Source organism: Streptomyces sp. 1222.5 (assembly GCF_900105245.1).
GTDB lineage: Bacteria > Actinomycetota > Actinomycetes > Streptomycetales > Streptomycetaceae > Streptomyces > Streptomyces albidocamelliae.
Window position 1 is genome coordinate 5792915 of the sequence record NZ_FNSZ01000001.1, and the last position, 115343, is coordinate 5908257.

Annotated in this window: 85 protein-coding genes, 3 tRNA genes and 4 pseudogenes (2 of these 92 running past the window's edge); 41 read left to right on the plus strand and 51 right to left on the minus strand. The window is 73.1% G+C overall.

Translation table 11 applies throughout. The annotated features are described in order from the left end of the window. Nucleotides 1-493, minus strand: the 5' end (the start) of a protein-coding gene (locus BLW57_RS26120) for a chitinase (protein ID WP_093477820.1). Its footprint begins 554 nt before the window's first position; only the first 493 of its 1047 coding nucleotides appear in the window; it begins with the start codon at nt 491-493; its stop codon lies beyond the left edge, outside the window. A gap of 173 nt (nt 494-666) precedes the next feature. Between BLW57_RS26120 and BLW57_RS26125 the strand changes: the two genes are divergently transcribed. Next, the gene (locus tag BLW57_RS26125; RefSeq protein ID WP_093477822.1) at nt 667-1677 is read left to right on the plus strand and encodes an aldo/keto reductase; all 1011 of its coding nucleotides are present in this window, start codon (nt 667-669) and stop codon (nt 1675-1677) included. Between the two features lie 26 nt (nt 1678-1703). Then, on the plus strand, nt 1704-2300 hold the full coding sequence (locus BLW57_RS26130) for a TetR/AcrR family transcriptional regulator (RefSeq protein WP_093477823.1): 597 nt from the start codon (nt 1704-1706) through the stop codon (nt 2298-2300). Between the two features lie 622 nt (nt 2301-2922). Here BLW57_RS26130 and BLW57_RS26135 read toward each other — a convergent pair. Both BLW57_RS26135 and BLW57_RS26140 read right to left on the minus strand, forming a co-directional pair. Then, nucleotides 2923-3147 carry a hypothetical protein gene (locus BLW57_RS26135; RefSeq protein WP_093477825.1) on the minus strand — a complete coding sequence of 75 codons (225 nt, stop codon included), beginning with the start codon at nt 3145-3147 and terminating at the stop codon, nt 2923-2925. Nucleotides 3148-3264: 117 nt separating this feature from the next. Next, nucleotides 3265-4695: an MFS transporter gene (locus BLW57_RS26140; protein ID WP_093477826.1), complete on the minus strand. Its 1431-nt coding sequence runs from the start codon at nt 4693-4695 to the stop codon at nt 3265-3267. Nucleotides 4696-4796: 101 nt separating this feature from the next. On the opposite strand from BLW57_RS26140, the gene BLW57_RS26145 reads away from it, so the two are divergent. Next, nucleotides 4797-5672: a helix-turn-helix transcriptional regulator gene (locus BLW57_RS26145; RefSeq protein WP_093477828.1), complete on the plus strand. Its 876-nt coding sequence runs from the start codon at nt 4797-4799 to the stop codon at nt 5670-5672. Between the two features lie 16 nt (nt 5673-5688). On the opposite strand, the gene BLW57_RS26150 is transcribed toward BLW57_RS26145, so the two are convergent. Next, nucleotides 5689-7143, minus strand: coding sequence for an MFS transporter (locus BLW57_RS26150; RefSeq protein WP_093477829.1), 1455 nt, complete (start codon nt 7141-7143; stop codon nt 5689-5691). A gap of 82 nt (nt 7144-7225) precedes the next feature. Between BLW57_RS26150 and dusB the strand changes: the two genes are divergently transcribed. Then, nucleotides 7226-8368, plus strand: a complete 1143-nt coding sequence (dusB, locus tag BLW57_RS26155) for a tRNA dihydrouridine synthase DusB (RefSeq protein WP_093477831.1) — start codon at nt 7226-7228, stop codon at nt 8366-8368. On the opposite strand, the gene BLW57_RS26160 is transcribed toward dusB, so the two are convergent. The 3 genes from BLW57_RS26160 to BLW57_RS26170 form a co-directional block, all read right to left on the minus strand. Further along, a complete protein-coding gene (locus BLW57_RS26160) occupies nt 8369-9937 on the minus strand; it encodes an alkaline phosphatase family protein (RefSeq protein ID WP_093480893.1) in 1569 nt (522 codons plus the stop codon). A 705-nt stretch (nt 9938-10642) separates the two neighbouring features. Then, on the minus strand, nt 10643-12580 hold the full coding sequence (locus tag BLW57_RS26165; RefSeq protein ID WP_093477832.1) for an amylo-alpha-1,6-glucosidase: 1938 nt from the start codon (nt 12578-12580) through the stop codon (nt 10643-10645). Continuing rightward, nucleotides 12577-14019 carry an MGH1-like glycoside hydrolase domain-containing protein gene (locus BLW57_RS26170; RefSeq protein ID WP_093477834.1) on the minus strand — a complete coding sequence of 481 codons (1443 nt, stop codon included), beginning with the start codon at nt 14017-14019 and terminating at the stop codon, nt 12577-12579. Before BLW57_RS26170 ends, BLW57_RS26165 begins: the two co-directional genes overlap by 4 nt. 120 nt (nt 14020-14139) lie before the next feature. Here BLW57_RS26170 and BLW57_RS26175 point away from each other — a divergent pair, with 120 nt between their 5' ends. Continuing rightward, a complete protein-coding gene (locus tag BLW57_RS26175; protein WP_176985721.1) occupies nt 14140-15369 on the plus strand; it encodes an ROK family transcriptional regulator in 1230 nt (409 codons plus the stop codon). A gap of 450 nt (nt 15370-15819) precedes the next feature. After that, the gene (gene ppdK / locus BLW57_RS26180) at nt 15820-18540 is read left to right on the plus strand and encodes a pyruvate, phosphate dikinase (protein WP_093477837.1); all 2721 of its coding nucleotides are present in this window, start codon (nt 15820-15822) and stop codon (nt 18538-18540) included. A gap of 356 nt (nt 18541-18896) precedes the next feature. Here ppdK and BLW57_RS26185 read toward each other — a convergent pair whose 3' ends face one another. The 3 genes and pseudogenes from BLW57_RS26185 to BLW57_RS42515 form a co-directional block, all read right to left on the minus strand. Further along, entirely contained in the window at nt 18897-19403 is a 507-nt protein-coding gene (locus BLW57_RS26185; RefSeq protein WP_093477838.1) for a DUF1003 domain-containing protein, read from the minus strand. Nucleotides 19404-19541: 138 nt separating this feature from the next. Then, nucleotides 19542-19969: pseudogene (locus tag BLW57_RS26190) on the minus strand (cytochrome P450); the annotation flags it as partial. Continuing rightward, a pseudogene (locus tag BLW57_RS42515) lies at nt 19964-20062 on the minus strand (ferredoxin); the annotation flags it as partial. The pseudogenes BLW57_RS42515 and BLW57_RS26190, both read right to left, overlap by 6 nt. 63 nt (nt 20063-20125) lie before the next feature. Between BLW57_RS42515 and BLW57_RS42520 the strand changes: the two are divergent. Further along, the gene (locus BLW57_RS42520; RefSeq protein WP_256339591.1) at nt 20126-20302 is read left to right on the plus strand and encodes a hypothetical protein; all 177 of its coding nucleotides are present in this window, start codon (nt 20126-20128) and stop codon (nt 20300-20302) included. 71 nt (nt 20303-20373) lie between these two features. On the opposite strand, the gene BLW57_RS26195 is transcribed toward BLW57_RS42520, so the two are convergent. Then, nucleotides 20374-21501 carry a catalase family protein gene (locus BLW57_RS26195; RefSeq protein ID WP_093477840.1) on the minus strand — a complete coding sequence of 376 codons (1128 nt, stop codon included), beginning with the start codon at nt 21499-21501 and terminating at the stop codon, nt 20374-20376. A 622-nt stretch (nt 21502-22123) separates the two neighbouring features. Between BLW57_RS26195 and BLW57_RS26200 the strand changes: the two genes are divergently transcribed. Both BLW57_RS26200 and BLW57_RS26205 read left to right on the plus strand, forming a co-directional pair. Continuing rightward, nucleotides 22124-23191, plus strand: coding sequence for a zinc-dependent alcohol dehydrogenase family protein (locus BLW57_RS26200; RefSeq protein WP_256339592.1), 1068 nt, complete (start codon nt 22124-22126; stop codon nt 23189-23191). Between the two features lie 203 nt (nt 23192-23394). Further along, nucleotides 23395-24321 (plus strand): oxidoreductase, encoded by a 927-nt coding sequence (locus BLW57_RS26205; protein ID WP_093477843.1) that lies wholly within the window; start codon nt 23395-23397, stop codon nt 24319-24321. Nucleotides 24322-24343: 22 nt separating this feature from the next. Here BLW57_RS26205 and nirD read toward each other — a convergent pair whose 3' ends face one another. Genes nirD through BLW57_RS26220 form a run of 3 tightly spaced genes read right to left on the minus strand, consistent with a single transcriptional unit; the run spans nt 24344 to nt 28523 of the window. Then, a complete protein-coding gene (nirD, locus tag BLW57_RS26210) occupies nt 24344-24694 on the minus strand; it encodes a nitrite reductase small subunit NirD (RefSeq protein ID WP_093477844.1) in 351 nt (116 codons plus the stop codon). Further along, nucleotides 24691-27306 (minus strand): nitrite reductase large subunit NirB, encoded by a 2616-nt coding sequence (gene nirB, locus BLW57_RS26215; protein WP_093477846.1) that lies wholly within the window; start codon nt 27304-27306, stop codon nt 24691-24693. Before nirB ends, nirD begins: the two co-directional genes overlap by 4 nt. After that, the gene (locus tag BLW57_RS26220) at nt 27306-28523 is read right to left on the minus strand and encodes an NAD(P)/FAD-dependent oxidoreductase (RefSeq protein ID WP_093477847.1); all 1218 of its coding nucleotides are present in this window, start codon (nt 28521-28523) and stop codon (nt 27306-27308) included. The genes nirB and BLW57_RS26220 overlap by 1 nt, the downstream gene beginning before the upstream one ends. A gap of 207 nt (nt 28524-28730) precedes the next feature. Here BLW57_RS26220 and BLW57_RS26225 point away from each other — a divergent pair, with 207 nt between their 5' ends. Continuing rightward, nucleotides 28731-29513: a sulfite exporter TauE/SafE family protein gene (locus tag BLW57_RS26225; protein WP_093477849.1), complete on the plus strand. Its 783-nt coding sequence runs from the start codon at nt 28731-28733 to the stop codon at nt 29511-29513. Nucleotides 29514-29706: 193 nt separating this feature from the next. Here the strand turns inward: BLW57_RS26225 and BLW57_RS26235 are convergent, their stop codons facing one another. From BLW57_RS26235 to BLW57_RS26245, 3 genes are all read right to left on the minus strand, one after another. Beyond that, the gene (locus BLW57_RS26235; protein ID WP_093477850.1) at nt 29707-30345 is read right to left on the minus strand and encodes a class F sortase; all 639 of its coding nucleotides are present in this window, start codon (nt 30343-30345) and stop codon (nt 29707-29709) included. A gap of 118 nt (nt 30346-30463) precedes the next feature. Beyond that, nucleotides 30464-30985: a hypothetical protein gene (locus BLW57_RS26240; RefSeq protein ID WP_093477852.1), complete on the minus strand. Its 522-nt coding sequence runs from the start codon at nt 30983-30985 to the stop codon at nt 30464-30466. A gap of 353 nt (nt 30986-31338) precedes the next feature. Beyond that, nucleotides 31339-32988, minus strand: coding sequence for a M4 family metallopeptidase (locus BLW57_RS26245; RefSeq protein ID WP_093477853.1), 1650 nt, complete (start codon nt 32986-32988; stop codon nt 31339-31341). Nucleotides 32989-33127: 139 nt separating this feature from the next. Between BLW57_RS26245 and BLW57_RS26250 the strand changes: the two genes are divergently transcribed. After that, complete coding sequence (locus BLW57_RS26250; RefSeq protein ID WP_093477855.1) at nt 33128-33556, plus strand: gamma-glutamylcyclotransferase family protein; 429 nt, start codon at nt 33128-33130, stop codon at nt 33554-33556. Here BLW57_RS26250 and BLW57_RS26255 read toward each other — a convergent pair. From BLW57_RS26255 to BLW57_RS26265, 3 genes are all read right to left on the minus strand, one after another. Continuing rightward, nucleotides 33543-34388: an arylamine N-acetyltransferase family protein gene (locus tag BLW57_RS26255; RefSeq protein WP_093477856.1), complete on the minus strand. Its 846-nt coding sequence runs from the start codon at nt 34386-34388 to the stop codon at nt 33543-33545. The genes BLW57_RS26250 and BLW57_RS26255 overlap by 14 nt on opposite strands. A gap of 57 nt (nt 34389-34445) precedes the next feature. Then, on the minus strand, nt 34446-36626 hold the full coding sequence (locus tag BLW57_RS26260; RefSeq protein ID WP_093477858.1) for a molybdopterin oxidoreductase family protein: 2181 nt from the start codon (nt 36624-36626) through the stop codon (nt 34446-34448). A gap of 133 nt (nt 36627-36759) precedes the next feature. Then, nucleotides 36760-37437: a SanA/YdcF family protein gene (locus BLW57_RS26265; protein ID WP_093477859.1), complete on the minus strand. Its 678-nt coding sequence runs from the start codon at nt 37435-37437 to the stop codon at nt 36760-36762. A gap of 158 nt (nt 37438-37595) precedes the next feature. On the opposite strand from BLW57_RS26265, the gene BLW57_RS26270 reads away from it, so the two are divergent. The 4 genes from BLW57_RS26270 to dnaG all read left to right on the plus strand — a co-directional run bounded on the left by BLW57_RS26270 (nt 37596) and on the right by dnaG (nt 43801). Next, the gene (locus BLW57_RS26270) at nt 37596-38450 is read left to right on the plus strand and encodes a sirohydrochlorin chelatase (RefSeq protein ID WP_093477861.1); all 855 of its coding nucleotides are present in this window, start codon (nt 37596-37598) and stop codon (nt 38448-38450) included. 715 nt (nt 38451-39165) lie between these two features. Then, the gene (locus BLW57_RS26275; RefSeq protein WP_093477862.1) at nt 39166-40476 is read left to right on the plus strand and encodes a deoxyguanosinetriphosphate triphosphohydrolase; all 1311 of its coding nucleotides are present in this window, start codon (nt 39166-39168) and stop codon (nt 40474-40476) included. A 104-nt stretch (nt 40477-40580) separates the two neighbouring features. Further along, nucleotides 40581-41846: an NAD(P)/FAD-dependent oxidoreductase gene (locus tag BLW57_RS26280; RefSeq protein ID WP_093477864.1), complete on the plus strand. Its 1266-nt coding sequence runs from the start codon at nt 40581-40583 to the stop codon at nt 41844-41846. A 47-nt stretch (nt 41847-41893) separates the two neighbouring features. Next, nucleotides 41894-43801 carry a DNA primase gene (dnaG, locus tag BLW57_RS26285; protein WP_093477865.1) on the plus strand — a complete coding sequence of 636 codons (1908 nt, stop codon included), beginning with the start codon at nt 41894-41896 and terminating at the stop codon, nt 43799-43801. Here the strand turns inward: dnaG and BLW57_RS26290 are convergent. Together BLW57_RS26290 and BLW57_RS26295 are read right to left on the minus strand one after the other, a co-directional pair. After that, on the minus strand, nt 43798-44775 hold the full coding sequence (locus BLW57_RS26290; RefSeq protein ID WP_093477867.1) for a nucleotidyl transferase AbiEii/AbiGii toxin family protein: 978 nt from the start codon (nt 44773-44775) through the stop codon (nt 43798-43800). The genes dnaG and BLW57_RS26290 overlap by 4 nt on opposite strands. After that, nucleotides 44772-45389, minus strand: a complete 618-nt coding sequence (locus tag BLW57_RS26295) for a hypothetical protein (RefSeq protein WP_093477868.1) — start codon at nt 45387-45389, stop codon at nt 44772-44774. The genes BLW57_RS26290 and BLW57_RS26295 overlap by 4 nt, the downstream gene beginning before the upstream one ends. 111 nt (nt 45390-45500) lie before the next feature. On the opposite strand from BLW57_RS26295, the pseudogene BLW57_RS26300 reads away from it, so the two are divergent. After that, nucleotides 45501-46800: pseudogene (locus tag BLW57_RS26300) on the plus strand (RNA polymerase sigma factor). A gap of 55 nt (nt 46801-46855) precedes the next feature. On the opposite strand, the gene BLW57_RS26305 reads toward BLW57_RS26300, so the two are convergent. The 4 genes from BLW57_RS26305 to BLW57_RS26320 form a co-directional block, all read right to left on the minus strand. Then, entirely contained in the window at nt 46856-48784 is a 1929-nt protein-coding gene (locus tag BLW57_RS26305; protein WP_093477871.1) for an ABC transporter ATP-binding protein, read from the minus strand. Further along, nucleotides 48784-50517 (minus strand): ABC transporter ATP-binding protein, encoded by a 1734-nt coding sequence (locus BLW57_RS26310; RefSeq protein ID WP_093477873.1) that lies wholly within the window; start codon nt 50515-50517, stop codon nt 48784-48786. Before BLW57_RS26310 ends, BLW57_RS26305 begins: the two co-directional genes overlap by 1 nt. Before the next feature lie 131 nt (nt 50518-50648). After that, nucleotides 50649-52103 carry a xylulokinase gene (locus tag BLW57_RS26315; protein ID WP_093477874.1) on the minus strand — a complete coding sequence of 485 codons (1455 nt, stop codon included), beginning with the start codon at nt 52101-52103 and terminating at the stop codon, nt 50649-50651. Between the two features lie 83 nt (nt 52104-52186). After that, a complete protein-coding gene (locus BLW57_RS26320) occupies nt 52187-52492 on the minus strand; it encodes a hypothetical protein (protein WP_093477876.1) in 306 nt (101 codons plus the stop codon). Between the two features lie 161 nt (nt 52493-52653). Between BLW57_RS26320 and BLW57_RS26325 the strand changes: the two genes are divergently transcribed. From BLW57_RS26325 to fxsT, 6 genes are all read left to right on the plus strand, one after another. Then, nucleotides 52654-52726, plus strand: a tRNA-Asn gene (locus BLW57_RS26325). Nucleotides 52727-52732: 6 nt separating this feature from the next. Beyond that, a tRNA-Asn gene (locus BLW57_RS26330) sits at nt 52733-52805 on the plus strand. Nucleotides 52806-52981: 176 nt separating this feature from the next. Further along, nucleotides 52982-53055: transfer RNA gene (locus tag BLW57_RS26335), tRNA-Ile, on the plus strand. Nucleotides 53056-53465: 410 nt separating this feature from the next. Beyond that, nucleotides 53466-54917, plus strand: a complete 1452-nt coding sequence (locus BLW57_RS26340) for a VMAP-C domain-containing protein (protein ID WP_256339846.1) — start codon at nt 53466-53468, stop codon at nt 54915-54917. Then, nucleotides 54914-56035, plus strand: a complete 1122-nt coding sequence (locus BLW57_RS26345) for an AAA family ATPase (RefSeq protein WP_093477879.1) — start codon at nt 54914-54916, stop codon at nt 56033-56035. Before BLW57_RS26340 ends, BLW57_RS26345 begins: the two co-directional genes overlap by 4 nt. Continuing rightward, a complete protein-coding gene (gene fxsT, locus BLW57_RS26350; RefSeq protein WP_093477880.1) occupies nt 56035-60573 on the plus strand; it encodes an FxSxx-COOH system tetratricopeptide repeat protein in 4539 nt (1512 codons plus the stop codon). The genes BLW57_RS26345 and fxsT overlap by 1 nt, the downstream gene beginning before the upstream one ends. A gap of 94 nt (nt 60574-60667) precedes the next feature. Here fxsT and BLW57_RS26355 read toward each other — a convergent pair whose 3' ends face one another. Continuing rightward, on the minus strand, nt 60668-62011 hold the full coding sequence (locus BLW57_RS26355; protein ID WP_176985723.1) for a cation:proton antiporter: 1344 nt from the start codon (nt 62009-62011) through the stop codon (nt 60668-60670). Between the two features lie 328 nt (nt 62012-62339). On the opposite strand from BLW57_RS26355, the gene BLW57_RS26360 reads away from it, so the two are divergent. From BLW57_RS26360 to BLW57_RS26405, 10 genes are all read left to right on the plus strand, one after another. Then, nucleotides 62340-63350: an alpha/beta hydrolase gene (locus tag BLW57_RS26360; RefSeq protein ID WP_256339593.1), complete on the plus strand. Its 1011-nt coding sequence runs from the start codon at nt 62340-62342 to the stop codon at nt 63348-63350. After that, nucleotides 63347-64450, plus strand: a complete 1104-nt coding sequence (locus BLW57_RS26365) for an effector-associated domain 2-containing protein (protein WP_093477885.1) — start codon at nt 63347-63349, stop codon at nt 64448-64450. Before BLW57_RS26360 ends, BLW57_RS26365 begins: the two co-directional genes overlap by 4 nt. A gap of 86 nt (nt 64451-64536) precedes the next feature. Next, entirely contained in the window at nt 64537-64719 is a 183-nt protein-coding gene (locus BLW57_RS26370) for a hypothetical protein (protein WP_093477886.1), read from the plus strand. A gap of 21 nt (nt 64720-64740) precedes the next feature. Continuing rightward, nucleotides 64741-66537 carry an HEXXH motif domain-containing protein gene (locus tag BLW57_RS26375; protein ID WP_093477888.1) on the plus strand — a complete coding sequence of 599 codons (1797 nt, stop codon included), beginning with the start codon at nt 64741-64743 and terminating at the stop codon, nt 66535-66537. 484 nt (nt 66538-67021) lie between these two features. Beyond that, nucleotides 67022-68353 carry an ATP-binding protein gene (locus tag BLW57_RS26380; RefSeq protein WP_093477889.1) on the plus strand — a complete coding sequence of 444 codons (1332 nt, stop codon included), beginning with the start codon at nt 67022-67024 and terminating at the stop codon, nt 68351-68353. A gap of 2 nt (nt 68354-68355) precedes the next feature. Then, a complete protein-coding gene (locus BLW57_RS26385; protein WP_073893693.1) occupies nt 68356-68778 on the plus strand; it encodes a roadblock/LC7 domain-containing protein in 423 nt (140 codons plus the stop codon). After that, on the plus strand, nt 68775-69128 hold the full coding sequence (locus BLW57_RS26390) for a DUF742 domain-containing protein (protein WP_093477891.1): 354 nt from the start codon (nt 68775-68777) through the stop codon (nt 69126-69128). Before BLW57_RS26385 ends, BLW57_RS26390 begins: the two co-directional genes overlap by 4 nt. Next, on the plus strand, nt 69106-69732 hold the full coding sequence (locus tag BLW57_RS26395; protein WP_093477892.1) for a GTP-binding protein: 627 nt from the start codon (nt 69106-69108) through the stop codon (nt 69730-69732). The genes BLW57_RS26390 and BLW57_RS26395 overlap by 23 nt, the downstream gene beginning before the upstream one ends. Continuing rightward, complete coding sequence (locus BLW57_RS26400) at nt 69729-70946, plus strand: cytochrome P450 (RefSeq protein WP_093477894.1); 1218 nt, start codon at nt 69729-69731, stop codon at nt 70944-70946. The genes BLW57_RS26395 and BLW57_RS26400 overlap by 4 nt, the downstream gene beginning before the upstream one ends. Before the next feature lie 12 nt (nt 70947-70958). After that, nucleotides 70959-72185, plus strand: coding sequence for a cytochrome P450 family protein (locus BLW57_RS26405; protein WP_093477895.1), 1227 nt, complete (start codon nt 70959-70961; stop codon nt 72183-72185). A 326-nt stretch (nt 72186-72511) separates the two neighbouring features. Here BLW57_RS26405 and BLW57_RS26410 read toward each other — a convergent pair whose 3' ends face one another. The 6 genes and pseudogenes from BLW57_RS26410 to BLW57_RS26445 all read right to left on the minus strand — a co-directional run bounded on the left by BLW57_RS26410 (nt 72512) and on the right by BLW57_RS26445 (nt 81637). Further along, entirely contained in the window at nt 72512-73189 is a 678-nt protein-coding gene (locus BLW57_RS26410; RefSeq protein ID WP_176985724.1) for an ANTAR domain-containing protein, read from the minus strand. A 139-nt stretch (nt 73190-73328) separates the two neighbouring features. Continuing rightward, on the minus strand, nt 73329-74366 hold the full coding sequence (locus BLW57_RS26415) for a rod shape-determining protein (protein ID WP_093477897.1): 1038 nt from the start codon (nt 74364-74366) through the stop codon (nt 73329-73331). A 155-nt stretch (nt 74367-74521) separates the two neighbouring features. Beyond that, a complete protein-coding gene (locus BLW57_RS42530; RefSeq protein WP_256339594.1) occupies nt 74522-78337 on the minus strand; it encodes an SAV_2336 N-terminal domain-related protein in 3816 nt (1271 codons plus the stop codon). Continuing rightward, nucleotides 78327-79377: pseudogene (locus BLW57_RS26435) on the minus strand (AAA family ATPase). The gene BLW57_RS42530 and the pseudogene BLW57_RS26435 overlap by 11 nt, the downstream one beginning before the upstream one ends. 44 nt (nt 79378-79421) lie before the next feature. After that, the gene (locus tag BLW57_RS26440) at nt 79422-81158 is read right to left on the minus strand and encodes a VMAP-C domain-containing protein (protein WP_176985974.1); all 1737 of its coding nucleotides are present in this window, start codon (nt 81156-81158) and stop codon (nt 79422-79424) included. Beyond that, a complete protein-coding gene (locus BLW57_RS26445; RefSeq protein WP_305629473.1) occupies nt 81158-81637 on the minus strand; it encodes a CU044_2847 family protein in 480 nt (159 codons plus the stop codon). The genes BLW57_RS26440 and BLW57_RS26445 overlap by 1 nt, the downstream gene beginning before the upstream one ends. Nucleotides 81638-81884: 247 nt before the next feature. Here BLW57_RS26445 and BLW57_RS26450 point away from each other — a divergent pair, with 247 nt between their 5' ends. After that, nucleotides 81885-85496 (plus strand): S8 family serine peptidase, encoded by a 3612-nt coding sequence (locus BLW57_RS26450; protein WP_093477900.1) that lies wholly within the window; start codon nt 81885-81887, stop codon nt 85494-85496. Nucleotides 85497-85513: 17 nt separating this feature from the next. Here the strand turns inward: BLW57_RS26450 and BLW57_RS26455 are convergent, their stop codons facing one another. The 3 genes from BLW57_RS26455 to BLW57_RS26465 all read right to left on the minus strand — a co-directional run bounded on the left by BLW57_RS26455 (nt 85514) and on the right by BLW57_RS26465 (nt 89523). Then, the gene (locus BLW57_RS26455; protein WP_176985725.1) at nt 85514-86911 is read right to left on the minus strand and encodes a carboxyl transferase domain-containing protein; all 1398 of its coding nucleotides are present in this window, start codon (nt 86909-86911) and stop codon (nt 85514-85516) included. Then, complete coding sequence (locus BLW57_RS26460; protein WP_093477901.1) at nt 86904-88349, minus strand: acyl-CoA synthetase; 1446 nt, start codon at nt 88347-88349, stop codon at nt 86904-86906. Before BLW57_RS26460 ends, BLW57_RS26455 begins: the two co-directional genes overlap by 8 nt. 142 nt (nt 88350-88491) lie before the next feature. Beyond that, on the minus strand, nt 88492-89523 hold the full coding sequence (locus tag BLW57_RS26465) for a MerR family transcriptional regulator (RefSeq protein ID WP_176985975.1): 1032 nt from the start codon (nt 89521-89523) through the stop codon (nt 88492-88494). Between the two features lie 147 nt (nt 89524-89670). Between BLW57_RS26465 and BLW57_RS26470 the strand changes: the two genes are divergently transcribed. After that, nucleotides 89671-90546 carry an ATP-grasp domain-containing protein gene (locus tag BLW57_RS26470; protein ID WP_093477904.1) on the plus strand — a complete coding sequence of 292 codons (876 nt, stop codon included), beginning with the start codon at nt 89671-89673 and terminating at the stop codon, nt 90544-90546. Here the strand turns inward: BLW57_RS26470 and BLW57_RS26475 are convergent. Further along, nucleotides 90543-91478, minus strand: coding sequence for a LysR family transcriptional regulator (locus BLW57_RS26475; protein WP_093477906.1), 936 nt, complete (start codon nt 91476-91478; stop codon nt 90543-90545). The genes BLW57_RS26470 and BLW57_RS26475 overlap by 4 nt on opposite strands. A gap of 94 nt (nt 91479-91572) precedes the next feature. Here BLW57_RS26475 and BLW57_RS26480 point away from each other — a divergent pair, with 94 nt between their 5' ends. Then, nucleotides 91573-92403 carry an oxidoreductase gene (locus BLW57_RS26480; protein WP_093477907.1) on the plus strand — a complete coding sequence of 277 codons (831 nt, stop codon included), beginning with the start codon at nt 91573-91575 and terminating at the stop codon, nt 92401-92403. A gap of 24 nt (nt 92404-92427) precedes the next feature. Here BLW57_RS26480 and BLW57_RS26485 read toward each other — a convergent pair whose 3' ends face one another. Next, the gene (locus BLW57_RS26485; protein WP_256339595.1) at nt 92428-92985 is read right to left on the minus strand and encodes a hypothetical protein; all 558 of its coding nucleotides are present in this window, start codon (nt 92983-92985) and stop codon (nt 92428-92430) included. Between the two features lie 167 nt (nt 92986-93152). Here BLW57_RS26485 and BLW57_RS26490 point away from each other — a divergent pair, with 167 nt between their 5' ends. Both BLW57_RS26490 and BLW57_RS26495 read left to right on the plus strand, forming a co-directional pair. Further along, entirely contained in the window at nt 93153-93926 is a 774-nt protein-coding gene (locus tag BLW57_RS26490) for an IclR family transcriptional regulator (RefSeq protein WP_093477910.1), read from the plus strand. After that, entirely contained in the window at nt 93923-94768 is an 846-nt protein-coding gene (locus BLW57_RS26495) for an SMP-30/gluconolactonase/LRE family protein (protein ID WP_093477912.1), read from the plus strand. Before BLW57_RS26490 ends, BLW57_RS26495 begins: the two co-directional genes overlap by 4 nt. A 15-nt stretch (nt 94769-94783) precedes the next feature. Here the strand turns inward: BLW57_RS26495 and BLW57_RS26500 are convergent, their stop codons facing one another. The 3 genes from BLW57_RS26500 to BLW57_RS26510 form a co-directional block, all read right to left on the minus strand. Next, complete coding sequence (locus tag BLW57_RS26500) at nt 94784-96007, minus strand: MAB_1171c family putative transporter (RefSeq protein WP_093477913.1); 1224 nt, start codon at nt 96005-96007, stop codon at nt 94784-94786. Continuing rightward, entirely contained in the window at nt 96004-96606 is a 603-nt protein-coding gene (locus tag BLW57_RS26505) for a toxin-antitoxin system, toxin component family protein (RefSeq protein WP_176985726.1), read from the minus strand. The genes BLW57_RS26500 and BLW57_RS26505 overlap by 4 nt, the downstream gene beginning before the upstream one ends. Before the next feature lie 138 nt (nt 96607-96744). Continuing rightward, nucleotides 96745-99714, minus strand: coding sequence for a beta-galactosidase (locus BLW57_RS26510; protein ID WP_093477915.1), 2970 nt, complete (start codon nt 99712-99714; stop codon nt 96745-96747). Nucleotides 99715-99789: 75 nt separating this feature from the next. Here BLW57_RS26510 and BLW57_RS26515 point away from each other — a divergent pair, with 75 nt between their 5' ends. Next, entirely contained in the window at nt 99790-100248 is a 459-nt protein-coding gene (locus tag BLW57_RS26515) for an RrF2 family transcriptional regulator (protein WP_093477917.1), read from the plus strand. Between the two features lie 168 nt (nt 100249-100416). Further along, complete coding sequence (locus tag BLW57_RS26520; protein WP_093477918.1) at nt 100417-101064, plus strand: DUF4360 domain-containing protein; 648 nt, start codon at nt 100417-100419, stop codon at nt 101062-101064. 12 nt (nt 101065-101076) lie between these two features. Here BLW57_RS26520 and BLW57_RS26525 read toward each other — a convergent pair whose 3' ends face one another. The 8 genes from BLW57_RS26525 to BLW57_RS26560 form a co-directional block, all read right to left on the minus strand. Further along, entirely contained in the window at nt 101077-102807 is a 1731-nt protein-coding gene (locus tag BLW57_RS26525; RefSeq protein WP_093477920.1) for a pyridoxal phosphate-dependent aminotransferase, read from the minus strand. 115 nt (nt 102808-102922) lie between these two features. Further along, on the minus strand, nt 102923-104071 hold the full coding sequence (locus BLW57_RS26530; RefSeq protein WP_093477921.1) for an aldose epimerase family protein: 1149 nt from the start codon (nt 104069-104071) through the stop codon (nt 102923-102925). Between the two features lie 23 nt (nt 104072-104094). Continuing rightward, the gene (mmsB, locus tag BLW57_RS26535; RefSeq protein WP_093477923.1) at nt 104095-105339 is read right to left on the minus strand and encodes a multiple monosaccharide ABC transporter permease; all 1245 of its coding nucleotides are present in this window, start codon (nt 105337-105339) and stop codon (nt 104095-104097) included. Continuing rightward, the gene (gene mmsA, locus BLW57_RS26540) at nt 105336-106886 is read right to left on the minus strand and encodes a multiple monosaccharide ABC transporter ATP-binding protein (RefSeq protein WP_093477924.1); all 1551 of its coding nucleotides are present in this window, start codon (nt 106884-106886) and stop codon (nt 105336-105338) included. The genes mmsB and mmsA overlap by 4 nt, the downstream gene beginning before the upstream one ends. Before the next feature lie 44 nt (nt 106887-106930). Then, nucleotides 106931-108040, minus strand: a complete 1110-nt coding sequence (gene chvE / locus BLW57_RS26545) for a multiple monosaccharide ABC transporter substrate-binding protein (RefSeq protein WP_093477926.1) — start codon at nt 108038-108040, stop codon at nt 106931-106933. A gap of 39 nt (nt 108041-108079) precedes the next feature. Beyond that, nucleotides 108080-109045: a hypothetical protein gene (locus BLW57_RS26550; protein ID WP_093477927.1), complete on the minus strand. Its 966-nt coding sequence runs from the start codon at nt 109043-109045 to the stop codon at nt 108080-108082. Between the two features lie 139 nt (nt 109046-109184). Next, entirely contained in the window at nt 109185-110198 is a 1014-nt protein-coding gene (locus BLW57_RS26555) for a zinc-dependent alcohol dehydrogenase (protein WP_093477929.1), read from the minus strand. Then, nucleotides 110195-111352 (minus strand): mandelate racemase/muconate lactonizing enzyme family protein, encoded by a 1158-nt coding sequence (locus BLW57_RS26560; RefSeq protein ID WP_093477930.1) that lies wholly within the window; start codon nt 111350-111352, stop codon nt 110195-110197. The genes BLW57_RS26555 and BLW57_RS26560 overlap by 4 nt, the downstream gene beginning before the upstream one ends. Before the next feature lie 201 nt (nt 111353-111553). Here BLW57_RS26560 and BLW57_RS26565 point away from each other — a divergent pair, with 201 nt between their 5' ends. Both BLW57_RS26565 and BLW57_RS26570 read left to right on the plus strand, forming a co-directional pair. Then, nucleotides 111554-112486 (plus strand): SCO2400 family protein, encoded by a 933-nt coding sequence (locus BLW57_RS26565; protein ID WP_093477932.1) that lies wholly within the window; start codon nt 111554-111556, stop codon nt 112484-112486. A gap of 173 nt (nt 112487-112659) precedes the next feature. After that, on the plus strand, nt 112660-113820 hold the full coding sequence (locus BLW57_RS26570; RefSeq protein WP_093477933.1) for a serine hydrolase domain-containing protein: 1161 nt from the start codon (nt 112660-112662) through the stop codon (nt 113818-113820). Between the two features lie 92 nt (nt 113821-113912). On the opposite strand, the gene BLW57_RS26575 is transcribed toward BLW57_RS26570, so the two are convergent. Further along, nucleotides 113913-114332, minus strand: a complete 420-nt coding sequence (locus BLW57_RS26575) for an organic hydroperoxide resistance protein (RefSeq protein WP_093477935.1) — start codon at nt 114330-114332, stop codon at nt 113913-113915. A 98-nt stretch (nt 114333-114430) separates the two neighbouring features. Then, a protein-coding gene (locus BLW57_RS26580) for an NADP-dependent oxidoreductase (RefSeq protein WP_093477936.1) crosses the window boundary here: on the minus strand, nt 114431-115343 show its 3' portion. It continues 110 nt past the right edge of the window; only the last 913 of its 1023 coding nucleotides appear in the window; its start codon lies beyond the right edge, outside the window; it ends in the stop codon at nt 114431-114433.

Consider the following 115343-nt stretch of genomic DNA (forward strand, 5'->3'; position numbering starts at 1 on the left):
TCTCGATGTCGATGTCGATGCCGTCGAAGTTGTACTTCTTCAGGATCGGCACGATCGTCGCCACGAACCGGTCGGCCACGGCGGAGGACGACAGGTCGATGCCGGCCGCGGCACCGCCGATGGAGAGCAGGATCGTCTGCCCGGACGCCTTGGCCCGGCACATCTCGGCGGGCGTGGCCACCTTGACGCCGGCGTCCATGCCGTCCTCCCACAGCGCCGTGCCGTCCGAACGGATCACCGGGAAGGCCGCGTTGAGCACGTTGTAGCCGTGGGCGGGGATGCGCGCGTCGGTGATCGGGGTCCAGCCGAAGGGCGGGTGGACGCCGTTGGCCGAGCCGTCCCAGTTCTCCCAGTAGCCCTGGAGCACCTTGCCGGCCGGCCGGGACTTCACCGCGCAGGTGTCGGCGGCGGAGGCGGGGGCGGCGGCCGGGAGCTGGGTGAGACAGGCCGTGGCGAGCGCGGCGGCGAGCAGGGACAGGGTGCGGCGGAGCATACGGGCCTCCCGGTGGGGGTGCGGTGAGGTGTCGTAGGCATGACAGTTCCGGGGTCGACAGTGCTCGTGGTCCAGACCCCCCGTCAATAGGTCTGGACCAAATCCGGGAGATCGGTAACAGAGATGGAATGACAGATATTGAAATCTGTCAGCTGTCATGGCAGAGTGGAGGCATGACGATGCGAACCCGAACCCTCGGAACCACCGGCCCCCAGGTCTCCGCCCTCGGCCTCGGCTGCATGGGCATGTCCGCGCTGTACGGCGACACCGACCGCGCGGAGTCCGTCGCGACCGTCCACGCCGCCCTGGAGGCGGGCGTCACCCTGCTGGACACCGGCGACTTCTACGCCATGGGGCACAACGAGATGCTGCTCGGCGAGGCCCTGCGCACCGCCCCGCCGACCCGCCGCGAACAGGCGCTGGTCAGCGTGAAGTTCGGCGCCCTGCGCGACCCCGACGGCAACTGGAGCGGCTACGACGGCCGCCCCGCCGCCGTGAAGAACTTCGCCGCCTACTCCCTCCAGCGCCTCGGCGTTGACCACATCGACGTCTACCGGATCGCCCGCCTCGACCCGGACGTACCGATCGAGGAGACCGTCGGCGCGATCGCCGAGCTGATCGAGAAGGGGTACGTCCGCCACGTGGGCCTCAGCGAGGTCGGCGCCGAGACCGTCCGGCGGGCCGCCGCCACCGCCCCGATCGCCGACCTCCAGATCGAGTACTCACTCATCTCCCGCGGCATCGAGCGGGACATCCTGCCCACCACGCGGGAACTGGGCATCGGCATCACCGCGTACGGCGTCCTCTCGCGCGGACTCATCTCCGGCCACTTCTCCCGCGACCGGCAGCTGGCCGCGGGCGACTTCCGCGCCCACTCGCCCCGCTTCCAGGGCGACAACCTCCAGCACAACCTGAACCTGGTCGACGCCCTGCGCAAGATCGCCGAGCAGAAGGGCGTGAGCGTCGCACAGATCGCCATCGCCTGGGTGCTCTCCCGGGGCGAGGACATCGTGCCGCTGGTCGGCGCCCGCACCCGCGAGCGGCTCACCGAGTCGCTGGGCGCGCTGGACGTCACCCTGGAGGCGGCCGACCTCGCGGCGATCGAGGAGGCCGTCCCGGCGGACGCGGCGGCCGGCGACCGCTACCCGACCGCGCAGATGGCACACCTCGACAGCGAGCGCTGAACCGGTCGCCGGGTACGGTCTAGAGCATGGCACCGACCAGCGAGACCCTGACCGCCGAGCGCATCCTCGAAGCGACCGAGGAAGTGCTGCGCCGCCACGGCCCGGCCAAGGCCACCGTGGTCGACGTGGCCCGCGCGCTCGGCGTCAGCCACGGCAGTGTCTACCGGCACTTCCGCACCAAGGCCGCGCTGCGCGAGGCCGTCACCAAGCGCTGGCTGGACCGCACCTCGCTGAAGCTCGCCGGGATCGTCGCCGACGGCGGGAGCCCGCAGGAGCGGCTGCGGTCGTGGCTGGCGGCGCTGTTCGAGGCCAAGCGGCACAAGGCGGGCGACGATCCCGAACTCTTCGCCACCTACACGGTGCTGACCGACGAGAACGGCACGGTCGTCGGCGAGCACATAACCGAGCTGACCGCCCAGCTGACCGGGATCATCGCGGCGGGGGCCGGGTCGGGCGCCTTCTCCGTCGCCGATCCGGCCGCCGCGGCCCGCGCCGTCTTCCAGGCGACCGGCCGCTTCCACGACCCCTGCTACGCGCGGGAGTGGACCGCCCCCGGAATCGACGAGGAGTTCACAGCCGTCGTGGACCTGCTGCTCCGCGGCCTGGGCCCGACGACCCGGTGAGCCTCCTCGCCGGGACGACCGCAGAACCGCGGTGGGGTCGGCGGTCGCCCGCTGGGCCACGGCTTTGAGCCACGGCGGTAAGCGGGTGTTTCGCCGCCGTGGGCCGGGACTTCGCGGCCGTCGGTGATCCGCTGGGCCGCCGCGGCGCCCGTGGCGTCGCTACCGGAGGGCGCTTCTCGGTGGGGCGACCGGCCGGCCGCCGTCGGGTCGGCGGTCGCCCGCTGGGCCACGGCTTTGAGCCACGGCGGTAAGCGGGTGTTTCGCCGCCGTGGGCCGGGACTTCGCGGCCGTCGGTGATCCGCTGGGCCGCTGCGGCGCCCGTGGCGTCGCTACCGGAGGGCGCTTCTCGGTGGGGCGACCGGCCCCCGCCGTCGGGTCGGCGGTCGCCCGGCGCCTCGGTCTTGAGCCACTTCAGGAACGCGCGGCCCGCCGTCGGCGGAGGAGTCACCGGCCGTCGTCGTCCCGTCTGCCCGGGGCCGGGTCCGGTCGGGAGTCCGGCCGCTGGTCGGCGATCGTCGCCGGCCGCGGAGAAGTTCCCGGCCGTCGTCTCGCCTGCCCGCCGCAGGCGTCCGGTCGGGGGCCGCACGTCCGGTGCGTCCGGCGGGCCGGCCGCACCGGATCCTCAGCGGGACGGCTGACGGCCCGCCGTCGGGTCGACCGTCGCCTGGTGGGCCTCGGTCAGGTGCTCCTCGGCCTTCAGCCACGGCAGGAACTGGGCGCCCCGCCGCCAGCCGCACGTGTCGCATCTGATCGTGCGCTGCACCCCCGCGCGCTGCACTCTGACGACGTGCTCCCGCCCGTGCTGGTCCCAGCGGCTGACCTTGCTCGTAGTGCTGGCCCGTGGCATGACGCCTCCCGTCCCCGCGTCCGGCAACCCGACGGCAAGGAGTGTGCAGCAGGACCAACATCAACAGGGTGAGATTCCCGGTGAGTTGCCCAAGCCGTGCCCTCGGCCCACCCCGGCTCAGCCGATGTCGCGGGGCAGCCGCAGGCTGAGCAGGCCCGTCAGCACGGTCCCGGCCAACTGCACCAGCAGCGTGACGACCAGCGCGTTCCGCATGCCCAGATGCGGAACCAGGGTCAGGAACAGCGTGCCGAGCGTGGCCACGCCCAGGGCGAGCGCGGACTGCTGGGTGGTGACCATCACACCGCTGCCGACGCCCGCCCGGGCGGCCGGCACCTCGGACATCACGATCCGCATCACATTGGGCAGTTGCAGCGCCTGCCCGGCACCGGCCACGGCCGCGCCCGGCAGCAGCGACCCGAAGTCCAGGTGCGGCCAGTCCCGCCAGGCGGCCAGCACGATCAGCAGCACACCGACGCCCTGCACGACGGACCCGGCGGTGACCACGCGGGTGCCGTGGCGGGCGATCAGCCGCGGTCCGGCCAGCGAGACGAACAGGAACACCACCGCCATCGGCGCGAGCGCCAGCCCCGCCTGCACCGGCCCCAGCCCGGCGCCCTGCTGCAACGCGAGCGCGATGACGAACATGAACCCGCTGAAACCGATGGAGAACGGCAGGATCAGCAGCAGTCCGCGCCGCAGCGAGGCCAGCGCCAGCAGACTGGGCGGCACCAGCGGGGTCCGGCCCGCCCGGTCCGCCCGCCGTTCCACGGCCCAGAACGCCCCGGCGACGACCGGGAACGCCGCCAGCGACACCCACGTCCACAGCGGCCAGCCCGCCGCCCGGCCCTCGGTGAGCGGAGCGAGCAGCGTCAGCAGGGACAGCGCGAGCAGGACCGTGCCCGGCACGTCCACCGGCTCCGGACGCCGCGACCTGGTCTCCGGCACGTACCGGACGGCGAGCACCAGCCCGGCCGCCACCACGGGCACGTTGACGAGGAAGACCGAGCGCCACCCGGTACCGGCGACATCCGCGGCCACGAGCACCCCGCCCAGGATCTGCCCGGCCACCATGGACAGCCCGGCCGTGGCGCCGTACAGGCTCATCGCCCTGGCCCGGCGCGCACCCGTCGTGGCGGACTGGATGGTGGCGAGCACCTGCGGCAGCATCGCCGCGGCGGACGCGCCCTGCGCGACCCGCGCCGCGACGAGGCCCCAGGCGCCGGGGGCGAGCCCGCAGGCCAGCGAGGTGAGCCCGAACGCCGCCATGCCGCCGAGGAACAGACGACGCCGGCCGAACAGGTCCCCGAGCCGCCCGCCGAGCACCAGCAGCACGGCGTACGCGACCCCGTAACCGGCCACGACCAGCTCCAGCACGGCCTCGCCCGCGGCGAGGTCCGTGCCGATGGCCGGCAGAGCGACATTGACGATGAAGAAGTCGACCAGCGGCAGGGCCGCGGCCAGCAGGACGGTGAACAGTCCTGGCCCGCCGAGCGCGGGCGCGGCGGCCGCCGTCCGGACGGCCTTCGCGGTGGTGACGGTTTCGCTCATGTCCCCGAGCCTGCGCCCCCGCCGAGACGGGTACCAGAGTCTCCTCATCCTGGTACCAGGACCACCTGGCAACAGGATGGTGATCGCGGGACCCTGGACGCATGACGACCCTGTCCCAGGAGCCCGCCGCGCGGCCGACCGCCCGGGGCGCGGAGATCCGCCGGCACGAGCTGGCCGCCTTCCTGCGCAGCCGCCGCGAGCGCATCAAGCCCGAGCAGGTGGGGCTGCCGCGCGGCACCCGCCGCCGTACGCCGGGACTGCGCCGGGAGGAGGTGGCCCAGCTCTCCGCGGTCGGCGTCACCTGGTACACGTGGCTGGAGCAGGCCCGCGACATCCAGGTCTCCGTCCAGGTCCTGGACGCCCTCGCGCGGACCCTGCGGCTGGACGCCGGCGAGCGCGCCCACCTCTTCCAGCTGGCCGGCGCCACCGACCCGTCGCCCGCGGCGAGCTGCCCGAGCGTGACCCCGGCCCTGCGCGAGATGCTGCGCCGGCTGGACCCGATCCCGGCCTGCGTCCAGAACAGCCGGTACGACATCCTCGCCTACAACCGCACCTACGGGCGCCTGCTGGGCGACCTGGACGCGATCCCGCCCGAGGACCGCAACTGCATCCTGCTCGTGTACACCAGCGAGGAGTGGCAGTCGGCGGTCGTGCACCTGGAGCAGACCCAGCGCCTGATGGCCGCCCGGCTGCGCGCCTCCCTGGCCGGCCACCTCGGCGAGCCCGCCTGGAAGATGCTGCTCAGGCGGCTGGAGGAGTCACCGGAGTTCCGCGAGAACTGGGAGCGGTACGAGGTGGTCGCCGGCCGCTCCAGGACCAAGGAGTTCCTCAACCCCCACGTCGGCCGTCTCAGCCTGGAGCACACCGACCTGTGGCTCGGCCCGGAGGCGGGCGCCCGGATGGTGACGTACACCCCGCGCGACGAGGAGACCCGGGAGCGCCTGGAGCGGCTCTACGACCTCGCGCGGGCGGACTGACCGGCGCCGCGCCCGCTCACCGGGCGGCTCGGGACGCCCCCACGACCTCCCGCACCTCCGCCGTCCGAAGCTGCTCGGCCGTGCGCTCGGCGGTGCGGTGGGCCCAGCGGCCGCTGGTCAGCAGGCCGAGGACCAGGACGGCCAGACCGCACACGGTCAGGATCCACCAGCCGGGGCGGGCGGCCGAGACGAACTCCTGCCGGTAGGAGGACGAGCCGATGCCGGCCGCGAGGACGGCGCCGACGACCGCCACACCCAGCGTCTGGCCCAGCTGCCTGCTCGTGGAGGCGACCGCGGCGGCGACCCCGGCCTGGGCGCGTGGCATGCCCGACACCGCCGTGTTGGTGATCGGCGCGTTCACGAAGCCGAAGCCGATGCCGAACAGGACGTACCCGATGAAGAGAGTGGTGTTGGAGGTCTCCGCCTCGAAGGCCGCGAACAGCACCCCGCTCGCCGTCATCGCCGTACCCGCGACGAGGAGAGGCAGCCGCGGACCACGGCTGCCGACCAGCCGGCCGGACAGCGGTGCGCACAGGAACGTCGGCGCGGCCATGGGCAGCATCCACAGCCCCGCGTGCAGGGCGTCGAGACCGCGCACGTTCTGCAGGTACAGGGTGGACAGGAAGAGGAAGCCGCCCAGCGCGGCGAAGGCGCTGACCGCGATCACGGTCGCCCCGCTGAACGGTGCGGAGCGGAAGAAGCGCAGGTCGATGAGGGGTTCGGCGCGCCGGGGTTCGTACCACAGCAGGGCCGGCAGTGCCGCCAGGGCCACCGCCGCGAAGGGCGCCACCGTGGCCGCGCCCGCGTCCGGCGCCTCGATGATCGCGTACGTCAGCGAGCCGAACAGGGCGATCACCAGCAGCTGGCCGACCGGGTCGGGGCGGCGGGCCTTGGGCGCGCGGGACTCGGGCACGAAGCGGAGGGTGAGGAGCAGGGCGGCGAGACCGACCGGCAGGTTGACCCAGAAGATGGCGCGCCAGCTCACCGACTGCACGAGCAGACCCCCGACCAGCGGGCCCGCGGCCATGGAGATGCCGACCACCGCGCCCCACACGCCGATCGCGCGGGCGCGTTCGCGGGAGTCGGTGAACGTGTTGGTGATGATCGACATGGCGACCGGGTTGAGCATCGAGCCGCCCACCGCCTGGATCATCCGGAACACGACGAGCAGTTCCAGGTCGGGTGCCAGGGAGCAGAGCAGGGAGCCGACGGAGAACAGCACCAGGCCGGTCATGAAGACCCGCTTGCGGCCGATGCGGTCGGCCGTGGAACCGGCGAGCATCAGCAGCGAGGCCAGGACGAGCGTGTAGGCGTCGATCGTCCACTGCAGCCCGGAGGTGGTGGCGTGCAGGTCGCGCTGCATCGAGGGCAGCGCCACGTTCAGCGCGGTGTTGTCGAGGCTCACGATCAGCAGGCTCATGCAGCAGATCGCGAGCACCAGCATGCGTCGGCGGTGACTCAACTCGGGCATGCGTTGCATCCTACGTCTGCTTCGATAGTGCGTCTAACTAATGAGTGGTACATGATCTTTGTCGATGGGTGACAATGGGGCAATGCCCACGCCCGAGTCCCCCTTGCAGATCGGCCCGCACACCGTGCGGCCGCCCGTCGTGCTCGCACCCATGGCGGGTATCACGAACGCGCCCTTCCGCACCCTGTGCCGGGAGTTCAGCGGCGGCAAGGGCCTGTTCGTCAGCGAGATGATCACGACCCGGGCGCTGGTCGAGCGCAACGAGAAGACCATGCAACTGATCAGGTTCGACGCGAGCGAGCGGCCGCGTTCGATCCAGCTGTACGGCGTCGACCCGGCGACCGTCGGCAAGGCCGTCCGCATGATCGCGGAGGAGGACCTGGCCGACCACATCGACCTGAACTTCGGCTGCCCCGTTCCCAAGGTCACCCGCAAGGGCGGCGGCTCCGCCCTGCCCTACAAGCGGAACCTGCTCCGGGCGATCCTGCGCGAGGCGGTCGCGGGCGCCGGCGACCTCCCGGTGACCATGAAGATGCGCAAGGGCATCGACGACGACCACATCACCTTCCTCGACGCGGGCCGCATCGCCGTCGAGGAGGGCGTCACGGCCATCGCCCTGCACGGCCGCACCGCCGCCCAGCACTACGGCGGCACCGCCGACTGGGACGCCATCGCCCGCTTGAAGGAGCACGTCCCGGAGATCCCCGTGCTCGGCAACGGCGACATCTGGTGCGCGGAGGACGCGCTGCGGATGGTGCGCGAGACGGGCTGCGACGGGGTCGTCGTGGGCCGCGGCTGCCTGGGCCGCCCGTGGCTGTTCGCCGACCTGGTGGCCGCGTTCGAGGGCCGGCCCGGCGACGTCGCCCGGCCCGCCCTGCGCGAGGTGGCCGACGTCATGGTGCGGCACGCCACCCTGCTCGGCGAGTGGGCCGGCGACGAGTCCAAGGGCGTGGTCGACTTCCGCAAGCACGTCGCCTGGTACCTCAAGGGCTTCGCCGTCGGCTCCGAGATGCGCAAGCGGCTCGCGATCACCTCCTCGCTGGAGGCACTGCGGGCCGGCCTGGACGAGCTGGACCTCGACCAGGCCTGGCCGGCCGGCGCGGACGGGCCCCGCGGGCGCACCTCCGGCAACAACCGCGTCGTGCTGCCGGACGGCTGGCTGAAGGACCCGTACGACTGCGCGGGCGTCGGCGAGGACGCCGAGCTCGACACCTCGGGCGGCTGATCAGCCCTTCCTGGGGTGCGGGGTCGAGCCGTACGCCGTCAGGAAGCGGTCGCGGAAGGAGCTCATCTTCCACACCGGCGCGTCGTGGGCCGGACGCAGACCGTCCGTCCAGTGCCAGTCGGCGACCTTGTCGAGCACCCGGGGATCCTTGGCGACGATCGAGACCGGCACGTCACGGCTGGCGTGGTTGCCGCTGACCCGGGCGATCGGCTGGTGGTCGCCGAGGAACACCAGCACGGTGTCCTCGGTGCCGTAGCGCTCCAGCCACTCGGTCAGCGCGGTCACCGAGTACTGCACCGACTTGCCGTACTCCTCGCGGGACTTGGTGGTGTCGGCGATGACGTCGGCCGGGTCGTTGCCCGCCGCCTCGATGCCCTTGAAGACCGAGCCGTCGCCCAGCTGGTCCCAGCCCACCATCTTCGGGATGGGCGCCCACGGCTGGTGGCTGGAGGTCAGGATGAGCAGCGACATCCGGGACTTGCCGCCGGCCGGCCGCTTGCTGTGCACCCGCTCCTGGTACTGCTGGAGCGCGTACTGGTCGGGCATGGTGGACCAGCTGAACTTCGGTCCCTTGTAGCCCAGCTGGAAGGCGTTGTACACCTTGCCGAGGCCGTACCACTTCTGCTCCGGCCAGCCCTTCTGCACACCGGGCATCACGCCGACCGTGTCGAACGCGCCGGTCCGCTCGAACGCGTCCGTCAGGCTCATGTGGTCGCTCGCCATGACGGTCCGGTAGCGCTGCTGGTTGCTGATCCACAGCCCCGACATGGTGGTGGAGTGGCCGAGCCAGCTGCTGCCGCCGTAGGTAGCCGAGGTCAGCCAGCCGCTCTTGGCGTGGAAGCCCGCCGCGGCCAGGGCCTTGGTACGGACGTCGAGGGTCCTGTCCACGCCGGGCGCCATGATCGGGTCCTCGATCGCGCTGCGGCCGTAGGACTCGATGAACGTGAAGATCATGTCCTTGCCGCGCAGGTCCGGGACGAGCTGGCTGCCCGGGGTGTTCCCGAAGGCGTCGACCCGGGCCACCTTCCGGAACTCCGCCTCGTCCCTGAGGGTGTCCGAGACGCGCCGGGCCTGGACCTTCAGCGCGGTGGCCGTCCGGTCGGAGGCGAGCGGCACGCCCGACACCTGGAGGCCCAGGGACGTACAGGTGATCCAGACGACCCCGGCGATCAGCGTGCCCCGGGTCGCGGTGCCGGTGTGCCGGGCGAGCAGGTTGCTCAGCCGGACCGTGGACAGCGCCAGCAGGACGAAGAGGAGGAGCACCAGGGCGATCACGCCGGCCACGGCCGCCAGGGTGGCGGTACGGCCGAGGGAGTCCTCCAGGTACGACTCCGCGTCGGTCAGCAGGCTCCAGTCGAGGACGAGGTTGAAACTGCGGCCCAGGTACTGGTTGAAGCCCATGTCGAGCGCGTTGAGCAGGGTCATGGCGCCGAGCGCGACCCCGGACACCGCCGCCAGCACCACCCGGGGCCGGCGCGGCAGCGCGAGCATCACCGCCGCGCCGATCACGGCTTCCCCCGGTATCCGCAGGAACTTGGCGGGCCCCAGGTTCACGACGCTGTTGGGCATCACGAGCGCGGCGACCACGAGGACGGCGGCCAGCACGGTGACCGTGACCGACAGGGCCCGGGCGCCCGCGGGGTGCCGCTCCCGCCACCGCCCCGCCCACGCGGACCAGACCTTCCAGGGCCACCGGACGGACCGCCGGGCGGGCCGCGCGGTGTCGGCCGCGGCCGGGTCGGCCTCCGGTGCGGGGGCGGCGGGCGCGGGGCCGGGTTCTGACGCCCGGTCGGGTTCCGGCGCCGGGCCCGCGTCCGAGCCGTGCGCCTCGGGGTCCGGCACCTCGGCCTTCGTCACCTCGGCTTCCGCCGCCTCCGGTTCCCGCAGCTCCGGTGCTCGCGGTTCCGGTTCCGTCGACTCCGCCTCCGTGGACTCCGCTTCCCACGAGGCCGGTTCGGCCACCTCCGGCTCCGCCGTCTCCGGTTCGGCCGTCTCGCGCGGGGCCCGCTCCGGCTCCCGCTGCTCCGGGACCGCCGCCTTCGCCTCCGCCTCCTCGGCCGGTGCCGGGCCCGGCGCCCCGGGTTCCGTTTCCTCGCGGCGAGGCCCCGCGGCCGTACTGGATGGCTGGCGCGTGCTCGTGTGCTGAGGCAACCCGGAGGTCCTTCCGTGCGAGACCCTTGATGTCCTCCCGTACGGCCACCTCAGGGCCCCTGTTCACACCCCCGGGCAAACAGCTGGCAAACGCTCACCGGGCCGGACGGCGGCCCGGCGCGCCTACGTTCCGCCCACCGCCGTGAGCAGCGCGAGCGGTGCCGCGGCCGAGCGGGACGCCCGGACACAGGCGTGCGGACAGGGGACCGGTTCCGGATGGGTGTCGCGGCCGTATCCCGCCAGTACTTCCGGCAGCCGGTGCCCGCCCGCCGTCGCCGCGTCGACCAGCGCGTGCGCGACCGTACGGGCCTCGTCGTGCAGTCCGTAGCGGGCCAGGCCGAGCGTGATCAGCGCGTTGTCGTGCGGCCAGACCGAGCCGCGATGGCGGGAGAGCGGATGGTACGCCGGCTGCCCGGCGGCGAGTGTGCGGACGCCCCAGCCGGAGAAGAAGTCCGGTTCGAGCAGCCGCCGGCCGACCACCTCGCCGTACTCCTTGTCCAGCAGCCCCGACCACAGCAGATGCCCGGCGTCGGACGCCAACGCGTCGATCCGGCGGCCCTCGGCGTCCAGCGCGAGCGCCGGGAAGGAGTGCTCGCCCATCCAGAAGTCCCGCTGGAAGCGGTCCCTGAGGTCGGCCGCCGCCTGCTCCAGCAGCGCCGCGTAGGTCTCGTCGGCCCATACCGTGCGCGCCAGCCAGGCCGTACGGCGCAGCGCGTCGTACGCGTAGCCCTGGGCGCCCGCCGCCATGACCGCCCCGGTGGGCCGGGTGCCGTCGGCGCAGCAGATCGCGTCGGGGGAGTCCTTCCAGTTCTGGTTGGCGAGACCGCCCTCGTCGGCGCGGTGGACGAGGTAGCCGCGCGTGGTCAGGCCGCCGTGGTCGAGCATCCAGCCGACGGCGGCCCGGGCGTGCGGCTCCAGGCGGCGGGCCGGCGCCGGGTCGGAGGTGCGCTCGGTGTACGCGCCCAGCAGGACGAGGAAGAGCGGGGTGGCGTCGACCGAGCCGTAGTAACGCCCGTACGGCACCTGCCCGAAGTGCGCCAGCTCACCGTGCCGCACCTCGTGCACGATCTTGCCCGGCTGGGCGCCCCGGGCCCCGCCGGTGCCGGTCGCCTGGGTGGCGGCGAGCGCGTGCAGCGTGGCGGCGGCCGGCCGGGGCCGGAACGGCAGTGCGAACAGGGACGTGAGCAGGGCGTCCCGGGCGAGAAGGGTGAGGAACCAGGGGGCGCCGCCGGCCTGTACACGCAGCTCCTCGCCGTCGGGCCCGGTGGCCGGCACCTGGAGCGCGGCAAGGTCGGCGAGCCCCCGGGCACAGGCCGCCGCCAGTTCCGGCCAGCCGGTCGGGAAGGCCACACCCTCCATGAACTCGCCCTCTGCGGCGAGGAGCTGGTCCCGCACGGCGGCCGGGTCGCGGGGCACCCGCAGGGCGCGCCGCTCGCCGTGCGGGCGGGCGATCACCCGCAGCACCAGCCGTGCCGTGCCGTGCGGTTCCAGTTCGAGGGTCCACACCAGGCGCCGGGCACCGGTGCCCGTCTCCTCCACGGCCTCCGGGGCCGGGCCGGCCGTGATGGTCGTACAGGACCGCCACTCGGCGCGCCGGTAGGTGAACTCGATCCCGTCGTCCAGCACCTGGCGGGATCGCAGGGCGCCGGGCTTGGCGTAGGTGCGGTGGTCGGAGCGGAGTTCGAACTGGTCGGTGAAGTCGGCGTCGACGGTGAGGGCGAGCCGGATCGTCGTGGGCACGGGGCGATTGCTGGTCACCCGCAGCGACTCCACGAACGAGCTGTCGCCGACGGCCTGTTCACGGAAGACGGTGTACGCCGGGGGCTCCTGCCGGCCGCCGCGCGGCACCAGCGCGCAGCGGCTGGCGTCCCCGTCCGGGACGGGGCGCAGCACCTCGGGCACCGCGCCGTCGACGGTGAGCTGCCAGCGGCTCAGGTGCCGGGCGTCCCGGACGAACCACCCGTCCGGGGAACTGCCGCCCCGGACACCGCTGATGTCGCCCCGGTCGTCCACGGCGGCGAACGTCGCCCCGTGCACGAGCAGATGATGCCGGTCCGTCATCCCCGGTCTCCTCCTTCGTCACTCCTGGCGAACGTGGCGGTGCCCGTCGGGGACACGCCCTGTGCGGGGTGCTTGAGAAGCTCTTGGTACAGGTCCAGGGCGAGTGCCGCGGTCCAGGAGAAGCCGGTCGCGCCGCAGGCCTCGCCGGTGTACGGGTCGGCGTACTCCGCGAAGCCGGTGGCGCCGGCCAGCTCGACGACCGCCGCGCGCAGGGCGTCGGCCTGGTCCGTCTCGCCGTGCGTGCGCAGTCCGCGCTCCACCAGCCAGCTCATGTTGAACCAGGCCGGGCCGCGCCAGTACCGGTGCGGGTCGAAGGTCTCGGCGAGCAGGTCGTGGCTGGGCACCAGCCGGGTGCGGTCGCCGAGCGAGAAGTGCGGTCCGCGCAGGGTGCGGACGAGAGCGGCGGCGATGTCCCGGGGCAGGTCCGGCAGCAGCAGTGGGATCAGCCCCGTCACGCCGCGCTCGTGGACGGCCGCCCCGCCGGCCCGCAGGTCCCGGCACAGGAACAGGCCGGCCGCCGGCTCCCACAGCCGCTCCACCAGGGCCCCCGTCAGCCGCTCGGCGCGGGCCCGCCGGGCGGTGCCGGCCGCGCCCAGCTCCTCGGCGATCCGGGCCAGCGCGTGCTCGGAGGCGATGAGGAGGGCGTTGAACGCCGGGTCCTCCACGGCGAACTGCCCGCTGCCGTCCGCATAGCCGGCGTCCCGGTAGTCGGCGGCCAGCCGTACGTACCGCCCGTAGTCCAGATCCGTCGGCCGGTCCTCGGGCGCGCCGTGGTCGAGGTCGGCACGGCGGTAGGAACGGGCCGGAGCCGGGGTGATCCGGCCGAGCGGGGCGTCCCAGCAGGGGCTGTTGTCCATGCCCTGCTCCCACGGATGGACCACGGACACCAGCCCGCCGCCGCCCAGGTCGCGCCGGTGCAGCAGATACCGGTGCCAGGCGGCCAGCCGCGGGTACACCCGGGCCAGGAAGCCCCGGGCCCGGGACAGTCCGGGGTCGGCGCGGTGCACGAGCCAGGCCGCCAGGGCGTGCACCGGTGGCTGCACGATGCCGGACGTCTGTACGGTGCGCGGGGCGCCGGCGGCGCTGCCCGCGGTCGTGGAGCGCCAGAAGTCGGGGCTGGGGAAATAGGCGTCGAGCGGTACGGAGGGGTTGAACACGATGTGCGGGACGCGCCCGTCGCCCCACTGGGCCGCCAGCAGCGTCTCCAGCTCGGTCTGGGCCCGCAGCGGCGACACGTGCCGCAGGCCGATCGCGATGAACGCCGAGTCCCAGGACCACTGGTGCGGATACAGGCTCCGGGAGGGGACCGTCGAGGTGCCCGTCCAGTTCGCCGCGAGCACCCGGGCGGCCCCGGCCTGCGGGGACGTGTCGGAGAGCGGGGGATCGTATGCGACGTCGAGTCGTGTGGGGCGGGCGGTGAGCTGGGCAGTGCGATCCACTCGGGGCTCCCCGAAGACGTCCGGCCGACCGGGTTTGGTGGTGGCTACCGCAGGGTTACGTCTATTTAACACGCAAAACTCACTATGTAATGCAGGCTTGAGGAACACAAGGGGGTGCGTATGACGGGACGTCCGGGAAGAACCGGGACAACCCCCAGGGGCGGCGGTCAGGCCGGCGCCGGCGATCTGCTCGAACTGGTGCGCAGCGGACGGGCCGTGACCCGTGGTGCGCTGCAGGAGGCGACCGGACTCTCCCGTGCCACCGTCGGTCAGCGCCTCGACCGGCTGTTCCGGGCCGGCTGGCTGCGGGAGGGCGCCGGCGGCCCCGTCGGCTCGCCGCTCGGTGGACGCCCCGCCGTCACCCTGGAGTTCGACGACTCCCACGCCGTGGTCCTCGTCGCCGACCTCGACACCCGGCACGCCCGCGCGGCCGTCCTCACCCTGACCGGCGAGCTCCTGGCCGAGGACTCCGGCGCGCTGGTGGTGGAGCACGGTCCGGAGGCGGTGCTCGGCGAACTCGGGCGCCGGTTCGCCGACCTGCTGACCAAGGCCGGCCGGCCGGCGGCGGCGGTCTGCGGGATCGGGCTCGCGGTGCCGGGCCCGGTGGACAGCGAGACCGGCCGGGTCGTGCAGCCCCCGATCATGCCGGGCTGGGACGGCTACGACATACGGGGCCGGCTCTCCCGTGCCTTCACCGAGCACACCGGCACCCCGGCGGTCCCCGTCCTGGTCGACAACGACGCCAACCTCATGGCGTACGGCGAACAGCGCACCGGCCACCCGGACTGCTCGGCCCTCGTCCTCGTCAAGGTGTCGACCGGCATCGGCGCCGGAGTGGTCGTGGGCGGCTCGATCTACCGGGGCGTCGACGGCGGCGCGGGCGACATCGGGCACGTCCGGGTCGGCGCGGACGCGCTGTGCCGGTGCGGCTCGTACGGCTGCCTCGCGGCCGTCGCGAGCGGGGGCGCCGTGGCCCGGCGGCTGGCCGAGTCCGGGGTGCCGGCCGCGTCCGGGTCGGACGTACGGGACCTGCTGGCCGCGGGACACCCGGAGGCCGCCGCACTGGCCCGGGAGGCCGGGCGCCGGGTCGGGGACGTGCTGGCGACGGTCGTGACCCTGCTCAACCCGGGCGTGCTGATGATCGCCGGCGATCTGGCCGGCACCCCCTTCCTCACGGGGGTGCGCGAGCTGCTCTACCAGCGGGCCCTGCCGCGCTCCACGGCCCACCTGGAAGTCGTCACCTCCCGGCTGGGGGAGCGGGCCGCGCTCATCGGAGCGGGGGCGCTGGTCGTGGAGCACCTCTACGCACCGGCGCGGGTGGAGGAGCGGCTGGCGGCCATGGGCGTGTGACCGGGCCCGGCCACGTCCGGGGGCCGCCTGTGACAGGCGTGTTTGCCCTCCGTTTCCGTCCCGGATCCGCGTCCGCATGGTGAAATCCGGGCCGCTGTGGCAGCGTGATTCTCGCCACCCTTGATAAGGGTTGCGCTCAGATGAGCGGATCAAGCACGGCTGCACTTCTCCAAGGGGTGGCACTCGGTGCCACCCCCTGATCGTTCATCGAGCGAAATCAGTCGTGCCGAGTGTCGCTCAGATGAGCGGAATAAGGCCCCTTCCGGGGCGTGCGCGTTCAAGAAGTGAAAACATCAGCTCGTCTTGGCTTGTCAAGCTTTGACTTTCGATCCACTGGCGGACGGGTGGTTACAGGCGCATGACGCACAAGTAGACGTACCCATGGACCTTCGATCTGGGTATGTTCCTCGCCGTCAGGGCAGCCACCGTGGCCTCAAGGAGTCGAGACCCGTGTCGGAAAACAAAGAACCCCACGTAGCGAAGTTCGTTTACGACTTCACCGAGGGCAACAAGGACCTCAAGGACCTCCTCGGTGGCAAGGGTGCCAACCTCGCCGAGATGACCAACCTCGGTCTTCCGGTCCCTCCCGGCTTCACCATCACCACGGAGGCCTGCAAGGTCTACCTGGAGAGCGGTGAGGAGCCCGCGGCACTGCGTGACGAGGTGAGTGCGCACCTCGACGCCCTCGAGCAGGCGATGGGCAAGAAGCTCGGCCAGGCCGACGACCCCCTCCTGGTCTCCGTCCGCTCGGGCGCCAAGTTCTCCATGCCCGGCATGATGGACACGGTCCTGAACATCGGCCTGTCCGACAAGTCGGTGCAGGGCCTGGCCAAGCAGGCGGGCGACGACCGCTTCGCGTGGGACTCCTACCGCCGGCTCATCCAGATGTTCGGCAAGACCGTCCTCGGCGTCGACGGCGAGCTCTTCGAGGAGGCCCTCGACAAGGCCAAGGAGGCCAAGAAGGTCACGGTCGACACCGACCTCGAGGCCGCCGACCTGAAGAAGCTGGTCACCGCCTTCAAGAAGATCGTCAAGAAGGAGGCCGGCCGGGACTTCCCGCAGGACCCGCGCGAGCAGATGGACCTCGCCATCAAGGCGGTCTTCGACTCCTGGAACACCGACCGCGCCAAGCTCTACCGCCGCCAGGAGCGCATCCCCGGCGACCTGGGCACGGCCGTCAACGTCTGCTCGATGGTCTTCGGCAACCTCGGCCCCGACTCCGGCACCGGTGTCGCCTTCACCCGCGACCCCGCCTCCGGCCACCAGGGCGTCTACGGCGACTACCTGCAGAACGCGCAGGGCGAGGACGTCGTGGCGGGCATCCGCAACACGGTTCCGCTGGCGGAGCTGGAGCAGATCGACAAGAAGTCGTACGACCAGCTCATGCAGATCATGGAGACCCTGGAGAACCACTACAAGGATCTCTGCGACATCGAGTTCACCATCGAGCGCGGCCAGCTCTGGATGCTCCAGACCCGAGTCGGCAAGCGCACCGCCGGTGCCGCCTTCCGCATCGCCACGCAGCTGGTGGACCAGGGCCTCATCGACGAGACCGAGGCCCTCCAGCGGGTGACGGGCGCCCAGCTCGCGCAGCTGATGTTCCCGCGCTTCGACGAGCAGGCGAAGGTCGAGCAGGTCGCCCGTGGCATCGCGGCCTCGCCGGGCGCGGCGGTCGGCAAGGCCGTCTTCGACTCGTACACGGCGGTGAAGTGGTCCCGCTCGGGCGAGAAGGTCATCCTCGTCCGCCGGGAGACCAACCCCGACGACCTGGACGGCATGATCGCGGCCGAGGGCATCCTGACCTCGCGCGGCGGCAAGACCTCCCACGCGGCCGTCGTCGCCCGCGGCATGGGCAAGACCTGTGTCTGCGGCGCCGAGGAGCTGGAGGTCGACACCAAGCGCCGCCGGATGACGGTCCCGGGCGGCCACGTGGTCGAAGAGGGCGACGTCATCTCCATCGACGGCTCCTCGGGCAAGGTCTACCTGGGCGAGGTCCCGGTCGTGCCATCCCCGGTCGTGGAGTACTTCGAGGGCCGGATGCACCCGGGCGCCGACGACGCCGACGAGCTGGTCGAGGCCGTCCACCGCATGATGGCCTTCGCCGACCGCAAGCGCCGGCTGCGCGTGCGCGCCAACGCCGACAACGCCGAGGACGCGCTGCGCGCCCGTCGCTTCGGCGCCCAGGGCATCGGCCTGTGCCGCACCGAGCACATGTTCCTCGGCGACCGCCGCGAGCTGGTCGAGCGCCTGATCCTGGCGGACACGCAGGAGGAGCGCGAGGACTCCCTGAAGTCCCTGCTGCCGCTGCAGAAGACCGACTTCGTCGAGCTCTTCGAGGCGATGGACGGCCTGCCGGTCACCATCCGCCTCCTCGACCCGCCGCTGCACGAGTTCCTGCCCGACATCACCGAGCTGTCGGTCCGGGTGGCCCTCGCCGAGTCCCGCCAGGAGCCGCACGAGAACGACCTGCGGCTGCTCCAGGCGGTCCACCGCCTGCACGAGCAGAACCCGATGCTGGGTCTGCGCGGTGTGCGCCTCGGGCTCGTGATCCCCGGCCTGTTCACGATGCAGGTCCGCGCGATCGCCGAGGCCGCGGCCGAGCGCAAGGCGGCCAAGGGCGACCCGCGCGCCGAGATCATGATCCCGCTCGTCGGCACGGTCCAGGAGCTGGAGATCGTCCGCGAGGAGGCCGACAGGGTCATCGCCGAGGTCCAGGCGGCGACCGGCACGGAGCTGAAGCTGGCGATCGGCACGATGATCGAGCTGCCGCGCGCCGCCCTCACGGCGGGCCAGATCGCGGAGGCGGCCGAGTTCTTCAGCTTCGGCACGAACGACCTGACGCAGACGGTGTGGGGCTTCAGCCGGGACGACGTGGAGGCCAGCTTCTTCACGGCCTACCTGGAGAAGGGCATCTTCGGTGTCAGCCCCTTCGAGACGATCGACCGCGACGGCGTCGGCTCCCTGGTGAAGCTGGCGGCGGAAGCCGGCCGGCGCACCCGTCCCGACCTCAAGCTCGGCGTCTGCGGCGAGCACGGCGGTGACCCGGAGTCGGTCCACTTCTTCCACGAGGTCGGACTCGACTACGTCTCCTGCTCCCCGTTCCGCATCCCGGTCGCCCGCCTGGAGGCCGGCCGCGCGGCGACGCAGTCGGAGGGCAGCGACCACCGCTAGGCCTCACGGCCACCGAACCCCGGAGCCGCCGTCGGTCCCCGACCCTCAGACCGATCGGCGGCGGCTCCGGCGCACGAGAAGAGGGGCGGCACCCTGTGCGGGGGTGCCGCCCCTTCGGGCGTCGTGTGCGGAGCCTGTCAAGCTAGGCGTTGACCAGGCAAGATGGTGTTTGCTGACGTTGGCTGCCGGCGGAGTGGTCCGAAGCCGTTGTGCCCTCGCCGCTCATGCCGCTTGATGCGCAGGAAGTGACGTCGGCCTGGAGCGACCCCTCACGATCGCAGCCAGCGCGGCGCTGACCTGCGATCGAGCGGCTCTCATTCGTCGACGTCAAGCCGTCTCATGGCGCCGTCGGCCGGCTACGCGGAGGACTGGCCGGAGCCGAGCATCCGGGCACGGTTCTCCGCGAGGACCTCCTGCACCTTGCGCTCGACCTCCGTCGGATCGACGCCCAGGGCGCGGCCCATGTGGATCGACCAGACCTCCGAGCGCACGTTGGTCTCGAAGTCGAGGTCGGCGCGGACGTTCTCACGGGCGGCCTGGCGATTCTGGCTCACCATCACGAAGGTGGACAGGAAGATCGCCTCCAGGCTGACGATCATGGTGAGCAGCCCGAAGGGAAAGGGGTCCCAGACGATCCCCTGACCGAACACGCCTTCGTTGCACACGATCCAGATCGTGAACCACGCCGCGTGGATGTAGACGAAGTGCATGGTGCCGGCGAACGCGGTGATCGCATCCGCGATCCGGTCCTCGGTCCCGCGCATCCGTGCGAGCACGTCCTGCTCGCGCCGCAGCCGCAGAGCCAGGCTGCCCGGACCACCCGGACGGCCCTGACCACCGGGGCCGCTCGCCGCACCGTCCATGCCCACTCCCGGCTGTCGTCCACGCCACCGGCCGACAGCGTACGGGCGGGCGGGTTCGAACCTCGTGACGACCGCCGGTGGACACACCCGAATGCGTCGCGTGGTCGAGCCGGGTGGGGCTGGTCGGGGCGGCGGTGTTCAGGCTGCGAGGCCTTCGATGGCGACAGGGAGGTGGCGGGGGCCGCGCAGCACCGCGTTGCCGCGGTACGGCGGCGGGTCCTCCAGCAGTTGGGAGAACTTCACGCGGCGGAACAGTTCGGGCACCGCCGTATGGAGTTCCATGCGGGCAAGGGGTGCGCCGAAGCAGTAGTGGATGCCGGTGTAGAACCCCAGGTGCTCGTTGTCCTTGCGGTCGGGGTCGAAGCGGTCGGGGTCCTCGAAGCGTTTGGAATCGCGGTTGGCCGCGGCCAGCATCAGCCAGACCGGTGAGCCCTTGGGGATCGTGGTGCCGGCGACGTCGAACGGGGGCTCGTAGCGCAGCACTTCCTCGATGAGGGGGACGGCCAGGTGAGGGTCGTGTTGGTCATCGCGTTGACGGTGGTCTCGTGGCCGGCGACCAGGAGCAGCGCTTCCTCCCCGTGCAGGGAGAAGACGTCCGGCGCGAGAAAGACGCACTGAGCGAATCCCTGGCAGCGGTTGAGATCAACGACACGCCCCATCTGGAACACGCTCTCGACGCGAAGTCGCAGTGGTTCAACGACGGCAACTTCACCGGCCTCGACGTGGAGAAAGATCTGCTCACGGGCGACAACGACGGCTCGGGCACCTACACGATCCCTGAGCACCCCGTCCGGCGCCGACTGCACGGCGTCGAGCGCTTCGTCACCACGCGCGGCGGCGAATACTTCTTCCTGCCGAGCATCAGCGCACTGCGCTGGCTGGCCGATCTCGACGGCTGACCTGCTCCCCGCCTGAGTGAAGAGTTCTCCCGCTCCACTCGGACATGTCGTCCTGCGGGCCGGTGCGCTGCTTACGGCAGCGGCAGTACGTCGTCGGCGCTGCGGGGTTCCTTACGCTCCTGGTCGTTGAGCTTGTGACGCAGAATCGAGGAGTTCCGGTACACCTCTTTGCGTACCCGCATGATGTTGCCCAGGGGACGGTGTTCCGCCGTCACCCGCCACGGATTGAAGGACAGGGTGTCCAGTTTCCTCAGGTTGTCCTCGCCGGAGATGTCCTGCCGTGGGATACGCAGCTTCGCCACGGTGACCGGTGGGGACAACTCCTCCGGCCATTCGACGGTGACGTCCTCCACCGGCATCCGCTCCAGGTCGGCACAGAGCTGGACCTGGATGTCGAATTCGTAGGGGCGTTCCCGCAGTTCGGAGACGACAGCCGGCCGGAAGACCTCCGGTGCCGAGGCCAGGTCGAGACTTCGCTGCTCCACCTTGTCGGCGAGGGCAGGGCTGGGCGCAAAGCTCACCTTGGCGATGTAGTCGCCGTGCCGCACGGAGCCCATGGTCCAGTAGGTCGACAGCAACAGGTTGACCAGCTGCCTTTGGGAGACGGTGAGGAAGGCGCGTAGCTCCTCCCACGCCCACTCCTCGGGAGGCAGCGTTCCCTTTCCCGTGACCCAGTCGTGCAGGAACCGGTGGAAGCCGGGCTTGCCGTCGGCGAGGTAGGTCGGCGCGCTCGTGACCAGGTCCTGGATGAAGTTGTAGTGCTCGACGGTGTTGCAGAAGAAGATCGGCGCATTGATGTTGGCGTAATCGAAGGTCCGCGTGTCGGGCTCGTCCTCCAGCAGAGTCGGGCCGTCGATGTCGAAGAGCTTCAGCGCCAGTCCGGTGACCGGGCCCAGCCGGGCATCGGTCCCGAGATGGCCCGATCCGTTGGAGAAGCGGACGAGGGCGTCGTGCCGTCCCGGTGTGGCGTAGATGCCCTGGGCGTATTCGGGCGGGAGTTGCTCCAGGATGTCCACCTCTCCCCTGACCAGGGCGTACCCCTTGGCATGCGCGGAGCGGACGGCTTGTCCGGTGCCCTCGGCTGTGAACGAGTCGGCGACGAACCGCCCCGAGTACTGCATGGCGATCTGCAGATTCTTGTCGAATGCGGGGTCATCGGATTCGATGTCCGGTGTGTATCTCACGAATTGCGTGGCCATGCTTCGACCGGTCCTTCATTGCTCGGTGCAGAATGCCGGAATGCGGTGGCAGGTCACTCCTGCGCCTCGTCGAGGAGGTTGTCGAAGGCCCTGGTGATCCGTTGCGCCCGGCGGATGTCGTTCACGCTGGCGTCCGGGTAGGCGGAGTACCAGCCGTCAGCCGTCGCCTGGTGCGCGGCGATGAAATCCGTGGTCTCCTTCGGATGATCATGAAGCCCGGGCCGGCCCTCACACTCTTCGAGGATTCAGGTGTCCCGGTCGCCGTCGTAGGCGGTGGCGAACAGCAGCCTCTTGTCGTCAACGCTACGCTGCCGGAAACATGCCATCCACCCCGCAACTGATGCGCCACACACCATCATTTACGTGAAGGGTTAACTACACCCTTCTCGTGTTGCGAGCGCTGCGTAGCCATCCGAACACGGAAATATAGCCGTGGGCCTGCGCTCAGAAGAGCAGTCCGAAAGCCCGGAAACGGGACTGGGCGTAGCGTGAAATGACGCGCCACATCTGCATTCGAAACCGCTGCGGCGGAGAGGCGGACTACGGCTGCCGAGCAGGCAGGTCGATGCTGTCCGGAGCGCCCGCCGACTTTCTCGGGCCGCCGCGAGACGAAAGGCCACCCATGTCTCCTTCCATGCGCGCGCTCGTGGCCGTGAAGGCCGGTGAGCCCGCTGATGTCCTGCGGCTGGAATCCCGGCCCGTTCCCACGCCGGCAGCCGGTCAGGCGCTGGTCCGTGTGGCGGCGACTCCGATCCACGCCAGTGATCTGCACGTGCTTCGTGGCCGCTACGGTTTCTCCCTCGAGTTCCCCGCTGTCGGCGGTCACATGGAATGCGTGGGCCGTGTCACGGCCCTGGGGCCGGACACCGAGGGACCGGAGGTCGGCGAGCGGGTGGTGGTCGCCGCGATCCCGGCGGTACCCGGGCCCCCGCCGGTCGGCACCTGGCAGGAGTACCTCGTGACCGACACGCACAGACTCCTGCCGGCCCCCGCCCCTCTGAGCGACTCCAGCGCCTGCCAGCTCGCCGTCAACCCGCTGACCGCACTGCTTCTCGTGACGCGCGAACTCGACTGTGAGCCCGGCGAATGGCTGCTCCAGACGGCGGCGGGCTCCACCGTCGGCCGCCTGGTCATCCAGCTGTGCGGGCATCTCGGCATCCGCACCATCAATGTCGTGCGGCGCCGCGCTGCCGTCGAGGAGATCAAGGCGCTCGGCGGTGACGAGGTCATCTGCACCGAGGACGAGGACCTCCTGCAGCGGGTGGCCGAGACAGCGGGACCGGCCGGCGTGCGCAAGGCGCTCGACTGTGTCGCGGGACCTGTGGGTGCCCAGGTGTCCCAGGCGCTGGCACCAGGAGGGCAGGTCGTGGTCTACGGTGCGCTCTCCACCCATCGGCAGACCGACCCGGCTGCGCTGACGATCCCGCTGCAGGCGCGCTCGGTCATCTACGAGACCAAGGCGGTCCGGGGCTTCTGGCTGAACCGCTGGTTCGGCACCGCCTCACCCGAGACTGCGCTGCACGCGCTGGCCCAGGTGAGCGATCTCGTCGCGGACGGGGTGCTGACCATCTCGGGAGGCCGGACGTTCCCGCTCGAACACTTCACCGAAGCCGTCACGCTGGCCGAGGCACCCGCCCACGGCACCAAGCCACTCTTCGTCTTCGAGGACGGCCAGCACGACGACGGGTAGGAAGCGGCTCTGCCCTCGTCGAGCCGGGCAGGATCAGGCGGGCGTCCGTGATCACATTCCGCCCGCCGCCCGCCGCCCGGCCCTGCGGCCGGCCCGTCCAGCCAACGGCCGCCCGTCCGCCCACCGCACGCCCTCCGGCCGACCCGCCCGTCCAGCCGGACCCGCCCGTCCGCCCACCCGCCTCCTCCCGGAAGGACCCGCTCATGGCCGGTTGGACGACCACCGACATTCCCGACCAGGCCGGCCGGGTGGCCGTGGTCAGCGGGGCCAACAGCGGGCTCGGGTACGTCACCGCGCGGGAGCTGGCACGCAAGGGGGCGCGGGTGGTGCTGGCGTGCCGGAGCGAGGAGCGCGGGGGCCGGGCCGCCGAGCGGCTGGCGGCGGAGGTGCCCGGAGCCCGGGTGGAGCCGGCCCGGCTCGATCTCGCGGACCTCGCGTCCGTGCGGGAGTTCGCCGGCCGGCTGCCGTACGACCGGCTCGATCTGCTCCTCAACAACGCCGGTCTGATGGCCGTACCGTACGGGACCACCGCCGACGGGTTCGAGACGCAGTTCGGCGTCAACCACCTCGGGCACTTCGCGCTCACCGGGCTGCTCCTGCCGAGGCTGCTCACCACCCCCGGCGCCCGGATCGTGACCGTCTCGAGCTTCCTGCACGCCCTCGCCAACATCGACATCCGGGACCTGGGCGGCGAGCGCGGATACCGGCGCTGGATCGCCTACGCCCGGTCCAAGACGGCGAATCTGCTCTTCACGCACGAGCTGGCCCGGCGCGTCGGCCGGCACGGCGGTGAGGTCGTCGCCGCCGCCGCGCACCCCGGGTACGCGGCCACCAACCTGCAGTCGGCCGGGCCGCGCGCCGAGGGGCGCCGGGGCGCCGAGCGGATGATGGAGGCCGCCAACCGGGTCTTCGCCCAGTCGGCCGAGGCCGGCGCGCTGCCCTCGCTGTACGCGGCGACCGCGCCAGGCGTACGGCCCGACTCCTTCTTCGGCCCCTCGTTCGCGATGTGGCGCGGCGCGCCCGCACCCTCCTGGCGGGCGCCGTGGACCCTCGACGACGAGGCGGCGCGACGGCTCTGGGCGGAGTCGGCCCGCCTGACCGGTGTGTCCTACGACGCCCTGAAGGAGTGAGCCGCCCCGTGTCGGTACCGGCTCAGGACGCACGCACCTCGTACGCCGTCACCCGGGCCGACGCGTCGTCCAGGCACGCCCCGCTGGCGAGGTCGAAGCGCTGCTTCAGCAGGGGGGAGGCGACGAACGGGCGGCCCTGATGGGTGCCGGTCAGGCCGCGCGAGAGGACGGCCGCGCCGGTGAACGGGTCGCGGTTGTCGATCGCGTACAGGCCGCCGGAGCGGTCGCGGAACAGGGCCACCTGGCGGCCGTCCGGCAGCAGCGCGGCCACTCCGCGGCCGGAGCCGAGCGCACTGAGGTCGCAGACCGTGAACCAGCCGTCGGACAAATGGAGTTGGATCTTCAGATCGGTGGTCTCGAGGGCCAGGGTCATCGCTGGGCACTTCCTTCCAGGACGTCTTCGGCGGACCGCATGCCGATCGACAGCAGCGGCAGGTCGGGCTTGATCTGGTCGCGTTCGGGAACGAAGGCGACGACCGGGTCCGGAGTGTCCGGGGCATTGACGAAGGACACGAACCGGGCGAGCTTCTCGGGGTCGTTGACGGTCTCGGCCCACTCGTCGCGGTAGTGCGCGACGTGCGCGGCCATCAGGGACTCCAGCTCCGCGCAGATGCCGAGCGAGTCGTGCACCACCACGTCCCGTACGTGGTCCAGGCCGCCGGGGATCCGCTCCAGCCAGGCCGAGGTGCGCTCCAGGCGGTCGGCGGTGCGGATGTAGAACATCAGGAACCGGTCGATCAGGCGCACCAGTTCGGCGTCGGACAGGTCCTGGGCGAGCAGGTCGGCGTGGCGCGGGGTGGCGCCGCCGTTGCCGCCGACGTACAGGTTCCAGCCGCCGGCGGTGGCGATCACCCCGAAGTCCTTCGACCGGGCCTCGGCGCACTCGCGCTGGCAGCCGGAGACCGCCGACTTCAGCTTGTGCGGGGAGCGCAGTCCCCGGTAGCGCAGCTCCAGGTCGATCGCCATGCGGACCGAGTCCTGCACGCCGTAGCGGCACCAGGTCTGCCCGACGCAGGACTTCACCGTGCGCAGCGACTTGCCGTAGGCGTGCCCGGACTCGAAGCCGGCGTCCACCAGGCGGGCCCAGATCAGCGGCAGCTGCTCGACCCGCGCGCCGAACATGTCGATCCGCTGTCCGCCGGTGATCTTCGTGTAGAGGCCGAAGTCCCGGGCGATCTCGCCGATCACGATCAGTTTCTCGGGCGCGATCTCCCCGCCGGGGATGCGTGGCACCACCGAGTACGAGCCGTTCTTCTGGAGGTTGGCGAGGAAGTGGTCGTTGGTGTCCTGGAGCGCGGCCTGTTCGCCGTCCAGGACGTAGCCGCTCGCGCCGATCGTGGGCGCGAGGGAGGCGATGATCGAGCCGACGGCCGGCTTGCAGACCTCGCAGCCCTCGCCGCCCCGGGCGCCCTCGCGGCCGTAGCGGTCCAGCAGGTCCCGGTACGAGGTGACACGCAGGGCGAGGACGATCTCGTACAGCTCCTCGCGGGTCCGGTCGAAGCAGCCGCACAGCCCCTTGTCGACCTCGACGCCCGCGGCCTCCAGCTCGGCGGTGACCAGTTGCCCGAGCACCTTCACGCAACTGCCGCAGCCGGTACCGGCCTTGGTGCACTTCTTCACCTCGGGCACGGTGGTGCACGCGTGCTCGGTGACCGCGCCGCGGATCGTGCCCTTGCTGACGTTGTGGCAGGAGCAGATGATCGCGTCGTCCGGCAGCGCGGACGGGCCGAGCGCCGCTCCCGAGCCGGCTCCGGCGGGCAGGACGAGCGACTCGGGGGAGACGGGCGGGACGGAGCCGGTGAGCGCGCGCAGGGTGCCGTACGCCTCCGCGTCGCCGACCAGGATGCCGCCGAGCAGGGTGCCGTCCGCCCCGATGACCAGCTTCTTGTACAGGCCCGCGCGGGAGTCGGAGTAGACGACGTCCAGGCAGTCGCCGGTGGCGCCGTGCGCGTCGCCGAAGGAGGCCACGTCCACGCCGAGCAGCTTCAGCTTGGTGGACAGATCGGCCCCCGTGAAGGACGCCTCGTCCCGGGCGATCGCCGCGGCGGCCGTCTCCGCCTGCTCGTAGCCGGGCGCCACCAGGCCGTACACCCGGCCGTCCGCGGCCTGCGCGCACTCGCCGATCGCGAACACGTGCGGGTCGGCGACCGTGCGGCAGCGCTCGTCGACGGCGATGCCGCCGCGCTCGCCGACCGTCAGACCGCAGTCCCGCGCGAGCTGATCGCGGGGGCGGACACCGGCGCTGAACACGACCATGTCGACCGCGAGTTCGGAACCGTCCGACAGCTTCATGCCGGTGACGGCGCCGTCGGTCCCGGTGACGATCTCCTGGGTGCCCGTGCCGGTGTGCACGGTCAGGCCCATGCCCTCGATGGTCCGCAGCAGCGCCGCGCCACCGCCGTCGTCGACCTGTACCGGCATCAGCCGGGGCGCGAACTCCACGATGTGGGTGGCCAGTCCGAGGCCGTTCAGGGCGCCGGCCGCCTCCAGGCCGAGCAGGCCGCCGCCGACCACGGCGCCGGTGACGGCCCGGGACCGCGCGTACTCCTCGATGGCGAGCAGGTCCTCGATGGTCCGGTAGACGAAGCAGCCGGCCGCGTCCTTGCCCGGCACCGGCGGAACGAACGGGTAGGAGCCGGTGGCCAGCACCAGGACGTCGTAGCCGACGACGAGCCCGGAGCGCGCGGTCACCTTGCGGGACTCGCGGTCGATCGTCTCCGCCGGGTCCCCGAGGTACAGCTCGATGCCGTGGGTCCTGAGGAACTCCCCGTCGGTCAGGGAGAGGTCGTCGGGTGTCCGCCCCGAGAAGTACGAGGTCAGCTGCACGCGGTCGTAGGCCGGGCGCGGCTCCTCGCACAGGACGACCACGCGGTGCGTGGCGGTCAGGCCGCGCTCGGCGAGTGCTTCGAGGAAGCGCTGGCCGACCATGCCGTGCCCGACGAGCACGATCGTGGGGCGGTCCCCGGCGGGTGCGGTCGTGGACATCAGGAGCCTCCGTCGTTGGTGAGCAGGTGGAGCAGGGGGCCGCCGTCGGACGGGAGCGGCTCTGCTCCCTCCCAGGCGCGGGCGAGCGCGCCGACGGTGCCGAGTTCGCCGACCAGGACCCCGCCCACCAGCCGGTCGTCGCGGACGACGACCTTGCGGTAGGTGCCCCGGGTGGCGTCGGCGAGCCGCACCACGTCGTCGCCGGGACGGGCCTCGGTCTCGCCGAACGCGGCGAGGTCGAAGGGGGAGCCCGGGCCCGTGAGGGTCAGCCGGGTCAGGGAACGGGTGCCGCGGTACCGGACGCCGGCCGGGCCCGCGAGCAGCCCGGCGAGCACGTCGGCCTGTTCCAGCGCGGGGGCGGCCAGGCCGTAGACCGTGCCGTCGTGCTGGGCGCAGTCGCCGACGGCGTGGATGTGCGGGTCGGAGGTGCGCAGCTCGTCGTCCACGACGACGCCCTTGCGGACGGTGAGCCCCGCCTGCTCCGCCAGGCCGGTGCGCGGGCGCACCCCGCAGGCGACCACGACGAGGTCGGCGTCGAGGGCGTACCCGTCGGCCAGTTCCACGGAGCGGACCGCGCCGGCGACGCAGCGCACGTCCCGCACCCGGCACTCGGTGTGCACCTCGACGCCGAGGTCGGTCAGGTGCCGCCGCACCAGCCGGGAGGCGTCGGGGTCCAGCTGGCGTTCCATGAGGCGTTCGGCCTGCTGGGCGAGGACCACCTGGGCGCCGCGCACGGCGAGCGCCCGGGCGGCGGAGACCCCCAGCAGGCCGCCGCCGATGACGACGGCGCGCAGTCCCGGCCGGACCGCCTTGGCCAGCCCCAGGCAGTCGTCCATGGTGCGGAACGCGTGTGCGCCCTCGGGCAGCTGGTGGTCGGCGGTGAACAGGCCGCGCAGCGGCGGCAGCACCGGGTTGGAGCCGGTGGCCAGGACCAGCGTGTCGTAGGCGATCCGGGTGCCGTCGGCGCAGGCGACGGTCCGGGCGGTCCGGTCGATCCCGGTGACGCGGGCGCGCAGCAGGCCCTGAGGTGCCGGCAGGCCGATCACCTCCGGGGCGTACCGGCCGGCCAGCACCTCGGCGAGCAGCACCCGGTTGTAGGGGGCGTGTTCCTCCTCGCCGACCAGCAGCGCGGGCGTGCCCAGGTCGCCGAGCCGCCGGGCGAGCCGTACGCCCGCGAGGCCGGCGCCGATCACCACCACACGCGTTTTCGAGGTCATGTCCCGAGCGTGCGGCCCCGACGTTTCCCGGCAGCATCACCTCTGTTTCCCGGGAGGAACGCTGCCCTCAGCGGCAGGCGGCGGGGGGTGTGAGGGGACCGGGGGCGCTCGGCGGCGGCGGGTGGGTGTGCCGGGACCGGGCGCCGAGCCTCAGAAGCCGTTCAGATACGTGGACGGCACACGCATCCTCTGCCTAGGGTCGCGATCATGCCCGACATACCCGTGACCGTCGTCGCCCTGCTCTGCGTGGCCTCCCTCGCGGCCGGCTGGATCGACGCGGTGGTCGGCGGGGGCGGACTGCTGCTGTTGCCGGCCCTGCTGCTGGGCCTGCCCTCGGCCACCCCGGCCGCGACGGCGCTGGGCACCAACAAGGCGATCGCGATCGTCGGCACCACGGGCGCCGCCGTGACCTACGCCCGCCGGGCGCCGGTGGACGTCGGCACGGCCGTGCGCATCGGCCTCGCCGCGCTGGCGGGTTCCTCGGCGGGCGCGTTCTTCGCGGCCGGGATGAGTACGGAGGTCCTCAAGCCGGTGATCATGGTGGTGCTGCTCGGGGTGGCCGCCTTCGTGATCCTGCGTCCCGCCTTCGGCACGGCCCCGGCCCCGGGCCCCGCCGGCCGGCGCCGCAAGCTCGCCGCGATCGGCCTGGCCGGCCTGGGCATCGGCTTCTACGACGGTCTGATCGGCCCCGGCACCGGCACGTTCCTGGTCCTCGCGCTGACCGCGGTCCTGCGGCTGGACCTGGTCAGCGCCTCCGCCACCGCCAAGATCGTCAACTGCTGCACCAACGCGGGCGCCCTGGCCATGTTCGCCTGGCAGGGCACGGTGCTGTGGCGCCTCGCGCTGCTGCTCGCCGTCTTCAACCTCGCAGGCGGCATGCTCGGCGCCCGCACCGCGCTCAAGCGCGGCAGCGGTTTCGTCCGGGTGGTCCTGCTGACGGTCGTCCTCGGCCTGGTGGCGAACCTGGCCTACGAGCAGTGGGCCGCCTGACCGCGCAGCAGGTCGACCAGCCCGGTGGTGTCCTCGTCCCCGTGCCGGCGGCGAGCCGCCGGCTCGGAGAAGGTGCCGCGGGTCGAGTACTCGCTCACCGGCCGGGGCGCCCTGCTGAACGAGGCCCTGGCGCCGCTCGGGGCCTGGGGCGGGGAGCACGTGCTCGGCGCCGGGCCGGCCGCGCGCCGAGGGGTCAGCGGGAGCCCGTCAGATGGGCGAAGACCACCACGTTGCCCTGGTAGCCGGTGGTTCTCGAGTAGCCGCCGCCGCAGGTGATGACGCGGAGTTCGGGGCGGGCGGCGGCGCCGTAGACCTTCTCGTCGGGGAAGTCGCGGGCGGAGTACACCTCGACCGCGTCCACCGTGAACACGGCCACGGAGCCGTCCCGGCGGTCCACCTCGATGCGGGCGCCGCGTTTGAGGGCGCCGAGGTCGTAGAAGACGGCGGGGCCCTCGGTGTTGTCGACGTGCCCGGCGAGGATCGCGGTGCCCGTCTCACCGGGCATGGTGCCGGCCTCGTACCAGCCGGCGAGGTTCTTCTGGTCCGCGGGCGGCGCGTCCAGGCTGCCGGACGGAGTGAGGGCCAGGCCCGTCAGCGGGGCGTTCACGCGGATCGCGGGGATGCGGACCCGGGTCGGCGGGGACGGTGCGAGCGCCGGCGCCGCGAGCCGCTCGTCCGCCGGATCGGGCCGGCCCTCGGCCGGCGACGGCTGCGGTGGGGTGTGCGCGCCGGCACCGCCGCCGAGCAGCCACACCCCCGAACCGAGGGCCACGACGGTGACCGCGGCTATGGCGGTGTCGCCGAGCCGGTGGAACCTGGCTCGCGTGCGCATGCGAACCCCTCTCCCGGGGGCGGACCCCCGAAGGCCCTCCCCCTCCGGGCCGCGAGGGGCATCGGACCCGGAGGGGGTGGGACTGCGGTACCTGCGGACGGACAGCGGAGGGTGTCCGTCAGATCCCGTCGCCTCTCGCCCGGCGATGCAGGAGCCAGGTACCGCCCGCGGCGGCGACGGCCAGAGCCGCCACACCCGCCGTGGTCTGCGCGGGGTCGGTGCCGAGTGCGCCACCGGCCCCCGTCTTCACGCTTCCTTTCGGCTGCACGCCGCCGGCCGCCTGCTCGTGCGCCGCGCTCAGCGCCACCACCAGGTCGCCCTTCACCTGCCGGTCGCCCTCCGCGCACTTGGCGACGATCTCGTACGTCCCCGGCTGCGCGCTCTCCGGCACCTTGAACTGGCCGATGGCCTCGCCCTCGTGCGTGCTGGGCGCCAGCGTGAAGGTGCCGGCGCCGACCGCGCCCGCGTCCCCGGTCGCGGAGCCCTTGTCGCCGCACGCGGCGGTGTTCACCGTGACCTGGGCACCCGGGGCCACCGTCGAGGGGTACACGTCCAGGCTGTCGGTACCGGCGGCGTGAGCGGGTGCCGCGGCTGCCAAGGCGAGCGCGGTACCGGTCAGCAGACGGGCGGTGCGGCGCATGGTGCTCCCCGAAGCTTGTCCGACTCGTGCCCTTCCGAGGTAAGTGGCTCGGGGGCCCGGCCGCTTCCCGGGAGGACGCCGGGGATTGCGGAGAACGGGTGTCGGCCGGGCCCCCGGACGGGCTAGCGCTTCCGGGGTTCGGGCAGGTCATGGGCGTGTGCGGAGGCTTCGGAAGGTTGCGGTATGAAAAGCACACGAATGGAGCGGTGAGCACCGGTGAACGGGTGACGGAGCGTCAAGGCGGGAGGGGCGCCTCCGCGGGTGCCGGGGACCGGCCGGGCCCCGCCCGCGAGCAGGGGGACGCCGAAGGCCGGTGCCCGCGGGGGCACCGGCCTCGTGTCGTCGGCGACGGGTCAGTTGACGTTGACCGCGCTCCACGCGGCGGCCACCGCGTTGTACTCGGCGCTCCCCGCGCCGTAGAGGTCCTTCGCCGCGTTGAGGGTGGCGGTCCTGGCCCCCGCGTAGTTCGTCGAGGAGGTCATGTAGACCGTCAGCGCCCGGTACCAGATCTTGCCGACCTTGTCCCGGCCGATGCCGGCGACGGTGGAGCCGTTGGCGGTCGGCGAGTCGTAGGCGACGCCGTTGATGGTCTTCGCGCCGCTGCCCTCGGCGAGGAGGTACGCGAAGTGGTTGGCCACGCCCGAGGAGTAGTGGACGTCGAGGTTGCCGACCGAACTGCTCCAGTAGTCGGCCGAGTTGCCGTCCTTGGACGGCTTGTCCATGTAGCGCAGCGCGGTCTTGCCGAAGCCGGAGCGGACGATCTTCTCGCCGATGAGGTAGTCACCGGTGTCGGAGGAGTTGTTCGCGTACCACTCGACCATCGTGCCGAGGATGTCGGAGGTGGCCTCGTTCAGGCCGCCGGACTCGCCCGAGTAGGTCAGCGCGGCCGACTTGGACGTCACGCCGTGGGTCATCTCGTGCCCGGCGACGTCGAGGGCGACCAGCGGGCCGAAGGTGGTCCCGTCGCCGTCGCCGTACGTCATGCAGAAGCAGCTGTCGTCCCAGAAGGCGTTGTTGTAGTTGTTGCCGTAGTGGACGCGGTTGTAACTGCCCTTGCCGTCGCCCGCGATGCCGTTGCGGCCGTGGACGTTCTTGTAGTAGTCCCAGGTCTCGTTGGTGCCGTACTGGGCGTCGACGGCGGCCGAGGAGCGGTCGGCGGTGGTGCCCGTGCCCCAGTGGTTGTCGGCGTCCGTGAACAGGGTCGCGGGCGCGCGGCTGAAACAGATGCCGAAGATGCACAGGTCGGTCTTGTTGGCCGCGTCACCGGTGTAGGTGTTGCCGCGCGTCGGGTCCTTGAGCTGGAACGTCGACCCCGACTGGGTGGTCTCCAGCGCGACGGTGCCGCCGTACAGGGACTTGCCGTCGCCGGTGGCCGTCTCGATGTTGTCCCACGCGTCGATCCGGGCGCCGGTGCGCGCGTCGGTCAGCACCGTGCGGGCGACCGGGTTGCCGAGCGAGTCGAGGCCGGCGGCGTCGGTGCGCCAGGCGAGCCTCGGCGCACCGTGCAGGGCGTCGACCACCAGCTCCGGCCTGGCCTTCACCTGCTTCAGCTGCTCGCCGAGGTTGGCGGCGCGCAGGGCGTTCACCGCGAGGTCGGCGGCCTTCTGGCCGGAGATCTTCGGGACCACGGAGGCCAGGGATATCCGGCCGCGTGTCGCCCGGTCGGCGCTGCGGTAGCCGCCGTCCGCCGCCAGGTGGACGACGAAGTCGCCGCCCAGCACCGGCAGTCGGTGGTACGTGCGGTCGTAACGGACGTGCTGGGTGCCGTCCTTGTCCACGATCACGTCCCGCACGCTGGTGTCCTCGGCGGAGGTGAGGCCGAGGCCCGCGGCGTGGGCGAGCAGTGCCGAGGCCGCGTTCTGGATCGCGGTGGCCCGGGTCGGTCTGCCGTCGGCGTGGGCGGCGGGGGCGAGAGCGGTGACCATCAGGGCCGCCGTGCTGACGGCGACGCCGGTGGTGGCGAGACGACGGGTTCCGCGGACGTGCTGACGTATCCGGCTCATCAGTCTCCTTGGGGAGGCGCCAGGTTGGAGGTGGGGGTGGCGCTGGCAACCCCTGAGATTTAAGGGGCCATGACATGTCATGTCCATAGGGCGTTCATGGAGATGTGTGGGGAGGCGGCGGGGGTACAGAATCGTTTCCGTGAGCACTGAGGACCCCGAGCCGCTCCCCTTCTTCGTGTACGGCACCCTCCGCCGCGGCGAGGCGAACCACGATCTCTACCTGCGCGGCCGGACCTCGGCGGAGGAACCGGGCCGCCTCCCGGGCGCCGTGCTGTACGACGGCCCCGGCTACCCCTACGCCGTCGAGCGGCCCGGTGACGAGGTGCGGGGAGAACTGGTGACCGCACGCCCCGAGGCGTACGCGGACCTGCTGGCCGCCCTGGACCGGCTGGAGGAGTACGTGCCGGGCGACCCGCGCAACCTGTACCTGCGCGTCGCCCGGGACGTCGTACGCGCCGACGGCGGTACCGTCCGCGCCTGGGTCTACCTGGCCGCCCCGGGGGTGGCCGCCCGGCTGCGCGCCCGCGGCACCCGCATCGAGGGCGGTGACTGGCTCACCCGCCGCTGAGCCGGCCCAGCAGCTCCAGCCCCTCGGGCACCTCGATCCCGAACTCCTCCGCCACCACGCGCCGTGCCTCCGCCTCGCCGGCCAGCTCACGCACGGCCACCGTGCCGTCGGCGCGGGTCTCGGTCAACCGGGCTCCGTCCAGGGCGAGATGACGCTCGGCGGTGGTCCGCTGAAGGTACGGCCGGCGGGTGAACGGGGAGCGCGGGTTGCTGCCGACGTGCCAGTTGAACACCTCGAAGTCCGCGGCCGTGAACGGCTCCAGCGTGAACGCGTACTGGCTCACCCAGTCCCGCGCCGCCCCGTCGTACGCCTGCAACGCCCACAGTTCCAGCGGCCCGTCGTGCGGCAGGCGCGTGAAGCGGTGCCGGCGTCCCCCGTCCTCGAACTCCTCGCCGACCGTCAGCGGCACCGGCGCCAGCAGCGCCCCGATCGCCCCGAAACCGACATCGGCCAGATACGGCAGCGGCTCGCCCGGCACCTCGACCCGGAGCATCGCGTGCGTACGCGGCCGGCTCTCCGGGGTGTCCGCCCCCAGCACCACCCGCCCCGCCAGCGGGGTCACCCGGAGACCGAGCGCCTCCAGCGCCAGCCGCAGCAGGGTGTTGTGCTCGTAGCAGTAGCCGCCGCGCCGTCCGTGGACCATCTTGGCCACCACGTCGGCGGGTGCCAGCGACGGGACCCTGCCGGACACCGGGTCCAGGTTCTCGAAGGGCAGCGCCAGGGCGTGCGCCAGATGCACACCCCGCAGCGTCGAAAGGTCGGCCCGTGTGCCGCCCGCCCAGCCGATGCGCTCCAGATAGGCGTCGAGGTCGAACTTCTCCCGGTCGGACATACCGCGAATCTACGCGTGCCCCCCTCCGCCCCGCACCGGCCCGGAGACCGAACCGGTCTACTCCTCAGGTCCCAGGACCTCCACCCGCACCGCGCACGACTTGAACTCCGGCATCCGGGACGTCGGATCCAGCGCCGGGTTGGTGAGGTTGTTCGCGCGTCCCTCGCCGGGCCAGTGGAAGGGCATGAAGACGGTGTCCGGACGGATGGCGGTGGTGATCCGCGCGGGCGCCACCGCCCGGCCCCGCCGGGAGACCACCGCGAGCCGATCGCCCTCCGCCGCCCCCAGCCGGGCCGCGAGGCGCGGATGCAGCTCCACGAACGGACCGGGCGCCGCCGCGTTCAGCTCAGCCACCCGCCGGGTCTGCGCCCCCGACTGGTACTGCGCCACCACCCGGCCGGTGGTCAGCAGCAGCGGGTACACGTCGTCCGGTTCCTCCGCCGCCGCCCGGTGGGCCACGGCGACGAACCGGGCCCGGCCGTCGGCCGTCGCGAAACGGTCCAGGAACAGACGCGGGGTGCCGGGATGCACGGCGGCCCCGGCCGGCCGCGCCGGGTCCTCGGGCACCCCCGGCTCCCCAAGGCCCTCCGGCCCCTCACGACCCCCAGGATCAGGAACCTCAGGGACCTCAGGGGTCTCCGGGCACGGCCAGAACACTCCGTTCTCCTCCGCGAGACGGCGGTAGGTGATGCCCGAGTAGTCGGCCGGGCCGCCCGCGCTCGCCCGGCGCAGCTCGCCGAAGACCTCCTCCGCGTCGGTGGGGAATCCCTTCTCCACCCCGAGCCGGCCGGCGAGCTCGTGCAGGACGAACAGGTCGCTGCGCACACCGGGCGGGGGCGCGACCGCCCGCCGGCGCAGCAGCACCCTGCCCTCCAGGCTGGTCGTGGTGCCCGTCTCCTCCGCCCACTGCGTCACCGGCAGCACCACGTCCGCCAGCTCCGCCGTCTCCGACAGCACCACGTCCGCCACCGCGAGGAAGTCCAGCGAGCGCAGCCGCTCCTCGACATGGGTGGCGCGCGGCGCCGACACCACCGGGTTCGAGCCCATCAGCAGCAGGGCCCGGATGTCCGTGCCGAGCGCGTCGAGGAGTTCGTAGGCGCTGCGTCCGGGCCCCGGCAGGCTGTCCGGGTCCACGCCCCACACACCGGCCACGTGCCGCCGGGCCGCCGGGTCGTCCAGCTTGCGGTAGCCGGGCAACTGGTCGGCCTTCTGGCCGTGTTCCCGGCCGCCCTGCCCGTTGCCCTGCCCGGTCAGGCAGCCGTACCCGGACAGCGGGCGGCCCGCCCGGCCGGTCGCCAGACACAGGTTGATCCACGCGCCCACCGTGTCCGTGCCCTTGGCCTGCTGCTCGGGCCCGCGCGCGGTGAGCACCATCGCCGACTCGGGCTCGCAGAACATGCGCACCGCCTGCCGCAGCTCGGGAACGGACACCCCCGTGATCCGCTCCACGTACTCCGGCCAGTGCGCCATCGCCCCCGCCCGGGCCTCCTCCCAGCCGGTGGTCCGCTCCCGGACGAACCCCTCGTCCGTCCGTCCCTCGGCGACCACCAGGTGCAGCAGCCCCAGGGCGAGGGCGAGATCGGTGCCGGGTCGGGGCGCGAGATGAAGATCGGCCTGCTCGGCGGTCCTGGTACGGCGCGGATCGACGACGATCAGCGTGCCGCCGTTCTCCCGCAGCTCGGTGAAGAAGCGCAGCGACGGCGGCATGGTCTCGGCCAGGTTCGATCCGACGAGGATCACGCACCCGGTCCTCGGAACGTCCTCCAGCGGGAACGGCAGCCCGCGGTCGAGCCCGAACGCCTTCGTCCCCGCGGCCGCGGCCGAGGACATGCAGAAGCGGCCGTTGTAGTCGATCTGCGAGGTACCGAGCACCACCCGCGCGAACTTGCCGAGCGCGTACGCCTTCTCGTTCGTCAGCCCGCCCCCGCCGAACACCCCGAGCGCGTCGGCGCCGTGCTCCTGCCGCGTCCGCCCGAGCCGCTCGGCGATCAGGTCCAGCGCCTCGCCCCAGCCCGCCTCCACCAGCCGCCCGCCGGACCGCACCAGCGGAGTGGTCAGCCGCACCGCCGGCGACAGCACCTGGGCGGCCGTACGGCCCTTGCCGCACAGCGCGCCCCGGTTGACCGGGAAGTCCGGCCGCTCGGACACCTCGGCGCCCCCCTGCGGCAGGGGCGTGACGGTCATCCCGCACTGCAGGGCGCAGTACGGGCAGTGGGTGGGCGTCGAGGTGTTCTCCATACCGCCCAGCCTGCGCGGACCGTGTTACGGCCCGTGCCCGCCCCCGGTTACACCGCCGGGACGGTCACCTCCCCGCGCCCGCCCGGCCACCGTGAGGCCCGCGCCGCGCACCCCTCCGGCTCCGGCACCCGGGTCACCGGCCGGACGCCAGCGCCCGGCTCACGCCCCGCTCCTTCGGGCCCAGGAACCGCGGGTCCGGCCGGAGCACCGCGTCCAGCGCCGCCTTGCCCGCCGCGAAGACCTCGCGCGTGCCGCCGTAGTACCAGGTCACGTCGTGCTTGGCGGCGACCCCGACCCCGTACGAGTCGACCCCCGCCGCCTCGCACAGCGCCACCGCCCGCCGGATGTGGAAGTCCTGGCTGATCAGCACCGCCCGGTCCACCCCGAAGATCTTCCGGGCCCGCACACAGGAGTCCCAGGTGTCGAAACCGGCGTAGTCGCTGACGATCCTCGTGCCCGGCACCCCGTGCCGGGTGAGGTAGGCGCGCATCGCGTCGGGCTCGTCGTAGTCCTCGCGGCTGTTGTCCCCGGTGACCAGGACGACCTCGATGCGCCCCGCCCGGTACAGCTTCGCCGCCGCGTCCAGCCGGTGCGCGAGGTACGGCGACGGCTCCCCGTTCCACAGCCCGGCGCCGAACACCACCGCCACCGGCGTGCGCGGCACGTCCGCCGTCGTCCGCAGCCGGTCCGCCGTCGACACGTACAGCCAGGTCGCCGGCAGCAGCGCCAGCACGCACGCGGCCATCACCGACTGCACCAGCCGCCGCTGCCCCGCACGGGTGCGCGGCAGCCGCGGTCGACGGATCTTCATGGCGTCCCCCGGAGAGAGTGATCGGTTCCCACCGGGTAGACGCCCGCACCGGCGGACCGGTTCACCTCACGCCCCGCATCCGCGCACCGTGAAGCCGCGGAAAACACCCGTGACGGCCCGGCAACGGGGCCGCAACCTCGGCCCGCCAGGATCCTTCCATGACGGCGTCGCACCCTCCCCGCTCCGAGTCCCTCCACCACCTCGAAAGCACGGCGCACCTCATGGACAGCATCAGCAGCCACCTGGCCGGCCGGCTCCGGCTCGTCTCCCCGGTCGGACGCCGCCGCCCGACCCCGCCCGCCCTCGTCCTGGTCGCGCACGGCAGCCGCGACTCCCGCGCGGCGGTCACGGTGGGGGCCCTGCGGGACCGGGTCCGCGAGCTGCGCCCCGGCCTCTCCGTCCACCTGGGGCACATCGAGCTGAACGAGCCGCTGCTCCCGGACACCCTGGCCGCCCTCGGGGACAGCCCCGCCGTCCTCGTCCCGCTCCTCCTGGGCCGCGGCTACCACGTCAAGCAGGACATCCCCGCCATGGCCGCCGCCGCGGCGGGCCACACCCGCGTGGCCGCCCCGCTCGGCCCGCACCCGCTCCTCGTCGAGACCCTGTACGACCGCCTGACCGAGGCCGGCTGGCCGCGGGACCCCGACCCGGCCACGCGCCGCACGAGCGCGGTCGTCCTGGCCGCGGCGGGCTCCCGCGACCCGGAGTCGGCGGCCGACACCGCCCGCGCCGCCCGCCTGCTGGCGGACCGCCTCGGCGTGCCCGTCGTCCCCGCGTACGCCTCCGCCGCCGCACCGACCGTCGAGGCGGCCTGGCGCACCCTGGCGGCCCGCGGCCGGCACCGGGTGGCGGTCGCGTCCTGCTTCACCGCCCCCGGCCGCTTCGCCACCCAGTGCGCGGCCGCGGCTCCCTGGATCGCCTCCGCCCCCCTCGGCGACCACCCGGCGATGGCCCGTCTGATCCTGCACCGCTACGACCGCGCCCTCACCACACCGCGCACGGAAGCCGCCTGATCCCGCGCGGCGACCGTTCCGCGTCGGCCGGTCCGGTCCTGCACCGCTGTGCCCGCGCCTGACCGCACCGCGGACGGACGCCGCCTGATCCTGCGCGGCACCGCGCACACCGGGTCGTCTCCGCCCGCGCGGCGACCGTTCGGCGTCGGCCTGCACCGCTGCGCCCGCGCCTGACCGCACCGCGGACGGACGCCGCCTGATCCTGCGCGGCACCGCGCACACCGGGTCGTCTCCGCCCGCGCGGCGACCGTTCGGCGTCGGCCGGTCCGGTCCTGCACCGCTGTGCCCGCGCCTGACCGCACCGCGGACGGACGCCGCCTGATCCTGCGCGGCACCGCGCGCACCGGGTCGTCTCCGCCCGCGCGGCGACCGTTCGGCGTCGGCCGGTCCGGTCCTGCACCGCTGTGCCCGCGCCTGACCGCACCGCGGACGGACGCCGCCTGATCCTGCGTGGCACCGCGCGCACCGGCCGTCGCGCCGGATCGTCTCGGCCCGTCGGCGAACGTTCGGCGTCGGCCCATCTGATCCCGTACCGCCATGCCCGCGCCCTCGCCGCCCCGCGGACGGAAGCCGTCCGGCGCTTCGACGGTGGCGGCGGAGCGGTCGACGCGGCGCGGCCGACACCCGGCTTCCGGCACCGGGTCCCCGACACCCGGAACCCCGGCGGGCACCCGGCCGCACCCCGAATGTCACCGGCGCCGCTTACTGTCGACTCATGGAAGGCACCGCAGGCACCGCAGGCACCGCAGAAGTCACCGGCACCGCATCCTCCCCGGCCTACGACCCGGCGTCGGCCGACCGCTGGGCGCCGGAGCCGGACAAGCGTCCCGGCCGCACCGCCTTCCAGCGCGACCGCGCCCGCATCCTGCACTCGGCCGCCCTGCGCCGCCTCGCCGGCAAGACCCAGGTGGTGACCCCGGGCACCCGCAACCGGGTCTGGGACGCCAGCCCCCGCACCCGGCTCACCCACTCCCTGGAATGCGCGCAGGTCGGACGGGAGCTGGGCGCGGCCCTCGGCTGCGACCCCGACCTGGTCGAAGCGGCCTGCCTCGCCCACGACCTCGGCCACCCGCCCTTCGGTCACAACGGCGAACAGGCGCTGAACCTGTTCGCCGCGGACTGCGGAGGCTTCGAGGGCAACGCCCAGTCCCTGCGGCTCCTCACCCGCATCGAGCCCAAGCGCTTCACCCCGGAGGGCTCCGTCGGCCTCAACCTCACCCGCGCCACCCTCGACGCGGCCACCAAGTACCCCTGGCCGCGCGGCGCCCACCCCACCGACCCGGCGTCGGTGAAGTTCGGCGTGTACGAGGACGACCGCCCCGTCTTCGACTGGGTCAGGGCGCACGCCCCCGGCACCCGCACCTGCTTCGAGGCCCAGGTCATGGACTGGTCGGACGACGTGGCCTACTCGGTGCACGACATCGAGGACGGGCTGCACGCCGGCCACATCGACCCCGACTGCCTGCACGCCGAACCCGAGCGGCAGGCCGTGTTCGAGGTCGCCGTCGGCCGCTACGTCCCCGCCGGCACCGACCCCGCCGAGCTCGCCGCGGCCCTCGACCGCCTCCAGGACCAGGACTGGTGGCCGCACGGCTACGACGGCACGGCGGTCGCGCAGGCCCGCCTCAAGGACGCCACCAGCCAGCTCATCGGCCGGTTCTGCCTGGCCGCCGAGGGCGCCACGCGCGCCGCGTACGGCACCGGCCGGCTCACCCGGTACGGCGCCGAACTCGTCGTACCCCGTGAGGCCCGCATGGAGTGCGCTGTGCTCAAGGCGGTCGCCGACCGCTACGTCATGCAGCGCGCCGAGCAGGAACTGCTGCGCGCCGACCAGCGGGTGATCGTCGCGGAACTGGCCGAGGCCCTCACCGCCCGCGCGCCCGAGGGCCTCGACCCGCAGTTCCGGGCCCTGTTCGACGCGGCACCCGGCGACCTGGCGCGCAAGCGGGTGATCGTCGACCAGATCGCCTCCCTCACGGACGCCTCGGCCCGCTCCCTGCACGCCAGACTGACAGGGCATATCTGAGCGGAATGTGACCCGGGCTGGCCTGATCGGGTCACTCCCTCTTCCCGCAGCACGCCGGGTGCGGGACGCTCGCATGTGGCGGCACCCTTACGAGGAGGCATCAAGTGGTCGACGCGGATCAGACATTCGTCATCGTCGGAGGCGGCCTGGCCGGCGCCAAGGCGGCGGAGACGCTCCGTGCGGAGGGCTTCACCGGCCGGGTGATACTGATCTGCGACGAGCGCGACCACCCCTACGAGCGCCCCCCGCTCTCCAAGGGCTTCCTGCTCGGCAAGGAGGAGCGCGACAGCGTCTTCGTGCACGAGCCCGCCTGGTACGCGCAGAACGACATCGAGCTGCACCTCGGCCAGACCGTCGACCGCATCGACCGTACGGCGAAGACCGTCCGCTTCGGCGACGACGGCACCCTGGTCCGCTACGACAAACTGCTCATCGCCACCGGCGCCGAACCCCGCCGCCTCGACATCCCGGGCACCGACCTCGCGGGCGTCCACCACCTGCGCCGGCTCGCCCACGCCGAACGCCTCAAGGGCGTGCTGGCCTCCCTCGGCCGGGACAACGGCCACATCGTGATCGCCGGTGCCGGCTGGATCGGCCTGGAGGTCGCGGCGGCGGCACGCGAGTACGGCGCCGAGGTCACGGTGATCGAACCGGCCCCGACCCCGCTGCACGGCGCCCTCGGGCCCGAGCTGGGCAACGTCTTCGCGGAGCTGCACCGCGAGCGCGGCGTCCGCTTCCACTTCGGCGTCCAGCTCACCGAGATCGTCGGCCAGGACGGCATGGTCCTCGCGGCCCGCACCGACGACGGCGAGGAGCACCCCGCGCACGACGTCCTCGCGGCGATCGGCGCGGCTCCCCGGACCGGCCTCGCGGAGGCGGCGGGACTGGAGATCGCCGACCGGGCGCACGGCGGCGGCATCGTCGTCGACGAGCGGCTGCGCACCTCCGACCCCGACATCTACGCCGCCGGCGACGTCGCGTCCTTCCCGCTCGCCCTGTTCGGCACCCGGCTGCGCGTCGAGCACTGGGCGAACGCGCTGAACGGCGGACCGGCCGCCGCCCGCGCGATGCTCGGCAAGGACGTCACCTACGACCGGGTGCCCTACTTCTTCACCGACCAGTACGACCTGGGCATGGAGTACAGCGGGTGGGCGCCGCCGGGGTCGTACGACGAGGTGGTGATCCGCGGCGACGCCGGGAAGCGGGAGTTCATCGCGTTCTGGGTGCGTCAGGGCCAGGTGCTCGCCGGGATGAACGTGAACGTGTGGGATGTCACAGAACCCATCCAGAAACTGATCCGAGCCGGTGCGCCGGTGGACCTCGACGCGCTGGCCGACCCGCACGTACCCCTCGACAGCCTCGCCCCGTGACCTCCGCGCGCTCAGGGACTGTCACACCACCCCCGTAGAATTCATCCGTGGCAGGACGGATCAACGACGAGGACGTGAAGGCGGTTCGGGACGCGGTCCCGATCGACGCCGTGGTCTCCGAGTACCTCCAGCTGCGCAACGCGGGCGGCGGCAACCTCAAGGGCCTGTGCCCGTTCCACGACGAGAAGTCGCCGTCCTTCCAGGTCAGCCCCAGCAAGGGACTCTTCCACTGCTTCGGCTGCCAGGAGGGCGGCGACACCCTCACCTTCGTGATGAAGGTGGACCACCTCTCCTTCTCGGAGGCGGTCGAGCGGCTGGCCGCCCAGGCCGGCATCACCCTGCGTTACGAGGAGGGCGGGTACAACCCGGCCCACCAGCGCGGCGAGCGCATCCGCCTGGTCGAGGCGCACAAGATCGCCGCCCAGTGGTACGCCGAGCAGCTCGCCACCAGCCCCGAGGCCGAGACCGGCCGGATCTTCCTGGCCGAGCGCGGCTTCGACCAGGCCGCCGCCGTCCACTTCGACGTCGGATACAGCCCCCAGGGCTGGGACCACCTCACCCGCTACCTGCGCGGCAAGGGGTTCACCGACAAGGAGCTGATCCTCTCCGGGCTGTCCCAGGAGGGCCGCCGCGGCCCCATCGACCGGTTCCGGGGCCGCCTGATGTGGCCCATCCGCGACATCGGCGGCGAGGTCGTCGGCTTCGGCGCCCGCAAGCTGTACGAGGCGGACAACGGCCCGAAGTACCTGAACACGCCCGAGACGGCGATCTACCGCAAGAGCCAGGTGCTGTACGGCATCGACCTGGCGAAGAAGGACATCGCCAAGGCCAGCCGGGCCGTCGTCGTCGAGGGCTACACCGACGTCATGGCCTGTCACCTGGCCGGTGTCACGACGGCCATCGCGACCTGCGGCACGGCCTTCGGCGGCGAACACATCAAGATCCTTCGCCGGCTGCTGATGGACAACGGCTCGGCCCGCGTGATCTTCACCTTCGACGGCGACGCGGCCGGCCAGAAGGCCGCCCTGCGCGCCTTCGAGGACGACCAGAAGTTCGCCGCCGAGACGTACATCGCGATCGCGCCCGACGGCATGGACCCCTGCGACCTGCGTCTGGCCAAGGGCGACGAGGCGGTCACCGACCTGGTGGAACCCCGCACGCCGCTGTTCGAGTTCGCGCTCCGCCAGATCGTGCGCCGCTACGACCTCGACACCCCGGCCGGCCGGGCCGCCGCCCTGGACGAGGCCGCGCCGATCGTCGCCCGCATCAAGAACAGCGGCGCGCAGCACGAGGTCGCCGTCGAACTCGCCGGCATGCTCGGCATCCTCGACACCCAGTTCGTGGTCCGGCGCGTGGCCCAGCTCGCCCGCTGGGCCCGTGACCGCGGCGGCAAGGGCCCGCAGCAGGGCCCGGCCCGTCCGGCCGACCAGCAGTGGGCCGGCGCCCCCCGCCCCGCGACTTCCGGGCCGGCCCTCACCCTGCGCAACCCCGTCTTCGCCGCCGAGCGCGAGCTGCTCAAACTCGCCCTGCAACGGCCCGAGCTGGTCTCCCCGGCCTTCGACGCCTACGGCGTGGACGAGTTCACCGCCCCGCCCTACGCCGCCGTCCGCCAGGCCGTCGCGGAGGCGGGCGGCGCCGAGTTCGGCGTGGCCGACCCGCAGGAGTACCTGGTCCGCGTCCGTGAGGCCGCTCCCGACGACGTCGTCCGCGCGATGGTCACCGAGCTGGCCGTGGAGCCGATCCTGCGCCGCACGGTCGACGAGACCTACGCCGGCACGGTCCTGGTGCAGATCCGCCGCCGGGCCGTCGAGCGCCGCATCCGGGACGTCCAGTCCCAGCTGACCCGCCTGGCCACCGGCGGCGACCCCGCCCAGCTGGCCGCCGTGCAGAACGAGCTGTGGGTCCTCCAGCAGTACGACCAGACGCTGCGCGAGCGGGGCGCGCAGGCGCTCTAGCCGGCCTCGGCCGGGAACGCCGGTGTGACCGCCCGCACCAGCCGCTCGGCGAACTCCCGCTCCCGGTCGGCGAACTGCGGGTACTCGGTGACGAAGTGCTCCCACTCGACGTACCCGACCGCCTCCACGACGTCCACGAGGAGCACGTCCTCCCGGTACGGGTACGGCCACTCGCCCGACAGCCGGAACACCTCGCGCAGCAGCTCGTGCCGCAGCGGGTGGCGCTCGGCGAGCAGGACCGCGTCGTAGAGGTCCTTGCCCTGGGCGTGCGCGTCGTTGACCAGCCACATGAGCTTCCAGGCGAGCGACAGCGCGGGCGTCGCGCCGAGCAGCGTGCCGCCCGGCAGCCGGACCGGCTCGGGCTCCTCGGGCAGCGGCTCGTCGAAGACGAAGTCGAGCTGGACGTGCCCGCCCGGCAGCCCGGGCGCCGACCAGGGCAGGACCATGCGGCGGCCGGGCACCCGGTCGTAGGTCCAGATGTCCTCCACGACCGCGTCCCGTGCCGAGAACCGCACGTCCCCGGCGCGAGCCCCGGCCGCCCGGGCGATCCCGTCGAGCATCCGCGCCGTCCGCTCCTCCTCGATCCGCCACGCGGCCGGTACGACGACGAAGTCCAGGTCACCGGGCTCACGCGCCGCCTGCCCGAACCACACCGACATCAGCGCACTGCCGCGCAGCACCAGCGCCCCGGCCCACTCGGAACCGGCGATCGCGGCCAGGACCCCGTCCAGCGCGGTCCGCCGGGCCGTGTGCCAGGCCGCGCCGAGCGCCGGGTCGGCGAAGACGGGATCGGTGGCCCGGTAGGCGTTCTGGTAGTGCTTGAGGGCCGGTTCGAACACGGGCCGCCGGGTGATGCCGTCACCGGGCACCCAGGTCAGGGTGCGGGGCAGGTCGTTCGCCCGCCGGGCCGCCTCGTCCGGCGGCTCGGGGGGAAGCTCCCCGCCGTGCCACAGGGCTCGCCAGGTCTCGCTCATACGGACACCTCCCGCTCCTCGATCCACCCGTCGTCCACCGACTCGTCGCTGTCGTACAGCACGAACTCCCGCTCCACGCCGAGGACGTCGAGCCCCTCGAGCTCCGCGAGCAGCCGCCGCAGGGCCCGTTCGGCCTCCGCGTCCGACACCCCCCGGCAGCGCTGCGTCACGAACCGCTCGTGCCGTCCGCCGCCGCGCGCCCGCCGCGCGTTCCACGACAGGTGCGCGCCGTGCGGCACGACCCGCGCGGCGAGCGCGCCGAGGTCGGTGCCGGCGTCGAGCAGCAGCTTGGCGTGGTGTTCGAAGTACTGTCCGCCTCCGCACGGTCCGGCGGGCACCTCCGGCGCCCAGGGCACCGACTCGGTCTTCACCCGCACCGGTGCGAAGCCGGCCGACCGCAGGGCCGCCACGGTGCCGGCCGCCCGGGCCGACTCCTCGGCGTACGAGGACGAGCCGGCGAGGGTGAGCATCGGCTGGTGCCGCATCCGGCCGCGGGCCAGCACGATGTGCGTCAGCTTGAGTCCGGACGCGTCCGCCCAGCCGCGCAGCCGCTCGGCCTCGGCGGCGTCGTCGCAGCGGACGGTCACATGGGTTTCGTACAGCAGTCCGGACACTCGGGGATCCTCCCAGATCAGGGCCGGGGACGGCGCCCGCTTTTCCGGTGCCGGTCACCAGCCGGTCACGGTGCGGACGCAAAAAGTCACCGCACGCCCCTCGTGGCGGGGATGTGTCGTACTCCACACTGGGGGCGGTGCCCGAGTCCTCGGAGCGCAGGCCGTCGACTCTCCGCCCCCGAAGTGCCGCTGCCGCACACCTTCGGCAGCGATCATCCTGGAGGTCGCCCCCGTGCAGACCCAGACCCTCAGCCAGTCCGATGGCAACACCGGTGCCACCGGCACCTCCGCGGACGAGCCGGACGCGGAGACGGACGTCCTCGTGGCCGTGCCCCCGCAGGGCCGTGGCGGCCTGCACGCGGAAACGGCGCCCGCCGATCCGGGGGAGCCGCCCGCCGAGGAGCTCACGGAGGACTCCGGGCAGCCGGGGGAGCCCGTGGAGCCCGAGGAGATCACCGAGCCCGTCGGGCCGCGAGTCGCCGCCCGGGCCGAGTCCGGCGGCCCCTCGGCCGATCTGTTCCGCCAGTACCTGCGCGAGATCGGCCGCATCCCGCTGCTCACCGCCGCCGAGGAGGTCGACCTCGCCCGCCGGGTGGAGGCCGGCCTGTTCGCCGAGGAGAAGCTGAGCAACACCCCCGACCTGGACAGTCAGTTGGCGAACGACCTGGACCGGCTCGTGGTCCTGGGCCGGATGGCCAAGCGCCGGCTCATCGAGGCCAACCTGCGGCTCGTGGTCTCCGTCGCCAAGCGGTACGTCGGGCGCGGCCTGACCATGCTCGACCTCGTCCAGGAGGGCAACCTGGGCCTCATCCGGGCGGTGGAGAAGTTCGACTACGCGCGCGGCTACAAGTTCTCCACCTACGCGACCTGGTGGATCCGCCAGGCCATGTCCCGGGCCCTCGCCGACCAGGCCCGCACCATCCGCGTCCCGGTCCACGTCGTGGAGCTGATCAACCGGGTGGTCCGGGTCCAGCGGCGCATGCTCCAGGAGCGGGGCTACGAGCCGACGCCGGAAGAGGTCGCCGCCCATCTGGACCTGCCGCCGGAGCGGGTCGGCGAGGTGCTGCGGCTCGCCCAGGAGCCGGTGTCGCTGCACGCCCCGGTGGGCGAGGAGGACGACGTGGCCCTCGGCGACCTCATCGAGGACGGCGACGCCGCCAGCCCCGTGGAGTCGGCCGCGTTCCTGCTGCTGCGCGAGCACCTGGAAGCGGTGCTGTCCACGCTCGGTGAGCGCGAGCGCAAGGTGGTCCAGCTGCGCTACGGACTCATCGACGGCCGGCCGCGCACGCTGGAGGAGATCGGCCGGCTGTTCGGGGTGACGCGGGAGCGGATACGGCAGATCGAGTCCAAGACGCTGAACAAGCTCCGGGACCACGCCTTCGCGGACCAGCTGAGGGGCTACCTCGACTGAGTCCGGCCGCCGGGGTGCCGCCGCCGCGGCAGCGGCACCCCGGCACCGCTCGGAGCTAGTCCACCTCGGCCACGGCCTGGGCGAACTGGGCCTTGTACAGCCGGGCGTACGCGCCGTCGGCCGCCAGCAGGTCCGTGTGCGCGCCCTGTTCGACGATGGACCCGTTCTCCATCACGAGGATGGTGTCCGCGTCCCGGATCGTCGACAGCCGGTGCGCGATCACGAACGACGTGCGGCCGGCCGCCAGCTTGGCCATCGCCTTCTGGATCAGCACCTCGGTGCGGGTGTCGACCGAGCTGGTCGCCTCGTCCAGGACGAGGATCACCGGGTCGGACAGGAACGCCCGCGCGATGGTGATGAGCTGCTTCTCACCCGCGCTGACCCCCGTGCCCTCGTCGTCGATCACGGTGTCGTAGCCGTCGGGCAGGGTCCGCACGAACCGGTCGGCGTGCGCGGCCCGGGCGGCCTCCTCGATCTCGCCCCGGGTGACCTCGCGGGAGGCGCCGTACGCGATGTTCTCCGCGATGGTGCCGCCGAACAGCCAGGTGTCCTGGAGCACCATGCCGATGCCGGAGCGCAGTTCGTCGCGGGACATGCTCCGGATGTCCACGCCGTCGAGGGTGATCCGGCCACCGGAGACGTCGTAGAACCGCATCAGCAGGTTGACCAGCGTGGTCTTGCCCGCGCCGGTCGGGCCGACGATCGCGACCGTGTGCCCCGGCTCCACCTTGAGCGAGAGGTCCTCGATCAGCGGCTTCTCCGGGTCGTAGCGGAACGACACGTGCTCCAGGCCCACCCGTCCGCGCAGTTCCGCGGGCCGTTCGCCCGGCACCGGATCCGCCTCCTGCTCCTCCGCGTCCAGGAGTTCGAAGATCCGCTCGGACGACGCGACGCCGGACTGCACCAGGTTCGCCATCGACGCGACCTGCGTCAGCGGCATGGAGAACTGCCGCGAGTACTGGATGAACGCCTGCACGTCACCGATGGACAGCGCGCCGGACGCCACCCGCAGACCGCCGACGACGGCCACCAGCACGTAGTTCAGGTTGGACACGAACATCATCAGCGGCTGCATGACACCGCTGTTGAACTGTGCCTTGAACCCGGCCTCGTACAGGGCGTCGTTCTGCTCGGCGAACTGCTTCGCCGACTCCTCCTGCCGGCCGAACACCTTCACCAGGGTGTGCCCGGTGTACATCTCCTCGATGTGGGCGTTCAGCTTTCCGGTGGAGCGCCACTGCTGGACGAAGTGCGGCTGCGAGCGCTTGCCGACCCGGGTGGCGACCACGAACGACAGTGGCACGGTCACCAGCGCGACCAGGGCCAGGATCCAGGAGACGTAGAACATCATCACGAGCACGCCGATGATGGTCAGCAGCGAGTTGATCAGCTGGCCCATCGACTGCTGGAGCGTCTGCCCGATGTTGTCGATGTCGTTGGTCGCCCGGGACAGCACCTCGCCGCGCTGACGCTTGTCGAAGTACGACAGCGGCAGCCGCGACAGCTTCGTCTGCACGGACTCGCGCAGCCGGTACATGGTGCGGTTCACGGCCCGGTTGACCAGCCGGGTCGCGACGGCCATCAGCAGACCGGCGACCAGGAACGTGCCGAGGGCGAGCAGCAGGACGTGCCCCACGGCGTCGAAGTCGATGCCCTCGCCGGGGGTGAAGTCGGTGCCCTGGAGCATGTCCGCGACGGAGCCCTGGCCCCGCTCGCGCATCGAGTCGAGGACCTGCTCCTTGCTGGCCCCGGCCGGCATCTGCCGGCCGATGATGCCGGAGAACACCAGGTCGGTGGCGCGGCCGAGGATCTTCGGGCCGATCACGCTCAGGCCGACACTGACGACCACGCAGAACAACAGGGCGTAGATGGTGACCCGTTCGGGCTTGAACTGGGCGACGAGCCGTTTGCCCGAGCCCTTGAAGTCCATCGAGCGCTGGTCGGGGCCGCCCCCGGCCATCATGCGTCCCATGGGCCCGGCCATCAGGCGGCCTCCGCTTCCGTCAGCTGGGAGAGCACGATCTCCCGGTAGGTCTCGTTGGATGCCATCAGCTCGTGGTGCCGGCCGGTGCCGACGACCCGGCCCTCGTCCAGCACGACGATCCGGTCGGCGTCCCGGATGGTCGCCACCCGCTGGGCGACGATGACGACGGTCGCCTCGGCGGTCTCCCGGGAGAGTGCCGAGCGCAGCGCCGCGTCCGTCGCGTAGTCGAGCGCGGAGAAGGAGTCGTCGAAGAGGTAGATCTCCGGGCGCTGCACGAGGGTGCGGGCGATGGCGAGCCGCTGCCGCTGGCCGCCGGACACGTTGGTGCCGCCCTGGGCGATCGGCGCGTTCAGGCCGCCCTCCAGCTTCTGCACGAAGTCCTTGGCCTGCGCCACCTCCAGCGCGTGCCACAGCTCCTCGTCGGTGGCGTCCGGATTGCCGTAGCGCAGGTTGGTGGCGACCGTGCCGGCGAACAGGTACGGCTTCTGCGGCACGAGCCCGACGGTCTTCGCGAGCAGCTTCGGCTCGACCTCCTGGACGTCCACGCCGTCCACCAGCACCTGGCCCTCGGTGGCGTCGAACAGCCGGGGGACGAGTCCGAGCAGGGTCGACTTGCCGCTGCCGGTGGAGCCGATCACGGCGGTCGTCTCACCCGGCCGGGCCTCCAGCGCGATGTCCGTCAGCACCGGCTCCTCGGCACCCGGGTAGCGGAAGCCCGCCCCGCGGATCTCCAGGTGCCCGTGCCGGCGCAGCTCGGTGACCGGCGCGGTCGGCGGCACCACGCTGGAGTCGGTCCCCAGGACCTCCTGGATGCGCTCGGCGCAGACCTCCGCGCGCGGCACCATCATGAACATGAAGGTGGCCATCATCACGGACATGACGATCTGCATCAGATAGGCGAGGAACGCGGTCAGGTCGCCGATCTTCATGCCGCCGCTGTCGATGCGGTGCGCGCCGAACCACACCACGGCGATCGACGACACGTTCACCACCGTCATGACGATCGGGAACATCAGCGCGAGCATCCGGCCGGTGGCCAGCTGCATCTCGGTGAGCTCGCCGTTGGCCCTCCCGAAGCGGCCCTGCTCGTACTCGTCGCGGACGAAGGCGCGGATCACCCGGTTGCCGGTGATCTGCTCACGCAGCACCCGGTTCACCGTGTCGAGCCGGACCTGCATGGTCCGGAACAGCGGCCGCAGCCGGCGCACGATCAGCGTCACACAGATGCCGAGCACCGGGACGACCGCGACGAGCACGGCGGACAGCGGGACGTCGAGACCGAGGGCGAGCACGATGCCGCCGACGCACATGATGGGCGCGGAGACCATCAGGGTGAACGTCAGCAGGGCCAGCATCTGGACCTGCTGCACGTCGTTCGTCGTACGGGTGATGAGCGAGGGCGCCCCGAAGTGGCCCAGCTCACGGGAGGAGAAGGACTGCACCCGGTCGAAGACGGCACCGCGCACGTCCCGGCCGAGGGCGGAGGCGGTCCTGGCGCCGAAGTACACGGCACCGACGTTGCACACGACCTGGACCAGCGAGATGCCGATCATCAGGGCACCGAAGGACAGGATGTAGCCCGTGTCCCCCTTGACGACACCGTTGTCGATGATGTCCGCGTTCAGGGTGGGCAGGTAGAGGGTGGCGCAGGTCTGCAGGAACTGCAGCAGCACCAGGAACGCTATGGGTTTCTTGTAGGGCCTGAGATAGGTCCGCAGAAGTCGTATGAGCACGCTACGTCTCTCGGAGTCGGCGGTGGGGGCGGGGTGGTTGCCCCTGGCCCCTATCGTCCGACACTCCACCCGCGTTACCTCAACCGATTAAGCCGACAGCGGCGAACCGGCATCCATACGGGTTCGCGGTGCTACGGGCGGAACGCGCCCGGATGGGTCTGCTCCCGCACCGCGGTGAACTGCTGCCGTACCGCCTGGCCCACCGCCAGCTCCTCGCCCGGCTCCAGCACCTGCGCCGCGGCGCCCTGCCAGGCCGGCGGGGTGCGCGGGTCGAGCGTGCCCTGCGACACCCCGAGCGCCCAGGCCGCCTGCCGGGCCGCGCCGATCGCCGCGTAGTCCGCGGGCTGCGGCACGACGACCTGGGCGCCGAACAGCGAGGGCGCCGCGGCCTGCACGGCGGACAGCTCGGCGGCCTGGCCGAGCAGGAAGATCCGGCGCACGTCCACGCCCCGCCCGCGCAGGACGTCCAGCGCGTCGCCGAGTCCGCACAGCATGCCCTCGAACGCGGCCCGCGCCAGGTGCTCGGGCTTCATCGACTCCCGTCGCAGCCCCGCGAGCGTCCCCGCGGTGTGCGGGAGGTTCGGCGTCCGCTCACCCTCCAGGTAGGGCAGCAGCACCAGTCCGTGGGAGCCCGGCGTGGACTTCATGGCCAGATCGGACAGGCTCTCCAGATCCGGCAGCCCGAGGAGTTCGGCGGCGCCGCGCAGGGTCCGCACGGCGTTCAGGGTGGTGACGACGGGCAGGTGCATGCCGGTGGCGTCGGCCAGCGAGGTGATCATCCCGGACTGGTCGACGAGCGCCTCCGGGTGCACGGCCATCACCGATCCGGACGCCCCGAGGGACACCACCGCGTCCCCGAGCCCGATCCCGAGCCCGAACGCGGCGGCCATGGTCTCCCCGGTCCCGGCGGAGATCAGCAGCCCCTCAGGGGTCGTGCCGGCCGCGTCCGAGGGGCCGATCACCTCGGGGAGTATCGCCTGGTGGCCGAGGGCCAGCTCGACCAGGTCGGGCCGGTAGCCGCCGCTCGCCGCGGACCAGTAGCCGGTGCCGGAGGCGCCGCCCCGGTCGGTGGTCCGCCGCACCGGCCGCCCGAGCAGCTGCCACACCAGCCAGTCGTGGGCCTGCAGCAGCACGGCCGTGCGCAGGGCGTTCTCGGGCTCGTTCTTCGCCAGCCAGCGCAGCTTGGTGACCGGCTGGGCGGCCTGGGGCGCGCAGCCCACGGCCTGCGCCCACGCCTCGCGCCCGCCGAGCGCGTCGACCAGATCGGCCGCCGCGACCTGTGCCCGCTTGTCGCCGCCGACCAGCGCCGGGCGCACCGTGTTGCCCTGGGCGTCCAGCGGGACCAGCGCGTTCTGCTGGGCGGAGACGCCGATGGCCTGCACGCCCTCCAGCAGGCCGCCCCCCGCGGCCTCGCCCAGGGAGAGCAGCCAGGCCTGCGGGTCGACGTCGCTGGGGCGGCCCGCACCGTCCGGCGTCTCCACCGGATGCGGTGCGTATCCCTGCCGGAGTACGGCACCGGTGTCCGTGTCACAGACCACGATGCGCGTGAAATCGGGCGAGCTGTCCAAGCCGGCGACTATCCCCATACCGAAGATTTTGCCGTACCGCCGGGGCTGCTTCCGCCAGGGCGCCGCGGGCGGCGGCGGAGCACCGGCGCCGAGCTGGGACGTCAGGTGTTGCTCGTGCCCCAGTCGTCGTCGGCCGTGCCGTTGACGTTGCGCTCGCGCAGGGAGCGGACGCGCTGGGCGACCGAGGCCGGGACATGGTCGCCGACCTTGTCGCTGACCGTGTGGAAGGCCTTCCCGGCGTAGACGCGGCCCTGCTGGGCGGCGCTCTCCGCGGTGTTGCGGACGGCCGGGTTCTGCATGATCTGCTGAGCGGACTTCTTCAGCTGCTCGTAGCGCTCGCGTCCGGCCCTCGTGCCGAGTACGTAACCGAGTGCCATTCCGGCGACGAACGTGAGCCGGTAGCGCATGGCTGCCACCCTTCCCTTGTGCCTAGGTCTCTGGTGCGGCGTCGGCGCCGGGGGATACCGATTGGCGGAGCACCCCCCTGCTTGCGCTAATGTATGTGTCGCAGCGAGCGCCCGCCCCCTGGCGAATACCCAGGTAGGTACGTTCGATGCAATCGAGGCGATCCTCCGTAGCTCAATTGGCAGAGCAGCCGGCTGTTAACCGGCAGGTTACTGGTTCGAGTCCAGTCGGGGGAGCTTCGGTCCTCCGTAGCTCAATTGGCAGAGCAGCCGGCTGTTAACCGGCAGGTTACTGGTTCGAGTCCAGTCGGGGGAGCACGCTGAACGAGGACCCTCCGGGGTCCTTTTTCATGTCCACGGGGAACCGCCGCGCCTGCGGAGATGTCCTCAGGTTCATGAGCAGCGCGGAAGCCGACCATCCGAAGCAGGAGATCGTATGAGCGGCTATGCTGCGGCAGACGGCGCGCACACATGTACGCGACACGCCGCTATGGGGCGGTAGCTCAGCCGGTTAGAGCAGCGGACTCATAATCCGTCGGCCGTGGGTTCGAGTCCCACCCGCCCCACAGGACACCGCAGGTGCAGAAACGATGCGACCTGCGTGGCGAGGAACACGATCAAGCGCGGGCCGGGAGTATTCCCGGCCCGCGCTTTCGTCGTCGGCGGACCTTCCCGGGCCGTGCCGCCTGTGCGGACCCGTGCGCGGCGCGGGTCCGGCGGTCCTGGTGGGGCGGGTGGGGCGGGCGCGGCCGGCCGCCCTGACCGCCGCCCCGCGTCCACGACGGCTCCCGTGAGATCCGGCCGCGCAGGGTGGCGACGTGTCAGGCCCGGGCCATACCCTGGACGCAGAGCGGCGGAGCCCGGACTGCCCGACTGCGACGAGGAGTTGAGGGGACCGGGCGAGACGGGGGGACGCTTGTTCGGCGACGGAAATGGCGGTCGTGCGCCAGGACTCGAGCGTGAGCTGGTTGATCAGATGTGCGCGGTGACGGGACTCGATGCACCGGAGGGGCGCGATCTCTTGATCAATATGCTGGCGAGCCGGTTACCCGAGTTAGGCAACATCCGGCGCCACGGCCGGACCCGGCCCGAGATGCTGGAGATCGTCCGCGCCTGTCTGAGGGAGCCCGGCGGGCTTCCCGAGCTGGCCGCCACCCTCAACGACTACGCCCCCAACACCGTGCCCGTGCTCCGGATCAGCGAGCTGGCCGTCACCTCCCCGGTGCTGGCGGTGCTCTCCGAGGCGGACTCGCGCGAAGTCCACTCCCTGCTGTCCCGCGTCCGCCATCTCGACGTGCGTGGTGTGCTGTACGCGGCGGCCGGTGAGCTGACGCTCCCGGACCGGCGGGTCTCCACCCTCCGCGACGCCTTCGACTTCCTCTCCCAGGTCAACGCCCGCGCCGACGGACTGCTCCCCGTGATGGCCCTCGTCGAGCACGTCGTCGCCGCGCTGGAGGGCGACGCCCACCGCCAGGTCGCCGACGGGCTGCGGGCGTGGAACGACGCCCAGGCGCGCAGGCTCGGCACGGGTGCGCAGCTCAAGGCGCTGCGCGCGGAGATCGCGCAGGCCCCCACGGCACAACCGGCGCCCGCCTGCCTCGTTATCCAGCTCAGCAGACACGGGATGACCCCGGACCACTATCTGCTGTCCCACTGGCGGCAGATACGTCCGGGACCCTGGCGGCCGGAGCGCGGAGAGGACCAGATCGTGGCCCTGAAGGACGTGGAGGCCACCGTGGAGCGGCTGGTCGTCCGCGCCGAGAGGGACTGGGCCGGGCGGCCCGGCAGACCGGTGCTGGAGTTCGTCCTGCCCTTCCATCTGCTGAACCATCCCCTGGAGTGGCTGCCGATGGCCTCGCAGTCCTCCTCGTCGACCGCGCTGTGCCTCAGCTATCCGGTGGTCCTGCGGAGCCTGGAGCGCATGCGCGCCCGCGAGTTCCACCGGCGCTGGCACAACCGCTGGCAGCAGATGACCGAGGACGCCGGCATCGTCTGCCACTGGGACACGACCGGGCGGCGCGGCCACGACCCCGTGCAGTGGACGAGCAGGCTGACCGCCGACGAGCGGCTGGTCTCGGTCGCGCTCAACGCACCGCCGCTGCCGGGGCCCGCCGGCAGCCGGGCCTCGCTGGAGGCCGCCCTGCGCGCCGGGGTCCCGCTGGCGGTCTGGGACCGCCGGCCGGCCCCGCCGGGCGAGTTCCGAAAACGGGTGAAGAAGATCATCAAGGGAAAACCGATCGAACTGCCGCAGCGGGTCCAGCAGTTGCGCAACGAGGCGGCGACCGCCGCCGCGGCGCAGCGGGACGCGCACGCCGGCCGTCATTTCGCGGTTCTGTTCGACGACCCGAACCGCATCGTCGACGGGTCGTCCCCGGGAGCGGATTCCGGGAGCACGCGGGGCGGACACGACGACGAGGGGGATTCATGAACGGTGTCCATCACCCGGTCGAGAGCACCGGGAACGGAGGGTCCGTCAGCAGCCGCAGCTGGTGGATCTACCGAGGCACCGGGCAGCCGCTGGCCGACATCCGCCTCGGCGACGTACTGCCTCCGCCACCCGCGTGGCGGGACTTCGACGGCGGACCGGTGCTGCCGCCCGTACCGGCCGAGAGCGCCGAGACCGACCGCCGGCTCGGTGGCGCGGACCGCGCCACCCCCCGCCAGAACCCGCACGACATCGATATGATCAACACGGCCCTGCTGCTGCGCCGCCCGCTGCTCGTCACGGGCCGCCCCGGCATCGGCAAGTCGACGCTCGCCTACCTGGTCGCGCGCGAGCTGGGCCTCGGCCGTGTGCTGCACTGGGGCATCACCTCCCGCAGCACCCTGCGCTCGGGCCTGTACGAGTACGACGCCATCGGCCGCGCCCAGGCCTCCCTCGGCCGCGGTCCGGCGGCCGCCGGGACGTCCGGGGCGCCGGGCACCGGCGCGGACGGCGAGGCGGGGCCGGGTCCGGACGGCGGGGGAGCGCGGATCGGGGACTTCGTCCGGCTCGGACCGCTGGGCACCGCGCTGCTGCCGTACGAGCTGCCGCGCGTCCTGCTCATCGACGAGCTGGACAAGAGCGACATCGACCTGCCCAGCGACCTCCTCCATGTGCTGGAGAACGGCGCGTACGACATCCCCGAGCTGGTCCGCGCCCGCCAGCGGGAGCGGCACGCGCAGGTGTTCACCGACGACCCGGACAGCACGGTCACGGTGACCGACGGGCGGATCCGGTGCCGGGCCTTCCCGTTCGTCGTCATCACCAGCAACGGGGAGCGGCAGTTCCCGCCCGCCTTCCTGCGCCGCTGCGTCCGGCTCGACGTCTCGCCGCCGCGCGAGGACCAGCTCGCCGCCATGATCGCGGCCCACTTCCGGGACCAGGACGGCCGCCACGACGCGTTGATCCGCGCGTTCGTGGAGCGCAGCCGGGAACACGGCGGGCTGGCGGCCGACCAGTTGCTCAACGCCGTCTTCCTGCGCACGGCCGGCGTCCGCGACGACGACGCGGCCTGGGGCGACCTGCTGGAGGCCCTCTGGCGTGAGCTGTCGGGGGCGCCCTGATGGGTGAGGAGCCGCGTCCGTACCCGGAGCCCGTCGAACTGGCGGAGGCGCTGTGGCTGCACGCGTACCAGACGCTGGCGGCGCGGCTGCCCCCGTCCGACCGCCCGCCGCAATCCCGGCCGTCCACGCCGCCGGGGCTCTCCGGGCTGCCCGAACCGTCCGGCCGGCAGGCCGCCGGGCCCGGGCCCGAGGATCCGCCCGGTGAGCCGGCGGACGGCGGACCGCGGGCGGCGGAGGGCTCTCGGCCGGAGCCGCGGACGGCCCCCGCGGCGGACCGGGCGGCAGCCGGCGGCCGGGAGGGGCCGGGGGGCGGGCGGCCGTGGCCCTCGCCGGCGGTCGACGCGCCACGGACACCGCTGCGGTACCTGCGCACCGGGACCGACACATCCGGATCCGGGGCCGGTGCGGAGCGGCGGGCCGTGTACGGCGAGGCCGGGGCGGCGGTCGCGCCGGGACCGGATCTGCGCGACGCGCCGGAGATCGGCCGGCGGCTGCGACCGCTGAAGCAGGTGGTGCCCTCGGCGTCCGAGGTGGAGCTGGACGAGGAGGCCACCGCCGAGCACGCCGCCGAGGACGGCCTCTGGCTGCCGTACACCCGGTCGGCGGACGAGCGCCGGTTCGATCTCGTCCTGGTGGTGGACGATCACCCGACGATGGTGATCTGGCAGCAGACGATCACCGAGTTCACCGCCGTGGCGGAGCAGCTGGGCGCCTTCCGGGACGTCCGGGTGCGCCGGCTGGGCCTGCGCGAGGGGCCCGGCGGCGAGGAGGCGGTGCTGCGCGGCCCGCATCCGGACGACGAACGCGCCGGTGCCCCCGGCGAGCTGGTGGACCGGACCGGCCGCCGGATCGTCCTGGTGCTGACCGACGGCCTGGGGCCGCTGTGGCGGGGGGACGCCGGCCGTGCGGCGCTGGAGCTGTGGGGGGCCGCCGGGCCGGTCGCGGTGGTGCACCTGCTGTCCCAGAGGGACTGGCACCGCACCGCCGTGGTGCCCCGGCAGGCACGACTGCACAGCCCGCGCGCGGGAGCCCGCAACACCGAACTGTCCGTGCACTTCCCGCCGGAGCAGCGCGACCCGTTCGACCCGCCGCCCGACAAGTGGACGGTGGCCGTCCCGGTGCTGGAACTGGACGCCGACTGGCTGGGCCGCTGGGCCCGGCTGGTGGCCGGTGACGAGTCCGGCCGGGTCGACGCCCCCGTGCTGCTGCTGGGCGTGCCCGAGCGGCCCGTCCCGGACGACGACCGCGAGCCGCCCCTCGACGTCCCGGTGCCGTCGGTACGGGAGCGCATCCGGCGCTTCCGCAGCCACGCCACCCCCACCGCCTTCCGGCTGGCCACCCATCTGGCCGCCGCGGTCCTCGAACCCCGCCTGGTGCGGGACGTACAGCGCAAGCTGGTGCCGGAGGCCCAACCGGTGCATCTGGCCGAGCTGTTCCTGAGCGGCCTGCTGGAGCAGACCCCGCCCGGCGAACCGCCCGGCGATCCCGCCCGTATCCCGCTGGACTTCGTCGACGGCGCACGCGAGGAACTGCTGTCCGCCGCGATGCGCGCGGACACGGCGCGGGTGGTCAGTTCGGTGTCCGACTTCTACGGAGACCGCTTCGAGGCGGCCCGCGGGCTGCACGGCGCCCTGCTCGCTCCCGAAGAGGCGCCCGATCCTCCGGTCACGGCGGAGAGCCTGCCGTTCGTGCGCGTGGAACTGGCGGTCCTCCGTGCCCTCTCGGGGCCCTATCTGCTCCGTGCCCGACGCATCAGCGCAGCTCTGGAAGGGGCTCTGCCGGGAGCGTCGATCACGCAGAACACGGAGCGAATGGTCCACGATGTCCACAATGTAGACATAAATTCCGACACGGACGGCCTGATCATGACCGACACCACTGCCAGTCAGCACCAGCGTGAGGACGGGGGCGCCGTCAACAGCAATCCGGCCAAGGGCATTCCGGCACCGAGCCCCGACGGGCAGTCGGACGCCGTCTCCTCGTCACGCGGCACACCGGTACCGTCCGCACCGCAGTCGACGCCGTCCCCGCACACCACGGCACGCACCTCCGTGCCCGCCGTGTGGGGCAACGTCCCGCCGAACAACCCCAATTTCGTCGGTCGCGAGGACCTGCTGGAGCAGGTCCGGGAGCAATTGGTGACCGGCGACACCTCGGCCGTGCTGCCGCACGCCCTGCACGGCATGGGCGGTGTCGGAAAGTCGCAGATCGCCATCGAGTACGTGTACCGGTACGCGTCCGACTACGACGTGGTGTGGTGGATCCCGTCGGAACAGCCGACGATGATCCTCACCGCCCTCACCGAACTCGCCCACCGGCTGGGCCTGAACGTGAGCAGCGAGGCCAACCGGGCCGTCCCCGCGGTGCGCGAGGCACTGCGCCGGGGCCACCCGTACGACCGGTGGCTCCTGGTGTTCGACAACGCCGAGAACGTGGAGGCCGTACGCCCCTACTTCCCGACCGGTGGCACCGGCAAGATCCTCATCACCTCCCGCAACCAGGAGTGGGACCGGGTCGCGAGGACGCTGTCCGTCGACGTCTTCACCCGTGAGGAGAGCAAGGCGCTGCTGCGCCGCCGCGCCCGCAACCTGAGCGACGGCGACGCCGACCGGCTCGCCGAGGCCCTGGGCGACCTGCCGCTCGCCATCGAGCAGGCGGCCGCCTGGCAGGCGGTCACCGGCATGTCCGTGCCCGAGTACCTGCGGCTGATCAACGAGAAGATCGCCGAGCTGATGCTCGAACTCGTCCCGTCGCCCGACTACCCCATGTCGGTCGCCGCGGCCTGGGACGTCTCGCTGCGGCAGCTGGAGCAGCGCAACCCGGCGGCCCTCCAGCTCCTCCAGGTCTCCTCGTTCTTCGCGCCCGAACCGATCTCCCGCAGCCTGTTCAACAACTCGCGGAGCACCACCATCGCCCCCGAGCTGGACGAGGCCCTGCGCGACCCCATCAAACTGGGCCGGGCCATCCGGGAGATCAACGTCTACGCGCTGGCCCGGATCGAGCACCGGCACGACACCATCCAGCTGCACCGACTGGTCCAGGCGGTGCTGGTCAACCGCATGTCCCCGCAGCAGCAGGCGGACATGCGGCACGGCGCGCACCTGCTCCTCGCCGACGCCAACCCCAACAGCCCGGGCTCGCGCGAGCTGTGGCCGCGCTACCAGGCACTGCTGCCGCACGTGGTGGTGTCCCGGGCCGTGGAGTGCGAATCCCCCTGGGTGCGCGGCCTGGTCCGGGGCATCGTGGAGTTCCTCTACGTGTGGGGCGACCACGACGGCGCCGCGGCGATGGCCCGCGAGGCGCTGGAGATCTGGACCGAAAAGTTCGGCGCCGAGGACCTCCAGACGCTGCAGATGGCGAAGTGGCTGGCCTTCCTGCTGCGCATGCTCGGCGAGTACCGGGAGGCCGCCGAGATGATGCAGCGCACCGCCGACACCTACATCCGGATCGCGGGCGAGGACGACGAAGGCACCCTGGACGCCCTCATCCAGCTCTGCAGCGGTCTGCGGCTCAGGGCCGAGATGCCCAGGGCGCTGGAGATCAACCGGTCGGTCTACGACCGCTCGCTGCGGGCCTTCGGCGAGGACGACCCGGCCACGCTCCGCGCGGCCCACAGCCTCGGTGTCGGCCTGCGGCTGATGGGCCTGTACCAGGAGGCGCGGGAACGCGACACGGAGACGGCCCGGCTGCGCGCCGTCACGCTCGGCGAGAACCACCTCGACACCCTGAGCACCCTCAGCGGTCTCTCCATCGACCTGCGGGAGACCGGCGACTACCTGGGAGCCGTCGTCCACCAGGAGGACGTGTACACCCGCTACATCGACAACTACGGCGAGGACAACCCCGCAAGCGTCAGCTGCGCCCGGGTCCTCGCGGTGTGCCGCCGTCGCGCGGGCGACCACGAGGGGGCCCTGCAACTCGGCGAACAGGCCCTGACGAAGTTCGAGAGCCGCTACGGCGCCGACCACCCGGACGCCGTCGCCTGCGCGGCGAACCTGGTCAACGACCTCAGGCAGGACGGCCAGTTGCCGCGGTCCAAGGAGCTCGGCGAGGCGACCGTCGTGCGCTACGCGGCGAAGCTCGGCGGCGCCCACCCGTACACGCTGTCCGCCCGCACGAACGTGGCCATCACCCTGCGGCAGCTCGGGGAGCTCGGCGCCGCCGACGAGCACCTCGACGCGGCGCTGCCCGGCATGCGCGAGTCCCTGGGCGAGGAGCACATCCTCACCCTGACCGCCGCCCTCGGCACGGCCACCCAGCACAGTGCCCATGGGCGGCACGCGGAAGCCCTGGAACTGGACAGCAAGTCGCTGGAGATCCTGACCCGCAACCAGGGCGAGGACCACCCGACCACCCTGGCCTGCGCCAACAACGTGGTCCTCGACCTGCGGGCACTGGGCCGCGACGACGAGGCCACGGCACTGCACACCGAGACCCTGACGCGCTTCCGCCGTACGCTCGGTGAGAGCCACCCCGCGACCACGGCCGCCGCCAGCAGCCGGCGCGCCGAGGTGGACATCGCGCCCGTGCCGTTCTAGCCACCCCCTGGAACGAGAGAGCCGGTCGGGCCCGCTCCGGGCCCGACCGGCTCCACGTGTGGGTGGTGCCGTCCGAGGCGCTACGTCCGCGGCGCTACGTCCGCGGGGCCGGCTCGGCGTCCGCGGCGGGGGACTGCCCCGGCTCCGGCCCGGGCCGGCTGTCCGGCACCTTCTCGTCGTAGCGGGCGTCACCGGCGTGTCCGGGCAGCGGCGGGCTGTCCGGGCGGTACAGCAGTGTCAGCAGCGGACCGGTGGCCGCGGTGGTGAGCAGCGCCATCACGACCAGCAGGGCGTACAGACGCGAGCCGATCACCCCGGCCTCCAGCCCGACGTTGAGCACGATGAGTTCGGTCAGCCCGCGGGTGTTGAGCAGGACGCCGATCACCACCGAGTCGCGCCACGGCATCCGGGCCGCGCGGGCCGAGAGGGCCCCTGCGGCCACCTTGCCCACGACCGCCGTGACACATATCAACCCCAGGAGCAGCAGGTCGGAGCTTCGCAGCCCGCTGAGCCGGACGGCCATCCCGGAGATCGCGAAGAACACCGGCAGCAGCAGTCCGCCGGTCTCCTGGAGCGGGCGCAGCAGCCGGCTGTCCGGCACACCGTCGGGCTGGCGGGGCATGATGAGCCCGGCCAGCAGCGCGCCGAAGATGACGTGCAGCCCGAGCGCACTGGTGGCCCAGGCCGAACCGAGGGCCACGGCGACCGCGACGGGCACCTGGTTGGTCATCAGGGCGCCCGGCCTGCGCATCCACCACACCAGCAGGGGCCGTACGGCGAAGAGCATCACCAGCACGTACCCGGCGAGCAGGGCCACCCGGACGGTCCAGGTCGGCGTCGATCCGCCTGTGCTGCCCACCAGCACCACGGCGAGCACCGGCCAGCTCAGCGCGTCGATGACACCCGCGGCGGCCATGGCGATGACGGCCGGCCTGGTGCCGGCCACCCCCTGGTCCCTGATGATGCTGGCGAGGACGGGCACCGCCGTGATGGACAGCGCGACCGCCATGTAGAGGGTGAAGGTGGCGTCGACCGGACGGCCGCCGTTGGCGGAGCCGAATCCTCCGGGAAAGAGCAGGACGGCTCCGGCGCCCATCAGCATGGGAATGGCGAATCCACCCAGCGAGACGGCGGTCACCGCATTCTGGCCGCGCAGCATACGCAGGTCCAGCTCATATCCGACGGCGAAGAGAAAGAGGACCAGCGCCACTTGTGACAGGGAGGTCAGAATGGGCTGGATCTGCTTCGGGAAGAGGGTTTCGTAAACGCCGCCCGGGACGAGCCCCAGCAGGCTGGGGCCGAGGGCGATGCCCGCGAACAACTGGCCGATGACCGGCGGCTGACCGAGCCTGCGGGCCACCGCGCCCATGGTGTACGAAGCCGTGATCACCACCGCGAGAGCGGCTACCACATGGGTGACGATGGCGTCCGTGCTCACCGGCATCCCCCTTCCGGCAAGTGCCGCCGCAGTGGCGGAGTCTGTACGGAGTGTAGCCGGTTTCGGGCAAACGGCCTATTGTTGCCTGCACTTGGTATATGCCGTCACGAGCGGGGGGTCGGCAGTGACGACGGTGTTATTCGTACACGGCACCGGGGTGCGCGAGCCGGGTTTCAGTGAAACCCTGGAACGCGTACAGCAAGGTTTCCGGTCGCTACGCCCGGAAATCCGGATAAATTCCTGCTATTGGGGGGGAAGCGCAGGATCGGTACTCCACTCGAACGGTGTCTCCGTGCCGGGGTACGCGACCGGGCGTGACATTCCCGGCGTGCGCGCCGTCGACGAGCGGGACGGCGACCTCGACGCGGACGTCGAGTTCTGGGGACTCCTCTATCTGGACCCGCTGCTCGAACTCCGACTGCTCGCCTCGGAGTCCGCGGCCCCGGCCGAGCTGGCGCCGGGAGCCCGGCCGCCGGGCGAGGACATCTCCGCGGCGGCCCTGACGCTCACCTCGGACGCCCGGCTGCGCGGACTGCTCGAGGAGGCCGGGACCGGCGACGACTTCGCCGCCGCCGTGGCCGCCGTGCTCACCGCGCCGGACTGCCGGCGCTTCCTGCGCGATCCCGCCGCGGAGGACCCGGCGGCCGTGCTGGCGCGGGCGTTCCTCGCGGAGGCGGTACGGCGGCGGGCCGGGGAGGAAGGACCGGCGCCCGCCCTCGACGGCACCGCGCGGGACGAGGCGGTCGCCCGGATCACCGAACTGCTCCCAGGGACGGCCGGCCCGGGAACGCACCGCGGACCGGTGACCCGGAAGGTCAAGCGGATGGCCGGACGGCTGGCGCTCGGGCTCGCCTCCGCCCAGGCGGTGAAACGGCGTTCGGCGCTCACGGACGCCGCCCACCCGGCCGCGGGCGACGTGCTGCTCTACCTCTCCCGGGGCGCCGCCGTCCGCGAGGCGATCGCGGAGGCGGTGCGTACGGCGGAGCCGCCCGTCGTGCTCCTCGCGCACAGCCTCGGCGGCATCGCCTCGCTCGACCTGCTCGTGCTGCGCCCCCTGCCCGAGGTCGCGCTGCTGGTCACCGTCGGCTCGCAGGCGCCGTTCCTCTACGAACTGGGCGCGCTGCCCAGCCTGGAGCACGGCAGCCCGCTGCCCGCGCACGTACCGCGCTGGCTGAACGTGTACGACCGGCGGGACCTGCTCAGCTACCTCGGGGCGGGCGTGTTCCCCGGCCGGGTCGACGACCTCGCCGTGGACAGCCGGCAGCCCTTCCCGCTCTCGCACAGCGCCTACTGGAGCAACCCCGAGCTGTACCGGCTCCTCGCGGGGGAGCTGCCGTGACCGCCGCCGCGCGCCCGGACCGTACGTACGCCGTCGTGGCCGGAGTGGAACGGTATGCCGCCGGGCCGTCCTGGGACCTGCCCGGGCCCGCCGCCGACGCCCGCCGCTTCACCGCGTGGCTGCGCGGACGAGGGGTCCCCGCCGCCCACATCCACCTGCTGCTGGAGGAGCTGCCCGGGGCCGGTGGGCCGGACGTCGACGTCCGTGCGGGGACCGCCGTACGGGAGACGGTGCAGGAGGTGCTGACCCGACGGCTGCCCCGCCTGGAGGGCGATCTGCTGTGGGTGTTCTGGGGCGGGCACGGCGTCACCGACCCGCAGGGGCACCGCCGGCTCTTCTACGCCGACGCCGGCACCGACGACAAGCGGAACCTGGACCTGGACGCGTGGCTGAACGCCTTCACCACCGATCTGCTGCCCGGCTTCGGACGGCAGATCTGGCTGGTGGACTCCTGCCAGACCTTCGTCGAGGACCTCGGCCTCGCCCGCTCACTGCCGACCGAACTCCCCCCGGGCGGCGACCGGTTGCCCGGCCGGGAGCAGTTCGTCCTGCTGGCGTCCGCCCCCGGGCAGCGGGCGGTCAACGACCCTGCGCGGCGGACCGGGGTGTTCTCCCGTGCCGCCCTGGCCGCCCTGACCGCGGCGGGCGGCGAGAGCTGGCCGCCGGACATGGGCAAGGTCGCGGACGGCGTGATCGGGCAGTTCACCGGCGGGACACAGCGGCCCACCTCGCTCTGGTACCGGTCCTGGACCAGCGACGTACGCCAACTGGTCTTCCCCGACGCGCGGCGCCGGGAGGAACCGGTGCCGGACGCGGCACTGAGCGAACTGGTCAACCTGCTCGCCGGGTGGCCCGGCATGACGGACCGGGACCAGCGCCAGCTCGTCCTCGGCATGCTGCCCGCCGACCTGTCCTCCTCCATCCCCCGGCTGGGGGCCCCGCGCCCCGACATCATCAGCATCGTCCGGACCTGCCGGCGCCACCCGGGCGGACTGGCCGCCCTGGTGGAGGCGGTCACCCTGATCGAACCGGGCTCGCTGGAGCAGCGGGAACTGAAGGACTGGGCGGCGCGCTGGCTCGCTCCGGAACAGGGCGCCTGACCGGCTGATCACGGTCTTCCCGAACACTTCCGCCATGCGTCATCATGAAGTCATCGGGATGCAGGGCGTTCACAGGGGGATGTCGCATGGATACGTCCGCGGAGTTCATGGGATCCGAACTGGCCGATCTCAGCGACGTCCCACTCTCCGCCCTCAGGTCGCAGAGCGCCGACGTCTACGCGCGCTCACTGAACAGGCTGCTCTGTCAGGTCGAGCGGCCGCGGGTCAACTTCTCCGGTGGTGAGGGACCGCCCGGACGGACCGCCTGACGGTTCCCGGGGAGGAGACCTGTGCAGACCGACGGACGTTCCGGACGCCCCCGTGCCGCGCACCATCTCATCCCCTCGGCGTACTTCGAGGACCTGGCCGCGGGCCGGGGAGGCCCGGGGACGATCCGTTTCCTGCGGCGGACCGAGTACAGCAGGCGCCTTCTGCTGCTGCGCGCCCTGCTCGACACCATGGCTTCCACCCCCGGCGCGCTGGGTCCCCTCCCTCCCGTCGACAGCGCCTGGGACACCCTGACCGCGGCTCAGGAGGAGGCTCCGGAGGAGTTCCGCGAGCTGCTGCTGCACCCGCAGATCGGCAGCTGGCTGGGACACAGCCTCCGGCGGCTGACCCACACGGCCTGGGGGGACGGGCCGTTGTGGACGGACCTCGGCCATCTGTTCGCGGTGTGCTCCGTCGCCGCGCTGCGCGCGGGGCTGCCGTTGCGCACCACCGTGCCGGTGCGGGACGGCACCGCGATGTTCCCCACTCTCGGGCTGGCCCGCTTATCGGGCCGTCCGCACTGGGGGACCGCGGAAGTCGTCGTGGCCGAGGGCCGGTTGCGGGTCGACGCGTACGGCGAGAGCGTGGGGCCGCCCGAGCCGCCCGGGACCCCCGGCGGCGACGTGCCCGGCTGGCAGGGACTGCGCACCCTGCGCGCGGACGCGGCCGGGCGGCCGGTGGCCGTCCTGCTCGACGACATCGACCCCTACCGGGACCTCGGCGAGCCGTTGCCGCCGCGCCGCCTCGGCAAGGACCGGATCACGCGCTGGCAGGAGCTGTTCGGCGGCGCGCTGGGCCTGCTGACGCGTGTCGACCCGGGCACGGCCGCGGCGGTCGCCGAGGGACTGCGCACCCTCACCGACGTGGAACCGGCGCCCGGCGGGGTGGTCCTCAGCGCCTCCTCCGGCGACGCCTTCGGCGGAGTGCTGACCTCGCTGCCTCCCGATCCGGTGACCCTGGCGGTCACCCTGGTCCACGAGTTCCAGCACACCAAACTGGGCGCGCTGTTGCATCTGCTGACGCTGGAACAGGACAGCGGTGCCGAGCGGCACTACGCCCCCTGGCGGGACGATCCCCGGCCCCTCGGCGGACTGCTTCAGGGCGCGTACGCCTTCCTGGGCGTCACCGACTTCTGGTCCCGCTACCTGGACGAGGCACCGCGCGCCGAACGCCCCCTCGCCGCATTCGAGTTCGCGCTGCGCAGGCGGCAGACGGAGGAGGCCGTCCGGGTGCTGGCCGCCGATCCGGGACTGACCGGGCACGGGCGCCGGTTCCTGCGGGGCATGACCGCGCGGCTGTCCTCCTGGTGGGGGGACGACCGGATCCGGCCCGACGTCGCTGCCCTCGCCGAGTTCGCCGCGAGGGACCACCGCACCGGCTGGCGGATACGGCATCTGAGCCCCGCCCCGGAGGACGCGCGCGCCCTCGCCCGGGCCTTCGCCGCGGGCATCCCGGCCGACTTCCGCATCGCCGGCTCCTCCGTCGTGCCGGATCTCGCCGCACCCTGGTCGCACGCCCGCACCGGGCTGATCCGGCGGCGCCTCGGTGCGCCGCCCGGCGCCGGGCGGCCCGCGGCGTCCGCCGCCGACCGCGCCCTCGTCTCGGGCGACCCCGCCGCCACGGACGCCTACGCCCGCCTGCTGGCCGACGACCCCGAATCCGCCGAGGCCTGGACCGGCCTCGTCTTTGCGACCGACCCCGACGGCACGCTCCTCGGCCGTCCCGAGCTGGCACGCGCCGTCCACCGTGAACTCCGCGTGTCCGGGACGCCGGCCGACCCGCGCCGAGTCACCCTCTGGCTCGCCTCCCGCCCGGCCTGACCGGTTCCCCGTCGTCCGGACTCCGGCCGGGCCGCGCGTCAGCACCCCGTGGACAGGGCGTCGCAGCCGGATTTCGGGTGGTCTGTCGGGGTCTGTCGTCACGGGCCGTCATCGATCTTTCACAGGTTCCGGGCCGGGAGGCGTCGAACACTCCTGTGGTTTGCCGATAAGCTCGGCGGGACCGGAAGCGGCCACGGGGGCGTCGCGGACGTGACGCAGGACGACAGGACGCGTACCCGGAGGACACTGTGCCCGCCGTACTCCCTGCCTTAGCCGGCAGGCCGCCCCAACTCGGCCTTCTCCAGGCCGCCGTGGTCACTCCGCAGCCCGTCGGGCCGTCCGGGCCCCCCGGGCCCTCTCGCGTCCCCGGCCCGCGTTCACCCCTTCCGTCCTGTCATGCCCGCGTCATGCGGGTGTGGTCCCGGCCGCCGCGGTGCCGTCCCGCCTCCGACCCGTTCGCGACTCGGACTTTGGAGAGGACTCGATGACCGATCTCATACTGGCCGTCGGTGCCGTGGCCGTCCTGGCGGCCGCGGGGACCGCCTGGCGCTTCCACCGCGCGTACCGGCGCGAGCAGCGCAGGGCCGAGGAATTCCGGGGCAGGGCGGATCAACTGGGCCACCAGTTGCGTGCCGTGGAGCTCGCCCTGGAGCAACTCGCCGCGCACATACCGGTCCTGGGAGCGGCCAACCCGCCGGGCGAGCACCACGCCGGTGACCTCACCCTGCCCCCGCCCCCCGCGCACACCGTCCTCGCCCACCGGCTCCGCGACGTCACCGGCCAGGTGGCCGCCACCGTCACGCAGGTCCGGGAGACCGCGCAGGCGACGGCCGAACAGCACATCGGCATGATCCGGACCGCGGCGGACCAGGAGATCGCCAGGGCCCGCCGGGAGTCGCGGGAGGCCACCCGCGCGGCCGTACGCAGCTTCGCGTCCGGCGTGGTGGCGCGGGCCTCCCGGCTGAGCCGGGAGATCAGCCAGGGCGTGCGCTCCCACCAGGACGACGAGGCCTACGCGACCCTGGTGCACATCGACCACATCGCCCAGCAGATGCTGCTCACCGCGCAGGGCTACGCCGTACTGGCCGGCGACAAACTCTCCCGCCGCTGGCCCCGGACCTCGCTGACCGACGTGATCCGCGCGGCGATGGGCCGGATCGAGGGCTACCAGCGGGTGGAGCACCACGAGCTGGACACCGTCGCGGTGCACAGCCGGGCCGTCGAGGCCGTCGTCCACACCCTGGCGCTGCTGCTGGACAACGCCCTGCGGTACTCGCCGCCGGCCGCCCGGGTGCACGTCGCGGTCGAGCAGGGCCACCACGCCTGCTTCCTGACCGTGGACGACGCCGGCCTGCGCATGGACGACGAGCGGCTGCTGTGGGCCAGCGACATCATGTCCGGCAAGGACCGCGACGACATCACGCAGCTCGGCGCCCACCCGCAGACCGGCCTGCGGGTCGCCTCGCTGCTCGCCGAGAACTACGGCTTCCGGGTCGAGCTGACCGCGCCGAACATCTACCAGGGCACGCGGGCCGTACTGGTCCTGCCGAACAACCTCCTGGCCTTCCCCGCCGCGACGGCGCCCGAACCGGCGGCCGTCCCGGCCCCGCGCACCGGCGCATCCCCGTCGCCCGCCGCGACCACCGCCAGCGGGCTGACCGTCCGCCGGCGGCCCGCCAAGGCGCGCGGCGCGTCCCCGGCACCGGCCGAGGGGCCCGTCGTGCCGGGCCGGCCGAGCGTCGCCGCCGCCTGGGCGGCGGGCACCCGCCAAGGACGGCGGTCCCAGGAAAACACCGGAACCACCGAAGGACACTGACGATGCGTGACACGCACAGCAACAGCCTGGGGTGGCTGCTCGACCAGGAACTCGGCTGCGTCGAAGGCGTCGAGTACGCGGTGCTGATGAGCGGCGACGGCCTGCTGCAGGCCCGCACGCAGACGATCGGCCAGGAGGACGCCGAGAAGCTCGCCGCCGTGACCGCCTCCCTGCGCGCCGCCGGCAAGGCGTGGGACGAGCACGTCGGCGGCAAGGGCATGTGCCAGCTGCTCATCGAGTCGCAGGGCCGCATCGGACTGACGACCGCGGCCGCGAAGAACAGCATGCTCTCGGTGGTCACGACCGGCCCCGAGGCCGACGTCGGCCTGATCAGCCACCACATGGTGCGCCTAGCGACCCGGCTCGGCCACGAGCTGGAGGTCGGGGACCGCCGTCCCGCCGCGGACGGCGGCACGGCGACGTGACGGGTCCGCGGCACGACCCGGACCTGATCAGGCCCTACGTCCGCACCGGCGGACGCAACCGTCCCAGCCGGGACGTGCGCCTGGAGACGGTGGTCATCGCCGCGCCCGCCCCCACCGGGACGCTGGCGCCGGACGCCCGCCGGGTGATGCGCCTGTTCGCCGGCGGCCGGGGCGGCCTGGCCGTGGCGGACATCGCCGCCGCGCTCGAACTGCCGCCCTCCACCGTCCGCATCATCGTCTCCGCCCTCATGGACAGCGGCCATCTGTCCAGCCCGGTCCCCGTCCAGGAGGGCCGCCCCGGGCTCGACCTGCTCCAGGAGGTGCTCCGTGGACTCCGCGAACTGGTCTGACCAGCCCGCACCCCACTACCTGGCCCCCGCCGTCACCCGCTCCGCGAAGATCGTCGTCGCCGGGGCGTTCGGGGTCGGCAAGACCACCTTCGTCGGCAGCGTCTCCGAGGTGGCACCGCTGCGCATGGAGGAGCCGATCACCGAGGCGAGCGTCGGCGTCGACGACCTGCGCGGCACACCGCACAAGACGACCACGACGGTCGCCATGGACTTCGGCCGCATCCACCTGCTCGGCGACCGCCTCGTGCTCTACCTGTTCGGCACCCCCGGCCAGGCCCGCTTCCGGCCCCTGTGGGAAGGGCTGACGGAAGGCGCGCTGGGCGCCCTGGTCCTGGCCGACACCCGCGACCTCGACGGCTGCCACGAGGTGCTGGGCCTGCTGGAGGAACAGCGCACACCGTACGCCGTCGTCATCAACGTCTTCCCCGACGCGCCCCGCTACCCCCTGGACGAGATCCGGCAGGCGCTCGCGTTGGACCCCGACACGCCGCTGACCGAGTGCGACGCACGGGACCGCCGGTCCTGTGTGTACGCGCTCATCACCCTGATCGAGTTCCTGACCACCCGGCACACCTCTGCCTCACTCGTGGAGCCCCGTTCATGACGACCCCCGACCCCGGCACCGCCGTCCCCCCGACGCGGATCGCGCTCCACGAAGCCGAGTTCGCCGACGACCCGCACGCCGCCTACGAGCGCATGCGCCGCAGCCACGGACCGCTGGTCCCGGTGGACCTCGCCCCCGGCGTCCCCGCGACCCTCGTCATCGGCTTCGAGCAGGCCCGGCGCATCCTCAACGACCCGCTGCACTTCCCCGCCGACCCGCGGATCTGGCAGGAGGCCGTACCCGACAGCTGCCCGGTCCGGCCGATGATGGAGTGGCGCCCCAACGCCCTGCGCTCGGCCGGCGCCGAACACACCCGCTACCGGGCGGCGAACACCGCGAGCCTGCGCGCGGTGGACCAGCACGAACTGCGCGCCCTGGTCGAGAAGGTGGCCTCCACCGCCATCGGCGACTTCCTCCCCCTCGGCCACGCCGACCTGCTCACCCAGTACTCGTACCCCATCGCCTTCCGCGTCCTGAGCGCGCTGCTGGGCTGCCCGGACGAGATCGGGCTGCGCATCGCCGACGGCATGGCCAAGATCTTCGAGTCGGAGGCCGAGACGGCCGCGCGCGGCAACGAGATCCTCGGCCGGGCGGTGGCCGACCTCGTGGCCCTGCGGCGGCGGCAGCCCGGTGACGACGTCACCTCCCGGCTGATCGCCCACTCCGCCCGGCTGGACGACATCGAGATGTCCCACCAGCTCGTCACCCTGTACGGCGCCGGCATCGAGCCGCTCACCAACCTGATCAGCAACACCGTGCTCAGGATCCTCACCGACGAGCAGTTCTCCGCCGGACTGCACGCCGGCCAGCCCGTCCGGGACGCCCTCGACACCGTCCTGTACACCGACCCGCCGCTGGCCAACTATTGCATCACGTACCCGCCGTACCCGATCGACGTCGAGGGCGTGCTGCTCCCCGCCCACCAGCCCGTCGTCATCTCCATGGCGGCCTGCAACAACGATCCGGCCGTCACGGCCGGCGTCCCCGCCGCCGGCCTCAGCGGCAACCGCGCCCACCTGTCGTGGAGCATCGGCCCGCACACCTGCCCGGCCCGCACCCACGCCTACCTCATCGCCGAGACCGCCGTCACCTGCCTCCTGGACGCGCTCCCCGAGATCGACCTCGGCCGCCCGGAGTCCGAACTGGCCTGGCGGCCCGGACCGTTCCACCGTGCCCTGGAAGCCCTGCCCGTCCGCTTCCCCGCCGTCGCCTGAAGGAGACCGGCCATGTCCCAGCCCACCCCCCTCGTCCTCGACCCGGCCGGCGCCGACCGGCACCAGGAGCACCGGACCCTGCGCGCCGAGGGTCCGGCCGCACGCGTGGACATCCTCGGTGTCCACGCCTGGGCCGTCACCGACCCCGTCCTGCTCAAGCAACTGCTGACCAGCCCCTCGGTGTCCAAGGACGGACGGGCGCACTGGCCCGGCTTCCAGCAGACGGTCACCGACTGGCCGCTCGCGCTGTGGATCGCGGTGCGGAACATGTTCACCGCCTACGGCGCCGACCACCGCCGGCTGCGGCGCATGGTCGCCCCCGCCTTCAGCGCCCGGCGCATCGCCGAACTGCGCCCGGCCGTCGAGGCGATGGTCACCGACCTCGTCGACGACCTCGCCGCCGTGCCCGCCGGACAGGTCGTCGACCTGCGCGAGCGCCTGGCCTACCCGCTGCCCATCGCCGTGATCGGCCACCTGATGGGCGTACCCGAGGACCGGCGGGCCGGCTTCCGGCAGGTCGTGGACGGCGTCTTCGACACCACACTCACCCCGGAGCAGTCCCAGGCCAACGCCGTCCGCCTCTACGGCATCCTGGACGAGCTGATCGCCATGAAGTCCGCCGCTCCCGGCGACGACATGACCTCCCTGCTCATCGCCGCCCGCGACGAGGAGTCGGACGGCACCGGGTTCACCGGCGAGGAACTCCGCGACACGCTGCTGCTGATGATCAGTGCCGGGTACGAGACCACCGTCAACGTCATCGACCAGGCGATCGTCGCCATGCTGACCGCCCCCGACCAGCTCGACCTCGTGCGCGCCCGGAAGGCCGGCTGGGACGACGTCGTCGAGGAGACCCTGCGGCACGAGCCCGCCGTCAAACACCTGCCGCTGCGCTACGCCGTCACCGACATCGAGCTGCCCGACGGACGGACCATCGCCCGGGGCGAGGCAATCCTCGCCTCCTACGCCGCCGCCAACCGCCACCCGAACTGGCACGGAGAGGGCGCCGACACCTTCGACGTCACGCGCGGCCTCAAGGAGCACCTGGCGTTCGGCCACGGTGTGCACTTCTGCCTCGGCGCACCCCTGGCCCGCCTGGAGGTCGCGGAGGCCCTCCGGCAGCTCTTCGGCCGCTTCCCGGACCTGTCCCTCGCGGTCCCGGCCGGCGAACTGCGGCCGGTGGCCTCCCTCATCAGCAACGGCCACCAGGAACTCCCGGTCCGGCTGACCCCCGCGTAGACCCGGCTCACGGCGGGGCCGGGCGCCGCCCCGGTGCGCCGGTCCGCGCGGCTCACCGGGTCGGACGGCACCCGCCCGCCTGCCGTCCAACTCGATCCACTACTTGGGCAGGTTCACGCTTGAACGGGCCATGTCCTGGGCACGGACCTCCTACCGGCGTCCACCGCCGGGCCGTCACCGGCAGAAGGAGGGCGTCATGGACCGTCGGATCCGAGTACGTGTCAGCCGGCGCCCGGCCGCACCGCGCGGGCAGGAGATCGACCGCAGGACACCCTCCGGGCGCATCCTGCCGTACTGACGTCCCCGGTACGGTGGTTGACGGATCGTCACCGGGTATGGCGGGCCGCCGCCTCGCCCAGGGCCGCGCGCAACGGCCCGGGCGGCGCGGGCCTGTCGCGGGTCGCGCTCTCCGTGACCGCCGCCGCCACCTGCCGCAGCTTGGTGTCGGTCCGCTGGGACGCCTCCCGCAGAATCTCCCACGCCTGGTCCGGGGTGCAGGCGTGGGCGGCCATGAGGATGCCGCGTGCCTGGTCGATCACCGGGTGCGAGTCGAGCGCGTGCCGCAGCTGTTCGATCTCCAGGCGCAGCAGCTCCAGCTGCTCGGCGCGCTCCCGGGCCACCGCGGAGGCGGTGCGGCTGCCGGAAGCGGCGGGCGGCGCGGCCCGCAGCGGGTCCGTGGTGTCCAGTCCCACCAACTCCAGGACCCGGCGCGGCTGTCCGTGCCAGCCGGTGGCCGACACCGGTACGCGGTGCCGGCGGGCGTAGTCGCCCAGCAGGGTCAGGAACGTCAGACCGGTCGTGTCCATGAACGACACCCCGGAGACGTCCAGCTCGATCCGGGCCACCCCTGCCGGCAGCGCGGCCAGGGTCCCGGCCAGGGTGTCGGTGCAGCCGAGGACCAGCTCTCCTCGCGCGGACAGCAGGACCCGCTCCCCTTCCGTACGGCCGCCCATGGCCAGTGTGTCCGGCCGCCCGGCGTGCGGTGCCTGTGCCGGTGAGGTCATGAGTCCGCCCCCTTCCGTCCTCCGGATGTCACGCCGATCGCCTGCCCGGGGCACCTCCGGCTACACCCGGCGCGTCGTGGATCCCGCGCTCTGTGGCGGCGGGAGGCGGGAGGTCGGGGACGGAAAGGGGCCCGGCGGGTCAGGCGGCCAGCGGGTTCAGCAGCAGCGGCTCGATCCGGCCCTCCAGCATGGCGCCGAGGCCCTCGGCCGCGCACAGCTCCGGCCGCTCGGCGATGTGCACCGGCATCCCGGTGGCCTGCCGCAGCATCTGGTCGAAACCGGGCAGCAGCGCGGAGCCGCCGACCATCATGATCCCGCGGTCGGCGAGGTCGGCGACGAGATCGGGCGGGCAGTCCCGGAGCACCCTGCCGATGCCGTCCAGGACGGCCGTCAGCGGAGTCTGGATCGCCTCCCGCACGGCGGCGGTGTTCACCCGCACACTGCGCGGGAGCCCGGTCACCACGTCCCGGCCGTGGATCTCCGCCGACGCCGGGCCGTGCGGGGTCAGCCCGTTGCCCCGCAGGGCCACCTGGAGCGGCCGTACCGACTGGCTCGGCAGCACCAGCGCGTGCTCGTGCCGCAGGTGCTGCACGATCGCGTGGTCGACGGCCTCACCGCCCACCGGGAGCCGGACGGCGGTGACGATGGACCCGAGCGAGAGCACCGCCACCTGGGTGGCCGCCGCCCCGCACACCATGATCATGGTGGCCTCGGGGCGTTCGACGGGCAGCCCGCAGCCGACGGCGGCGGCGATCAGCGTGTCCACCAGCTCGACCCGGCGCGCGCCCAGGCCGACCAGCGTCTCGATCGTCGCGCGGGTGGCCAGCGGATCGGCGTCGTGCGGGGTGCAGGCCGCCGCGCGCAGCCGGAGGTTGCGGCGCAGGGCCCGGCGGGTCTTGTCGCCGAGCAGCTGCCGCAGCATCCGCTGGGCCATCTCGATGTCGACCACGGTCCCGCCCGAGACGGGCCGTACGACCCTGATGTAGCTCGGCGTCCGGCCCGTCATCTGCTCCGCGAACTCGCCCACCGCGATCAGTCCGCCGGTACGGGTGTTCACGGCCGCGACCGAGGGCTGGTCGACGACGAGGCCGGCGCCCTTCACGAAGACCCGGGTGCGGGCCGCGCCCAGGTCGACGGCGAAGTGACAGCGGCGCAACTGCTCCAGGCTGACGGTCACGACAGATCCTTCCGTGCGCGGGCCTGCGACCCCCGCCGGGCCGGCGGGCTCACTGGAATCCTGCGCGGGCCCGGCAGCGGGCGCCTTCTGGGGGCGACCGGCCGGGGTGCCGCTGAACGGGCGGTTTTCGCGGCCCGTGCGGAGTGTCGCCCGGACTACAGGGCGCGGGCGGCCTCCAGAAGCGGCTCGAGGGACGCGACGGTGACCTTGCTGCCCTCCTCGCGCAGACGCCGGCGTGCGGCCGCGGTGGGGGCGTACCCGATGAAGCGGAGGCCGAGCTGCTGCGCGGCGGTGAGCTCGGCGACCGAGGAACCGATCAGGACGCCGGCCCGGGCGGGTACGCGCAGGGCGTCCAGGGCGCGCAGCAGGCAGTCGGGGTGGGGCGTCAGCAGACCGAGGTCCTCGCTGCGGCCGTGCACGCCCGCGAACGGCAGACGGTAGGGCTCCAGACAGCTGCGCACCGCCCGCGGTGCCACGTCCGTGACCACGCTGACCCGCCGGCGAGCGCCGTGCAGGGCACGGACCAGCGCGAGGGAGCGGTGCGTGGTGGGTGCGTCGGGCACGGCACGGAGTTCGAGCTCGTCCAGGCGCGCCCGCAGCACGGGGCCGAGCCGGTCGTGGGCGAACGCGCGCAGGACGTCCAGGGGATGGACGAACGCCTCCCGGCCGGCTGGGCTCGTCACGGCGAGCGGCCGGCCCGACAGCGCGTCCGCCGGGTCGCGGTGCTCGGCCACGACGGACAGCAGGTCGAGCGCGGCCTCCCGGGCGCGCCGCGCCGAGAACAGCCGGGCCAGCGGCCCGTCGAAGCCGATCAGCACCGTTTCGGCGCCGGCGAGCAGGGCCGAGAGCCGGCGGCGCGACGGAGCCGACTGCTCCACCGCCGGCACGGGCGCCCCCTCCGGGACCAGGTGCACGGTGTACGACACCGCCAGTCCCGGCACCGGCCAGTCGCCCACCCCCGCGTTCACCGCGCGCTGCGCCCCGCCCGCGCGGCGCAGCGGATGGCGGCGGGTGATGCGGGCCGCCGCGGCGCACAGGTGGGCCAGCAGCAGCCCGGAGACGTCGGCGGTCTCCCCGCGGACGAGGGCCACCGGATCGTCGACCCGCCAGGACAGCTCGACCGCGGCGGTGAACGAGCCCTTGCCGGAGCTCGGCAGGGAGACGGTGTGCCGGGCCTGGTGCGGGGCGAGGTCGACCGCGTAGTACGTCTCCGGCCGCGGCGGCCGGGTGCCGTACGGCTGGATCGGGTCGAGCAGGGTGAGCGGGCCGTCGGGCCGGGTGTGGACGACGGCGGTGCGGCCCGGGGTGGGGATGCCCAGCTCGTGCAGGTCCTGGGTGATGAACGGGCCCTGCACCAGGTCGCGTTCGCCGGGTTCGGGGGCCGTCGGCCCGAGCAGGCAGTACCAGGCCTCCGGGGCGCTGTCCGGGGCGCCGTCGCCGAAGAGGGGACGGAAGCGCGGGGAACGCTGGGCGGCGGAGCTGGCGGCGAAGTCGTCGTACAGCGCGGGCGGGACGACGACCGTGACGTCCGCGGCCGTCTCCGGCGGCCGGGCGGACGGCTGTGCGAACGTCACCCGCAGCCGCGGCGGATCGGTCAGCCGGGTGAGCGCCTGGGGGAGTTCCCGCAGGACGGCGACGAGGACGGGCAGCAGGTAGGCGCCGGGTTCGGTACGCACCAGGTAGCCGTCCGGGCGGACCTCCACCTCGTACCGGCGGGTGCCGAGGGAGCCGCGCGAGAGGACCTCGTGCACCGCGGCCTCCAGGGTGATGCGGGCTTCCGGGCGGCCGGTGAGCGCGTCGGCCGTGAAGAGGATCCCGGGCCGCTCGACGGGGGCGTGGTCCCGGGCCGCGGTGGCGTCGAGCACCCGGTGCAGGGCGCGCAGGCCCTCGCGGGTGTCCTCGGCGGCCGGACCCGGGACCCCGGGCAGCGGATCGCCTCGCCACGACTCCAGCGCCTCGGCCGCCAGTTCGCGGGAACGTTCCGGGTCCCCGGAGGCGCCGGCCCGCTCGGCCTCGCCGGCCAGCCGGCGGAAGCGGTAGACGTCGACGCCGTCGCGGCCGTCGAGTTCGCGTACCCGGTCCGGGTGCAGGGCGTAGCCGCCCTCGGTGGTCAGGGCGTCCGGACCGAGGACGTGGCGCAGGCGCGCGAGGTGCGTCTCCGGCATGCGGACCCCGGACGGGACAGGGGGGTCCCAGCAGCCGGCGGCCAGCTCGGCCCACGAGGCCGGCCGCCCCCGCCGGAGCAGCAGCATGCACAGCAGGGCCCGGGTGTGCGGGTCCTCGACGGCCAGCGGGTGTCCGCCGCGCGTCACCCCGAACGCGCCGAGGAGGGTGAACCCGAGGGCGCCGCGCTGCGGATCCGGCTGCCCGTCGCGGTCCGCCGTGAGCCGTCGCACGCTGTCCTCGCGGACCGTGGCGAACGGGTCGCCCTCCACGCCCGCTCCCGCTCCCCGCGCGGCGGGGACCGACGCCCGGAACTCGCCCGGCGCCCGGCCCGCCCGCCGGTCGATGAACCCGCCCATGCGCGCGAGGAGTTGCTCGGTGCTGTGGTGGGCGGTGCGCGGCAGGCCGAGCAGGAGCAGCTCGCGCACGCCGTCGCGGAAGGCGTAGGAGCCGGGAGGGCCGCCCGGGACGGCGGTGAGCATGCCGCTGAGGACGACCTCGGCCAGGTGCTGGGGGCGCGGATCCGGTTCCACGGCGGCCTGGACCAGGCGCATCACCGGCAGGTCGGGGCGCCCCACCGCAAGATGGCCGGCCAGCCGGAACGCCTCGGGGGAGGCGGTCGCGCGGAACCGCAGGACCAGTTCCTCGGCGGACAGCAGGCCGACGTCCGTGCGGTCCTCGGCATCCGCCGCCAGGGGCCCGCGCAGCGCGGCGACGGCACCGGGGACAGCCCCGCCGCCGCGCGTCGTGAGCAGCGCGGCCCAGTGCGCCAGCCACCTCGGCTCCGGCTCCAGCACGGGCAGGGGGACGGCACCGTCGAGCACCGGCGGCTCGTGCGGATCGTGCGGTTCGGGCGGCTCGTACGGGGTGAACGCGAGGGCCGCCGTGGGGGCCGCGGGGCCGGGCGCCGACAGCCGGCCGGGGACGGCGGGCAGGGCCGTGTCCCGCCACAGGTGTTCCGGCAGCGGCTGGACGACGGCCAGGGGCATCCGGCGTGCCCAGCGGTGCAGGGTGGCGTACCAGAGGGTGCCGGCGGGCCCCTCCCGCCACTGCGGGCCCATGCAGTCGCTGACCAGGAGGGTGACCGTACGGCCGTCGCCGGGTGCGTGGATGCCCGGGCCGCGCACCGTGCCGTCGGGGGCGGCCCGGTACAGGGCGACCGTGCGGAAGGCGCCCGACTGGGCCAGGGCCGTGTGCAGTTCGCGGACCAGGGGGCGCCAGACCGGCATGGTGGGGCCGGCGTCGTACACCAGGTTCAGGCGCAGCCAGCGCTCCTGGGCGGGGCGCAGCACGGGCAGCCACCACTCGGGGCCGGCGCCCAGTCGGGCGATGCGCTCGGCGGTCGCCCGTTCGTCCAGTTCGCGGCCCACGGGCGCGTCGACCCGGCGGGCCAGCGGGCGCAGCGCGCGTTGCAGCGCGAGGGGGTGGCGCAGCATCGGGGGCGCCGGGGCCAGCAGTTGGGTGTGCGGCGTACCGCCCGCCGCCGGGGCGGGGCGGCGGGCGGGCAGGTGCAGCGGGACGCGCGAGACCGGTTCGGGGGGCCGGATGGTCTCCGGCCGGTGTTCAGCCGCCGGGGACGGCTCGTCCGGCGCCGGTGGGACGGGCGGGGCCGGCGCGTCCCGCGCCGGGGCCGGCTGCCCGGCACCCGTCGGGTCCGCGGTCTCCCCGCCGCCGGGTCGCATCCGTCCGGCCAGCCAGAGCAGTTCGGCCAGCTCCAGGGGGGTCGGGCGCGTGCCGCCCGCCGCCTCGGCCAGGACGTCGGCGAGGCGGGCCAGCGGGTCCGGGGAGGCGGTGGGGTCAGAAGACATCGGGCTGCGCGGCCTGCCCCAGGTAGGGCATCAGCTGTTCGGCCAGCCGGTCGAGGGAGCCGGTGTCCAGGTCGGCCGAGCGGGCCAGGTAGATGGCGTTCAGGAGCTGGTCGGTGGCCAGGTCGCCGGCGCCGGCCCGGGACAGGAAGCGGTCGATCAGGGTGCGTGCGTACGCGTCGGGTTCGCCCAGGTGGGCGCGGACGATCTCGGCGAGGTGCCGGTCGTCCGGCTGCCGCAGGTGCAGCGTGACGCAGCGGCGCAGGAAGGCGGGCGGGAACTCGCGTTCGCCGTTGCTGGTCAGCACGACGAAGGGGAAGGCGCGGCAGCGGACCCGGCCGTGCGCCACCGGGACCCGCTCGTCGGTGCCGTCGGCCAGCACCTCGGCGACGCCGTCCGGCGCCAGCCTGGCGGAGCGGACCAGCTCGGGAATCTCGTACTGGCCCTCCTCCAGCACGTTCAGCAGGTCGTTGGGCAGGTCGAGATCGCTCTTGTCGATCTCGTCGATGAGCAGCGCGCGGGGGCGGGCGTACGGCAGCAGCGCGGTACCGAGCGGGCCCAGGCGCAGATGGTGCTCGATGCCCGAGCCGTCGGCCGTCCCGTCGGCGGGGCCCCGGTCGTCCCGGTCGGAGCGGGCGGCCTGCCGGCGGGCCGCGTACAGCCGGGCACAGCGGGTCGTACTGGTAGAGCCCGTCGTGCAGGGTGCTGCGGCTGGTGACGTTCCAGCGCAGCACCGGGCCGAGTCCCAGCTCACGGGCGACCGCGTACACGAGCGAGGACTTGCCGGTGCCCGGCGGGCCGGTGACCAGCAGCGGACGGCGCAGATACAGGGCCGCGTTGACGAGCTGCACCGTCTGCTCCGTGGCCTGGTACGTCTCGGCGCGGTGCATCCGGTCGGGGGAGACGGCGGAGGCGTCCGCGGCCGCGTCCGGGGCGCGCAGCACCGGCCCGCCGTCGAAGGCCCGCCACGGCGGCGGCGGGGGGAGCTCGGTGATGCCGTCGTGCGGCTCGTTCGTACCGGTGTAGACGGGCCACAGGGGCATGGGCTCTTCTTCTCCGTGGGGGGCGCGGTCGGTGGTGCGGTCGGTCAGGCGACGGGCGAGTGCAGGCTCGCGGTGGTCTCGGGGAAGCAGCGCGGGTCGTCCCAGAGCAGCTGGAGGTCTCTCGCCCAGTGCCGGTCCGGTTCGTCGGCGGCGTCCGCGGCGAGCCGCAGGGACAGGACGTGGCGGGGGAGTTCGGCGGCCGGGACCTCGGCGAGCGAGTCGGTGAGCCGGTCGAGGAACGCGCTGCCGGGGCACGGCGGTTCCTCGGTCCGGGCGCGGGGCGGGTCCTCGTGCCAGTCGCACGGGCAGCCGGTCCGCGGCCACAGCAGGACCGGCACGGGCACGGTGAGCCCCACCTCGAAGTGCTGCCGTGCCGTCGTGGGCGGCGCCGCGTAGCCCGCGAGCCCGGCATCCCCGTCCCAGAGCCGCTTGCGCAGGCTCGGCGGCCGCTCCCGGGTGCCGCACTCGACGCGGTGCACCTCGACCCCACGACCGGAGAGGTCCAGCTTCCGCCACTTCTTGCGCAGTTGATGGCGCAGCCGGCCGCTGCGGTGCCGGGCGCGGTCGGTCACCACCAGGGGATAGGCGCAACCGAGCGGCGTGCTGTCCTCCGCGCCGCACTCCCAGTGCGCCACCGCCTCGTTCAGCCACTCGCGGGGCAGGACGAACGTCACCAGTTCGTCGGCGTCCGGGGCGAGCTGGGCGACGGCCTCGTCGATGCGCCCCTGGACGTAGGCCCGCACACCGGTCCGCGGCAGCCGGCGTGTGCCCACCGGCCGGCGCCGTCCGTCGCGGTAAGCGGACACCTCCACGGTGACCTGGTCGGGTCCGGCACCGCTGTGGTCGATCTCGACGACCACCGGAGACCAGGCCGCCGATGCCGATGCCGATGCCGATGCCGGGCCCGGCGGCGGGGACACGGGAGCCGCGGACGGCCGGGCGCCGTCCAGCAGTTCGCCGAGCCGGCCGGCGAAGCGGTCCACCGCTTCCGGGTCGGGGACCTCCCACTGCACGTACGCGGCGGCCGCCCACAGGGTGGGGAAACCGTCCGCGGGCAGGGGCGGCCCGAAAGGGCCCACCGCGTCGACGTAGAGCCGGTTCGGATCGCCGACGCGCCCGGCGCCCGCGGTCCGCCGCAACAGGGCGTACAGCCGCCGGCGGGCGTCGTCCCGGTGGCCGGGGGTGGGCACCAGCTCACCCAGCTCGGGCCAGTACCGGGCCATGACGTCCAGCGGCAGCATCCGGCCCTTGCGCACGTCCGGCGTGCCCGAGGCCGCGGTGACCATACCGACGACCCGGCCGTCCGGCAGCGTCGCCGCCGCACCGCTGAACCCGGCCACGAGCGGCTGCCCGTGCCCGTGCCAGGCCACGAGTTCGAGCCATTCGCCCGCGATCAACTGGCCCGAGACCGCCTGGTACTCGGCGAGGGTGCCCTCGTCGTACCCCTCCGGGAAGCCGTACGCGACCAGCCGGGGGTAGGGGTCCGTGTACGCGACGTCGGGCGCCGCGAAGCCGGCCGGGTCGAGCGGGACCTGGCGGTCCAGTTCGAGCACGGCCACGTCACCGGGGTCGGCGGGGTCGCCCGCCCAGCCGCCGTGGGCGACGACCGAGGCGGACAGCTCGCCCAGTTCCCGGGCGTGCGGGAAGGAGACGGTCACCGCCGCCCGGCCGCTCCCTCTGACGACGTGGGCGCAGGTGAGCACCCGGTGACCGGCGACCAGGAAACCGGCCCCGACCTCGTTGCCGCAGGCGATGCGGGCGTGCCAGGCAGCACTGCGCATCACCGGGCGGCGGGCTCCGCCGCGGGTACGGCCTCTCCCGGCACGCCCTGTCCCGGCAGGGCGTCTCCCGCCACGGTCCGCCCCGGTGCGGCCTGCGCGGCCGGGTCCGCGGTCGTCTGCCCCGGGGACCAGCTGAGCTTCACGACCAGGTGGCCCTCCGTCGACCCCTTCGCGATGACCGCGCCGGCCTCCGCGGACAGCCGTACGCCGAACTCGATCTCCACCGTCTCGGGGCGCAGGCTGCCGTCCCGGAAGACCCGCAGCGCGGACGCGGCGGCCGCCCGCACGCCCTCCAGCGCCCCCTCGAAGGTGCGTGCCGCCTGGGCCGGACCGTCGCCGCGCGAGACCAGGCGGGCACCGGATCTGGTGACGACGTCCTCCACCACGACCAGCGCGCCGTCCTCGGTCCTGAACTCCACCAACCCGTCCATGGCGACGTCTGCTCCCCCGTCGTACCCGATGCGTGAACCAACACCCATGTTACGGACGGTGCTTCGGGTGTCACATCGTCCGAGGTGCGTGGCGGGACATCGGCCGAGGTTGGCGAGAACCCGCCAGTGCGCCAACCCGCCACCTCCGGCCGGATCCGCCGCCGCGCGAACCGCCCGACACTCTTCGCAGCACTCGACACGCAGTTCTCGCACGCGATTCCCGACACACCGTGCACGGGCCCCAGTTCACGTGACGCAGGGCCCGACTCGCACACGGACGCAGAAGAGGGCGTTGATGATCAGAGAACCAGTCAGGCGTGGGGCGGCCCTCCTGTCGGCCGGGCTCGTGCTGGCGATGCTGCCGAAGGCGGCGGCCGCCGCGGGCGACACGCAGGCCGTCCCGCGCACGGCGGACGCCGGCCGGACCGTCACCCTCGTCACCGGTGACAAGGTGACGGTCACCGACCTCGGCCGGGGCCGCAGGACGGTCACCGTCCAGCGGCCCCGCGGGGCCACCGGAGCGGTGCGCACACAGGAGAGCGACGGCCGCCTCACCGTCGTACCGGACGAGGCGCTGCCGTATCTGCGGGCCAGGACGCTGGACCGGCGGCTGTTCGACGTGAGCGGACTGATCCGGCAGGGGCTCACCGACGCCGGGTCGGACGCGACGCCGCTGATCCTGACCTACGGCAGGAGCGCCCGCACCGCCGCACCGGCCGGCACCGAGCGGGTGCGGAGCCTGCCCAGCCTGCGCGGGGCGGCGGTCGAGGCGGACAGAAGCCGCACCTTCTGGCGGTCGTTCACCCGGTCGGCCGGCATCGAGAAGGTGTGGCTGGACGGGCGGGTGAAGGCCGATCTGGCCGAGAGCAACGCCCAGATCGGCACGGAGACGGCCTGGGACGCGGGACTGACCGGCAAGGGCGTCACGGTCGCCGTCCTCGACACCGGCGTCGACACGAGCCACCCCGACCTCGCGGACCGGGTGAGCCGGACGAAGAGCTTCATCGAGGGGGAGGAGGTCGCCGACCGCAACGGCCACGGCACCCACGTCACCTCCACCGTCGGCGGCAGCGGCGCCGCCTCCGACGGCAGGGAGAGGGGGGTCGCGCCGGACGCGACGCTCGCCGTCGGCAAGGTCCTCAGCGACCAGGGCTCGGGCAGCGAGTCGCAGATCATCGCCGGAATGGAGTGGGCGGCGCGGGACGTGCACGCCAGGATCGTCTCCATGAGCCTCGGCTCCACCGAACCGAGCGACGGCACCGACCCGATGGCACGGGCGGTGAACACCCTCTCCGAGGAGACCGGCGTCCTTTTCGTCACAGCCGCCGGGAACACCGGCGCCCCGTCCTCCATCGGCTCGCCCGGCGCCGCCGACTCCGCCCTCACCGTGGGCGCGGTGGACGCCGACGACCAGGCGGCCTACTTCACCAGCGCCGGCCCCCGCTACGGCGACAACGCCCTCAAGCCGGACCTGTCGGCCCCCGGCGTCGACATCCTCGCCGCCCGCTCCCAACTCACGGCGGGAACCGGCTACTACGCCTCCATGAGCGGCACGTCCATGGCGACACCGCACGTCGCCGGGGTGGCCGCCCTGCTCGCGCAGGAGCACCCCGACTGGACCGGCGCCCGGCTGAAGGACGCCCTGCTGTCCACCTCCGCCCCACTGGACGCCTCCGCCTACACGCTGGGCGCGGGACGGGTGAGCGTGCCGGACGCGGTGCACGCGAAGGTCACCGCCACCGGCAGCGCCGACCTCGGCTTCTTCGGCTGGCCCTACGACGGGAACAAGCCCGTCACCCGCACCCTCACCTACAGCAACACCGGCGACGAGCCGGTGCGGTTGAAGCTGTCCGTGCACGGCGCACCCGACGGGGTCGCCACCCTCGCCGACACCTCCCTCACCGTGCCCGCGCACGGCACCGCCGCCACCACCGTCACCGGTGACGGCTCCCGGGCGCCGGTCGGCCGGACCAGCGGGCAGATCGTCGCCGCCGACCCGGCCGGCACCACCGTCGCGCACACCGTGTTCGGGCTGGTCAAGGAGAAGGAGCGGTACACGCTCACCGTCCACGTCAAGGACCGGGCGGGCGAGGCCGCCGCCGCCGACCTCGCGGTGCAGCGGCTCGCCGAGGGCGAGGACGCCCAGCCCGCCCACGTCGGCGACTCCGGGACCCTGAAGCTGCGTCTGAAGCCGGGCACCTACTCCCTCACCTCCTTCCTCGACGTGCACGGCAGCCACGGCGCCGACTCGCTCGGCCTCGGCTTCCTCGCCGCCCCCGAGATCGCCCTCGACCGGGACCGGGACGTCACCCTGGACGGCCGGAGACTGCGGGAGATCCGCGCGGACGTCGACCGGCGCACCGAGACCCATCAGCTCCTCATGGAGTTCGACCGGAAGGCGGGCGGCGCCGACCTGTTCGGCGCGGTCCAGGTGCCCCTCACCTACGACAGCGTCTTCGCCGCTCCCACGAAGCAGGTGACCCAGGGCGACTTCGAGTACCGGACCGTGTGGCGGCTCGCCGAGCCGGCGCTCCAGGTCGCGGGCGTCGGCGAGGCGACCGTCCAGGCGGGCGGCACCCTGATCGAGGGCCGGACCCGGCTGCCGCTCGTGGACGTCGGCGACGGCCCCGTCACCGAAGTGGCCGGCAAGGCGGTGCTCGCCCGTCTCACCGAGGGCACCGACCCCGCGGCACTCGCCCAGCAGGCCCAGGACGCGGGCGCCGAGGCGCTGTTCGTGACCGACGACACCCCCGGCCGGCTGATGGCCTGGTGGGGCACCGACGACAACGCCGACCGGCCCCTGCAGATCGCCACCGTCGACGCGGCCGACGCGGCACGCCTGCGCGCGGCCGGCCGGGTCGACATGACCGGCACCGCCGACTCGCCCTACGTGTACGACCTCTCCGAGGGGCACCGGGGCGCGATACCCGACCGACCCCTCACCTTCGCCCCCTCACCGAGTCGACTGGCGGCCGTCCCCGTCAGGTTCCACGCCGCGCAGCCGCTGAGCGGCGGCGAGTTCCGCTACTCCCTCACCGACGCCTTCCCGATCGGGCTCGGTTTCCAGGAACGCGTCGGCTTCCCCGCCGAACGTACCGACTACGTCTCCACGGGCCCCGGCCAGCTGTGGCACGAGTCCGTCGCGGTCGGCGACGGCACGCTGGAGGAGCGCAGCGGACTGGTGCGCTACGACGCCGGCACCCGGCCGGCGCTGCACTGGTTCCGCCCGGTGTGGCACCCCTGGCTGGGCACCGGACTCGGCTGGGGCCAGCAGCGCGCGGGCAACCAGATCCAGCTGAACACCCCGGGCTGGGGCGACTCCGGGCCCGACCACACCGGCTTCGGCGACGCGTGGAGCGAGGACAGCGGCATGAGCCAGACCACCGCCGTCTACCTCGACGGCACGCTCGTCGACCGCAACACCGGTTCCGCCGCCTATGTGTGGGACGCGCCCGCCGACGAGCACGGCTACCAGGTCGTCACCGACACCGCGCTCGACGCCGGCCGGTGGAAGCTCGCCACGAAGGGCCACACCGAGTGGACCTTCCGCTCGGCGGCCACCCCGGACGACCGCTGGACCTACCTGCCGCTGATCAACCTCGCCTTCGAGCTCGACACCGACCTCGCCGGAACCGTGCGCGCCGGGCACCGCGCCCCGGTCACGCTCGGCGCCGAGTACGTCGCCCGCGCCACCGGCACCGGCACGCTCGGCGGCGAGAAGCTGGAGGTGTCGTACGACGAGGGGGCCACCTGGCACCAGGTCCCGCTGAAGGGCGGGGGCACCGGCCGGCACGGCACACTGAGCGTGCCCCGTGAGGCCCGGACCGTGTCGCTGCGGGCCTCGGCCCACGACGACAAGGGCGGCTCGGTGACCCAGGAGATCATCCGGGCGGTGGCCGTGCGGTGACCCGGGGCGGGGGTGGTTCAGCGGCCGGATATGCCCCGGACCACCCCCAGCTCCACCAGGTCCTGCGGCCGGATGCGCAGTTGCCCGGCGGTCGCCTCCACCTCCTCGGGCGGCCGCTTGAGGATGGCCGCGGCGAGTTCCGGCGCGATCACCGAGAAGTAACTGTCCGGCACGGCCCACGTGTTGCCGGGTGCGGCGAGGGCGAGCGCGCCGCCGGAGCCGCCCTCGCCGACGACGAGCGTGGTGACCGGGACCCGGGCGGCGGCCACCGCCCCGAAGACCTCGGCGATGGCCGCCCCGGCCCCCTGCCGCTCCGCCTCCGCGTCGTTCGCCGCGCCCGGGGTGTCCACCAGGGTCAGCACCGGGACGCCGAGCCGGTCCGCCAGCCGGATCAGCCGGGCCGCGGTCCGGTACCCCGCGGGCCGGGTCGCCGTGCCGGTCTGCGCCGCGTAGGCCACCGTACGGCCGTCCCGCTCGCCGAACCCGCAGAGCATGCCGTCCTCGTCGGTGCCGCCGCAGCGGTCGCCGACGAGGGCGGCACGCGCCGAGAAGTAGGCGTCCAGATAGGCCCCCGCGCGCGGGCGTCCGGCCGCGCGCGCCCGCAACACGGCCTCCCAGCCGGTACGGGGGAGCCCACCGCCGCCGAGCGCGGCCGGGACGGGGGCGGGGGCGATCCCGGACGTCCGCGCGCCCGCCCCGCCCGCACCCCCGGACGGGTCCGCGACGGCCCCCGCGACGCCGCGCGACAGCAGCCGCAGCCACAGCCCCAGCACCGGCTTCAGCCCCTCGGGCCGCACCACCGCGTCCGCCGAACCCGCCGCGGCCTGGGCCTGCGCGGTGTACGCGGCCGGGTCGGCGTCCGGTGGCCGGACCCGGGAGCCGGCGAACCCGACCTGGGCGCCCGACAGGGCCAGGACGACGTCCGCGCCCGCACCGAGGGTGGCCCAGCCGCCACCCGTCGTCGGGTCCCGCAGGACCGCGATCTGCGGCAGCCCCGCCTCCCGGGTGAGCGCCGACTGCCGGGCCACCCGCTGGAGCTGGGTCAGCGCGAGCATGCCCTCCTGCATCCGGCTGCCGCCGGTCGCGATCAACGGCACCACCGGCAGCCGGTGTTCCCGCGCGTACGCGTACGCCGCCTCCAGCCGGTCGCCGGTGCGTTCGCCCAGCGACCCGCCGAGGAAGCCGAACTCGAAGGCGAGCAGCACGGCCGGGCTGCCGTCGACCTCGGCGGTGCCGCACACCACCGACTCCTCCTCACCGGTGCGCTCGGCGGCGCGGGCGCGCGAGGCGTCGTACCCCTGCCAGGCGAGCGGGCCGTCCGGCGCGGACTCCCGGCCGGGGACGGCGAGTTCGCGGAAGCTGCCCGCGTCCGTCACCAGGGCCAGCAGCTCCCGCGCCGAGTGCCGCTCAGACATCGGCCAGCGCCCGCTTCATGATCTTCCCCATGTCGTTGCGGGGGAGCGCGTCCAGCAGGCGGACGACCCGGGGCCGCTTGTGCGGGGCCAGCCGCCGGGCCACGTGGTCCGCCAGCTCCTCGGTGGTGGGCGGGGCCCCGGGGTCCGCCGGGACGATCCAGGCCACGATCCGCTCGCCCAGGTCGGCGTCCGGCTCGCCGGTGACCGCCGCCTCCCGCACCCCCGGGTGCTCCAGCAGCGCGTTCTCGATCTCACCCGCCCCGATCTTGTAACCACCGCTCTTGATCAGGTCGGTGGCCTTGCGTCCCACGATCCGCACGTACCCGTCGCGCTCGCGCACCGCCATGTCCCCGGTGCGGAACCAGCCGTCCTCCGTGAACGCGGCGGCCGTGGCGTCGGGCCGGTTCAGGTACTCGGTGAACAGGTTCGCGCCGCGCACCTGGATCTCGCCCACGCTCTCCCCGTCCGGCGCGGCGATCTCCGTGCCGTCCTCCTCCACCAGCCGCAGCTCCACACCCGGCAGCGGCACCCCGACCGTGCCCGCCCGGGCCTCACCGTCCGCCCGCACGCTGGTGTTCATCAGCGTCTCGGTCATGCCGTACCGCTCGATCACCCGCCGTCCGGTCGCGGCCAGGATCCGCTCGTGGTCGTGCACGGGCAGCGCCGCCGAACCCGAGACCAGCAGCCTGGCCCGGCCGAGCGCCGCGGCCAGCCCCGGGTCGTCCGGCAGGGCCTCGGCGAGGCGGTGGTACATCGTCGGCACGCCGAACAGCATGGTCGCGCCCTCGTTCAGCTCCCGGGTCACTCCCTCGGGACCGAACCGGCCCAGATGCCGTACCGAGCCGCCGCGCCGCAGCGGCCCGAGGACGCCGAGCACGAGCCCGTGCACATGGAACAGCGGCAGCCCGTGCACCAGCACGTCCTCCCCGGTCCACTGCCAGGCGTCGGCGAGCGCGTCCAGGGTCGTGGCGAGCGCCCGGCGCGGGAGCACCGCGCCCTTGGGCGGGCCGGTGGTGCCGGAGGTGTAGACGATCAGCGCCGGGTCGCCGTCGGCCGCGTGCTCCCCGGGGAGGGTGCCGGCGGCGGACGCGTCGACGTCCACCCGCGGCAGTCCGGCGAACACCGGGGGCAGTTCGGTGCCCGGCGCGGTGAGCACGAGCGCCGGAGCGCTGTCGGAGAGGATGTGCGCCAGCTCCTTCTCGCCCGACTTCGGGTTCAGCGGCACCGCGGCCGCCCCGGCGAGCAGCGCGCCCGTCACGGCGACGGCGGTCTCCAGCTCCGGGGTGGCCCACACGGCGACCCGGCCGTTGCCGCCCAGCCGGCCGGCCAGCGCACCGGCGGCACCCGCGAGCTCGCCGTACGTCGACGACCGTTCGCCGAACCGCAGGGCGACCCGCTCGCGGGGACCGTCCGCCAGGGCGGGGAAGAGGGAGGACACGCGGCGCACTCCTTACTGCCGGCTCGTCGGCCGACGGGGACGACAGCACCCTTCCTACCCCATGAGCCTCGTCCCGACGACCGTGCTCGGGTCCGGTGCGATCGCAGCTCGTACCCCGCGCCGGGCAGCCGGGGGCGGTTCGTCAGCCCGCGGGGGCGGACGCACGGCCGGACACGACGACGTCGGCGACGACGCAGCTCACGTTGTCGGGACCGCCCGCGGCGTTGGCCTCCTCGACCAGCAGCCGCACCGTCCGCTCGGGCTGCGCCCCGGCGGCCAGCAGCGCCGCGATCCGCGCGTCCGGCAGCACCTCGGTCAGCCCGTCCGAGCACAGCAGGAACCGGTCCCCCTCCCGGGCCTCCTGCAGCCGCAGATCGGGCACCGGGGCGTCCCCGCCGGTCAGCGCCTTGAACAGCAGCAGCGACTCCGTCGACACCCGGTGGTCCCGGGTGATCCGGCTCAGCTCCCCGTCCCGCAGCAGATACGCCCGTGAGTCCCCGATGTGCGCGAGGGCCAGCTCCGCACCCGTCCACAGCAGCGCCGTCAACGTGGTGCCGACCTCGCCGCCGCCCGCCAGATCCCCGACGGCCTCACCGGCGGAGCGCACCGCGTCCTCCAGCAGGTGCAGCACACCTCCCGCGGCGAGTTCCTCGGCGTCGTCCAGATACCGCAGTGCCGCCACCGCCGCGCTGCTCGCCGGCGCCCCCTCGGGGCCGAAACCGTCCGCGACGGCGAGCAGCCGGCGGCCGGCGTGGACCGTGTCCTGGTTGGCCGGACGGACCTGCCCACGGTCGGAGTGGGCGTGATGACGCAGTTCCAGCATGGTGAGGGGTTCCCTTCCCGTCGCTCCGGTCAGCTGGTGGACGAGGAACGCGGCGAGATCCCGCCGTACGGCCGTCTCCGCCTCGACCCGGGCCCAGTAGGCCCGGATCGCCCGCGCGGCGCCCGCCGCGTCGAGGGCGCACACCGCGTGTATCTCCGCGAGCGGCATGCCCAGCCGCCGCAGCCAGGCCACGAGCCGGGCCCGCCCGAGCTGACCGGCCGCGTAGTACCGGTAGCCGGTGTCCGGGTCGACCCGGGCGGGCCGCAGCAGATCCAGCTCGTCGTACAGCCGCAGGGCCTTCGGCGACAGCCGGCTGGCGCGGGCGAAGGCGCCGATCGTCAGGAACTCGATGTCCATGCCGTGCTCCTCCTCGTCCGCCCCCGATGCTGGGGCTTCACCGAAGGTGAAGGTCAAACCCCCTGTCCCGGTTCCGCGTCCGGTTGTTAGCCTCGCCGCGTAGATCACCCGACCGAGACGTCGTACGACAGGGAGTCCGCCGTGCCCCGCATCGCCCTCGCCACCTACGACCCCGGAGCCGAGCCCGTCCGCGACACCGATCTGGCGGTGCTGGTGCGGGCGCTCGGGGACGCGGGGGCCGAGGCCGAGGCCCGGTTCTGGGACGACCCGGAGGCGGACTGGGGCGGCTACGACCTCGTCGTCATCCGCTCCACCTGGGACTACAGCTGGCGGGCCGCGGAGTTCACGGCCTGGGTGGAGCGGGTCGGCGCGCTGACCCGGCTCGCCAATCCGGCCCCGGTGGTGCGCTGGAACACCGACAAGCGGTACCTGGGGGAGCTGGCGGCGGCCGGTGTGCCCACCGTCCCGACGCGCTACATCGCCCCGGGCGAACCGGCCGACCTGCCCGACGGCCACGAGTTCGTCGTCAAGCCGACCTCGGGCGCGGGGGCGCGGTTCGCCGCCCGCTACACGCCCGGCGAGCACGACACGGCGGTACGGCAGCTCGCGCGCATGCACGCCGAGGGCTTCACCGCGATGGTGCAGCCCTACGTGCGGGGCATCGACGTCAGCGGGGAGCGGGCCCTGCAGTTCTTCGGCGGCCGGCTGCTGCACGCGAGCCGCAAGGGCGCCGTCCTCACGCCCGGCACCCCGTACGACGCCGACAAGGTGCCCCACCCCGACCTGGTGCCCTGGCAGCCCACGGACGCCGAACTCGCGGTGGCCGAGAAGGCGTTGGCCACCGTCCCCGGTGGATCCGGGCTGCTGTACGCCCGCGTGGACCTCGTGGACGGCGAGGACGGCGAGCCCCGCCTGATGGAACTGGAACTGGTCGAACCGAACCTCTTCCTGTGGCTCCACCCGGCCTCCCTGTCCCGGGTGACGGAGGCGATCCTGGCGGCGGCGGATCGCGACTAGCGCGGCGGGGTCCGGGCGCCGCCCCGGCCGGCGGACCCCACCGTCGCCCGGCACGCGTCCGCGTACGCCCGCACCAGGGGCCGTCCGCCGTCCTCACGGCGCCACGCCAGCGCGTACCGGCTCGGGCCGACGCCCCGCAGCGGGCGGGTGGTGACCCCGCCCAGACTGACCAGCGGGGCGTTGCCCGCGGCGACCAGGCAGACCCCGAGGCCCGCGACCAGCGCCTCGTACGTCTCCTCGGCACCGGCGATCTCCGCGCCGATCCGGGGCGCCCGGCCCGCCCGCGCGTCCACGGCCAGCCAGTGGTCGCGCAGCACGCCCGCGCTCTCCGGCAGGGCCAGGAACGGCTCGTCCAGCACGTCGGCGAAGTCGATCTCGGCCCGGGCGGCCAGCGGATGCGTCTCCGGGAGGGCGAGCAGCCGGGGTTCCTCGGCGACCACCGTCCAGGCGTAGCGCTCCTCGTCGGGCAGCGGCAGCCACACGAACGCGGCCTCCGTGCCGCCGCCCGCCAGGCCCGCCGTCGGATCGTCCCAGCTCAGCTGGCGCAGCCGGACCGTGACGCCGGGATGCGCGGCGGTGAAGCGGGAGCGGATCGCCGGCAGCAGTCCGCCCCGCCCCGGACTGGTGCTCATGCCGACCGTGAGCGTGCTGCGCTCCGCCGCCCTGGCCGCCTCCACCGCCGCCGCGCCCCCCTTCCACGCGGCCAGCACCTTCCGGGCGTGCGGCAGCAGCGCCTCACCGGCACCCGTCAGCGCCACCCCGTGCCGGTCCCGCCGGAACAGCTCCGTCCCCAACTGCCGCTCCAGCGCCCGGATCTGCTTGCTCAGCGCGGGCTGGGAGACGTACAGCCGCTCGGCCGCCCGGGTGAAGTGCAGCTCCTCGGCGACCGCGACGAAGTAGCGCAGTTCGCGGCCGTGGACGTCACTGGTCATAGCCGTTGGTTATCACCATGGGTCTTGGACGGGCAATGGGGCGCGGCGGGAGGCTGGGGGACGTCGAGAAGGACGAGACGCACGGGGAGTCGCGATGAACAGGGTATGGCTGGTGACCGGGGCGAGCAGCGGCTTCGGACGGGCGATCGGCGAGGCGGCCGTGGCGGCGGGCGACGTGGTGATCGGCGCGGCCCGGCACCCCGAGGCGCTGGACGACCTGGTGGCCGCCCACCCCGACCAGGTGGAGGCGCTGCGCCTGGACGTGACCGACACGGCCGCGCTGGAGGCCGCCGTACGGGACGTCGTGGCCCGGCACGGGCGGATCGACGTGCTGGTCAACAACGCGGGCCGCACCCACGTCGGCGCGGTCGAGGAGACCACGGAGCGGGAACTGCGGGACCTGTTCGACCTGCACGTCTTCGGTCCGACCGCGCTCGTGCGGGCGGTGCTGCCGTACATGCGGGAGCGGCGCTCGGGGGCGATCGTCCAGATGAGCAGCATGGGCGGGCAGATGTCCTTCGCGGGCTTCGGGGCGTACAGCGGGACCAAGTTCGCGCTGGAGGGCATCTCCGAGGCGCTCGCCGACGAGGTGGCCGAGTTCGGGATCAAGGTGCTGATCGTGGAGCCGGGCGGATTCCGGACCTCGCTGATGGAGGCCGGCCGGGCCGGGGCCAGCGCGGACAGCGGGGTGTACGCGAAGGTGGGCGAGACCCGCGGCTTCGTCTCCGGTGGCGACGGCACGCAGCCCGGCGACCCGGCCAAGGCGGCGGCGCTGATCCTGGCCGCGCTCGGGGCGGAGCGCACCCCGCTGCGGCTGCCGCTCGGCGACGACGGGGTGAGCGCGGTGCTGGCCCACCTCGACCAGGTCCGCGAGGACGTCACGGCCTGGGAGAAGCGGACCAGGGCGACCGGGTTCGAGGACTGAGCCGGCGCGGCCGGCGGAGGCGGTTCAGCCGACGACGGCCGACCGCTGCAGCAAGCCCCAGGTGAACTCGGCGACCACCTCGTGCCGTACGCCCTCCCGGTCGGGGGCCGTGAACGCGAGCCCCCACCGGGTGGGTGCCGTGCCCTCCAGGGGGCGGGCCGGGGCGAAGGCGCGGGCTGCCTCGTCCACGGTGCAGGACCAGGGGACGAGGTCGTCGAGGGTCTCCGGTCGCGCCGCCGGGGCGCCGGGCGCCCGCACCAGCCACTCGTTCCACACACCGCCGTCCGGCCCGACCAGCACCTCGAACAGCAGGTCGGGCCAGAGGGGCAGGGCCCATCGGCGGGCCTCGCAGTCGAGGTCCCCGAGCCGGCGCGGGACGACCGACTCCGGTTCGCCGAGGACCGACCGGTAGCGGGCGACCGCGGACCGGGAGCGCGGCGAACGGACCATGGCCTGCCAGCGCTTGTTGGTCTCCCGCATCTCGGCGAGCGACACCCCGAGCCGCCGCCGGGCGTCCTCGACCAGGTCCGGATTGTGGTCGGCCATGCGGCGCAGCAGCACCAGCTGGAAGTCGAGTGGCATGCCCCCATGGTGCCCGGGCGCACGGGCGTGCCCGGAGACCATTGCCCGCGGAACCCGGTATGACTAGCCTGTGTTCGTCATGCCGATCGCCTGTTGAAATCTCGAACATCGGGTTGCCGACTCCGACATCCCGTACAGGCGCCTAGACCCAAGGGAGGGGGCCGGCCGTGGGACGTCTCGTGCCTGCCGTGACCCGGGCTCTCGACATTCTGGAGCTGTTCCTCGACGGGGACGGGACGCTCTCCGCCCCCGACATCGTGCGCAGGCTGCAACTGCCGCGCACCACCGTGCACGAGCTGGTCACCACCCTCGCGGCACGTTCGTACATCGTGCAGGTCCCCGGACAGCCCGGACGGTACCGGCTCGGGGTGCGCCCGTACCAGCTCGGCAGCCGCTACGCGGAGCAGCTCGACCTCGCGGCCGAGGGCCAGCAGGTGGCCCGCTCGGTCGCCGAGACCTGCGACGAGACGGTGCACGTGGCCATCCTGGAGGGCACCGACGTCATCTACATCGCCAAGGTCGACTCCACGCACGCCGTCCGCATGGTCTCGGCCGCCGGCCGCCGGCTCCCCGCCCACTGCACCTCCGTCGGCAAGATGCTGCTCGCCTCCCTGCCCGAGCGGGAGCTGGCCGCCCGGATCCCGGACGGCGCCGAGCTGACCGCGATGACCCCGAACAGCATCACCGGGCCCGCAGCGCTGCGCGAAGCCCTGGCGGAGATCCGGCAGCGGGGCATCGCCGTGGAGAGCCGCGAGTCCAACCCGGACGTCTCCTGCGTGGCCGCGCCGGTCCGCGACCGCACCGGCCAGGTCGTCGCCGCCCTGTCCATCTCCGTGCCCATGATCCGCTGGAGCGAGGAGCGCCGCGCCGAGCTGGAGCGGCTCGCCGTGAAGGGCGCCGCCGAGCTGTCGGAGCGGCTGGGCCACCGGAGCGGGGTATGACGGCGTACGAGGTCGCGGTGCGGGCCGGGGCGACGCTGGGGGAGGGCCCGGCCTGGGACCCGGTGTCCGGCCGGCTGATCTGGCTCGACATCCTCGGCGCGCGCGTCCACACCTACGATCCGTCGACCGGCCGGCGCACGGTGCGCACGACCGACCAGCACATCGGTGCCGCCAAGCCCCGGGCGGGCGGCGGTCTGGTGCTCAACCTCCGGGACGGGGTGGGACTGCTGGACCCCGACGGCACGTTCCGCTGGCTGCGCCGCGAGCCGGTGCCCGGCCGCCGCGGGAACGACGCGGCGGTGGCACCCGACGGCTCCCTCTGGGCGGGCACCATGCGGTACGACGAGGCGACCGGTGGCGGCACGCTGTCCCGGCTGACCGGGGACGGCACCGCGGCGACGGTCCTGCCGGACGTCACGGTCAGCAACGGCACCGGCTGGAGTCCGGACGGCCGGCTCATGTACTACATCGACACCCCGACGCGCCGCGTGGACGTCTTCGACCATGACGCCGACGGGGTGCGCGACCGCCGCCCGCTGGTGGAGATCGAGGAGGGCGCGGGTTTCCCGGACGGCCTGACGGTCGACGCGGACGGCTGCGTGTGGGTGGCGCTGTGGGACGGGGGAGCGGTGCGCCGCTACACACCGGCCGGCGAACTGGACCGGGTGATCACCCTGCCGACACCGCGGACCACGGCCTGCGCGTTCGGCGGCGCCGCGCTGACCGACCTGTACGTGACGACCGCCCGCGTGGGTCTGCCCTCACCACACCCCGTGGCCGGCTCGCTCCTGGTGATCCCGGACGCCGGCCAGGGCCTCCCCCAGCCGGCGTTCGCGGGCTGACCGGTCGGCCCCGGCCTAGACGACCCCCGCGGCCCGGTCCTCCGGTACGGCCGCCGAGGACCGGACCGCCTCCACCGTCCCCGGATGCCGCAACGCGACGGAGATCGCGGCGATCTCGCGGAGCAGGCTCGTGGGGTCGGGCCCCGCCACCGGCTCGGACCTCCGGCCCGCCCCGCTCTCGACCGCGTCCAGGATGCCCACCGCGGCGGCCAGCGCCCGCGCCCGCTCCGGCGGATGCCCCAGCGCGAGCGCGGCGTCGTACGCCCGTGTCCCGAGGTCCGCGTCGATGCGCCGGGCCAGCGGCAGCAGCACGTCCCGGATGAACGTCTCACGCCGGGTCAGCCGCAGCTCCGGCGTGCCCCGCAGGGTGAACGGCACGCCCTCGCCGCTCACGGCCCGCATCAGCCGGTACAGCGGCCGCAGTTCGCGGTGGGCGAGCCGGACCCGCCTGCGGTCCTGCAGATACTGGCCGGCGTGCGGAAGGATGAAGCCGGCCGCGACCAGGATCGCGGACAGCGCGGCGAGCGGCGGTGCCAGGTTCGTGCTCAGCCAGTCCAGGTCACGCCCGCACCAGCGCGCGAACACCGCCGTCAGCTTGGCCCCGTCGAAGATCAGGTTGAGCGCGTACCCGGCGCCCAGCAGTTTCAGCCCCCGGCGCAGCCAGGCGTCCAGGCCCTCGGTGTGCGCCCAGTCCCAGATGAGCCGTGAGGTGATCAGGCAGGCCACGCCGTGCGCGACGAGGTAGAGCAGGATCTCCTCGCGCATGAAGGGGGTGCCGGCGTAGTAGGTGTCCAGGTCCCGCACCCGTTCCTCGGGGGCGTCGGCGAGCAGGAACAGCACCCACAGCGCGACGATCACCCCGCCGTACACCGACACCACCCGGCGCAGCGCCTGCCGGGTCGCCGCCGAGCGGTCGTACCGGCCGTTGCGCCAGGCGACGAGCAGCAGCAGGCAGAAGCCGGACATGGCGGTGATCAGCGAATAGCACCAGGGCGCCGCGATGTTGGGCACCCCGGTCAGCCGGTTCACCCGGACGATGGTGGACGGGGTGCAGAACACGAAGACCGCGCCGGCCAGCAGCAGCAGGCCGCCGACGGCGCGCAGCAGCGGGTCCCGCCACAGCCGGATGATCGAGGGCAGTTTGATCACCAGCGCGACGGCGAGGACCGCGGTCGGGATCCAGAAGGAGATGTAGAACTCGTCGAGCAGCGCCGAGGGGTCGAGGGCGAGCCGGGTCACCGCGCGGCTCCGCCCCGTCCGCGATAGCCGAGGGCACGCTGCACGGGGCCCGGCGGGGCGTCGCCGGCGCCGGTCACCTGGCGGCGGAACAGGGTGGCGAGGCGGTGCCCGAAGTCGTCGGCCTCGGCCTCGTCGGCCTCCCGGGAGCCGTTGCGCGCGGCCACCGTGAGCGCCATGTCCCGCCAGCCGGGCGCGTCGGCGAAGGCGCGGGCCACCGCGGCGCCGGCCGGGTGCTGATGCCGGTGCCCGGCGTGCAGATGCCACAACTCGTGCCCGAGGATGACCAGTTGCTGCAGGGCTTCGGCCCGTTCCTCCACGATGACCAGGTCGAAGTCGGTGAACTCCACCCAGAGACCGGTGACCTCGATCTCGTCCGGGAACCGTTCGAAACGCAGCTCGACCGGGCGTCCGCCGCGCAGCACGCTCATCTCCTCGCACAGGGCGCGGCCCAGCTCCCGCACTCCGCGGGGGGTTTCGGGCCGGGCCTGGACGGCGGCGGCGAGACGGCCGGACAGGGAGCGCATTCCCGGGCCGGGACGGGAGCGGCGCAGCCGTGCGGCCAGGCGTGCCGACCGCTGTCGCGCGCCCGCGAAGTCCATCGGTCTCCCTCCCCACCGCCGGTACGGCGGCCGGTCCGAGCGTACGCGCCCGGATGTGTCCGCGTCATGCGATGAGGCGACCGTCGTCCGGGGCGCGACCACCGCGTGAGCACCGGCGGCAGGGCCGCGCCCGGGGCCTCAGCGGCCGGGGGAGGGCACCGGGTCCACCGGTACGCCGCCGGCCGCCCTGCCCAGCAGGGTCAGACCCACCTTGCCGGGCCCCGAGTCCGTGGTGAACTCCGAGAGGACCGCCAGCGCGAGCGTGTTGGCGCCCCGGGTGCGCAGGATGCCGTTCGGCAGCACGAAGGTGTGCTGCGGGCCGACGTTGTTGATGTACTGGCCCATGTTCCAGCCGTTGAGGAAGATCTGCGCCCGGTAGGCCCGATACGGGTCGTCCTCCAGGGTCAGCCCGATCGACGCGTCGACATCGGCCGGCACCGACAGCCGGAACGTGGTCCGGTACCAGGTCACGCCCTGGTACCGCGCGGCCCGCGGGAGGGTCACCGCCTCCCAGTCCCGGTCCCGGAAGCCCGGCAGGTGCCAGCCCTCCCGTTCCCCGTACAGCCCGCCGTTGTTCATGGGCCCGCGCACGGGGTCCGGGGCCGCCTCGCCCTGGATGCGCCAGGTGACGTCCGGCGCGGCCCCCGCGAAGGAGACGGCGGTCAGTCCGCGTGCCGCCTTGTGGGTGTCGAGCGCCTTGCCGTCCTGGTCGTGCTGCATGCGCCGGACCAGCACCGACAGCACGTGCCGGCCGGGCGAGCGCAGCCGCTCGCGCACCGGGAGGACCGCGGTGTCGGCCCAGCTGCCCTGCCGGATGGTGGTGGTCTTGTTCGGCACTGGCATCCGGTGCGTGCCCAGCGGCTCCCCGTCCAGCCAGGCCATCAGCAGGCCCTGGGTGCCGGTGCGGTAGGCGAGCGAGATCTCCTCCAGGCCCTCGGAGCCGCTGAAGGAGCCCCGGTACCAGACGTCCCCGTAGTGGAAGCCGTAGTCGTCCGCGAACAGCACCGGCTGCCCCTCGGGCACCTCGGTGGTGCTGTACGACGTCTTCTTGTCGGCGACCCGCCACGACGAGTCGTCGAAGCTCGGGCCCGCCTCCGGGTTCTCCGTACGCATCCGCCAGCCGCCCAGCTCGGGCAGCTCCACCCCGGGCACCTCGGGCAGCAGACCCGTGGTCATCAGGCTGCCGGCGAGGGTGGTGCGGGTGGGCAGGGTCCGCCCGTTCCACACCAGCTTGTCGATCCCGCGCGGCCCCCACACCTCCACGGTCGCCGTCTCGGTGACGTCGCCCGTCAGCCGGACCTCGGAACCGTGCACCTCGACGTGCCGCAGCAGTTTCGGGCCGTACACCAGCAGCGTTCCGGAGGGGGTGTCGTAGGGGAAGAGCCGGACGGCGGTGGCGTCGTCGGCGAAGAGCAGCAGCAGCGGGGTCTCGCTCTCGCCGTTCTGCACCAGCACCCGTGTCAGCCCGCCCTGGCCGAGGGGCGCGCTCACATGCAGTTCGTTGCGGTCGTAGATCCAGGCGCCCTCCGGGTCGAGGCGCTGCACGAACGGCTCGACCGGGCACTTCAGCACCAGCTCGGCCATGTCGTCGCGGCGCCCCGAGAACAGGGCGATGTCCTGCCGCCCCGCCGACAGGTGCAGCACGGGCTCGGCGGTGGAGTACTTCACCGTCCGCCGGCCCACCGAGAGCCCGGTCGTCACCAGCCTGGCGTCCTTGCCGGGCACGGTGATCCGCAGGTCCCCGGCGTCGGTCGGCAGGTCCGTGGTGACCGCGTCGGTGCCGTCGTTGCGCGCGATGTACACCTGCGCGCCGGTGTCCGGGTTGGCCAGGTGGTAGACCTTCACGCCCTCGGCCTTCACCTCGGACGCCTTGTCCAGCTTGGCGAAGTCCGGCACGCGTTGCAGCAGATGCCCGAGCTGGTGCATCGGGGCGATCTTGTCGGTGACGTTGCGGCCCTCGTCGATCGCGGCCCCGTAGTCGTACGAGGTGTAGACGACCGGTGCGGGCAGCCACCCCCAGGAGGTGCCGCCGAACGTCATGTAGACGTTGTGCAGGGTCAGGCCGTTGGCGAGGTTGGTCAGGTAGAAGCGGCGCTCGTAGGCCGCGTCCCGGGTGCGCCGCGACTCGGCGTACCCCTTGCCGTCGAACCAGGCACCGCCCCACGGGTCGAACCAGCCGCCCCCGAACTCGGGCACGAACCCGGGCGTGGCCGGCGAGGCGGTGGCCCCGCCCTTCATGCCGCCGGACCCGAAGTGCCCCCAGTCCGGCGGGGTCTGGGAGGGCGACGGGTAGCCGTCGAACCCGTACAGCCAGCCGCCCTTGTCGCCGCCGGTGTCGAACGAGCCGGGGACCCAGTAGCCGTTGCGCCCCTTGTCGTTGTGGAACAGCGGCACGTCGATCCCGTCCGCGCGGACCTTCTTGTACAGGTGGGACATGTAGTCCCGGCCGGCGGCCTCGGTGACGTGGGAGTCGTACTCGTTCTCGATCTGGTACAGCAGGATCGTGCCGGTGCCCCGGGTGAACAGATGCCGGCGGGCGATCCGGTTCACCTGCGACAGCCACTCGTCCACGTGCGCGAGGTAGTCCGGGTCGAAGGTGCGTGCCGTGCCCTTCGCCGCCGTGAGCCACCCCGGGAAGCCGCCCCCGTCGACCTCGGCGTTGATGTACGGACCCGGACGCAGGATGACGTACAGCCCCGTCTCGGCGGCCATGCGCAGGAACAGGTCGAGGTCCCGCACGCCCGTGAAGTCGTACCGGCCGGGCGCGGGGGAGTGGTAGTTCCAGGCCACGTAGATGCTGACGGCGTTGTAGCCGTGGGCCCGCATCTTCTGGAGCACGTCGCGCCACAGCGAGGGGCTCGGCAGCCGGAAGGGGTGCAGCTCGCCCGACCACACCACCAGCCGCTTGCCGTCGACGAGCAGCGAGTAGCGGTCGTACCCGATGGTGTGCCGCTCGCCGTCGGCGCTCGGCGGCTCGGGCGCCGGGCCGGTCGGCGCGGTGCCGCCCGCGAAGGCCGAGGGTGCGCCGGGGCCGCCGCTGCCGCCCAGGGCGAGGCCGAGCGCGGCCGAGCCGGCGAGGGCACTGAAGGTACGTCTGCTGAGCGCCAAGGTGGATCCTCCCGGGCGATCGTACGGGGCGCGGGTGCGGCCATTCTCCACGCGGGTACGCCCCACAATGGACACATGAGGATCTCGGCGCGGGCGGATTACGCGGTACGGGCGGTACTGGAGCTGGCCGTACGGCAGGGTAACGGCCCGGTGAAGGCGGAGGAAATCGCCGCCGTCCAGGACATCCCGCACAAGTTCCTGGAAGGGATCCTGGGCGATCTGCGGCGCGCGGGGATCGTCGACAGCCGGCGTGGCGGGGGCGGCGGCTACCGGCTCGCGCGGGACGCGGCGGCGATCACCGTGGCGGACGTCGTCCGGGCCGTGGACGGACCCATCGTCTCCGTGCGCGGCGAGCGCCCGACCTCGCTCTCCTACACCGGTACGGCCCAGCCCCTGCTGCCCCTGTGGATCGCCCTGCGGGCCAACGTGCGCCGGATCCTGGAGGGCGTCACGGTCGCCGACCTCGCGGCGGACGCCCTGCCCGAGCCGGTCCGGGCGCTGGCGGCGGAACCGGCGGCGTGGGAGAACCCGTGACGGAGTGAAAACCCGGAAGTGAATGGCCTGAGTTCGCTCTGCCCGGTGCTCGTGGGGCTCCCTACGCTACCCACGCCTCCCTTCCTCCTTCACAGTTGACGCACATTTTCTTCAAGGGTGAACGGGCGGGCGGAGGCATGACCCCCCACTCGACAACCGGGAGAAACGATGGCTGGTGGACTCCTCCTGAGCGGCGCCGTAGCCGCTCTACTCACCACCGCGCTACCCGCCCAGAGCTCGTCACCCGTGTTCGACGACCCGCCCCCGGACAAGATCGTCATCGACGTGGCGACGGTGAACGGATCGGGCTGTCCCGCGGGTACGGCCGCCGTGGCCGTGTCGCCGGACAACACGGCCTTCACGGTCACCTACAGCGCCTACCTGGCCCAGGCCGGCGGTAACTCCGATCCCACGGCCTTCCGCAAGAACTGCCAGCTCAACCTGGTGGTCCACGTGCCCCAGGGCTTCACGTACGCGATCGCCAGCGCCGACTACCGGGGCTTCCTCTCGCTCCAGCCCGGGGCGACGGCGACGCAGAAGGCCTCGTACTACTTCCAGGGGTCCCCGAACACCGTGCCCTTGTCCCACCCCTACGGCGGGCCCTTCAACGACGACTGGCAGGCCACCGACACCACGGACTGGGCCCAGCTGGTCTGGGCGCCCTGCGGGGTCCTGCGCAACTTCAACATCAACACCGAGCTCAGGGTGAACGCGGGCAGCGCCAACCCCGGCAAGGTCAGCTTCATGACGATGGACTCGACCGACGGTGACATCAGCACCGTCTACCACCTGGCATGGAAGGAGTGCCCGCACTAGTCCGCGGTCCGGCTAGCCCGTCTGCCCCATCCCTGCCGCGTTCGGCCAGCTCTGGGCATTGGGCCAGCCCGTCGCCGGGGCCGGAGACAGCCCCGTGGCGGGGACCGGGGTGGCGGGGGCCGTCATACCGCGCACCTGCGCCGCGGTGAGCCCGCCGCGCGCCGGGACGCCGGGCGGAGTCGGTGCCACCACGGCCGCCGGCGCCGGGACCGGTGCCTGCACCGGGACGGGCGCGGGCGCCGGCATGGCGGCGGCCGCCGGCACCGGCACCTGCTGGGGTGCCGGCGGCTGCTGCACCGGGAACTGCGCGGGCGCCGGCATCTGCGCGGGCGCCGGCATCTGCGCGGGCGCCGGCATCTGCGCGGGCACCTGCATCGGTACGGGCGCCGGGACCGGCGCGGGAGCCGGCTGGGCTGCCGCCGGCATCGGCATCCCGCCGCCGGTCGGCGACGCCGCGGCGGGGAGCGGCATGCCGGTGCCGGCGGCCGGGGCGGGACCGGCGCCGAGGGCCTGGGCAGCCAGCCCCGGCACACCGGCCCCGTTGGTCTCGTTGATCAGGCGGTCCACCGCCGCCGTACCCGAGCTGTAGCTGGTCCCGGTGCCCAGCTCGGGCACGGCGGCTCCCCTCCTGGACCCGTAGAGCACCTGTTCCAGGCCGGACACCAGGCGACGCACGTCGACCTGGGGGCGCACCACGAGTCTCAGGAAGCGGCTGGAGGAGCCGATCTTGTTGCCGCACTCGCGGACCAGGATCCGGTGCTCGGTGAGCATCCGGTCCCGGACCACCGTGCCCTCGGCCCCCACGGGGAGACGGACGAAGAGGAAGTTGCCCTGGGAGGGGTAGACGGTGAGGCCGGGGAGCGCGGAGAGCTGGCTGGCCATCTCCAGCCGGTCCCGGCGCACCTGCTGGAGGCTCTGCGCGTACTCGGAGCCGTGCTCCTTCAGCATGAACACCACGTGCTCGGCGAAGGAGTTGAGGTTCCACTTCGGCAGCATCGAGCGGATCCGGCCCGCGAGCGCCGGGTTGGCCACGAGGTAGCCGAAGCGTATGCCGTGCAGGCCGAAGTTCTTGCCGAGGCTGCGCAGGACGACGACGTTCGGGCGGAGCATGGCCTCCTGGACGACGCTCGACTCGGTCTCCGCGTCGGCGAACTCCAGGAAGGACTCGTCGATCACCACCAGGTCCAGGTCGGCCATCGCGTCCATGAACTGCACCACCTGCTGGCGGCGCAGGTAGCCGCCGTCGGGGTTGTTGGGGTTGCAGATCACGGCCACCCGCGTCTTGCGCACGCGGATGAACTCGGCGTACTGGGCGAGGTCAAGGGCGAAGTCGTTGGCCTCCTGGAGCGGGAACATGTCGACCCGCTTGCCCGTCTCCATCGGCTGGTCGGTCCAGCGGCCGAAGGTGGGGACCGGGATCGCCAGCGACTCGCGGACGAGGAGGTGGTCGATCCAGGTGATCAGCTCCGTGGAGCCGTTGCCCATCGCCACGCACTGCGGCGGCAGCTGGAGCAGGCTGCACAGCTCGGCCGTGATGGTGTCGGCGCTGCTCGGGTAGTACGTGACGATCTCGCGCAGCCGGGCCGACATCTCGTCGAACATGGCCGGGGTGGGGAAGTACGGGTTGCAGGGGATGCAGAAGTCCACCGGGCCGGTCCCGTCGCCGCCCTCCCGCGTCAGCGCCGCCATCGAAGGGCTGTGCGCGGCGGTGCCGCGGAACAACGAGGTGACGTTGCCGGACAAGGGGACCTCCGTTCGGGGTGGCCCGTGCGGGGGAGCACGGGCCACCCCTGGATACGGAGGCGGGCCGGGTGGCGTTCAACTCATGCGGCACGTGAGCCACTTCACGCCCGTGGCGCTACCTCGCCCCGAACGTGTGGATCGTCGTCGTCCGGTACCGCTGTCCCGGCCGCAGCACGGTGGAGGGGAACGACGGCTCGTTCGGCGAGTCCGGGAAGTGCTGGGTCTCCAGGGCCAGCCCGTCGCCCTGCCGGTAGGTGTGTCCGGACGGGCCGACGAGGGTGCCGTCGAGGAAGTTGCCCGAGTAGAACTGCACGCCCGGCTGGTCGGTGAGGATCCGCAGGGTGCGGCCCGACCCCGGGTCGCGCAGCGTCACCACGTGCTCGGGACGCGGGGTCACGCCCTTGTCGAGCACGAAGTTGTGGTCGTAGCCCTTGGCGGTCACCAACTGGGCGTGGCCGACGCGGATGTCGCGGCCGATCGGCTTGGTCCGGGTGAAGTCGAACGGGGTGTGCGCGACCCTCGCCAGTTCGCCGGTGGGGATCAGGCCCGCGTCGGTGGGGGTGTACCGGCCCGCCCCCAGCCACAGTTCGTGGTCGTGGATGCTGCCGCTGCCCTCGCCCGCGAGGTTGTAGTAGGTGTGGTTGGTGAGGTTGACGACCGTCGGCCGGTCGGTGACGGCGTCGTAGTCGATCCGCCAGTCGCCGTGCCGGGTCAGCGTGTAGGTGACCTTCGTCCGCAGCGTGCCGGGGTAGCCCATCTCGCCGTCGGGGCTGGTGCGGTACATGCGCAGGCCGACGTCCGGGCCCGCGGTGAACGGCTCGACGTCCCACACCTTGGTGTCGAAGCCCTCGGCGCCGCCGTGCAGGCTGTTCTCGCCGTCGTTGACGGACAGCTGGTAGGTCCTGCCGTCCAGGGTGAACCGGCCCTTGGCGATGCGGTTGCCGTACCGGCCGATGGTGGCGCCGAAGAAGGTCGTCCCGGCGACGTACGCGGCGAGGTCGTCGTAGCCGAGGGAGACGTTCGCGTACCGGCCGTGCCGGTCCGGGATCTCCAGCGACTGGACGATGCCGCCGTAGGAGAGGACCTTCAGCCGGGTGCCGCCGTTCTCCAGCGACCAGCGGTGGACCTTCGTGCCGTCCGCGAGGGTGCCGAAGAGCTCCTTCACCGGTTTCCTCCCCGAGGAGGCGTGGGCCGTACCCGCGGCGGTGGCGGCGAGGCCGGCCGCGGCGGTGCCGGCGATGACGGTGCGTCTGTTCAGTTCCATGTGCGACTCCGTTGTCTGGGCGCTTACGAACCGGACTTGCGCTTGTTCCACACGTCGAAACCGACCGCCACCAGCAGGGCGAGGCCCTTGATGACCTGCTGCCAGTCGGTGCCGACGCTGAGGAGGTTCATGCCGTTGTTCAGCACACCGAGGACGAGACCGCCGATGATGGCGCCGAGGACGGTGCCGACACCGCCGCTCATCGACGCGCCGCCGATGAACGAGGAGGCGATCGCCTCGAGCTCGTAGTTGAGACCTGCCTTCGGCGAGGCCGCGTTCAGCCGGGCGGCGACCACCAGGCCCGCGAGAGCCGCGAGCACGCCCATGTTCAGGAAGACGCAGAAGGTGACCTTCCGGTCCTTCACGCCGGACAGCTTGGCCGCCGGCAGGTTGCCGCCGATCGCGTAGATGTGGCGGCCGAAGACGGCGTTGCGCATCACGTAGCCGTAGCCGACGACCAGCGCGCCGAGGACGATCAGCACGATCGGCGCGCCCTTGTAGCTGGCCAGCAGCATCGTGACGACGAGGATCGCGGCACCGATGGCGAGGAGCTTGAGCAGGAAGATGTTCCGCGGCAGCACCTCCAGGGCGAATTCCTGCTGACGCTTCCTGTCGCGGACCTCCTGCACGACCGTGAAGACGATCAGGGCGATGCCCAGCAGCAGGGTGATGTTGTGGTAGTTGGTGTCCGGTCCGGTCTCCGGCAGGAAGCCGTTGCCCAGCTTCTCCAGGCCGGCCGGGAACGGGCCGAGGGTCTGGCCCTGAAGGAAGATCTCCGTCAGACCGCGGAAGATCAGCATCCCGGCGAGGGTGACGATGAACGAGGGTATGCCGAAGTAGGCGATCATGAAGCCCTGCACCGCGCCGGCCACCGCACCCACCAGCAGGCACAGCACCAGGGCGACCGGCCAGGCCACCCCGCGCTGCACCGTGAGGACGGCGGCGAACGCGCCGATGAACGCCGTCAGCGAGCCGACCGACAGGTCGATGTGACCCGCGATGATCACCAGCATCATGCCGATCGCGAGGATCAGGATGTGACTGTTCTGCAGCACCAGGTTGGAGACGTTGCGCGGCAGCAGCAGGTCGCCGTCGGTCCACACCGAGAACAGGACCACGATCAGACCGAGCGCGATCAGCATGCCGAACCGCCGCATGTTGTTGCGCAGGCCGTCCAGCATCAGCCGCAGCAGGCCGCCGGGGGCCTCGCCGCCGCCCTTTCCGGGCGGGGCCGGGGCCGGGGTCCTGGCAGTCACGTCCGTGCTCATCGGGTTACCTCTTTGTCCTTCGTCATCTGACGCATCAGCGATTCCTGGGATGCCTCGGCTCGCGAGAACTCGCCGGTCAGCCGTCCGGCGGCCATCGTGTAGATGCGGTCGCACATGCCGAGCAGCTCCGGCAGCTCGGAGGAGATGAAGACGACCGCCCTGCCCTCGGCGGCCAGCTTGTCGATGACCGTGTAGATCTCGAACTTGGCGCCGACGTCGATCCCGCGCGTCGGCTCGTCCAGGATCAGCACGTCCGGTTCCGCGAAGATCCACTTGCTGAGGACGACCTTCTGCTGGTTGCCGCCGGAGAGCCGGCCCACGGGCTCGAAGACGGTCGGCGCCTTGATGTTCATGGAGGCGCGGAACCGCTCGGCGACCCGCCGTTCCTCGTGCTCGTCGACCACACCGCGCCGGGCCACCCTGCGCAGCGAGGTCAGTGAGATGTTGCGGTTGATGGTGTCGATGAGGTTGAGGCCGTAGTGCTTGCGGTCCTCGGTGACGTAGGCGATGCCGTGCCCGATCGCCTCGGCGACGGTCTTCGTCCGGATCTCCTCGCCGTCCTTGAGGACCGTGCCGCCCGCGTACCGGCCGTAGGACCGCCCGAAGACGCTCATGGCGAGCTCGGTGCGGCCGGCCCCCATGAGGCCCGCGATGCCGACGATCTCGCCGCGCCGGACCGTGAGCGACACGCCGTCGACCACCTTGCGCTGCTGGTCGATCGGGTGGCGCACGGTCCAGTCACGGATCTCCAGGGCCGCGGCGGCGCCCTCCTCCGCGCGGTGCGGGGTGCGTTCGGGGAAGCGGTGGTCGAGGTCGCGGCCGACCATGCCGCTGATGATCCGGTCCTCGGTCGTGTCCGGGGCCCGCACGTCGAGTGTCTCGATGGAGCGCCCGTCACGGATGATCGTCACCGAGTCGGCGACCCGGCGGATCTCGCCCAGCTTGTGGGAGATGATGATCGAGGTGATGCCCTGCTTCTTCAGCTCCAGGATGAGATCGAGGAGTTTGCCGCTGTCCTCGTCGTTGAGGGCCGCCGTCGGCTCGTCCAGGATGAGCAGCCGCACCTTCTTCGACAGCGCCTTGGCGATCTCCACGAGCTGCTGCTTGCCCACGCCGATGTCGGCGACGCGGGTCTCCGGATGGTCGGTCAGACCGACCCGGCGCAGTAGTTCGGCGGCGTGCCCCAGCGTGTCGTTCCAGTTGATGAAGCCGCGCGTGGCGTGCTCGTTGCCGAGGAAGATGTTCTCCGCCAGGGAGAGGTAGGGCACCAGGGCCAGCTCCTGGTGGATGATGACGATGCCGCGGTGCTCGCTCGCCCGGATGTCCTTGAAGCGGCAGAGCTCTCCCTCGAAGCGGATCTCTCCCTCGTAGCTGCCGTGCGGATGGACGCCGGAGAGCACCTTCATCAGGGTGGACTTGCCGGCGCCGTTCTCGCCGCAGATGGCGTGGACCTCGCCCTGACCTACCGTCAGTGAGACGTCCGAGAGCGCTGTGACACCGGGAAAGGTCTTGACGATCGAGCGCATTTCCAGGACGGGTCCCGCCATGGTCGTGCCTTCCAATCAGAGTGGGGTCGGGCGGTCGGCGGGGACTACTTGAGCTGGGCGGCCGTGTAGTAGCCGCCCTTGACGAGGACGTCCTCGTAGTTGGTCTTGTCGACGCTCACCGGCTGGAGCAGGTAGGCGGGGACGACCTTGGAGCCGTTGTCGTACGACTTTGTGTCGTTGACCTGGGGCTTCTTGCCCTTCAGTACGTCGTCGACCATCGTCGAGGCGACCTCGGCGAGCTTGCGGAGGTCCTTGTAGACGGTCTGCGTCTGCTGGCCGCCGATGATCGACTTCACGGAGGCGAGCTCGGCGTCCTGGCCGGTGATGACCGGCAGCGGCCTGCTCCCCGAGCCGTAGCCGTCCGACTTCAGCGCGGACAGCACGCCGATCGAGATGCCGTCGTAGGGCGACAGGACGGCGTCGACCTTCTCGCTCTTGTACGAGGAGGTGAGGATGTCGTCCATGCGCCGCTGGGCGGTGGCGCCGTCCCAGCGCAGGGTGGTGACCTTGTTGAGAGCGGTCTGGCCGGACCGTACGACCAGTTGCTTCTTGTCCATGTACGGCTTCAGGACGCTCATCGCGCCGTCGAAGAAGTACCGGGTGTTGTTGTCGTCGTTGGAGCCGGCGAAGAGCTCGATGCTGAAGGGGCCCTTCTTCCCCTTGCTCAGTCCGAGCTTGTCCACGATGTACTGGCCCTGGAGCCTGCCGACCTTCTCGTTGTCGAAGGAGGCGTAGTAGTCGACGTTCCGCGAGCCGAGGATCAGGCGGTCGTAGCTGATGACCGGGATGTCGGCGTCCGCGGCCTGCTGGAGCACGCTGTTCAGGGACTTGTTGTCGATCGCCGCGATGATCAGTCCCTTGACGCCCTGCGTGATCAGGTTCTCGATCTGCGAGACCTGCTGCTCGGGGTCGTCCTCGCCGTAGACGAGTTTGGTCTTGTAGCCCTTGGCCTCCAGGTCCTTGACGACGTTCTTGCCGTCGGAGATCCAGCGCTCCGAGGACTTGGTGGGCATCGCGACGCCGATGGTGGCGCCCTCGGCGCCGCCCGACTTCTCCTTGCTGCCCCCCTCGCCGCTCTGCCCGCAGGCGGTCAGCGTCAGGGCGAGCGAGGCGGCTACGGCCGTCGTGGCGAGTGCGGCTCTGCGGTTGCGCATGGTGATCAGTCCTTGGTCGTCTCGGCGTCGGGAGGGGGGTCAGGCGGTGGTGAAGCGGTGGAGCGGGCCGGGCAGCCGGGAGCCGAGCGGCGCCATGTCGCCGTCCGCGCCGTGCCGGGCGAGCAGGTCCAGGGCGAGGCGGCCGCGCCGCACCCGCTCCCGGGCGGTGTCCAGGGTCACGTCCCGCAGATGGGTCCCCCACGGGTAGATGCCGGGGGCCTTGGACAGACCGAACTTCAGGTAGAGCGGTGCGCCGCGCCGGATCAGCTCGGCGACCTCGTACATCCGCACGTAGCCGCCGAGGTCGTCGGGGGCCTCGATGTACATGTCCATGGGGGCGCGGGACACCCGGCGGATCTCGGTGAGGTGATCCAGCGTCAGATCGCTGGGCACGTTGACCGAGTCGGCGCCGAGCCGCTCGTAGACGGCGTACGAGGCCGGGTTGACGGGGCCGATCAGCGCCGAGACCTTCAGCGTGGTGCCGGCCGGGATGATCCCCGCCGCACGGGCCCGGTGCAGGGTCCACAGCACGCCCTCGTCGGCCACCAGCAGGCAGCGGACGCCCAGTTCGGTGGCGCGGACGGCGTCCTCCAGGCAGCCGGCGACGGCGTCGTGGCCGCGGGCGCGCAGTCCGGCCCCCCGCGAGTCGGACCGCACCGAGGCGCCGATGTCCCAGGTGCCGCGCGGGCCGGTGAACAAACAGAGCTCGATGTCGCGTTCGGCGGTCGCCTCGACCATCTCGGTGATCTCGGCGTCGGTGAGCATCCACACGCCGCTGCCCTGGCTGATCCGGTGGATCGGCACGTCGAGGCGCGAGGCCTCCTTGAGCACGATCGCCAGCGCCTCGGGACCCTCGCACGAGGGGATCTCGGTGCGCCAGCGGCCGCCGCCCGGGAAGCTGTGGGCGGAGGCGTCGGCGGGATCGAGGGCGGGGGCGCCCAGGCCGAGGGCGGAGAGCACCTGCTCGCCGGGCCTGCGGGCCGCCGGGGCGGAAGCGTCGGTCACGGGCTGTCCTTCGTGTTCGGTATTTCGGACGTGGTTCGCAACTCGGGACGGAGAGGGGCCCTGCCGGCGCCGCGAAAGAAGCGGCCGTCCCGGTACGCCGGCCGGGGCGCCGTCAGGTCACGCCCCGGCCGGCGCACGGCTAGGGGCGGAGCAGCACCTTGCCCACCTTGGGGTCGCCGGCCCCGACCAACTCGATGGCCTGCGAGAACTCGGTCAGCGGCAGCTCGTGCGTGACGAGCGGCAGCGGGTCCAGCAGTCCGGCGCCGAACACCCGCACGGTGTGCGCCCAGGCGTCCGGCGGCGCCCCGAAGACGGTGTGCACCTCCAGCTGCCGTACGACGAGGTCGGTCGGGTCTAGGCCGTCCGCGCCGGGTGCCGGGATGCCGGTCAGGACGAGCCGTCCGCCCCGCCTGAGCAGGGAGGCGGCGGTGCGCGCGGCCGACGCGGACCCGGCGGTCTCGACCACCACGTCGAAGTCGCCGGGGAGTTCCTGGTCCCGGGTCCGGAAGTCCGTGGCCCCGTGACCCCGGGACAGCGCCTCACGGTCCCGTCCGGTGCCCACCACCAGTAGTTCCCCGGGCGAGACGGCCTTCAGGAACTGCACGGCGAACATCCCGAGCGTGCCGGTGCCGACCACCGCGACCCGCTCGCCCGGCCGGGCGCCGGCCTTCAGCGCCGCGGCGGCCACACAGGCGGCCGGCTCCAGCAGGGCGGCCGCGGTGAGGTCGGCGTCGTCCGCGAGGACGTGCAGCAGCCGGGCCGGCAGGGTGAGCGTCGCGGCCATGGCGCCCGGCTGGGTGAAGCCGGTCTCCTCGTAGCCGTCCGTGCACAGCGTGGTCTCGCCCGCGTGGCAGCGGTCGCAGACCTGGCAGTTCCGGAAACCCTCGCCGACGACCTTGCGGCCGACCAGCGTCACGGGGACTCCGGCGCCCACGGCCCGGACCGTGCCGGACCACTCGTGTCCGGGGGTGAGCGGGTAACGCACGTACCCCTCTGGCCGGTTGCCCTGGTACACCTCGCGGTCGCTGCCGCAGATGCCGACCGCGTGCACGGCCACCAGCGCCTCGCCCGGACCGGGCTGCCGGGGCGTGTGCTCCTCGACCCGGTGGACGCCCGGCGCCTCGACGACGACCCGCGAGCCCGGCCAACTCACTTGGTGTCCTTCGGCTTGCGCTGCTCCCAGCCCTCGGCCCACAGGTCGAACCGGGCCTGCTGCTGCGGGAACTCGGCCGCCGCGTCGACGTCCAGCTCGACGCCGAGCCCCGGTGCGTCGGACAGGTGGAAGTACCCGTCGACGACCTCCGGGGCGCCCTTGACCACCTTCTTGATCTCCGCGTCCGCGAAGTCGTTGAAGTGCTCCAGGATCTTGAAGTTGGGCGAGGTGAAGCCGACTTGGAGGGAAGCCGCGGTCAGTACGGACCCGCCCACGTTGTGCGGGGCGACCAGCATGTAGTGGGTCTCCGCGGTGGCGGCCAGCTTCCGGGTCTCCCAGATGCCGCCGAGGTGGCCGACGTCGGGCTGGATGATGTCCACGGCCTGGCTCTCGAACAGCTCGCGGAACTCGATCCGGTCGTGGATGCGCTCGCCGGTGGCGACCGGGATGTCGACCTTGGCGGCCACCTTCTCCAGCGCCTTGAGGTTCTCCGGCGGCACCGGCTCCTCCAGCCAGGCCGGCCTGAACGGGGCCATCTCCCTGGCCAGCCGGACGGCGGTGGCGGGGGAGAAGCGGCCGTGCATCTCCAGCATCAGCTCGGCCTCCGGGCCGATCGCGTCGCGTACGGCCTCGATGAGGGAGACGGCGTACAGGGTCCGGTCGTGGTCGAGCTCGAAGTGCCCGGTGCCGAACGGGTCGATCTTCAGCGCCTTGTAGCCGCGCTCGACGACCTCCTGCGCCGCCTTGTGGTAGGCCTCCGGGGTCCGCTCGGTGGTGTACCAGCCGTTGGCGTACGCCTTGACCCGGTCAGTGACCTTCCCGCCCAGCAGCTGCCAGACCGGTACGCCGAGCGCCTTGCCCTTGATGTCCCAGCAGGCCGTCTCGATCACCGCGATGCCGGACATGACGATCTCGCCGGCCCGCCCGTAGTCGCCGTACTTCATGCGGCGCACGAGGTCCTCGGCGGCGAACGGGTCCGAACCGAGGATGTGGTTGGCCTCGGCCTCCCGCAGGTAGCCGATCAGCGCGTCGGTGTGACCGAGCATCCGGGTCTCGCCGACTCCCGTGATGCCCTCGTCGGTGTGCACCTGGACGTAGGTCAGGTTGCGCCACGGCGTGCCGACCACGTGCGTGCTGATTCCGGTGATGCGCACGGCAGTTGCCTCTCAGCTGTTCGAGATTTCGTCACACGTTCGAAATGCTGGCGTGACAGTAAGGACGGCGCGGTGGGGGTGTCAATGGGTCGAACAGGTAACGGTTCCGGCACGGAGTGCGGGAGTTCGTCCGCTCCCCTACGAAACCTTCACAGAGCTGACTGGGAACTCGACCCATGCGGACTCTAGTCTTCCCGCGTCATGGACTTCTGCCACCCGTGCCAACGGCACCTCAACGGCGCCCTGGCCTGCCCGGGGTGCGGCGCACCGGCCGAGCGGCTCGCCGTGCCCGCCCACGCCCCGGCCGGCCACGCCCACACGGGCGCGGGTGAGCCGTACGGTGCTCCCACCCCTGCGATGGGCCACGCAATGGCCCAGGACCACGGGACCACGCACGGGTACGACGGCGCGCAGGAGTACGGCAGCACCATGGGGTACGACGGCACGCCCGGGTACGGGCCGGGCGGCGCCGCGGAGCCGGCGGAGCCGGAGGCTCCCGAGGAGCCGGACGCGCCGGAAGCGCCGGAGTCCCCGGACGAGCCCCGGGCCGGCGGCCGGGCCGCCCGGCGCAGACAGCGCGGCGCCGCCACCGTGAGCCCCGCGGAGGCTGACTCCAGCCGACGTGACCGCAAGGCCGCGGCGCACCGGCGCAGACGGCGCCGGACCCTGCTGATAGCCGCCGGCTTCGTCCTGGCCGCGGGCGGACTCAGCCTCGCCGAACTGGGCACGGACGCGCCCTTCTCGCCGTTCGCCGAGGACCCGCCGGCCGCGGCCCGGGGCACCACGGTCGACGGCGGCTCGCCCTCCGCCGCGCCGGCGCGCACGGCCCGGCCGCTCGACGACGGCTCCGGCGCCACCCCCGGCGCCTCCGTCTCCGCCTCCGCGAGTGCCTCGGCCTCCGCGTCCGCCTCGAAGTCCCCGAAGGAGAAGGACTCCGCGTCCCCGTCCGCCGAGGACACCGGCGCCGCACAGCAGCAGGCCACGACGGGTGCCGGCGCCACCGCGGGCGGCCCCGCCGCGCCGGCCACGACCCCGCCCGCAGCCACCCCGACGGCCGCACCGACGACCTCCCGCCCCACCCCGCGGCCGTCGCCCACCAAGACCTGCAACCGTTTCCTGTGGTGGTGCACCTGAGCCGCCCCGGGCGGGCCGCGCACCACCTTCCCGTCCCGTCCCCGACGGCCCCGCGTCCGGCTGACGGTTGAGTCGTACGGGCACCTCTCGCCGTACCGATCCAGGAAACGCCCTGATCCGGACGGCGTTGTGCCGAGGGGGAGCGGCGAGCACGGCTCAGTTGAGGAGAGCGGATGACGCAGGAGACCACTGTCCACGGCACCGTAGCCGAGGGTTTCGAGGCGGTGCGCGAGGAGTTCGCCGCCTTCGTCGCCGGGGAACGGGACGACTACGAGGGCCAGTTGTGCGCCTACCTCCACGGGCGCCCCGTGGTGGACCTGTGGACGGGAGAGGGCACGGCGGGCGACTCGCTCTACGGTGTCTACTCGGCCACGAAGGGCGCGGCCCACCTGGTCACGGCGCTGCTCGTGCAGGACGGCACGCTGGAACTGGACCGCAAGGTCACCTACTACTGGCCCGAGTTCGCCGCCGAGGGCAAGGGCGCGCTGACCCTGCGGGACCTGCTCGCGCACCGCGCCGGACTGATCGGCACCGACACCGGGTTCACCCCCGCCGAACTGGCCGACGACCGGGTGATCGCCGAGCGCCTCGCCGACCAGCGGCCGTTCTGGCGGCCGGGCACGGCCTTCGGCTGCCACGCCCTGGTGATCGGCGCGCTCACCGGAGAGGTCGTCCGGCGGGCGACGGGCCGTACCGTCCAGGAGCTGTACGAGGAGCGGATCCGCGCCCCCTACGGCCTGGATCTGCACCTCGGCCTGCCCGCCGCGCGCGAGCCGCGCTTCCGTTCCGTCCGGCCGATGCTGCCGACCCCGGCGCAGCAGGCCCTCCTCGACGGGCTGCCGGCCGGTCCGCACACCCTCGCCGCGATCGCCTTCAACCGGCACGGCACCCAGCCGACCGATCTGGAGGGCCTGGCGAACGAGCGGCTGATCCGCGCCAAGGGCCCGGCCTCGGTGGGCGGGGTCGGCTCGGCGCGGGGTCTCGCGGGGATGTACGCGGCGGCGATCAGCGAGGTCGACGGCAAGGCCCCGCTGCTGAAGGAGGACACGGTCGCGGAGTTCGGGCAGATCCACTCCGTCGGCCACGACCTGGTGGCCCGTACGCACCAATCGTTCGGCCTGGGCTTCCAGGCGACCGCCGACACCTGGCACTCCTTCCTCGGCGCCGGCACGATCGGCCACAGCGGCGCGAACGGCGTCCAGTCCTTCGCCGACCCGCGCAGCGGCATCGCCTACGGCTACACCCGGCGCCGGTTCGCCTTCCCGGGCGGCGCGGCCCCGGAGAACGACCGCCTGGTGGCGGCGGTGCACCGGGCCGCCCTGGCCGCGCGCTAGCGGGCGGCGGGGATTCCGGGCGGGAACAGACCACGGAAGAGGCCGCACCCCACGTCCAGGGATGCGGCCTCCGGTGTCTGCAACGACGGCCGTCAGGCCAGCGTCACGCTGATGTTCCCCCGCGTCGCCTTCGAGTACGGGCACACCTGGTGCGCCTTCTCGACCAGGTCCCGGGCGGCCTCCGCGGAGACACCCGGGATCTCGGCCGAGATCTCCACGATGATGCCGAACCCCTCGTCGTTCTTGCCGATGCCGACCTTCGCGGTGACGGTCGAGCCGGAGACGTCGGCGCCCTCCTGCCGGGCGACCACGGCGAGGGCGCCCTGGAAGCAGGCGCTGTAGCCGGCGGCGAACAGCTGCTCCGGGTTGGTGCCGGCGCCGCTGCCGCCCATCTCCTCGGGCGGGTTCACGACGACGTCGAGCTTGCCGTCGTCGGTGGCGACACGGCCGTCCCGGCCGTTCTCGGCGGTGGCGACAGCCGTGTACAGGACGTCGGACTGCTGAATGGGCATGCGGTTGTCTTCCTCCTCGGTCCGCCGCGACTCGCGCCCACGATCGGCGACGGATTTCGGAAAAAAGTTACCGCATTCCGGAAAGTCAAGCCAGAGGGTCAGAGCTTGACGATCATCTTGCCGGTGTTGTCGCCGCGCAGGACGCCGAGGAACGCCTCCAGGTTGTTCTCGATGCCCTCGACGACCGTCTCGCGGTACTTCAGCGCGCCCGAGGCGACCCAGGGGCCGACCTCCTGGACGAACTGCTGCTGGAGGTCGTAGTGGTCGCCGACCAGGAAGCCCTCGATGCGGCCGCGGGTCTGGATCAGGCGGGCGAGGTTCCTCGGGCCGGGGGCGGGCTCGGTGTTGTTGTAGACCGAGATCATGCCGCAGACCGCGATCCGGCCGCCCTGGTTGAGGGAGCCGATGGCCGCCTCCAGGTGGTCGCCGCCGACGTTGTCGAAGTAGACGTCGATGCCGTCGGGCGCGGCCTCGCGCAGCTGCTCGGCCACCGGGCCGTTCTTGTAGTTGAAGGCGGCGTCGAAGCCGTACTCCTCCACCAGCAGCTTGACCTTCTCGTCGGAGCCGGCCGAGCCGATGACCCGGGAGGCGCCCTTGAGCTTGGCGATCTGCCCGACCTGGCTGCCCACGGCCCCCGCGGCGCCGGAGACGAACACCACGTCGCCCTCCTTGAAGGAGGCGGTGCGCAGCAGTCCGGCGTACGCGGTCAGGCCGGTCATGCCGAGCACGCCGAGGTACGTCGACAGCGGCGCGGCCGAGGCGTCGACCTTGACGGCGTGCTGCGCGTCCAGGGCCGCGTACTCGCGCCAGCCGAAGAAGTGCAGGACGTGGTCGCCGACGGAGAGGCCCTCGGCGTTCGAGGCGACGACCTCGCCCACCGCGCCGCCCTGCATGGCCTTGCCCAGCTCGTAGGGCGCGGCGTACGACTTCGCGGCCGACATCCGGCCCCGCATGTACGGGTCGACGGAGACGTACGTGTTCCGCACCAGCACCTGGCCCTCGCCCGGGGTC

Coding starts and splice junctions, on each gene's coding strand:
- BLW57_RS26125 (WP_093477822.1), top strand. CDS start 667: ATGACGATGCGAACCCGAACCCTCGGAACCACCGGCCCCCAGGTCTCC.
- BLW57_RS26130 (WP_093477823.1), top strand. CDS start 1,704: ATGGCACCGACCAGCGAGACCCTGACCGCCGAGCGCATCCTCGAAGCG.
- BLW57_RS26135 (WP_093477825.1), bottom strand. CDS start 3,147: ATGCCACGGGCCAGCACTACGAGCAAGGTCAGCCGCTGGGACCAGCAC.
- BLW57_RS26140 (WP_093477826.1), bottom strand. CDS start 4,695: ATGAGCGAAACCGTCACCACCGCGAAGGCCGTCCGGACGGCGGCCGCC.
- BLW57_RS26145 (WP_093477828.1), top strand. CDS start 4,797: ATGACGACCCTGTCCCAGGAGCCCGCCGCGCGGCCGACCGCCCGGGGC.
- BLW57_RS26150 (WP_093477829.1), bottom strand. CDS start 7,143: ATGCCCGAGTTGAGTCACCGCCGACGCATGCTGGTGCTCGCGATCTGC.
- dusB (WP_093477831.1), top strand. CDS start 7,226: ATGCCCACGCCCGAGTCCCCCTTGCAGATCGGCCCGCACACCGTGCGG.
- BLW57_RS26160 (WP_093480893.1), bottom strand. CDS start 9,937: ATGCCCAACAGCGTCGTGAACCTGGGGCCCGCCAAGTTCCTGCGGATA.
- BLW57_RS26165 (WP_093477832.1), bottom strand. CDS start 12,580: ATGACGGACCGGCATCATCTGCTCGTGCACGGGGCGACGTTCGCCGCC.
- BLW57_RS26175 (WP_176985721.1), top strand. CDS start 14,140: ATGACGGGACGTCCGGGAAGAACCGGGACAACCCCCAGGGGCGGCGGT.
- BLW57_RS26185 (WP_093477838.1), bottom strand. CDS start 19,403: ATGGACGGTGCGGCGAGCGGCCCCGGTGGTCAGGGCCGTCCGGGTGGT.
- BLW57_RS26195 (WP_093477840.1), bottom strand. CDS start 21,501: ATGGCCACGCAATTCGTGAGATACACACCGGACATCGAATCCGATGAC.
- BLW57_RS26200 (WP_256339592.1), top strand. CDS start 22,124: ATGTCTCCTTCCATGCGCGCGCTCGTGGCCGTGAAGGCCGGTGAGCCC.
- BLW57_RS26205 (WP_093477843.1), top strand. CDS start 23,395: ATGGCCGGTTGGACGACCACCGACATTCCCGACCAGGCCGGCCGGGTG.
- nirD (WP_093477844.1), bottom strand. CDS start 24,694: ATGACCCTGGCCCTCGAGACCACCGATCTGAAGATCCAACTCCATTTG.
- nirB (WP_093477846.1), bottom strand. CDS start 27,306: ATGTCCACGACCGCACCCGCCGGGGACCGCCCCACGATCGTGCTCGTC.
- BLW57_RS26220 (WP_093477847.1), bottom strand. CDS start 28,523: ATGACCTCGAAAACGCGTGTGGTGGTGATCGGCGCCGGCCTCGCGGGC.
- BLW57_RS26225 (WP_093477849.1), top strand. CDS start 28,731: ATGCCCGACATACCCGTGACCGTCGTCGCCCTGCTCTGCGTGGCCTCC.
- BLW57_RS26235 (WP_093477850.1), bottom strand. CDS start 30,345: ATGCGCACGCGAGCCAGGTTCCACCGGCTCGGCGACACCGCCATAGCC.
- BLW57_RS26240 (WP_093477852.1), bottom strand. CDS start 30,985: ATGCGCCGCACCGCCCGTCTGCTGACCGGTACCGCGCTCGCCTTGGCA.
- BLW57_RS26245 (WP_093477853.1), bottom strand. CDS start 32,988: ATGAGCCGGATACGTCAGCACGTCCGCGGAACCCGTCGTCTCGCCACC.
- BLW57_RS26255 (WP_093477856.1), bottom strand. CDS start 34,388: ATGTCCGACCGGGAGAAGTTCGACCTCGACGCCTATCTGGAGCGCATC.
- BLW57_RS26260 (WP_093477858.1), bottom strand. CDS start 36,626: ATGGAGAACACCTCGACGCCCACCCACTGCCCGTACTGCGCCCTGCAG.
- BLW57_RS26265 (WP_093477859.1), bottom strand. CDS start 37,437: ATGAAGATCCGTCGACCGCGGCTGCCGCGCACCCGTGCGGGGCAGCGG.
- BLW57_RS26270 (WP_093477861.1), top strand. CDS start 37,596: ATGACGGCGTCGCACCCTCCCCGCTCCGAGTCCCTCCACCACCTCGAA.
- BLW57_RS26275 (WP_093477862.1), top strand. CDS start 39,166: ATGGAAGGCACCGCAGGCACCGCAGGCACCGCAGAAGTCACCGGCACC.
- BLW57_RS26290 (WP_093477867.1), bottom strand. CDS start 44,775: ATGAGCGAGACCTGGCGAGCCCTGTGGCACGGCGGGGAGCTTCCCCCC.
- BLW57_RS26305 (WP_093477871.1), bottom strand. CDS start 48,784: ATGGCCGGGCCCATGGGACGCATGATGGCCGGGGGCGGCCCCGACCAG.
- BLW57_RS26315 (WP_093477874.1), bottom strand. CDS start 52,103: ATGGGGATAGTCGCCGGCTTGGACAGCTCGCCCGATTTCACGCGCATC.
- BLW57_RS26320 (WP_093477876.1), bottom strand. CDS start 52,492: ATGCGCTACCGGCTCACGTTCGTCGCCGGAATGGCACTCGGTTACGTA.
- BLW57_RS26340 (WP_256339846.1), top strand. CDS start 53,466: ATGTGCGCGGTGACGGGACTCGATGCACCGGAGGGGCGCGATCTCTTG.
- BLW57_RS26345 (WP_093477879.1), top strand. CDS start 54,914: ATGAACGGTGTCCATCACCCGGTCGAGAGCACCGGGAACGGAGGGTCC.
- fxsT (WP_093477880.1), top strand. CDS start 56,035: ATGGGTGAGGAGCCGCGTCCGTACCCGGAGCCCGTCGAACTGGCGGAG.
- BLW57_RS26370 (WP_093477886.1), top strand. CDS start 64,537: ATGGATACGTCCGCGGAGTTCATGGGATCCGAACTGGCCGATCTCAGC.
- BLW57_RS26380 (WP_093477889.1), top strand. CDS start 67,022: ATGACCGATCTCATACTGGCCGTCGGTGCCGTGGCCGTCCTGGCGGCC.
- BLW57_RS26385 (WP_073893693.1), top strand. CDS start 68,356: ATGCGTGACACGCACAGCAACAGCCTGGGGTGGCTGCTCGACCAGGAA.
- BLW57_RS26400 (WP_093477894.1), top strand. CDS start 69,729: ATGACGACCCCCGACCCCGGCACCGCCGTCCCCCCGACGCGGATCGCG.
- BLW57_RS26405 (WP_093477895.1), top strand. CDS start 70,959: ATGTCCCAGCCCACCCCCCTCGTCCTCGACCCGGCCGGCGCCGACCGG.
- BLW57_RS26410 (WP_176985724.1), bottom strand. CDS start 73,189: ATGACCTCACCGGCACAGGCACCGCACGCCGGGCGGCCGGACACACTG.
- BLW57_RS42530 (WP_256339594.1), bottom strand. CDS start 78,337: ATGTCTTCTGACCCCACCGCCTCCCCGGACCCGCTGGCCCGCCTCGCC.
- BLW57_RS26440 (WP_176985974.1), bottom strand. CDS start 81,158: ATGCGCAGTGCTGCCTGGCACGCCCGCATCGCCTGCGGCAACGAGGTC.
- BLW57_RS26445 (WP_305629473.1), bottom strand. CDS start 81,637: ATGGGTGTTGGTTCACGCATCGGGTACGACGGGGGAGCAGACGTCGCC.
- BLW57_RS26450 (WP_093477900.1), top strand. CDS start 81,885: ATGATCAGAGAACCAGTCAGGCGTGGGGCGGCCCTCCTGTCGGCCGGG.
- BLW57_RS26455 (WP_176985725.1), bottom strand. CDS start 86,911: ATGTCTGAGCGGCACTCGGCGCGGGAGCTGCTGGCCCTGGTGACGGAC.
- BLW57_RS26475 (WP_093477906.1), bottom strand. CDS start 91,478: ATGACCAGTGACGTCCACGGCCGCGAACTGCGCTACTTCGTCGCGGTC.
- BLW57_RS26480 (WP_093477907.1), top strand. CDS start 91,573: ATGAACAGGGTATGGCTGGTGACCGGGGCGAGCAGCGGCTTCGGACGG.
- BLW57_RS26485 (WP_256339595.1), bottom strand. CDS start 92,985: ATGCCACTCGACTTCCAGCTGGTGCTGCTGCGCCGCATGGCCGACCAC.
- BLW57_RS26495 (WP_093477912.1), top strand. CDS start 93,923: ATGACGGCGTACGAGGTCGCGGTGCGGGCCGGGGCGACGCTGGGGGAG.
- BLW57_RS26505 (WP_176985726.1), bottom strand. CDS start 96,606: ATGGACTTCGCGGGCGCGCGACAGCGGTCGGCACGCCTGGCCGCACGG.
- BLW57_RS26515 (WP_093477917.1), top strand. CDS start 99,790: ATGAGGATCTCGGCGCGGGCGGATTACGCGGTACGGGCGGTACTGGAG.
- BLW57_RS26520 (WP_093477918.1), top strand. CDS start 100,417: ATGGCTGGTGGACTCCTCCTGAGCGGCGCCGTAGCCGCTCTACTCACC.
- BLW57_RS26530 (WP_093477921.1), bottom strand. CDS start 104,071: ATGGAACTGAACAGACGCACCGTCATCGCCGGCACCGCCGCGGCCGGC.
- mmsB (WP_093477923.1), bottom strand. CDS start 105,339: ATGAGCACGGACGTGACTGCCAGGACCCCGGCCCCGGCCCCGCCCGGA.
- mmsA (WP_093477924.1), bottom strand. CDS start 106,886: ATGGCGGGACCCGTCCTGGAAATGCGCTCGATCGTCAAGACCTTTCCC.
- chvE (WP_093477926.1), bottom strand. CDS start 108,040: ATGCGCAACCGCAGAGCCGCACTCGCCACGACGGCCGTAGCCGCCTCG.
- BLW57_RS26565 (WP_093477932.1), top strand. CDS start 111,554: ATGGACTTCTGCCACCCGTGCCAACGGCACCTCAACGGCGCCCTGGCC.
- BLW57_RS26570 (WP_093477933.1), top strand. CDS start 112,660: ATGACGCAGGAGACCACTGTCCACGGCACCGTAGCCGAGGGTTTCGAG.
- BLW57_RS26575 (WP_093477935.1), bottom strand. CDS start 114,332: ATGCCCATTCAGCAGTCCGACGTCCTGTACACGGCTGTCGCCACCGCC.